At 33.9% G+C, this 115343-nt stretch carries 103 protein-coding genes, 2 tRNA genes, 17 pseudogenes and 1 riboswitch (2 of these 123 cut by a window edge); of the genes and pseudogenes, 29 read left to right on the top strand and 93 right to left on the bottom strand.

Annotated elements, in window-relative coordinates:
* Positions 1-715 carry the 5' portion of an ankyrin repeat domain-containing protein gene (locus tag ABWU62_RS04120; RefSeq protein ID WP_353287627.1) on the bottom strand. Its footprint begins 59 nt before the window's first position, so only the first 715 of its 774 coding nucleotides appear in the window; the start codon lies at positions 713-715; its stop codon lies beyond the left edge, outside the window.
* A 443-nt stretch (positions 716-1158) separates the two neighbouring features.
* A complete protein-coding gene (locus tag ABWU62_RS04115) occupies positions 1159-1641 on the bottom strand; it encodes a hypothetical protein (protein ID WP_353287626.1) in 483 nt (160 codons plus the stop codon).
* Between ABWU62_RS04115 and ABWU62_RS04110 the strand changes: the two are divergent.
* Positions 1635-2639: pseudogene (locus ABWU62_RS04110) on the top strand (IS630 family transposase). The gene ABWU62_RS04115 and the pseudogene ABWU62_RS04110 sit on opposite strands and share 7 nt — an antisense overlap.
* 14 nt (positions 2640-2653) lie before the next feature.
* On the opposite strand, the pseudogene ABWU62_RS04105 reads toward ABWU62_RS04110, so the two are convergent.
* The 4 genes and pseudogenes from ABWU62_RS04105 to rnhA form a co-directional block, all read right to left on the bottom strand.
* Positions 2654-2743, bottom strand: a pseudogene (locus ABWU62_RS04105) (DUF3168 domain-containing protein); the annotation flags it as partial.
* Positions 2744-3357: 614 nt separating this feature from the next.
* A pseudogene (locus ABWU62_RS04100) lies at positions 3358-4362 on the bottom strand (IS630 family transposase).
* A 22-nt stretch (positions 4363-4384) separates the two neighbouring features.
* Positions 4385-4975: pseudogene (mutL, locus tag ABWU62_RS04095) on the bottom strand (DNA mismatch repair endonuclease MutL); the annotation flags it as partial.
* Positions 4966-5499: a ribonuclease HI gene (gene rnhA / locus ABWU62_RS04090; protein ID WP_410542189.1), complete on the bottom strand. Its 534-nt coding sequence runs from the start codon at positions 5497-5499 to the stop codon at positions 4966-4968. The gene rnhA and the pseudogene mutL (ABWU62_RS04095), both read right to left, overlap by 10 nt.
* A gap of 381 nt (positions 5500-5880) precedes the next feature.
* Here rnhA and ABWU62_RS04085 point away from each other — a divergent pair, with 381 nt between their 5' ends.
* Complete coding sequence (locus tag ABWU62_RS04085) at positions 5881-6798, top strand: Rpn family recombination-promoting nuclease/putative transposase (RefSeq protein ID WP_353287625.1); 918 nt, start codon at positions 5881-5883, stop codon at positions 6796-6798.
* Positions 6799-7131: 333 nt separating this feature from the next.
* Here the strand turns inward: ABWU62_RS04085 and ABWU62_RS04080 are convergent, their stop codons facing one another.
* The 5 genes from ABWU62_RS04080 to ABWU62_RS04060 form a co-directional block, all read right to left on the bottom strand.
* Positions 7132-8277, bottom strand: coding sequence for an ankyrin repeat domain-containing protein (locus ABWU62_RS04080; RefSeq protein WP_353287624.1), 1146 nt, complete (start codon positions 8275-8277; stop codon positions 7132-7134).
* Positions 8255-9260, bottom strand: a protein-coding gene (locus ABWU62_RS04075) for an IS630 family transposase (protein ID WP_353287090.1) whose coding sequence is annotated in 2 segments (ribosomal slippage) — positions 8255-8797 and positions 8799-9260 — 1005 coding nt in all. Because the reading frame shifts where the segments join, the coding sequence is not laid out codon by codon here. The genes ABWU62_RS04080 and ABWU62_RS04075 overlap by 23 nt, the downstream gene beginning before the upstream one ends.
* 51 nt (positions 9261-9311) lie before the next feature.
* Entirely contained in the window at positions 9312-11255 is a 1944-nt protein-coding gene (locus ABWU62_RS04070) for a hypothetical protein (protein ID WP_353287623.1), read from the bottom strand.
* Positions 11256-11479: 224 nt separating this feature from the next.
* Positions 11480-16186 carry an OTU domain-containing protein gene (locus ABWU62_RS04065; RefSeq protein ID WP_353287622.1) on the bottom strand — a complete coding sequence of 1569 codons (4707 nt, stop codon included), beginning with the start codon at positions 16184-16186 and terminating at the stop codon, positions 11480-11482.
* A 205-nt stretch (positions 16187-16391) separates the two neighbouring features.
* A complete protein-coding gene (locus tag ABWU62_RS04060) occupies positions 16392-17642 on the bottom strand; it encodes a hypothetical protein (protein ID WP_353287621.1) in 1251 nt (416 codons plus the stop codon).
* A gap of 812 nt (positions 17643-18454) precedes the next feature.
* Here ABWU62_RS04060 and ABWU62_RS04055 point away from each other — a divergent pair.
* Together ABWU62_RS04055 and ABWU62_RS04050 are read left to right on the top strand one after the other, a co-directional pair.
* Positions 18455-19801 carry an ATP-binding protein gene (locus ABWU62_RS04055; RefSeq protein ID WP_353287611.1) on the top strand — a complete coding sequence of 449 codons (1347 nt, stop codon included), beginning with the start codon at positions 18455-18457 and terminating at the stop codon, positions 19799-19801.
* A gap of 316 nt (positions 19802-20117) precedes the next feature.
* Positions 20118-21689 (top strand): ankyrin repeat domain-containing protein, encoded by a 1572-nt coding sequence (locus ABWU62_RS04050; protein WP_353287620.1) that lies wholly within the window; start codon positions 20118-20120, stop codon positions 21687-21689.
* Here ABWU62_RS04050 and ABWU62_RS04045 read toward each other — a convergent pair.
* The 5 genes from ABWU62_RS04045 to mutL (ABWU62_RS04025) form a co-directional block, all read right to left on the bottom strand.
* A protein-coding gene (locus ABWU62_RS04045; protein WP_353287619.1) for an IS630 family transposase occupies positions 21652-22657 on the bottom strand; the annotation gives its coding sequence in 2 pieces (ribosomal slippage) (positions 21652-22194 and positions 22196-22657; 1005 coding nt in all). The two genes, ABWU62_RS04050 and ABWU62_RS04045, sit on opposite strands and share 38 nt — an antisense overlap.
* A 51-nt stretch (positions 22658-22708) precedes the next feature.
* Entirely contained in the window at positions 22709-23155 is a 447-nt protein-coding gene (locus ABWU62_RS04040) for a DNA repair protein RadC (RefSeq protein WP_353287618.1), read from the bottom strand.
* Positions 23152-23944, bottom strand: a protein-coding gene (locus ABWU62_RS04035) for an IS5 family transposase (protein WP_353287093.1) whose coding sequence is annotated in 2 segments (ribosomal slippage) — positions 23152-23679 and positions 23681-23944 — 792 coding nt in all. Because the reading frame shifts where the segments join, the coding sequence is not laid out codon by codon here. Before ABWU62_RS04035 ends, ABWU62_RS04040 begins: the two co-directional genes overlap by 4 nt.
* Positions 23945-24225: 281 nt before the next feature.
* Positions 24226-25164 carry a helix-turn-helix domain-containing protein gene (locus ABWU62_RS04030; RefSeq protein ID WP_353287617.1) on the bottom strand — a complete coding sequence of 313 codons (939 nt, stop codon included), beginning with the start codon at positions 25162-25164 and terminating at the stop codon, positions 24226-24228.
* 68 nt (positions 25165-25232) lie between these two features.
* Positions 25233-27041 carry a DNA mismatch repair endonuclease MutL gene (gene mutL / locus ABWU62_RS04025; protein ID WP_353287616.1) on the bottom strand — a complete coding sequence of 603 codons (1809 nt, stop codon included), beginning with the start codon at positions 27039-27041 and terminating at the stop codon, positions 25233-25235.
* A gap of 205 nt (positions 27042-27246) precedes the next feature.
* Between mutL (ABWU62_RS04025) and ABWU62_RS04020 the strand changes: the two genes are divergently transcribed.
* On the top strand, positions 27247-28200 hold the full coding sequence (locus tag ABWU62_RS04020; RefSeq protein ID WP_353287615.1) for an Rpn family recombination-promoting nuclease/putative transposase: 954 nt from the start codon (positions 27247-27249) through the stop codon (positions 28198-28200).
* 127 nt (positions 28201-28327) lie between these two features.
* On the opposite strand, the gene ABWU62_RS04015 is transcribed toward ABWU62_RS04020, so the two are convergent.
* Genes ABWU62_RS04015 through ABWU62_RS04005 form a run of 3 tightly spaced genes read right to left on the bottom strand, consistent with a single transcriptional unit; the run spans position 28328 to position 34453 of the window.
* The gene (locus tag ABWU62_RS04015; protein ID WP_353287614.1) at positions 28328-28483 is read right to left on the bottom strand and encodes a hypothetical protein; all 156 of its coding nucleotides are present in this window, start codon (positions 28481-28483) and stop codon (positions 28328-28330) included.
* 20 nt (positions 28484-28503) lie between these two features.
* The gene (locus ABWU62_RS04010) at positions 28504-32988 is read right to left on the bottom strand and encodes an ankyrin repeat domain-containing protein (RefSeq protein ID WP_353287613.1); all 4485 of its coding nucleotides are present in this window, start codon (positions 32986-32988) and stop codon (positions 28504-28506) included.
* Between the two features lie 52 nt (positions 32989-33040).
* The gene (locus tag ABWU62_RS04005) at positions 33041-34453 is read right to left on the bottom strand and encodes a hypothetical protein (RefSeq protein ID WP_353287612.1); all 1413 of its coding nucleotides are present in this window, start codon (positions 34451-34453) and stop codon (positions 33041-33043) included.
* A 917-nt stretch (positions 34454-35370) separates the two neighbouring features.
* On the opposite strand from ABWU62_RS04005, the gene ABWU62_RS04000 reads away from it, so the two are divergent.
* The 3 genes and pseudogenes from ABWU62_RS04000 to ABWU62_RS03990 form a co-directional block, all read left to right on the top strand.
* On the top strand, positions 35371-36717 hold the full coding sequence (locus tag ABWU62_RS04000) for an ATP-binding protein (RefSeq protein ID WP_353287611.1): 1347 nt from the start codon (positions 35371-35373) through the stop codon (positions 36715-36717).
* 316 nt (positions 36718-37033) lie between these two features.
* The gene (locus tag ABWU62_RS03995; RefSeq protein ID WP_353287610.1) at positions 37034-39073 is read left to right on the top strand and encodes an ankyrin repeat domain-containing protein; all 2040 of its coding nucleotides are present in this window, start codon (positions 37034-37036) and stop codon (positions 39071-39073) included.
* A gap of 142 nt (positions 39074-39215) precedes the next feature.
* Positions 39216-39482 (top strand): annotated as a pseudogene (locus ABWU62_RS03990) (transposase); the annotation flags it as partial.
* 5 nt (positions 39483-39487) lie between these two features.
* Here ABWU62_RS03990 and ABWU62_RS03985 read toward each other — a convergent pair.
* A protein-coding gene (locus ABWU62_RS03985) for an IS5 family transposase (protein WP_353287093.1) occupies positions 39488-40280 on the bottom strand; the annotation gives its coding sequence in 2 pieces (ribosomal slippage) (positions 39488-40015 and positions 40017-40280; 792 coding nt in all).
* Between the two features lie 184 nt (positions 40281-40464).
* Here ABWU62_RS03985 and ABWU62_RS03980 point away from each other — a divergent pair.
* A pseudogene (locus tag ABWU62_RS03980) lies at positions 40465-41469 on the top strand (IS630 family transposase).
* 144 nt (positions 41470-41613) lie between these two features.
* On the opposite strand, the gene ABWU62_RS03975 reads toward ABWU62_RS03980, so the two are convergent.
* The 7 genes and pseudogenes from ABWU62_RS03975 to ABWU62_RS03945 form a co-directional block, all read right to left on the bottom strand.
* Entirely contained in the window at positions 41614-42111 is a 498-nt protein-coding gene (locus ABWU62_RS03975) for a phage tail protein (RefSeq protein WP_353287609.1), read from the bottom strand.
* A complete protein-coding gene (locus ABWU62_RS03970) occupies positions 42112-42417 on the bottom strand; it encodes a hypothetical protein (protein WP_353287608.1) in 306 nt (101 codons plus the stop codon).
* 97 nt (positions 42418-42514) lie between these two features.
* A pseudogene (locus tag ABWU62_RS03965) lies at positions 42515-42856 on the bottom strand (major capsid protein); the annotation flags it as partial.
* A 222-nt stretch (positions 42857-43078) separates the two neighbouring features.
* Positions 43079-44023, bottom strand: coding sequence for an IS110 family transposase (locus ABWU62_RS03960; RefSeq protein WP_265022222.1), 945 nt, complete (start codon positions 44021-44023; stop codon positions 43079-43081).
* A 230-nt stretch (positions 44024-44253) separates the two neighbouring features.
* Positions 44254-44913, bottom strand: a pseudogene (locus ABWU62_RS03955) (major capsid protein); the annotation flags it as partial.
* Positions 44914-44950: 37 nt separating this feature from the next.
* On the bottom strand, positions 44951-45319 hold the full coding sequence (locus ABWU62_RS03950) for a head decoration protein (protein ID WP_353287607.1): 369 nt from the start codon (positions 45317-45319) through the stop codon (positions 44951-44953).
* Between the two features lie 141 nt (positions 45320-45460).
* A pseudogene (locus tag ABWU62_RS03945) lies at positions 45461-45679 on the bottom strand (S49 family peptidase); the annotation flags it as partial.
* A 129-nt stretch (positions 45680-45808) separates the two neighbouring features.
* Between ABWU62_RS03945 and ABWU62_RS03940 the strand changes: the two are divergent.
* A protein-coding gene (locus ABWU62_RS03940; RefSeq protein WP_353287306.1) for an IS630 family transposase occupies positions 45809-46814 on the top strand; the annotation gives its coding sequence in 2 pieces (ribosomal slippage) (positions 45809-46270 and positions 46272-46814; 1005 coding nt in all).
* Between the two features lie 25 nt (positions 46815-46839).
* On the opposite strand, the pseudogene ABWU62_RS03935 reads toward ABWU62_RS03940, so the two are convergent.
* The 10 genes and pseudogenes from ABWU62_RS03935 to ubiE all read right to left on the bottom strand — a co-directional run.
* Positions 46840-47373, bottom strand: a pseudogene (locus tag ABWU62_RS03935) (S49 family peptidase); the annotation flags it as partial.
* A gap of 8 nt (positions 47374-47381) precedes the next feature.
* A protein-coding gene (locus ABWU62_RS03930) for an IS5 family transposase (protein ID WP_353287093.1) occupies positions 47382-48174 on the bottom strand; the annotation gives its coding sequence in 2 pieces (ribosomal slippage) (positions 47382-47909 and positions 47911-48174; 792 coding nt in all).
* Positions 48175-48200: 26 nt separating this feature from the next.
* Positions 48201-48404, bottom strand: coding sequence for a hypothetical protein (locus tag ABWU62_RS08360; RefSeq protein WP_410542188.1), 204 nt, complete (start codon positions 48402-48404; stop codon positions 48201-48203).
* Between the two features lie 9 nt (positions 48405-48413).
* On the bottom strand, positions 48414-49646 hold the full coding sequence (locus ABWU62_RS03920; RefSeq protein ID WP_353287494.1) for an IS256 family transposase: 1233 nt from the start codon (positions 49644-49646) through the stop codon (positions 48414-48416).
* Positions 49647-49716: 70 nt separating this feature from the next.
* Positions 49717-50597, bottom strand: a pseudogene (locus ABWU62_RS03915) (IS256 family transposase); the annotation flags it as partial.
* A gap of 14 nt (positions 50598-50611) precedes the next feature.
* Positions 50612-51617, bottom strand: a protein-coding gene (locus tag ABWU62_RS03910) for an IS630 family transposase (protein ID WP_353287606.1) whose coding sequence is annotated in 2 segments (ribosomal slippage) — positions 50612-51154 and positions 51156-51617 — 1005 coding nt in all. Because the reading frame shifts where the segments join, the coding sequence is not laid out codon by codon here.
* Positions 51618-51694: 77 nt separating this feature from the next.
* Positions 51695-51955, bottom strand: a pseudogene (locus ABWU62_RS03905) (transposase); the annotation flags it as partial.
* Positions 51956-51984: 29 nt separating this feature from the next.
* Complete coding sequence (locus ABWU62_RS03900) at positions 51985-53013, bottom strand: hypothetical protein (protein WP_353287604.1); 1029 nt, start codon at positions 53011-53013, stop codon at positions 51985-51987.
* Between the two features lie 411 nt (positions 53014-53424).
* Positions 53425-55125 carry an ABC transporter ATP-binding protein gene (locus tag ABWU62_RS03895; protein WP_353287603.1) on the bottom strand — a complete coding sequence of 567 codons (1701 nt, stop codon included), beginning with the start codon at positions 55123-55125 and terminating at the stop codon, positions 53425-53427.
* Positions 55126-55282: 157 nt separating this feature from the next.
* Positions 55283-55981 (bottom strand): bifunctional demethylmenaquinone methyltransferase/2-methoxy-6-polyprenyl-1,4-benzoquinol methylase UbiE, encoded by a 699-nt coding sequence (gene ubiE, locus ABWU62_RS03890; protein ID WP_353287602.1) that lies wholly within the window; start codon positions 55979-55981, stop codon positions 55283-55285.
* Between the two features lie 149 nt (positions 55982-56130).
* Here ubiE and ABWU62_RS03885 point away from each other — a divergent pair, with 149 nt between their 5' ends.
* From ABWU62_RS03885 to ABWU62_RS03870, 4 genes are all read left to right on the top strand, one after another.
* Positions 56131-57279, top strand: a complete 1149-nt coding sequence (locus ABWU62_RS03885) for a Bcr/CflA family efflux MFS transporter (protein ID WP_353287601.1) — start codon at positions 56131-56133, stop codon at positions 57277-57279.
* Positions 57280-57357: 78 nt separating this feature from the next.
* Positions 57358-57576, top strand: coding sequence for an ankyrin repeat domain-containing protein (locus tag ABWU62_RS03880; protein ID WP_353287600.1), 219 nt, complete (start codon positions 57358-57360; stop codon positions 57574-57576).
* Positions 57577-57602: 26 nt separating this feature from the next.
* A protein-coding gene (locus tag ABWU62_RS03875) for an IS5 family transposase (RefSeq protein WP_353287599.1) occupies positions 57603-58395 on the top strand; the annotation gives its coding sequence in 2 pieces (ribosomal slippage) (positions 57603-57866 and positions 57868-58395; 792 coding nt in all).
* Positions 58392-58895, top strand: a complete 504-nt coding sequence (locus ABWU62_RS03870) for an ankyrin repeat domain-containing protein (protein WP_353287598.1) — start codon at positions 58392-58394, stop codon at positions 58893-58895. The genes ABWU62_RS03875 and ABWU62_RS03870 overlap by 4 nt, the downstream gene beginning before the upstream one ends.
* Before the next feature lie 825 nt (positions 58896-59720).
* Here ABWU62_RS03870 and ABWU62_RS03865 read toward each other — a convergent pair.
* From ABWU62_RS03865 to pgsA, 8 genes are all read right to left on the bottom strand, one after another.
* Positions 59721-60401, bottom strand: a complete 681-nt coding sequence (locus ABWU62_RS03865; RefSeq protein WP_353287597.1) for a thiamine diphosphokinase — start codon at positions 60399-60401, stop codon at positions 59721-59723.
* Positions 60373-60657: a SemiSWEET family sugar transporter gene (locus tag ABWU62_RS03860; protein WP_353287596.1), complete on the bottom strand. Its 285-nt coding sequence runs from the start codon at positions 60655-60657 to the stop codon at positions 60373-60375. Before ABWU62_RS03860 ends, ABWU62_RS03865 begins: the two co-directional genes overlap by 29 nt.
* Positions 60646-60744, bottom strand: a riboswitch (TPP riboswitch). Its footprint overlaps the gene before it by 12 nt.
* Positions 60745-60820: 76 nt before the next feature.
* Positions 60821-61690: an SPFH domain-containing protein gene (locus ABWU62_RS03855; RefSeq protein WP_353287595.1), complete on the bottom strand. Its 870-nt coding sequence runs from the start codon at positions 61688-61690 to the stop codon at positions 60821-60823.
* Positions 61674-62534, bottom strand: a complete 861-nt coding sequence (locus ABWU62_RS03850; RefSeq protein ID WP_410542196.1) for a peptidoglycan DD-metalloendopeptidase family protein — start codon at positions 62532-62534, stop codon at positions 61674-61676. Before ABWU62_RS03850 ends, ABWU62_RS03855 begins: the two co-directional genes overlap by 17 nt.
* A gap of 248 nt (positions 62535-62782) precedes the next feature.
* The gene (locus tag ABWU62_RS03845; RefSeq protein ID WP_353287593.1) at positions 62783-63523 is read right to left on the bottom strand and encodes a YebC/PmpR family DNA-binding transcriptional regulator; all 741 of its coding nucleotides are present in this window, start codon (positions 63521-63523) and stop codon (positions 62783-62785) included.
* Between the two features lie 51 nt (positions 63524-63574).
* Positions 63575-64264 (bottom strand): outer membrane protein assembly factor BamD, encoded by a 690-nt coding sequence (bamD, locus tag ABWU62_RS03840; RefSeq protein ID WP_353287592.1) that lies wholly within the window; start codon positions 64262-64264, stop codon positions 63575-63577.
* Positions 64265-64330: 66 nt separating this feature from the next.
* Positions 64331-65287, bottom strand: coding sequence for a hypothetical protein (locus tag ABWU62_RS03835; RefSeq protein ID WP_353287591.1), 957 nt, complete (start codon positions 65285-65287; stop codon positions 64331-64333).
* A gap of 99 nt (positions 65288-65386) precedes the next feature.
* Entirely contained in the window at positions 65387-65929 is a 543-nt protein-coding gene (gene pgsA, locus ABWU62_RS03830; protein WP_353287590.1) for a CDP-diacylglycerol--glycerol-3-phosphate 3-phosphatidyltransferase, read from the bottom strand.
* A 129-nt stretch (positions 65930-66058) separates the two neighbouring features.
* Here pgsA and ABWU62_RS03825 point away from each other — a divergent pair, with 129 nt between their 5' ends.
* The 3 genes from ABWU62_RS03825 to grxD are packed head-to-tail and all read left to right on the top strand — an operon-like array spanning position 66059 to position 67975.
* On the top strand, positions 66059-67378 hold the full coding sequence (locus tag ABWU62_RS03825; RefSeq protein WP_353287589.1) for a malic enzyme-like NAD(P)-binding protein: 1320 nt from the start codon (positions 66059-66061) through the stop codon (positions 67376-67378).
* Positions 67379-67416: 38 nt separating this feature from the next.
* Positions 67417-67635: a BolA/IbaG family iron-sulfur metabolism protein gene (locus ABWU62_RS03820; RefSeq protein ID WP_353287588.1), complete on the top strand. Its 219-nt coding sequence runs from the start codon at positions 67417-67419 to the stop codon at positions 67633-67635.
* A gap of 16 nt (positions 67636-67651) precedes the next feature.
* Entirely contained in the window at positions 67652-67975 is a 324-nt protein-coding gene (grxD, locus tag ABWU62_RS03815; protein WP_353287587.1) for a Grx4 family monothiol glutaredoxin, read from the top strand.
* Between the two features lie 242 nt (positions 67976-68217).
* On the opposite strand, the gene ABWU62_RS03810 is transcribed toward grxD, so the two are convergent.
* The 3 genes from ABWU62_RS03810 to ppdK all read right to left on the bottom strand — a co-directional run bounded on the left by ABWU62_RS03810 (position 68218) and on the right by ppdK (position 74518).
* Positions 68218-69252, bottom strand: coding sequence for an efflux RND transporter periplasmic adaptor subunit (locus tag ABWU62_RS03810; protein WP_353287586.1), 1035 nt, complete (start codon positions 69250-69252; stop codon positions 68218-68220).
* Between the two features lie 1087 nt (positions 69253-70339).
* Positions 70340-71695: a hypothetical protein gene (locus tag ABWU62_RS03805; protein WP_353287585.1), complete on the bottom strand. Its 1356-nt coding sequence runs from the start codon at positions 71693-71695 to the stop codon at positions 70340-70342.
* Positions 71696-71863: 168 nt separating this feature from the next.
* Complete coding sequence (ppdK, locus tag ABWU62_RS03800) at positions 71864-74518, bottom strand: pyruvate, phosphate dikinase (protein WP_353287584.1); 2655 nt, start codon at positions 74516-74518, stop codon at positions 71864-71866.
* 675 nt (positions 74519-75193) lie between these two features.
* Here ppdK and fabG point away from each other — a divergent pair.
* Both fabG and ABWU62_RS03790 read left to right on the top strand, forming a co-directional pair.
* Positions 75194-75928 carry a 3-oxoacyl-[acyl-carrier-protein] reductase gene (gene fabG, locus ABWU62_RS03795; protein WP_353287583.1) on the top strand — a complete coding sequence of 245 codons (735 nt, stop codon included), beginning with the start codon at positions 75194-75196 and terminating at the stop codon, positions 75926-75928.
* 95 nt (positions 75929-76023) lie between these two features.
* A complete protein-coding gene (locus ABWU62_RS03790) occupies positions 76024-76356 on the top strand; it encodes a TrbC/VirB2 family protein (protein WP_353287582.1) in 333 nt (110 codons plus the stop codon).
* Here ABWU62_RS03790 and ABWU62_RS03785 read toward each other — a convergent pair whose 3' ends face one another.
* The 36 genes from ABWU62_RS03785 to carA form a co-directional block, all read right to left on the bottom strand.
* The gene (locus tag ABWU62_RS03785) at positions 76357-77646 is read right to left on the bottom strand and encodes a M48 family metalloprotease (RefSeq protein ID WP_410542195.1); all 1290 of its coding nucleotides are present in this window, start codon (positions 77644-77646) and stop codon (positions 76357-76359) included.
* An 80-nt stretch (positions 77647-77726) separates the two neighbouring features.
* On the bottom strand, positions 77727-78380 hold the full coding sequence (gene ribB / locus ABWU62_RS03780; protein WP_353287580.1) for a 3,4-dihydroxy-2-butanone-4-phosphate synthase: 654 nt from the start codon (positions 78378-78380) through the stop codon (positions 77727-77729).
* 3 nt (positions 78381-78383) lie between these two features.
* The gene (gene greA / locus ABWU62_RS03775) at positions 78384-78878 is read right to left on the bottom strand and encodes a transcription elongation factor GreA (RefSeq protein WP_353287579.1); all 495 of its coding nucleotides are present in this window, start codon (positions 78876-78878) and stop codon (positions 78384-78386) included.
* Between the two features lie 9 nt (positions 78879-78887).
* Positions 78888-80429, bottom strand: a complete 1542-nt coding sequence (atpA, locus tag ABWU62_RS03770) for a F0F1 ATP synthase subunit alpha (RefSeq protein ID WP_353287578.1) — start codon at positions 80427-80429, stop codon at positions 78888-78890.
* Positions 80426-80977, bottom strand: coding sequence for an ATP synthase F1 subunit delta (atpH, locus tag ABWU62_RS03765; RefSeq protein WP_353287577.1), 552 nt, complete (start codon positions 80975-80977; stop codon positions 80426-80428). The genes atpA and atpH overlap by 4 nt, the downstream gene beginning before the upstream one ends.
* Before the next feature lie 38 nt (positions 80978-81015).
* Complete coding sequence (locus ABWU62_RS03760) at positions 81016-81369, bottom strand: YraN family protein (RefSeq protein WP_353287576.1); 354 nt, start codon at positions 81367-81369, stop codon at positions 81016-81018.
* Between the two features lie 11 nt (positions 81370-81380).
* On the bottom strand, positions 81381-81809 hold the full coding sequence (gene rplQ, locus ABWU62_RS03755; RefSeq protein ID WP_353287575.1) for a 50S ribosomal protein L17: 429 nt from the start codon (positions 81807-81809) through the stop codon (positions 81381-81383).
* 7 nt (positions 81810-81816) lie between these two features.
* Positions 81817-82884: a DNA-directed RNA polymerase subunit alpha gene (locus ABWU62_RS03750; RefSeq protein WP_353287574.1), complete on the bottom strand. Its 1068-nt coding sequence runs from the start codon at positions 82882-82884 to the stop codon at positions 81817-81819.
* A gap of 20 nt (positions 82885-82904) precedes the next feature.
* Positions 82905-83291, bottom strand: coding sequence for a 30S ribosomal protein S11 (gene rpsK / locus ABWU62_RS03745; RefSeq protein WP_353287573.1), 387 nt, complete (start codon positions 83289-83291; stop codon positions 82905-82907).
* A 24-nt stretch (positions 83292-83315) separates the two neighbouring features.
* Positions 83316-83684, bottom strand: coding sequence for a 30S ribosomal protein S13 (gene rpsM / locus ABWU62_RS03740; protein WP_353287572.1), 369 nt, complete (start codon positions 83682-83684; stop codon positions 83316-83318).
* 59 nt (positions 83685-83743) lie between these two features.
* Positions 83744-84385: an adenylate kinase family protein gene (locus ABWU62_RS03735; protein ID WP_353287571.1), complete on the bottom strand. Its 642-nt coding sequence runs from the start codon at positions 84383-84385 to the stop codon at positions 83744-83746.
* Entirely contained in the window at positions 84382-85710 is a 1329-nt protein-coding gene (gene secY / locus ABWU62_RS03730) for a preprotein translocase subunit SecY (RefSeq protein ID WP_353287570.1), read from the bottom strand. The genes ABWU62_RS03735 and secY overlap by 4 nt, the downstream gene beginning before the upstream one ends.
* Positions 85711-85713: 3 nt before the next feature.
* A complete protein-coding gene (rplO, locus tag ABWU62_RS03725) occupies positions 85714-86184 on the bottom strand; it encodes a 50S ribosomal protein L15 (protein ID WP_353287569.1) in 471 nt (156 codons plus the stop codon).
* Between the two features lie 3 nt (positions 86185-86187).
* Positions 86188-86700: a 30S ribosomal protein S5 gene (gene rpsE, locus ABWU62_RS03720; protein WP_353287568.1), complete on the bottom strand. Its 513-nt coding sequence runs from the start codon at positions 86698-86700 to the stop codon at positions 86188-86190.
* Positions 86701-86712: 12 nt separating this feature from the next.
* Entirely contained in the window at positions 86713-87084 is a 372-nt protein-coding gene (gene rplR, locus ABWU62_RS03715; RefSeq protein WP_353287567.1) for a 50S ribosomal protein L18, read from the bottom strand.
* A 5-nt stretch (positions 87085-87089) separates the two neighbouring features.
* Positions 87090-87635 (bottom strand): 50S ribosomal protein L6, encoded by a 546-nt coding sequence (rplF, locus tag ABWU62_RS03710; RefSeq protein ID WP_353287566.1) that lies wholly within the window; start codon positions 87633-87635, stop codon positions 87090-87092.
* Positions 87636-87651: 16 nt separating this feature from the next.
* On the bottom strand, positions 87652-88047 hold the full coding sequence (rpsH, locus tag ABWU62_RS03705) for a 30S ribosomal protein S8 (RefSeq protein WP_353287565.1): 396 nt from the start codon (positions 88045-88047) through the stop codon (positions 87652-87654).
* Positions 88048-88069: 22 nt separating this feature from the next.
* Positions 88070-88378, bottom strand: coding sequence for a 30S ribosomal protein S14 (gene rpsN / locus ABWU62_RS03700; protein WP_353287564.1), 309 nt, complete (start codon positions 88376-88378; stop codon positions 88070-88072).
* Between the two features lie 11 nt (positions 88379-88389).
* Positions 88390-88926, bottom strand: coding sequence for a 50S ribosomal protein L5 (gene rplE, locus ABWU62_RS03695; RefSeq protein ID WP_353287563.1), 537 nt, complete (start codon positions 88924-88926; stop codon positions 88390-88392).
* A 6-nt stretch (positions 88927-88932) separates the two neighbouring features.
* Entirely contained in the window at positions 88933-89250 is a 318-nt protein-coding gene (rplX, locus tag ABWU62_RS03690; RefSeq protein WP_410542187.1) for a 50S ribosomal protein L24, read from the bottom strand.
* Complete coding sequence (gene rplN / locus ABWU62_RS03685) at positions 89250-89609, bottom strand: 50S ribosomal protein L14 (protein WP_015588351.1); 360 nt, start codon at positions 89607-89609, stop codon at positions 89250-89252. Before rplN ends, rplX begins: the two co-directional genes overlap by 1 nt.
* An 18-nt stretch (positions 89610-89627) precedes the next feature.
* Positions 89628-89858, bottom strand: a complete 231-nt coding sequence (gene rpsQ / locus ABWU62_RS03680) for a 30S ribosomal protein S17 (RefSeq protein ID WP_353287562.1) — start codon at positions 89856-89858, stop codon at positions 89628-89630.
* Positions 89851-90054 (bottom strand): 50S ribosomal protein L29, encoded by a 204-nt coding sequence (gene rpmC / locus ABWU62_RS03675; RefSeq protein ID WP_353287561.1) that lies wholly within the window; start codon positions 90052-90054, stop codon positions 89851-89853. The genes rpsQ and rpmC overlap by 8 nt, the downstream gene beginning before the upstream one ends.
* An 11-nt stretch (positions 90055-90065) precedes the next feature.
* Positions 90066-90479: a 50S ribosomal protein L16 gene (rplP, locus tag ABWU62_RS03670; protein WP_353287560.1), complete on the bottom strand. Its 414-nt coding sequence runs from the start codon at positions 90477-90479 to the stop codon at positions 90066-90068.
* Between the two features lie 11 nt (positions 90480-90490).
* Entirely contained in the window at positions 90491-91111 is a 621-nt protein-coding gene (rpsC, locus tag ABWU62_RS03665; RefSeq protein WP_353287559.1) for a 30S ribosomal protein S3, read from the bottom strand.
* 39 nt (positions 91112-91150) lie between these two features.
* The gene (rplV, locus tag ABWU62_RS03660) at positions 91151-91501 is read right to left on the bottom strand and encodes a 50S ribosomal protein L22 (RefSeq protein ID WP_353287558.1); all 351 of its coding nucleotides are present in this window, start codon (positions 91499-91501) and stop codon (positions 91151-91153) included.
* Positions 91502-91510: 9 nt separating this feature from the next.
* Positions 91511-91795 carry a 30S ribosomal protein S19 gene (gene rpsS, locus ABWU62_RS03655; RefSeq protein WP_353287557.1) on the bottom strand — a complete coding sequence of 95 codons (285 nt, stop codon included), beginning with the start codon at positions 91793-91795 and terminating at the stop codon, positions 91511-91513.
* A gap of 3 nt (positions 91796-91798) precedes the next feature.
* A complete protein-coding gene (gene rplB, locus ABWU62_RS03650) occupies positions 91799-92623 on the bottom strand; it encodes a 50S ribosomal protein L2 (RefSeq protein ID WP_353287556.1) in 825 nt (274 codons plus the stop codon).
* Between the two features lies 1 nt (position 92624).
* Positions 92625-92912 carry a 50S ribosomal protein L23 gene (locus tag ABWU62_RS03645; RefSeq protein ID WP_353287555.1) on the bottom strand — a complete coding sequence of 96 codons (288 nt, stop codon included), beginning with the start codon at positions 92910-92912 and terminating at the stop codon, positions 92625-92627.
* Entirely contained in the window at positions 92909-93523 is a 615-nt protein-coding gene (gene rplD / locus ABWU62_RS03640; RefSeq protein WP_006012216.1) for a 50S ribosomal protein L4, read from the bottom strand. The genes ABWU62_RS03645 and rplD overlap by 4 nt, the downstream gene beginning before the upstream one ends.
* 2 nt (positions 93524-93525) lie before the next feature.
* Entirely contained in the window at positions 93526-94248 is a 723-nt protein-coding gene (gene rplC, locus ABWU62_RS03635; RefSeq protein WP_353287554.1) for a 50S ribosomal protein L3, read from the bottom strand.
* Positions 94249-94257: 9 nt separating this feature from the next.
* A complete protein-coding gene (gene rpsJ / locus ABWU62_RS03630) occupies positions 94258-94578 on the bottom strand; it encodes a 30S ribosomal protein S10 (protein WP_353288156.1) in 321 nt (106 codons plus the stop codon).
* A gap of 14 nt (positions 94579-94592) precedes the next feature.
* Positions 94593-95765 carry an elongation factor Tu gene (tuf, locus tag ABWU62_RS03625; protein ID WP_353287553.1) on the bottom strand — a complete coding sequence of 391 codons (1173 nt, stop codon included), beginning with the start codon at positions 95763-95765 and terminating at the stop codon, positions 94593-94595.
* A gap of 78 nt (positions 95766-95843) precedes the next feature.
* Positions 95844-95914: transfer RNA gene (locus ABWU62_RS03620), tRNA-Gly, on the bottom strand.
* Positions 95915-95918: 4 nt separating this feature from the next.
* Positions 95919-96000, bottom strand: a tRNA-Tyr gene (locus ABWU62_RS03615).
* A 109-nt stretch (positions 96001-96109) separates the two neighbouring features.
* Entirely contained in the window at positions 96110-97198 is a 1089-nt protein-coding gene (carA, locus tag ABWU62_RS03610; protein ID WP_353287552.1) for a glutamine-hydrolyzing carbamoyl-phosphate synthase small subunit, read from the bottom strand.
* Positions 97199-97563: 365 nt separating this feature from the next.
* On the opposite strand from carA, the gene ABWU62_RS03605 reads away from it, so the two are divergent.
* A complete protein-coding gene (locus ABWU62_RS03605) occupies positions 97564-98508 on the top strand; it encodes an IS110 family transposase (RefSeq protein ID WP_265022222.1) in 945 nt (314 codons plus the stop codon).
* 239 nt (positions 98509-98747) lie between these two features.
* A pseudogene (locus ABWU62_RS03600) lies at positions 98748-99041 on the top strand (transposase); the annotation flags it as partial.
* On the opposite strand, the gene ABWU62_RS03595 reads toward ABWU62_RS03600, so the two are convergent.
* Together ABWU62_RS03595 and ABWU62_RS03590 are read right to left on the bottom strand one after the other, a co-directional pair.
* Entirely contained in the window at positions 98976-99740 is a 765-nt protein-coding gene (locus ABWU62_RS03595; RefSeq protein WP_353287551.1) for a hypothetical protein, read from the bottom strand. The pseudogene ABWU62_RS03600 and the gene ABWU62_RS03595 overlap by 66 nt on opposite strands.
* A protein-coding gene (locus ABWU62_RS03590) for an IS630 family transposase (protein ID WP_353287112.1) occupies positions 99718-100723 on the bottom strand; the annotation gives its coding sequence in 2 pieces (ribosomal slippage) (positions 99718-100260 and positions 100262-100723; 1005 coding nt in all). The genes ABWU62_RS03595 and ABWU62_RS03590 overlap by 23 nt, the downstream gene beginning before the upstream one ends.
* Here ABWU62_RS03590 and ABWU62_RS03585 point away from each other — a divergent pair.
* Entirely contained in the window at positions 100717-100884 is a 168-nt protein-coding gene (locus ABWU62_RS03585; protein WP_353287550.1) for a hypothetical protein, read from the top strand. The genes ABWU62_RS03590 and ABWU62_RS03585 overlap by 7 nt on opposite strands.
* Positions 100885-101401: 517 nt before the next feature.
* A protein-coding gene (locus ABWU62_RS03580; RefSeq protein WP_353287090.1) for an IS630 family transposase occupies positions 101402-102407 on the top strand; the annotation gives its coding sequence in 2 pieces (ribosomal slippage) (positions 101402-101863 and positions 101865-102407; 1005 coding nt in all).
* Here the strand turns inward: ABWU62_RS03580 and ABWU62_RS03575 are convergent.
* Positions 102370-103053 (bottom strand): NAD(P)-binding protein, encoded by a 684-nt coding sequence (locus tag ABWU62_RS03575; RefSeq protein ID WP_353287549.1) that lies wholly within the window; start codon positions 103051-103053, stop codon positions 102370-102372. The genes ABWU62_RS03580 and ABWU62_RS03575 overlap by 38 nt on opposite strands.
* A gap of 465 nt (positions 103054-103518) precedes the next feature.
* Positions 103519-104160 carry a fructose-6-phosphate aldolase gene (gene fsa, locus ABWU62_RS03570; protein ID WP_353287548.1) on the bottom strand — a complete coding sequence of 214 codons (642 nt, stop codon included), beginning with the start codon at positions 104158-104160 and terminating at the stop codon, positions 103519-103521.
* 426 nt (positions 104161-104586) lie between these two features.
* Here fsa and ABWU62_RS03565 point away from each other — a divergent pair, with 426 nt between their 5' ends.
* Both ABWU62_RS03565 and ABWU62_RS03560 read left to right on the top strand, forming a co-directional pair.
* Complete coding sequence (locus ABWU62_RS03565) at positions 104587-107382, top strand: hypothetical protein (protein ID WP_410542186.1); 2796 nt, start codon at positions 104587-104589, stop codon at positions 107380-107382.
* Between the two features lie 16 nt (positions 107383-107398).
* Positions 107399-108630: pseudogene (locus tag ABWU62_RS03560) on the top strand (IS256 family transposase).
* A gap of 356 nt (positions 108631-108986) precedes the next feature.
* On the opposite strand, the gene ABWU62_RS03555 reads toward ABWU62_RS03560, so the two are convergent.
* From ABWU62_RS03555 to pstC, 3 genes are all read right to left on the bottom strand, one after another.
* Positions 108987-109331, bottom strand: a complete 345-nt coding sequence (locus tag ABWU62_RS03555; protein ID WP_353288155.1) for a F0F1 ATP synthase subunit epsilon — start codon at positions 109329-109331, stop codon at positions 108987-108989.
* 5 nt (positions 109332-109336) lie between these two features.
* Positions 109337-110767 carry a F0F1 ATP synthase subunit beta gene (gene atpD, locus ABWU62_RS03550; protein ID WP_353287546.1) on the bottom strand — a complete coding sequence of 477 codons (1431 nt, stop codon included), beginning with the start codon at positions 110765-110767 and terminating at the stop codon, positions 109337-109339.
* 96 nt (positions 110768-110863) lie between these two features.
* Positions 110864-111952 (bottom strand): phosphate ABC transporter permease subunit PstC, encoded by a 1089-nt coding sequence (gene pstC, locus ABWU62_RS03545; RefSeq protein WP_353287545.1) that lies wholly within the window; start codon positions 111950-111952, stop codon positions 110864-110866.
* 107 nt (positions 111953-112059) lie between these two features.
* On the opposite strand from pstC, the gene rpmH reads away from it, so the two are divergent.
* From rpmH to ABWU62_RS03530, 3 genes are all read left to right on the top strand, one after another.
* Positions 112060-112194, top strand: a complete 135-nt coding sequence (rpmH, locus tag ABWU62_RS03540) for a 50S ribosomal protein L34 (RefSeq protein WP_353287544.1) — start codon at positions 112060-112062, stop codon at positions 112192-112194.
* Positions 112178-112555 carry a ribonuclease P protein component gene (gene rnpA, locus ABWU62_RS03535; RefSeq protein ID WP_080589533.1) on the top strand — a complete coding sequence of 126 codons (378 nt, stop codon included), beginning with the start codon at positions 112178-112180 and terminating at the stop codon, positions 112553-112555. The genes rpmH and rnpA overlap by 17 nt, the downstream gene beginning before the upstream one ends.
* A gap of 73 nt (positions 112556-112628) precedes the next feature.
* Positions 112629-112838, top strand: coding sequence for a hypothetical protein (locus tag ABWU62_RS03530; RefSeq protein WP_353287543.1), 210 nt, complete (start codon positions 112629-112631; stop codon positions 112836-112838).
* An 83-nt stretch (positions 112839-112921) separates the two neighbouring features.
* Here ABWU62_RS03530 and ABWU62_RS03525 read toward each other — a convergent pair.
* Together ABWU62_RS03525 and ABWU62_RS03520 are read right to left on the bottom strand one after the other, a co-directional pair.
* A pseudogene (locus ABWU62_RS03525) lies at positions 112922-113127 on the bottom strand (IS66 family transposase); the annotation flags it as partial.
* 81 nt (positions 113128-113208) lie between these two features.
* Positions 113209-114248: pseudogene (locus tag ABWU62_RS03520) on the bottom strand (transposase).
* 143 nt (positions 114249-114391) lie between these two features.
* Between ABWU62_RS03520 and ABWU62_RS03515 the strand changes: the two are divergent.
* Positions 114392-115343, top strand: a pseudogene (locus ABWU62_RS03515) (IS4 family transposase) (its annotated part continues 354 nt past the right edge of the window); the annotation flags it as partial.

Here is a 115343-nt window from a genome sequence, read left to right as displayed (position 1 = left end):
CTATTTTATTAGGACCTATCTTATCATTTTGCAACGAATTTTCATCTTCTTGTGCAATACTACGGCGATTATGGAAACGTGTTGATAGGGAGCTGCTTTCTTCTTGTAAATTAAGATGTTGGGTGATTTCTTCATTTCTTCTTATTCTTTCTTCTAGAAGGTTTCGTATTTCTAAGCTGTTTTCTTCATTAAGCGTATTTGCCACGGTTAAAGCCCCTATAGCATCAACATCATCCCCTTTTTTAAGAATGAGCTCAACTACATTCAAGTTGCCACGAGCATCTGCAGAGTGCAAAGGTGTCCAATCATCTTTATTTTTAGTGTTAATGTCAGCATTCTTACTTATAAGAAATTCAGCTACTTCTAAATGACTACTTTTAACAGCCCAATGCAAAGGAGTATTGCCATTATTGTTCTTAGCATTAATATCAGCCCCTTTCTCTATAAGCTTTTCTACTATACTGCAGTTCTGGTTAAGAGCAGCCCAGTGCAGAGGAGTAGCACTATGATTGTTCTTAGCATTAACATCAGCCCCTCCCTCTATAAGCTTTTCTACTATCCGTAATTCATCTGCGAGAGCAGCTAAGTGCAGAGGAGTATTGCCATTATTGTCCTTAGCATTAACATTAGCCCCCTTATTGAGAAGATCTGCAACTAGATTAGCATCTCCACTACGTACAGCAGCAAATAATTCATTATCATCACCAGAAATCATTTAACCCTCCATATAAAACCATCTAATTTAATTAGGCAAAAGTAAGGTATTCAATCTCAAATAAGAAAAAATATCCTTTTCTAAATAAAACAGCTACCTAATAACATAAAGAAAAATATTTTCACTATCATATTTACTATACATAAAAAATTAATAGCTCAATATACTTTTCATAAAATACTCCATCTCTAAAACTTGTCAATCCCTATTTAAAAATTTTCTATGCAATGAATTGCAATTAACTTATTAAAACATAACATAAAAAATTAAACGACCTAACTATTTTCAACAACCAAAACCAGCAGGCGTGAGAAGAATTTTTCTTGGGATCAGTTGGACTACCGCTTGATTCGTACAAACTTTTCTTTATATCAATTTATTATTTTATCTCTCGGGTTTTTTTTGAATGTTCCTCTCATAAAACTAGATAGCTTATTGTAAAATTATCTTCTTAAATTCTCGTTATTCACAGGTTCTACAGCAACACTGTTAAATGAAAACATAGGCATCTCATTAGTTACACTAACCATATTTTCCGTTCCGTCAAAAAGATCTTCGCGTTGCATTGATATGTCTGATGGTAGATTCTGACTACTTTGAAACAGTTGTATATTTGATGTATTTTCCTTAAATGTTGCATTTATATTTTCTAATTTTCTTTTTTTAGATTTGCTGAAATATGTAGATCTCTCATGGCATCTTTTATGTAATTGTATTCTTAAGTCTAAAGCTAAGGATTGTGCTTCAGGGCAGCGAATAACACCTGAAGCATGATTGTGCAAACGGTTCTTGAGTTCGGGTTTCATACTAACACCTTGCCCTAAAGAAGAATACTTATACCAATTCCCGCTATACAAGCAACGAATAGACAATAATGGAAAAAAAGCCATACTGGAGTAAGTAAAATAGCGAGGTTTAGATGGCATTAAGATCAAAATTATTGGATGAAAAAGTGGTGGAATCAGCAAAAGAGATGCTGAAGAAAGTAAGAAATAATGCGTATGTTGCAAAAAAACTAAATGCTGTAATTGCAGCAAAAAAGCACAGTATAACAGCTGTAGCAAAAATATGTTGCATTTCGAGAAAGGCAATTACTACATGGATAAAGCACATAAAATTTGGAAGAGAAGAAAAATTATTTTCTCCACCTCAACGCCGTAGAAAAACTATATTGAACCAAAGTCAACTTGAACAAATTGAGGTGTGGATAGAGGAAAACCCCAATATTACTATTAGAGAAATGAGAATAAGAATCCAAGAAAGATTTGGTTTGAATATCAGCAAATCCACAATACATCGTAATATGCAAAGAATGAAATTCTCATATATCACACCAAGACCAGTTCATAGTGGACAGGATAAAAATAAGCAAGAGGAGTTTAAAAAAAAACCTCAATGAAACTATTGTCATGCATTCTGAAAAAGAGCTATTTTTCTTCGATGAATCACGGTTTGGTACACATTCAAAAGTTGGACATGGGTGGTTTAAAAAAGGCAGTAGGACACAGGTTAAGGTAAAATTAGGTAGGGAAATTTTTATCTCTATAGTGCAGTTAATCCCAGAAATGGAGAGAATTTTAGCTTATTTGCACCAAACGTCAACACTGCTTGTATAAATATATTCCTTGAACAGATGTCGCAATATTTAGGAATACGAAAGGCTTTTCTCGTGATGGATTGCGCTAGTTGGCATAAGTCAAAAAGTTTAAAGATACCTAAAAATATCGAAATTATATACCTACCACCATACTCACCTGACCTCAATCCTGTTGAGAGGTTTTGGTTATATATAAAACAGAACATTTTGCGCAATAAAATCTACGATACAATTGTTCTGCTTGAGAGCGCTTTGTGTAAATTTATTACCTCTCTTTCCCCTTCCACGGTTAAACAACTCTGCAATGCTTCTTATTTGGTTCATTAATAATGAGAGTTGGTATTAGTAACATATTTTTTTAAATCAGAGTTTGCTTTTAATGCCGCATAAATAGTATTATACAACTCATTTATAACTTGAATTTTTTCCATAATTAATCCTTGCGATTTGCAGATATAATAGAGGTTGTTACTCCAGTGGCCCCTTTGGTGTCATTCCAGTACTGGAATCCAGTTTTATCTAAATGAATTAACTATTCTTCTTGTTGGTCATTTTATTGAAAATGTTTGCTCATTTACAATCAATTTTCCTGAATACCAGTACTGGGATAACACCTTTCCTTAAGAACGTAAGTTACAATATTCGTACAGAAGCATTGGGATGACACCTTCCCTTATGGAATTAAGTTACAATTTTTGTACAGTCAGCACTGGAATGACACCGAAGGGGCTACTCGGATGACACCGAAGGGGCTACTTGGATCTGTTGTATCTGCTATCGAATGACAAACAGGAACTACAAAACAACCTTTGGTTCGCGAAATGGAGAATATACCTTCTTCACTTCAGATAAGTGGCTACTTACTTCTGATTCACGATTTTTATAAAGAGCAGAAACATGCTGCATAATGCCTAGCTTTATTTGCTCAGGAACACTATCATAACCAGCTTCATATACAAAATCAGCTCTTATTATGCTCAAATAATTGAAAATTCAATATAGCTCCCTACGTCACTAAAATAATAACTAATACCAACTCTCATTATTAATGAACCAAATAAGAAGCATTGCAGAGTTGTTTAACCGTGGAAGGGGAAAGAGAGGTAATAAATTTACACAAAGCGCTCTCAAGCAGAACAATTGTATCGTAGATTTTATTGCGCAAAATGTTCTGTTTTATATATAACCAAAACCTCTCAACAGGATTGAGGTCAGGTGAGTATGGTGGTAGGTATATAATTTCGATATTTTTAGGTATCTTTAAACTTTTTGACTTATGCCAACTAGCGCAATCCATCACGAGAAAAGCCTTTCGTATTCCTAAATATTGCGACATCTGTTCAAGGAATATATTTATACAAGCAGTGTTGACGTTTGGTGCAAATAAGCTAAAATTCTCTCCATTTCTGGGATTAACTGCACTATAGAGATAAAAATTTCCCTACCTAATTTTACCTTAACCTGTGTCCTACTGCCTTTTTTAAACCACCCATGTCCAACTTTTGAATGTGTACCAAACCGTGATTCATCGAAGAAAAATAGCTCTTTTTCAGAATGCATGACAATAGTTTCATTGAGGTTTTTTTTTAAACTCCTCTTGCTTATTTTTATCCTGTCCACTATGAACTGGTCTTGGTGTGATATATGAGAATTTCATTCTTTGCATATTACGATGTATTGTGGATTTGCTGATATTCAAACCAAATCTTTCTTGGATTCTTATTCTCATTTCTCTAATAGTAATATTGGGGTTTTCCTCTATCCACACCTCAATTTGTTCAAGTTGACTTTGGTTCAATATAGTTTTTCTACGGCGTTGAGGTGGAGAAAATAATTTTTCTTCTCTTCCAAATTTTATGTGCTTTATCCATGTAGTAATTGCCTTTCTCGAAATGCAACATATTTTTGCTACAGCTGTTATACTGTGCTTTTTTGCTGCAATTACAGCATTTAGTTTTTTTGCAACATACGCATTATTTCTTACTTTCTTCAGCATCTCTTTTGCTGATTCCACCACTTTTTCATCCAATAATTTTGATCTTAATGCCATCTAAACCTCGCTATTTTACTTACTCCAGTATGGCTTTTTTTCCATTATTGTCTATTCGTTGCTTGTATAGCGGGAATTGGTATAAGTTATTTACAATATCAACAATGCTTTGTGTTTCTGCCCTCTCGGTTTTTAGAAATTTTAATCTATTTGGTGTGGCAAAAAATAAGTCACGAACTTCAATATATGTACCCTGTAGCAAAGAACAAGGTGTAATCTCTCTTATTTTTTCTCCTCCCTCATACCTTATAGACCATGCTTCCTTTGCTCCACTTGCCTTAGACGATAATTTCATTCTACTTACTGCTGCAATTGAAGGCAAAGCTTCTCCCCTAAATCCAAGATGTTTGATTTCTATTAACTCACTATCGCTTAATTTTGAAGTAGCGTGGCGCATAAACGCAAGTTCCAAATCTTCCTTTTCTATTCCATTTCCATCATCTGTCACAGTTATAAGGTTACGCCCACCACTTTCTATTTTGATCTCTATTTCTGAACTTCCAGCATCTATTGCATTTTCTACTAATTCCTTTACTACACTTGCTGGCCTCTCTATTACCTCTCCCGCTGCTATACGATTTATAGTTTTTGTGTTTAAAAGAATTATTGCCATAATACTCCACCCAATCTATGAAACTTAGAGTTCCCTCTATTTTTTGGTGATTTCTTGACCTCACAATCTCTATATTTTAGCTTTTTAGATTCCTTTCTAGCAAGTCTATCTGCCTCTTCATTATAGGTATTACCACTGTGAGCTCTAACCCACTTCCAATTAACATCATGCTGTAAAGCAACTTCATCTAGTTCCTGCCATAATTCCCTGTTCTTCACTGGCTTTTTATCGGTTGTCTTCCAACCATTTACCTTCCATTTATTGATCCACTCTGTTATACCTTGCTTAATATAACGACTATCAGTGTGTAAAATAACTTTGCAAGAAACTTTCAACATCTTTAGCCCATTAATCACAGCCTTTAATTCCATTTTGTTATTCGTTGTGTTTTCTTCACCTCCAGAGATGCGTTTTTTGATAAAGATACTTTTATTTTCATACATCACCACGGCTGCCCATCCACCAGGCCCCGGATTTCCAGAACATGCTCCATCTGTATATATTATAACCTTCTTTTTGTCCATATTGACAGGATATAGATTCAACGTAAATTTGCTACTGAAAATGTTGACATGAAGTTTCAAGATCTTTATCATATACAAGGTGTAGGGAGCCCGTCCTCTCGATGTTAGGTAATCGTATTTGAGTCTTTGTACTTGCATTTTTTTGGAGCCTACACCAAAGTGTTTTTGAAACTTTTTATAGCTTATCGGTTCATTTGCTAGGGTTTTAAGGCAGTTATAAAACGATGACTAACACTACATCTAAAGCCTAAAATGTAATTCTCAGGTGATCTTTGACAGATGTTTTTTTTCATCAACACATTCAAAGCTTAGAAAAACAAAAGGGTTGAATATTTCTTCACAATTGTGTATAATTGTTAATGCTTTTTATCTTACTTTCTCATGGCTCTTTCGAAGTTTCTCGATCCAAAAAATGATATATCGTTCAAGCGCATCTTTGGCACTGAAAAAAATAAGGATATTCTTATTCACTTCCTTAATGATATCCTTGGCTTCACTGGCAAAAGTACAATAAAGGATATAGAGTTCTTAAGTACTATTCAAGACCCTGATATTGCTTCTAAAAAACAAAGCATTGTTGATGTTCTTTGTAGAGATGAAAATGGGCTGCAAGTGATAGTCGAAATGCAGGTCGCTAAAACTAAGGGCTTTGAAAAACGTGCTCAATACTATGCTGCTAAAGCCTATTCAAGACAGGCTGACAAAGGCGATCAATATCATGACCTTAAGGAAATTATCTTTATTGCTATAGCAGACTGTATTTTATTTCCTGATAAATCTGAGTATAAGTCAAAGCATACTATTAGAGATGAAGACACTAATGAACACGATCTTAAAGATTTTTATTTTATATTTATTGAGTTGCCTAAATTTCCAAAAACCAAAGAGGATCAGCTTTCAAGTATAGTCGAGAAATGGGTTTACTTCTTCAAATATGCAGATGAGACTAGTGAAGAAGAGCTGGAAAAAATAATAGGTAGTGATCTAATAATTAGAAAGGCCTATGAAGAGCTAAATAGATTCAACTGGTCAGAAAAAGAATTTATTGCTTATGAACAAGAAATCAAGCGTATTCGTGATGAACAGGCTGTTCTTGCTCAAAAACTCGATGATGCCACTCAAAAAGGTAGACAAGAAGGCATCCTCATCGGCCATGAAAAAGGCAGAGTGGAAGGTCGCAAAGAAAGGGATATTGAAGTAGCCAAAAACTCACTCAAGGCCGGTGTCTCTATTGATGTTATAGCTCAAATTACCGGTCTCTCTCATTCTGAAATTTTGCAACTTAAGAAAAAAACATAATATCCCTACTTATTTACTTTAACATTTATGAAAACCTTCTCTAAGTTAGACATATCCTCTAATTAAGAATCTAGTGAACTGTCTAAAATGGCTATAAAGATTGCACATAGAATTATATAAATTACTATCATAACGTTACCCAAACTTCTATATCAAAGCTACGTGCTGTAAGTCCAATATGGAAAACACATTAACCACTTAGCATTTAATGTCTACTTCATCCATTTTAGTATTAAGACCATCAAACTTGATACTGGTTTCCCTAATGATTTTGGCTAATTCTATCACCTTTACTTTTCACTATTTGGCATATTATATCTTCCATATTCTCATCTACTTACTCAAAGTATTTCCAAGCTTGGTTACTCCTATCTCAGAAAGACAAGTTGATACTTTTGAATGGATTTGAACAGAAGCATTACTTAAATAACTTTGAGGTTCTAAACTCATTTGCTGTTTTTTTCCATCATCAACTTCTAATGTACCATCTCTGTTGTGTAATATCTGCTCTATTGATTGATTTAGCAGACCCTTATTAAATTGAGCTATAAACTTTTCAAATTTCTTCGGACTTAATTTACCAGCTTCTTCACCAGGACACGCTTTCTCTACATACGATTTTAAAATCCCTGAAATCTCATTAAATTTACCACTCATGACTTTTCTAGTAATCTCTTTCTGCATTCTCATATAATCAATATTTAATCGATGCATTGATACACCACTTTTTAATCCAGCTTGCTCTACTACTTTCTCAAATCCCTTTATAATATTGAGTGCATAGCCCTGTGCTTCTAGTGGGGATATAGACTGACCTACTGTAGAAATATACTTTTGACCTGTAACTTTTCTAGTTAATAAATCAAGTAACATTATTGTACCATTTACATCCATTTTTGCATCAACTTGTGAGATTGGACTTGAAGTATTTGATGCTTCCTCAGATAAAGCAGCTCTAGAATAAAATAAACCACCTACAGAACCTTTTACCCACCCAAACAAACCATTTATCCATGAAGATGGTCTTGTGCCACTACTTGCTGCTATCTCAGGTTGATTACTTGAATCTATAGCAAGAGGTTTTCTTGACATATGATGACGAGCATGATCTCCATGGTGATGACGGCGTTTGCGTTGAACAGTTTTGTCTTTTTCTTCTTTGATTTTCTCTAAATATTTTACAACATCATTATGTTTTTTCCAAGAAGCAAGATCCAACGGTGTTTTATCATCCTTGTCTTTAACCTCAAAATCAGCACCTTCTTCTATAAGGTATTTTACCAGATCTAAATGACCATTTCTAGCAGCATAGTGTAGAGGAGTCCTACTAGTGTTATCCTTAGCATTAATGTCAGCAACTTCCTTTATAAGATACTCCACTCCGGGTAAGCAACCTTCAACTGCAGCCCAGTGTAGAGAAGTCCTTCCATTACTACTCTTATACCAACTCTCATTATTAATGAACCAAATAAGAAGCATTGCAGAGTTGTTTAACCGTGGAAGGGGAAAGAGAGGTAATAAATTTACACAAAGCGCTCTCAAGCAGAACAATTGTATCGTAGATTTTATTGCGCAAAATGTTCTGTTTTATATATAACCAAAACCTCTCAACAGGATTGAGGTCAGGTGAGTATGGTGGTAGGTATATAATTTCGATATTTTTAGGTATCTTTAAACTTTTTGACTTATGCCAACTAGCGCAATCCATCACGAGAAAAGCCTTTCGTATTCCTAAATATTGCGACATCTGTTCAAGGAATATATTTATACAAGCAGTGTTGACGTTTGGTGCAAATAAGCTAAAATTCTCTCCATTTCTGGGATTAACTGCACTATAGAGATAAAAATTTTCCCTACCTAATTTTACCTTAACCTGTGTCCTACTGCCTTTTTTAAACCACCCATGTCCAACTTTTGAATGTGTACCAAACCGTGATTCATCGAAGAAAAATAGCTCTTTTTCAGAATGCATGACAATAGTTTCATTGAGGTTTTTTTTTAAACTCCTCTTGCTTATTTTTATCCTGTCCACTATGAACTGGTCTTGGTGTGATATATGAGAATTTCATTCTTTGCATATTACGATGTATTGTGGATTTGCTGATATTCAAACCAAATCTTTCTTGGATTCTTATTCTCATTTCTCTAATAGTAATATTGGGGTTTTCCTCTATCCACACCTCAATTTGTTCAAGTTGACTTTGGTTCAATATAGTTTTTCTACGGCGTTGAGGTGGAGAAAATAATTTTTCTTCTCTTCCAAATTTTATGTGCTTTATCCATGTAGTAATTGCCTTTCTCGAAATGCAACATATTTTTGCTACAGCTGTTATACTGTGCTTTTTTGCTGCAATTACAGCATTTAGTTTTTTTGCAACATACGCATTATTTCTTACTTTCTTCAGCATCTCTTTTGCTGATTCCACCACTTTTTCATCCAATAATTTTGATCTTAATGCCATCTAAACCTCGCTATTTTACTTACTCCAGTATGGCTTTTTTTCCATTATTGTCTATTCGTTGCTTGTATAGCGGGAATTGGTATTAGTATCAAAATCCAATATAGATTTATCTCTAAAATCAACCAAACCAACATCACTCTTATCAATAGGTTGATTATGATAAATCTGTAACCCTTGCTCCTCTGGTTGATAATATCTGAAAGAGTTAGGATCCATCTTTATATGCTCAAGCTTTAAGTTTGCACTATCGATTTTATAAAGCTCATTGTTTATTCGTGATACAATTTGTTGATTCTCTGGATTTTTAAAATAATCAACTAAACCAATGGATAAAGACCATTTAGTACCTTTACTATCAAGTATTGTAATATCTTGTATCTCTAAACTATCCTCTGTAAGGTCAGAGATTGATTTGCCATAACATTCATTTATATAATCCCTTTTACCTTGTTCTATTCTTATACTATCAATACCTATTACACTTAACTCAGCAAAATCAATGATACTATAAGGTATAGGTACTGCTTTATTTTTTATTTTTAAATTGAGCCTTATTGGCGACGATGAAATTTTGCTATTTAATGTATCTGGTAGTTTGATAATATACTGGTGTTGCTCTTTCTCTCCTTCTATTGTAATGTCCTGATAGTAATTACACAGCATCAGATAGTCATCATAACCATAGTTCCGTCCACCATTAAGGTATTTCTGATAACTACTTGTAACGTCAGAATTATTATAGCTAAAATCAACAATGACTTGACCTGAGTACATGCAAGCAATTATCACTTTTTCACTAGGTATTCCCATGTGATTTTTAATGACTTCTACTTGAGATACTGGTATGTCAAAATTATTGTCATCAGCAATACCTTTTGCAATTTGATAAGTATCAAGTAACTCTTGATCTAGAATACTTGCTTGTATAAATGCTTTTAACTTCTTTTCACTATCCTGTATAACTTCTCCACTAATATCATTGCCTGAATTTTTCAACTTTTGATACCTAATATCCTCCGCCGTATCAAACAAAGACTTGTCTTGTATTGCAACAGATTCTGTTACTCCACTACAGTTTACTTGAATTATTAGATTTTTAAAATCATCGATTTTAGTACTTGAAACAATACTTTGTGTATCATTAGCTAAAAGATCTAAGCTATAGCCGACCTTTTCTATATCTTCACTTATTCCCCACTGTGTGATATTAGCAACTTGAACACTTATTACGTCAATATTCCCCTTTATTTTTCCTGTACTGCCTAAATCACTTACTATCCTAGCACTATCACTGTTTTCATTAATAATAAACACTGTTTGCTTCAATCCTCTGTGATGTACATTTTCTTTGTTGACCACTCTAACTTCATAATCTTTATCTGTGCAGTTAGATGAATTTTGCCAAACTTCCGCGTTTTTTACATTAATTAATCTCGTTTCACAGTGAGTAGTAATATTTTGCTTGTTGTCAGAGTTAGATACATAGTTATATGTGTTAACCAATCTTATGTTATTACTATTACCATAACGTATAGTTCCACTATGCAAATTTGCAGCGATATTATTAGCTTTAACATTCATTACTAGAGTATTTTCTTTTCCTGCTCCACCTTTGAGGGTACCAGACATAGAATTATTAATAATAAAAATAGTTTCATTGTTTTTAGAGCCAATATAACGTATATTACTACCCTCTGGAATATGCATTACTGCTGGATAATTTGCAGCTGCTGTCAATATTTTCGGTCCTGAAATGTATAATACTGATCCTTTAGGAAAGGTTTGCTTTTTTGTATTACTAGGATCTTTTATTGTTGGACTAGTAAAAATAAAAGGTTCACCTGAGAGAGTAAAGCTCTCTTGACAGTTTCTATAGGTTTTGCCAGTATTGCAAGGCATATATACCTTATCCAAAGCGTAGAGCCGGAATATACGTTGTTCATTAATTATGCCACTACATTGATGTTGTGGTATTAAATGTCCTGATGGGGCCATTACGACTCTCAGCCCGCTATTGTACTCGTCTTGAGTTATATGGGGAAGGTACTTTGCCTCTTTACTAATCAAATAAACTTTTTTCTTTTCTTGTTTTGCAAGAAACTCTTCATATTTTTTAGTACTCCTAAATCTTGTAGCGCCTATGTCATCCAGCTGATAAAATTCTAAGTAGAGAGGTCTAGATATATTTAATGAAGATAAATCAGTTTTTATATTAGAAGTTACATCAAAGGAGATGCCATCATATTTTTTTCTAATTCACACTCCCACACAGTATTGCAACCAATCCCGCTACCCATACAAATGGTCCTTTCTTTAATGGTAGTAATTACCTCATGGTACTTTTCCTGAATGGAAGAAACATATTGTACAACTGCAGCTATATTAGGGTCAGAATTGAGGTAATTTATGGCATTGCTTTTCACAGTATTTAAATAACCCTTTATCCTTATATAGTCTTCGTATATTGCTTTTTCGGAATTTGAAAAAAATATTTTAGTACGATCAATATTAGATATAGGAATTTGTGCTGCTATTGCTTGCGCTTCCATTGTTCTACTGTATAAGGACTGATGCAATGAAAACACAATATCAGGAACCATAGTAAATACTGACATCCTACCTAAAACTTTGCCTGCAGCAGATAACCCCCTTAAAATCTTAGTAGTAGCACTTACACTTTTTATCGTAAAACTAACCCCTGCACTTATAGGCCTTATGCTCATACTTGCTAGTTTTACACCACTACTTGTTGTCCAATAATAATTTAGTGGATGATGATTACCTTGAGCTATTTCATTTATACTATACCCAAATTGATAAGCAATAGTTGCAAATGTAATACCTTGAACTATGGGGTTACTGATAATCTTAACAAACGTTTGACGTACAGGTTGTGGTACTTTACCAATCAATTTTCCTACTTTACTATTAGAAGAAATACTTACACTCGTCCTAACATCATCCATAGCATCTAGTATACCATTGATACCAAATACTTGCTTTAAAGCATTATTATCATGTCGTCCAAGTGTTGCTGTATCACCTATACTATCAAGCAAGTCATATATAGCCATCATGGAAAAAAACTTTCCACCTTTTGCTCCTTTTATTTTCGCTGAATCAAATTTATCACGATCAAATGCAATTCCTTTCCCATTAAGACTGCTTTCCACATTACTAATATAATCCGCAAAAATTTTTTCACCAAGATCATCAAAATGACTTTTAAACCTGTCGAAAGTATCTTCCCTAACTCCTTTTGCTAATAAATTCTGTTTAATTTCCTTTACAATATCATTGTAATCTTGATTAGTTTGAACATCACCTATGTCTTCAATGTATTTTTTATTCTCTAACAACTGCTTATCATTTGATAGTTGATGTAATTTATTATGAATTTTCTCTCTTTCTGGATCTGTAGTAAAATTTTTAATTATACTATCAAGTTTTACTTTATAACCATCGATGTTTAAATAATGTTCAATACCTTGTCCTTTAATTTCTTCTATTATAGCATACTCTTTATCGCTACTTACTTTTAACTTTATCTCAAGATTTTCCTTATCCAGTATATAACTTTCTATACTCTTAATATTTGCAGCATCATCTATTATTAATTCTTTATCATTACCACTATTGTCTTTGAATTTTACATTCATTTTACCACCATCAATCCTCATTTGAGAAGAATCTATTGTTATAATTTTTGTGTCACGAGCTTCAATACCAAATAACTCCTTAATAAGTCCTTCTTTTTCCTCATCCGTAATCTTTTCTTCATCAAACGAATCTATGCAGGCCATATTCACGCTTCTTTCTCTTCTTGGTTTTTTACTTAGTGGATACTCCGGCGATGAAGGTTCTCTTTTCTTTCCTTTAGAGCAAGCAGGTAACATATGAACTGAACTATGAACTACTCCAACAGGAATAAATCCTTCCTCGGCTGTCCTACTTGTTAAAATAAGTTTATTCGGATTATTAGATCCTTTATCGAAAACAACACCGATAAATTTTACCTCATCACCATCTGTAAGTGTTTTATAGGTAACACCTTCTTTGTACTCTTCATTTATTTGATCATTTGCTTCCCTCAATAAAGCTTGAGCTCCTTTGCCCTGCCTTGATGTCTTAAGTTCCAACCCTATTGGTGTGTACTCCTCAGCATTTCCATCTTGAGCTACAAACTTAATACCATGAACTAGCATGTCAATACGTTCTCCTCCACCAGTTTGAAACTCAGTTAAAACTAATGCTCTAGTTTCTGGTGATTCCTGTAATTTTAGGTCGCTATAATAACTAAACACTCCATTCAATATTCCTTGGAAATGAGCTTCTTTATTAACGAGACTCTTAAAAGGGAATATTCCTTCTCCAATTTTTTCTAACAATTTATTATATTCGTCTATTGATAAAGACTGAGCATCTAATGCTTGATCAAATGTTTCTTTTAACTTACTGGGATAAGGAACTTCTTTGAAAGTACCTTGAAATCTATCAGCTCCGTTGTTGTATTCTTGTAAAGAATTGTATTTTTCAGTCCAAATAGTAAGATATCTTTTAAAATCTGACTTGTATCTAGTATCAAAATTAAGATTTAATTCGACTATTTCCCTATTCCCTATTTCTCTATTTAATCTATCAAGAGGGAGCTCTTCATTCAGCCCGTTCAAAATATCTTTTCTGTTAGCTTCAACAATATTTATCACATAAACCAACTTCTTTGTATTTTCTGGAATGAGCACCATTGTTACAACTGCGTGGCTTGCATCAAGGTTAGTTGATAATGCTTCTCTGCTTCTTTGAGCTGCTAGACGTCCAGGCCCACGAAGATTAGGATGTACCTCGGTAGGTATATTGTTTCCATAGATAAAAATGTATTTTTTGAAACCAGTTTTTAAATCTTCAATTCTATTTAACAGTAGTGATTGCCCCAGTAAAAACCTGCTAAAATAATGATTATCTCCCTTCTCTGGTGTACCAGGAAATGTATGGTAAATACGTTCTATATTATTTTTTATTCGTTTTTTTAGTGCGTTTGTATAAATTTCTTGCGTATCCCAATCATCAGAGGATTTTAGCATATCTTGAAAAAGAGGAATTATTCTTTCCCTACGATTCGATACCCTAACGTCAGAGATAGGAGATGGATTATCAAGATTGACACCAACACATAAAATGTTATCTGCAGTAGTTAAAACTCGCTGAACATTTGGTTGAAACCCTTGTGCATACTTTTCTGCTTGTTGCAAAGCTTTATCTGGAGTAGCATTAGTGCCTGCTCCTGCTTTTAACTCAATAATAATAGGAATAGAATCTAATGCACGATCAGGACCACGAGCTAGCAGGATAATATCTGCATAACCCCTACCTGCAAATTGCTCTGGATAAACTCTAAGATTATACCTATAGTGGAAATTCATGAAAACGCCTACCATAAATCCATGATGTGCTGCTTCACGTGCACTACTATCATAGATTAATGAGTTTTCATATTTAGAATGAACTTCACTAATCTTTCCAAGAACTCTCTCAAGAGATCTTTCAACTATTGCCTCATCAGAGCCATTTAGCTCAGCTATATCAACTTCTGGATTATTCCATATTCCTTTTTCTATTTCATGAAATTCTTTACTAGCAGGGAAATCAAGTATCTCTTTAACTTCCATATTAACAAAAATTCCATCCTTTCCTTTGTAGATCTGTACTAGTCTAGATTTTATTCTGTCTTGAATTTTATTCTCAATGTTTATGATCTCATTCTCAACATTCCGATCTCTAATCTTACTCCTATCTATATTATTTCTTAATATACCCTTCAATTCATCAGCGGTAAACTGATGGCCGCGCTTCCCTTCTGATATGGAAAATAAATCTATATTATTAATAGCATCTTTGGCATTTCCAATTTTACCATTTTTAACAATAGCCACCTTTAAAGTTTTTGAAGTATCAAAACTAAAATAAATCTTTTTAATATTTAACTTTTCTGCAATTTCTGTATCCAGCAAAGTAGAAAAACTACCTAGGAAGAAGTGTGTAAAAAATCCTGCTTTTTCTACAGAGTGTAAATAAGATGGAATCTGATCCACAAATGACTGAAATCTTGTTTCAAAAGATTTAAAATCCTCTTCTTGCTTGCTTGTGCCAACTTCTGTACCTGCTTCCTCTATTAACAACTGTATTAATTCAAAGTCTTGAGGCCTTCCTTTACCCATGACTTTTTTTAAACCTTTTGCAAGCTCTACATCATTATCAACAATACCTCTCTCAAGACCAAAATTATAATGATTTCGGTTACCCGGTGCGCCAACATGAAATAACTGTATTTGAATATCTCCATTACCATATTGAGTTTCAACTTCACCAGAAACACTAATTGTTGCGCTAAGTATTCCACTCATTGCTCTTATTTCAGGTTCACCTCCCCAAGTATTAGGGCTCCTCATGTTTTCCAAGTAACGCTCAAAATCACCTTCAACAAAATCTCTGAACTCATTCCTATGAGAACCTATATAATCAACTACTCGATTGCGAAATACATTTCTTACTAAGTTTGCAAATGTATCATCATAATTCGCAGCACTTAAATTCCGGACCAAACCTCTAATATGATCTAAATTTTGGGTTACAGCTCCTTCATTTCCAAATAAAGCTTTATACCTTTGCCGAAATAAAGCATCGCCGTTCCTGACAGGTATTAAGTAAGCCATAGTAACAGACCAAAATAAGCAACTACCATCTCCTGGAACATTAATTCTTTTAAATCTACTTTCACTTTCGGAATTAGCGTCAGACCTACGATACCGCTTGAATTGAGAAAATTCTTTAGCTTGCTCTATATATTGTATTTTACCCGATGATTCGGTAATTTTTGAATTAACGCCTTCTTTTGTTAGATGATCTGCTGGATATTGTGTCTTAAGCATAGAACCCCCTTCATTATATTATGCTAAACCCACTATATCAAGCTTATTATATAACAATCAGAGATATCAATAATAAAAGCTATTTTTACCCATATGCTGGCTTATGTATATAACATTTGTATTATAATGCAACCTCTTTTTGATAGAAGCTAAAATAGTAATAAGAAACCACAACCTGCTTTATAGAATTGCCTTATAACACCTCTTAATTACCCAACTCTAATTGCTCACATGCTTTACTTAAATTAACCTCAGTTAAGCTAGTAAGCTCTTCAGCTGTAGACTTTCCATATGCTAGAAACTTATTCAGTGAATCAGTATCTCTTTTTTCCAACACAGATCGTATATACCCCGCTTGCCTAGAATCCATAAACTCCTTGATTTGATCAGAATTAGCTTTACTTAATACCGCCCATACTGGTTCCACACACCCCCTATTAATTAGAGGTACTAACAACCTTCCTTGAAACACTGGGCTACTTCTCATTTCTTCATTTAGTAATAAGGCACGATGGCTATCAAACCCTTCCTTTGTCCACATATGCATAAAAAGCCTTATTCCTTCATCTACGCAAGATTTTGAATAGCTTTCTATTTTTCTTATATACTTTAACCAAACACAATAATAATCTCCTGAAACATCACTTGGTTTTAAGCAATCAAACAATCTTTGAAATTGATCAAAGCGAAGTGCACTCTGTAGAGTATTTAAACTACCATAATAACCATTTTCAGCTAAGTCTCTTTTTAGAAGTTCTGGATATTTATCAGGATTTATTTGACTAAAACAAAATTCGAATATTTCAGGATAACTGTTACAACGACTACCTGCTGCATATACTGCTGTCTTCATGAAGATTTCATCCTTTTTCTGTTCACTCATCTCACTTTCAGGTAATGATTTTATTTTATTCCAGAAGAATTCCACTGCCTGTTCCTGCTTAAAACTCATAGCACATTTAAGCCCGTACTCATATGGATGACAGCCATCTAAATTTAATTTAGAGATATAACCGCTTATAAAATGTGACCAAAACTGCGCTAAAAGACCCGACCCGCAACACCTAACTAAGTGCTCATACTCCAATAGACTACTCTTACCTTGAGCCGATAATTCCTCTTTTCTTTCCTCAAATAAAGCAATAATATCTTCTTCTAGACAGTACCGACAGGCAATAGCATACTTATCAAAGAGATTACCTGAATCTGGCGCAATTAACTTTTTGCCTACCACTTGCCTATCAAGCTTAACTCCATGTAAATTGTCTACTTTTTTCCAACAATCCTCACTAGACAATACCTGTGCAAGAAAATTACGTCCTTTCTTGCCACTTTTTTGGTGTAGACGCCAATTTGCATAGCACCAGCGTTCAATTTGAAAAAGCTTAGATGCTCTATAAGGATCATCCTCTTTAATAGACGAGAATAAAACTTTTGGAATATCTGAACGCAGCATGATCACCTCTCTATGAATGGAAAAAAATGGAAACTGTTACGTCTAACATACACTATAGTAACTTGATACCATTTCGAGCAAGATATCCCTTTTGTAAGTTTTGTCAATCCTCAATTTGAAAATTTTTTTTAGACTTGAATAACTTTTGATACAAGCCTCTTAAATATACTCGATACATAATGTTTTATTTGTTTTAAATTCTGTTTTTATAAGTTTATCTTAATACTTATTGTTAAATGAACTAATATTAATTTAATATTATATATCGCTAATAAATTAAGTAATATAACCATTTCCAATGGTCAAAACCAAGGGTGGTGAGAAGTATTTTTTTTGGAATCGTGTGGTCTACCATGCGTACCATACGAACTTTTTGATATAATAATTTAACTATACGCTAAAACTAGCCATATTAGCCCATTTCATCCACACTTATATACGAACTAATTTGCCTAACTTTGTTGCAAACAATTTCACGTTTTTATTTTTGAAATACCGTTTTTATATAAAAAGTTCTCACAAAGGTAGGTACTATTTTTGAAGAAAGTAAATAATCAAATTTTTTGTGACGCTGATTGATATAGTATCTGCGAGAATGCTTTTTAGTATTTGACTTTACAAAAGCTACATACTATAGCTAGTATTTATTCTCTTACCATATTAGAGTGGGTATGCAAATACTAAGGGCTATATAGGCTTCAATAGTAGTTGATGCTATCTAATATGTTTAAGATAAACTAAAAGGGTTACAGATGTGTCCTGATTAGGAAATTTTATATAGTACTGTTTTGGTTGGTTTATGAGGTAATAGTATGAAAAATACACATAATAGAGGCAGTAGACTTCCTTTTATAGCTGGTACTCTTGCTACTCTTACGTTACTTGCGTCTGGGGTTTTTGCTATAGCTCCCTATGTTGAATTTTTATCTCCATTTGCAGTTTTAGGTGTGTCTCTCCCCATTACTTTAATTATATCTGTGCTTTCTATAGCAGTAATTGCATTTACGTACAAAATAATTAGTAAAAATAAAAAACCAAATGAAATTTCAAGGCAAACTAATAATCCTACAACAAAAGATGGGATGGAAAAGCGAATCAAAAACCTAGAAGAATCTAATATTCTACTCAATGAAAAGTTAGAAGTGCTTGCCAGTACTGCAACAACAAGTCAAACGGAAGAAAAGTTGTACATGGAATTTTATGAAAAAGGTAAAGCAAGGGGAAATAAACCATTTGATGATTTTATTTTTGAACAACATCAAAAAGAAGAGTTAGTTAATATTTGCAATTTAATAGAAGAGAATATTGATAAAATATCCTTAGAAAAATCAGGTGATGCTGAAGAAAAAAGAGGAATAGAAGGAGTGCGATGCATTTTTTACGGTCCACCAGGAACTGGTAAGAGTACAATTGTTGAGGCAATTGCGGATAAATTTAAATCTCTAACTACATTTATAAAAGTTCCTGGATCTGATTTACTTAAACAATCAAGTGTAAATAAGGTTTTTGATAAAGCAGAAGAAAACGCTCCTTGTATAGTTCTCATAGATGAAGTTGACAGTATTGGCAGAAAGCGTACTGATAATAATCAAACGTCTTTAACTGATCTTTTCAATAGGTTAGATAAAGCTAGGAAAGATGTGACAGTACTTGCTACAACTAATGCCTGTATGAGAGATTTAGATCAAGCGCTTATTAGGGGAGAGCGGCTGAACAAAAAAATTGAGTTCCATGAACTAAAAGGAGACACACTTAGGAAAGTACTGAAAGCGGGTCTAAAGAAAGAATTACAAGGTAAAAATTTTGATTCATATATTGAAAACGTTCTAAAAAATACTGCTAGTATTACTTTTTCAGCAGCAAACTTGAATGATTTTATAAACTATGCAGTTGAACAGGTAAAAAGTAGTAAAAAGCCTAATGTTCATACTATGATCAAAAATTTTTGTGATAATTGTGATATTCCATCTACAAAGCCAACTAATACAAAACAAAAATTGAAAGTTGCAACAGACGTACAAAATCAGGAGAATGATAGTGGTTATTTGAGTGGTACAAATACTCCAAGTCCTTTGAAAGGACAATCTTTAATTGCCCCTGTTATTATTAACAAGTTGGAAGAATGCAGAAAATCACTTAGTCTGGTAGACAAGAATTAGCTGGCAGAAGAATTGAGGTAGTCATATCAAGTTTGAATGGTAATAGAAAAAGAGTGCTTTTTGTTTATAACTTGATGTTTAAGCAAACTTATCTATTTGCCTTTTTGGTTTGAGTTTGTTTTGTGATAAATTTGGCCATTTTATACTGGTACTAATATAAAAATATCTATTACGTTAAAGGTTTATGTAAACATCTGAACTTACTACAGAAGCTCAAACATTGCAAAATAGTAAAAATATTATGTTGAAATTAGCTTGACCAATATTATATATTGTGCATAACATATTATCTATTTAGGCTAGTAGGAGGTGTGGTATGATTGTTAATGAATGTATTACTGGGCAAGATAAAAAAGCATATGAGCAAAAGCTAGGAGAAGATTTAAGCACTGACAAAATATTAGATGAAGAGTATCAATTGATAAAAAAACATCTTTTTTCATCGCTTAATTCTCGTCTTTTAATGGATAGTAAACTTTCGTTTGAGGGTATAGTATGTACATGGATTGCTAGTACACCTAATTTAACAGGAAGTCAAAAGGAGTTAAATAGAGAATTACTAAATATTCTTAAAAGTTTAGATCCATGTCATTATGATCAAAAAGAAGATAGACATTGTGAGTACTATATTGAAAAACTTAAAAATTTCCTACAAAGCAATAAGAATAATCAAGACCTCAAAACTGTTCTTAACCTTAAAAGAGGAGAATCTGGATTAACAGTATTGCACCTAGTATCTTCTGTAGGTAAGGTAACTGAAGAATATAATGAAGCTGTAGATTTACTCTTAGAGGCAGGTGCTAATCCTGATATACAGAATGATAAAGGAAGGACTCCCCTGCATTATACTGATGTTCTTGCTAGTGCAGCTTCTCTTTTAAAAGGAAAGGCCAATCCTAATATACAAGATCACAGAGGAGAAACACCCTTACATCATGCCGCTAGTATTGGTCATGCTGACTATGTTAATTTACTTATAGAGAAAAAAGCTAATTCTAACATACAGGATAAAAAAGGAGCAACCCCACTGCAGATCGCAATTGATAATCATCACTACTATATTGAGGAATGCTTTCTCACTAATAACCAAAAGAATTTGAGTGCAGAATTATACCGTATGCTTGATGAATGTTTTGGTGCATATGAGGATCATTCAGGTTATGCTGCTAACTTCATTAAAAATCTAAAAGGGTTTCTAGGTAAACACAAGAATAGCGGAGACCTGAAGGTGATTTTGAGTATTCGAGACGGAGATGGTAATTCGAAAATACTTAATTATGCTCGGAACATTGATAAGGAAGTAGTAGATTTATTTCTATCAGTAGACGCAGGTAGTTTTTGCAAGAAAGAAGATTCTCTCTTGGATTGTCGTGGATCTTTTTATAATGTGGGAGAAAAGTATTGTGTAAAATCAACTTTATGGAATACACCAAATCAGGTAGAGCTGAATAAATTTTTAAGTAAGATATCTGAAGTTCAAGATATGTATAAACTAGAAGAAGTCGTAAATAAAGCTATAAGCTCCGGAGTAAGGATTGGTTTTTCTGAGCGTTCTTCTCAAGGTAAAAAAGCATATAATTTTGTAGATCACGTAATAGAAAAAATCAGTAAATTAGAGAAAAATCCTAAAGTTGCCAGCAACATAATATGTAAGTTGTTATCAAGAGGAGCAGTGTTTAACAGTAAAATTGGTATTGGTGTAATTGATGCACTGGAATCAGAATTTAATGATCATAAAGCTAATATGGTAAAAGCTCATGAAAATTATATTAGTAATGCTCATAAGTTTATTGAATTGGCGAAAAGTACCACCAATGGTGAGTTGCATGATGTAATACCAACTCTCATTATTAATGAACCAAATAAGAAGCATTGCAGAGTTGTTTAACCGTGGAAGGGGAAAGAGAGGTAATAAAATTACACAAAGCGCTCTCAAGCAGAACAATTGTATCGTAGATTTTATTGCGCAAAATGTTCTGTTTTATATATAACCAAAACCTCTCAACAGGATTGAGGTCAGGTGAGTATGGTGGTAGGTATATAATTTCGATATTTTTAGGTATCTTTAAACTTTTTGACTTATGCCAACTAGCGCAATCCATCACGAGAAAAGCCTTTCGTATTCCTAAATATTGCGACATCTGTTCAAGGAATATATTTATACAAGCAGTGTTGACGTTTGGTGCAAATAAGCTAAAATTCTCTCCATTTCTGGGATTAACTGCACTATAGAGATAAAAATTTTCCCTACCTAATTTTACCTTAACCTGTGTCCTACTGCCTTTTTTAAACCACCCATGTCCAACTTTTGAATGTGTACCAAACCGTGATTCATCGAAGAAAAATAGCTCTTTTTCAGAATGCATGACAATAGTTTCATTGAGGTTTTTTTTTAAACTCCTCTTGCTTATTTTTATCCTGTCCACTATGAACTGGTCTTGGTGTGATATATGAGAATTTCATTCTTTGCATATTACGATGTATTGTGGATTTGCTGATATTCAAACCAAATCTTTCTTGGATTCTTATTCTCATTTCTCTAATAGTAATATTGGGGTTTTCCTCCATCCACACCTCAATTTGTTCAAGTTGACTTTGGTTCAATATAGTTTTTCTACGGCGTTGAGGTGGAGAAAATAATTTTTCTTCTCTTCCAAATTTTATGTGCTTTATCCATGTAGTAATTGCCTTTCTCGAAATGCAACATATTTTTGCTACAGCTGTTATACTGTGCTTTTTTGCTGCAATTACAGCATTTAGTTTTTTTGCAACATACGCATTATTTCTTACTTTCTTCAGCATCTCTTTTGCTGATTCCACCACTTTTTCATCCAATAATTTTGATCTTAATGCCATCTAAACCTCGCTATTTTACTTACTCCAGTATGGCTTTTTTTCCATTATTGTCTATTCGTTGCTTGTATAGCGGGAATTGGTATAAAAAGGTACCTTATCCACTGTACCAGTGAACACTTCTTCCCCCTTTAAACGGCACTTTTGATCAAAATATATTATTTTCATCTTTTCCTCCTCTGAATAGCCAATACTAACCCTTAAATATTTTACTATGGTTTCCAAGTTATCCATTACAGGTCCTTTCTTTAACTCTTCTCTTGGTACTCTCTTTGCAGCTTCCTTTAGACATAAAATTACTGCTACTGTAGAGTCAGTTATCCCTTCTATAGTTTTCAAGTCATCTATTTCCTGACCTGAAATTCCTCCTATTCCAAAATTATCCATTAGCTTTCTAGCAATAACTCGAGCTTCTTCCCTGTCATGCACTGCACTTAGAAACGTTTCTATTACTTCACGATCAAGTAAAGCTTTACCGTTGCTTTCTAAGAGCCTGTTCATAATCTTTTGAGGAGCAAGGCAGTAAAAGCTAGAACGACCATTTGTAGTCTAGTATTGAGTTTACGCTCGCAATTTTTCCATAACCGTCTACACTTTTCCAGCCAAGCAAAAGAACGCTCTACAACCCACCTTTTTGGCAATACAACAAAGGTATGTAATTCACTTCGTTTTATTACTTCAACGGTTGCACCAATAGTCGTTTTTATTTGAGTTGCAAAATTTTCTCCTGTATAACCTGCATCAACTAGTATATTTTGAACTTCGGAAAGATTTTTTCTTGCGTTACAAATCATCTCTACAGCAGCAGTACGATCTCCGATATTAGCTGTAGTAATATAAATTGCATGTGGCAAACCTTGCGTATCTACTGCAATATGACGCTTTATTCCTGAAATTTTCTTGCCGGCATCATAACCTTTTTCTTCAGCAATATCGGTGTTTTTTACACTTTGAGCATCAATGATGCAGAAGCTTGTTTTTGTATTCCGACCACTGTTGAAACGAACCTCTCCAACTAATTTTTTTTAAGACAATTTCTAGAACACTTTCTCTATCTTCATTCGGTTTTTTACTCCATCTCTTGAAGTAATCGTAACAATTGCGCCATTTTGGAAACTCTTTTGGTAGCATTCGCCACTGACAGCCACTTTTTAGCACATAAAGTACACCGCAAAATAACTCATATAAATCCAGTTTTCTTGGTTTTGTTTTTTTTCTACAGGATTCTAGATCTGGTAATATAATCTCAAATCTTTCCCGACTTATATCACTTGGGTATACACTCCTCATATATCCTAACTTATATACATTATCTCTTAGTTTATTCCTTTCTTGAGATCATGTACAGGTTCTAATGCTCTGAATTCTATTTCTTCTCTACGATCTTTCTTATTGTTCATAAAAATTACCCTTCACTAATAACAAAATGTTTTTATATATTTACTGCTGTTTTTTTATCAGCATTGGCATAAGGCCATAGCTTTTGAGTGAAGTCAAATCAATTTTTAAATCTTTTTTACTTATTTTTTCATCAAAAAATAAAAATATTAATAGATACTGATTTTTTTATTTTAAATTTGTTGAATTTCGTCTAAAGAGATGCCTACTGTTTTTAAAATAATATTGATAGAAATTCCTTCCTTAACTAAATTCTTTGCAATTTTCATCTTCTCTACTTTCTTCACTTTCTCTTTGCAAATTTGTATGCTTTCAAACAGAGATTTTATTAGTACATGACGTAGTTCTTGGCTTTTAATCTTTTTGTATTCTTCTATTAACCTTGATAGCTCTGCTTCACTATTCTCATTTTCTCTTGTTTCTGGAAGCAGATCTGTAATATTAATTAATAGTACCTTTGCTATTTCACCTAACATTTCAAGTGAAACAGCAGCTCGTCCTTGTTCATATTCATATATTCTTTGATTTATTATGCCCACTTTACTTGCTAAATCTTCCTGAGTGTATCCTCTTCTCAACCTCCATTCTTTTATTCTTTGACCTACTTTATACGGAATAGAAATTTTTTTCTCATCATTATCATATTCATCAATAGATAAACTGGTCGTTTGAGAGATAACATGAGCAGAAACTCCTTCCTTAACTAAACCCTTTGCCACTTCTACTTTTACTGCCTTTCCACTTTCTTCCTCACTAATACGGATGAATTTAGTTAATAAATAAAACGTTTCACGTAATTCTTGGTCCTTAATCTCTTTATGTCTTCTTACTAGATTTAATATCTCTTCTTCCTCATACCTTTCCTCATTTGATACTTCTTGTCCGCAAGCTAGGTCTCTAGCAGTTGTTGATAATGCTTCTGCTAATTCATATAACTTCTTAATTGAAATTCTGCGTGTTCCTTTTTCATATTGCAGTATTACCTGATATGTTGTTCCAATTTTTTTTGCTAAATCTTTTTGAGTATATCCCTTTGCTAATCTACGATTTCTTACTTCCTGTCCTATTACTTTGTAATCTAAAAAATTAGAGCATTTATTCTCTTCTTTCACATTTTATACTCCATAACCAGAAGAGCTGTTATGTATACTTAATTGGGAGCCTCTTTGATAAACTGAACTCATCTCCTTTCAAACAATTTTTCTATATCACTTAGTTTCATTTCTATATACGTTGGTCTTCCGTGATTGCATTGCCCAGCATAAGGTGTTTCCTCCATTTGTCTCATCAACTCATTCATCTCCTCCAACTTCATTTCCCTTCCAGCTCTAATTGACCCATGACACGCAATGGTAGCTAGTATCTTGTTCACTTTTTCTTCTATAGGTAGAGTATCTCCTATCTCCATTAATCTATCAACTATATTCATCACCATCTCTTTCACATTTATTGTTCCTAAAATTGCAGGTATTTCTTTCACCCTTACTTTACCTTCTGATTCTATTTCAATACCAAAACCCATTTCGAAAAGCTTATCTTTATACATTTCAACCATCTCCATTCCTGCTTGGTTTTTAATCTCGACTATTTCAGGAAGAAGAAGCTTTTGCCTTTTTATGCTTGATTTTTGTTTTAAGCACTCATAGATCAACCTCTCATGAGCTGCGTGCTGGTCTACTGTAATTAATTTGCCTTTAGCCTCAGCAATAATGTAAGTATTGTAGACCTGACAGCGTGCATATCCTAGAGGGTGATCTTCTATCAAATCAATTTGCTTCCTTTCTAGAACCATAGTTTCCTTTTTTAGTGGAGATTCTCCATATTTAAACGTTTCTGGTAAGCTTTGCCTTCTTTCATCTGGTGCATTGAATTCTTTCATTAGACGATTTTCTAAAAGACTTGGCCTCTTTTCATAAAACTCTTTTTGATTTTTTTTCTCTTTACTATTAACCGGCTCTTGGCTATCAAACTCCTCAATATTTTGAGACTCAACATCACTTGCTGCAAACCTAGTCGATAATGCTTTTATTATTCCTCTTCTCACTATTTCATATACTAGCCTCTTGTTCTGAAACCTTACCTCTGATTTATTTGGATGCACATTTACATCTACTTGATCGTATGGTATCTCTAAGTGCAGCACTGCAAAAGGATACTTCCCACTTGGAATAAAGTCCTGATACGCATATCTAATTGCACCAATAAGTAGATTGTCTTTTATTGGCCTTCCATTAACAAACGTATAGATCTGAGTTGAATTACCACGACTAATAGTTGGTTTACAGATGTGTCCCGTAAGTTTGATTCCTTCTTCTTCCTCTTTAACTTCCAGCGAATTGCTCTGAAATTCTTCTTCTGTTTCACATAATCTGTTAAAGAATGAAGTTTGTTTAGCATATTTTAAGAGCTTTTTATTACCGGAAGTGAGAGTAAACCCAATACTATAGTTAATCATTGCTAAGTTATTTACAATGTCAACAATGCTTTGTGTTTCTGCCCTCTCGGTTTTTAGAAATTTTAATCTATTTGGTGTGGCAAAAAATAAGTCACGAATTTCAATATATGTACCTTGCAACAAAGAACAAGGCATAAGCTCCCCTATTTTTTCTCCGCCTTCATACCTTATAGACCATGCTTCCTTTGCTCCACTTGCCTTAGATGATAATTTCATTCTACTTACTGCTGCAATTGAAGGTAGAGCCTCTCCTCTAAAGCCAAGATGTCTGATTTCTATTAATTCACTATCGCTTAATTTTGAAGTAGCGTGGCGCATAAATGCAAGTTCCAAATCTTCCTTTTCTATTCCATTTCCATCATCTATCACAGTAATGAGGTTACGCCCACCACTTTCTATTGTGATCTCTATTTCTCTACTTCCAGCATCTATTGCATTTTCCACTAATTCCTTTACTACACTTGCTGGCCTTTCGATTACTTCTCCCGCTGCTATACGATTTATAGTTTTTGTGTCTAAAAGAATTATTGCCATATTTCCAACTCTCAGTCTGATGAAGATATAGCTTTAATGTTAATAAAAATCAATCTCTATTAGGCATCTTCACTAATTTCAAAACAGAAATAATTGTAAAAAACCCAGGACGAAATTTTATGGCAAGCCCTCCTGTAGTTTAATTTTAGTTGAATATTTCTTCACAATTGTGTATGATTATCAATGCTTTTTATCTTACTTTCTCATGGCTCTTTCGAAGTTTCTCGATCCAAAATTAGATTTAACATTTAAGAAAATCTTCGGTACTGAAAAAAATAAGAATATCCTTATCCACTTTTTGAATGATATTTTAGGGTTTACTGAAATAAATACTATACAAGAAGTCGAATTCCTTAGCACCATTATGGACCCTGAAATTGCTTCTGATAAGCAGAGTATTGTTGATGTCCTGTGCAGGGATTCTACTGGGGCAAGGTACGTGATTGAGATGCAACTCGCTCGTGATAAAGGATTTGAAAAACGCGCTCAACTTTATGCTGCTAAGGCTTATTCAAGACAGGCTGATAAAGGCGGTAAGTATATTGATTTAAAGAAGGTTTTCTTTATTGCTATTTCCAATTGTAATTTATTTCCTGATAAGCTTGATTATATATCTAGCCATACCATAAGAGATGAAAAAACTAACGAGCATGATTTAAAAGATTTTCAATTTATCTTCATTGAGTTGCCAAAGTTTCCTAAGAGCAGAGAAGAGCAGCTAGAAAATGTAGTAGATCGTTGGCTATTTTTCTTCAAATACGCAGAAGAGACAACTGATGAAGATTTAAGAAAAATAGCAGAAAAGTCACCGATAATAAAGTTAGCATATGATGAGTTAGATAAGTTTCATTGGAATGAGAAAGATCTTGTAGCTTATGAAGAAAGGGTAATGGATTTACAAAAAGAAGCTGCTATCTTAGAACAAAAACTCGACGATGCTAAACATGAAGGAATCCAAATTGGAGAAGAGAAGGGCAGGAAAGAAGGCATCCAAATCGGCCATGAAAAAGGTAGACAGGAAGGCAAGGCAGAGGGCGAAAAACAAGCTAAAATAGCTGTGGCCAAAAACCTACTTAAAGCTGGTGTCTCTACTGATATCATATCACAAACTACAGGTCTCTCTCATTCTGAAATTTTACAACTCAGGGAAAAAATATAATATTCCTACTTATTCACTTCAACATTTATGAAAACCTTCTCTAAGTTCGACATATCACCTAATTAAGAATCTAGTGAACTATCTAAAATGGCTATGAAGATTGCACACAGAATTATATAAATTACTATCATAACGTTACCCAAACTTCTATATCAAAGCTACGTGCTGTAAGTTCAATAATGTCTACTTCATCCATTTTAGTATTAAGACTATCAAACTTGTTACTGGTTGTTTCCCTAATTATTTTAGCTACCCTCACTTTAAATTTTCCACTACTTGGCATATTACCCCTTACATTATAACCTACCTATTAAGATTACCTCCAAGCTTGGTTACTCCTACATCAGAAAGACAAGTTGATACTTTTGAATGTCTGTGAACTGAAGCATTACTTAAATAACTTTGAGGCTCTAAACTCATTTGCTGTTTTTTAGCACCACCAACTTCTAATGTGCCATTTTCATTGTGTAACATCTGTTGAATTGGTTGATTTAGCACAACATTTAGCCTGCTATTAAATTGAATCATAAACTTGTCAAACTTCTTCGGACTTAATTTACCAGCTTCTCCGCCAGTACATGCTTTCTTTATGTATGATTTTAAAATCCCTGAAATCTCATCAAATTTACCACTCATGATTTTTCCTGTAACTTCTTTCTGTATTTCCCAAAAATCAATATTCAACCGGTGCATTGATACACCACTTTTTAATCCAGCTTGCTCTACTACTTTCTCAAATTTCTCTGTAATATTCAATGCATAGCCCTGAGCTTCCAGCAATGATACGTTCTGATCTGATGTAAAAATATATTTTTGACCCGTAACCTTTCTAACAAGCACATCAAGTAACATTATCGTACCATTTACATCTATTTGCGCATCAACTTGTGAGATTGAATCCTTAGTGCTCAATATTCCCACAGATTTAGAACTTAACAATCCACCTATAGAGCTTTTTGCCCAACCGAATAAATCATTTATCCATGAAGATGGTCTTGTGCCACTACTTGCTGCTATCTCAGGTTGATTACCTAAATCTTCAGTAAGAAGTTTACGTGATAAATGATTTTTATCGGTAATATTGACATCAACATAGAGATCAGAATTTAAACTCATTTTACTTTCTAATTCTTGTATATCACGTCTCTTGCGAATAGATCCAAAATCTTCAACCTTCCACATACCTTGTTTATCATTACCACATGAACCAGGAAGATTATCTTTTTTCGATGGAACCCAGGTATATACTGCCCTCCTCTGGTTTGAATAACTCAAAGAAGCACTATCAGAACCAGCGTATAAGTATTCATTAAAATTAACATTCGTGATGCAAACATAATCGCCATGGGGTTGAATCTTCCACATACCTTGCTTATCGTTACCGCATGAACCAGGAGGATTATCTTTTTTCGATGGAACCCAGGTATATACTGCCCTCCTCTGGTTTGAATAACTCAAAGAAGCACTATCAGAACCAGCGTATAAGTATTCATTAAAATTAACATTCGTGATGCAAACATAATCGCCATGGAGTTGAATCTTCCACATACCTTGCTTATCGTTACCGCATGAACCAGGAGGATTATCTTTTTTCGATGGAACCCAGGTATATACTGCCCTCCTCTGGTTTGAATAACTCAAAGAAGCACTATCAGAACCAGCGTACAAGTATTCATTAAAATTAACATTCGTAATACATACTTTTAACGCAAACACCACATTCTTCACTGACTTCGGTAACTTATTCTTCAATTTTTCAAAGTCAGGTGGCACATTATTGTTTGTTTTCTCCATAACTCCCTTTATACAATGGGCTAAATTAAGCGCTGTATTATCATTAAAGTCACTTGCTTCAATAGTAGCACCCTTACTTAACAGAAAATCAATTATATCTACCTTTCCAAATTGATCAGCTATGCATAGAGGTATCCCACCTTTCTTACTTTTAGCTCTAATGTTAGCACCTTTTTCGCAGAGGAACTTTACTTCATCCAAGTTACCATACTTAACAGCATAATGTAAAGGAGTCCAATCATCATGATCCTTAGCTTCAATATTAGCACCTTTTTTGCAAAGAAGTTTAACCATATCCAATTTACCCTTTGCAGCTTCATGTAAAGGAGTTTTACCATATACATCCTTAGCTTCAATGTTAGCATCCTTATTCAAGAGAAATTCAACTATTTCAGTCCTATTGTAATAGACGGCAACGTGTAAAGGAGCATATTCATACTTTCCATCCCTAACATTAATATCGTTATTACTTTCTTTTAAAAGTAGTTCAAACATCTCCTGCACTATGCCCACATTACCGTTGTAGGCAGCATAATGGAGAGGTTTCCAAGATTTTGGCCAATCTTTATCGCTATTCTTAATATCCTTACCACTACCCTTAAGAAAAAGATTAATGAAGTCTAAAGGCATTTTACCATTCTTGTTTTTAGCTTTAATGTTAGCACCTTTTGTGTAGAGAAGGTTAACTATATCTAACTTACTACATTTAGCAGCATAATGTAAAGGAGTGCAACCATGATTGTCTTTAACTTCAGTGTTATTACCTTTACTTAACAAAAGTTCAATATTATATAGACAACCTTCCATAATAAGCGAGAAATAATCTTCCTCTTGTGTAGCAAGTTTTCTTCGAGATAAAGAAGAAGACAGAAGACACATTGAGCTATGATCTAACTGAAAAGCATAAAACTCACTGCGTGTTTCAATTAACAATTTAGGCTCATTAGCACCTTTGTGAAACACTGCCCAAAACAGTCTTGCCTCCTCGCTATCTATTAAGGATTTTATATTATTCGGTTGTTTTTTATAACGCTCTAACTGACTTTCAGCTTCCTTAGCTTTGGTTGTTAATTCTTCTCCCTCAGGTACTATGCCTCCAGTTTTATCAAATTTTAATTCTATACCAGTAAATATTTCCCCTCCAACCACCCCGATATCAATACGCTTCCCACCACCAGTTTGAACCTCTGAAATAACACCTACAAGCTTTTTACTACTAGTAGACTCTTGATAATACATAAGTAAACCATGTAGCATGGCTTGAAAATCTACTTCACTATCAATTAACTCCTTGAAGGGTAATAAAACTTGACTAACTTCTTTAAATAACCCTATACGGTGCTCTGCATCAGATTGTGCACCATCTACTTTCTTATTTACTACCTTATTTAGTAGGCCATTCAACTTATTTACATCAACATCCAATTTGACACATTTTTCGTCAAAGCTCTGAGTCTTTTTTTCATTATAGTCATCTAAATTTCTGTAAGAATTCACTTGAACTTTCCTACACCAGTTCTCAAATTCACCTATATTTGCTTTCTTTGTTTTTAGTAATAAATTAACTTCTTTTATTTTTAAATTTCTACTATTCTGAATCGACTCATCCATATTAAGCTTTATATTAGCTTCTTCATCTTTTTCAATTATCCCATCTATATTAATTTTCTTATTTCTTGAATCACCTCTAATCACATTAAGTAATACCAACTGATCTTTACCTGAATTTAAAAATCCAAATGATGTGATATCATTAGAAACACCCTTATCATGTTGGAAAATATACTTATTCCATATTCCCTTTTCTGCTTTAGCTGGCATTAATTCCCCTAATAGTATCTTACTAGTATACATATAGTAATTGTCAGATAAATTTGGTATGGTATAATAAAGATACTTTAATTGTTCATATATAATACCTTTATCATCAGATTCTAATAGTAACTGTAAAAAAGGGCTGAGATGTTGACTATCTCTAGCTGTTGTATCTATTTCAATTCTATCATGAGACAAATCAAAGTTAAGCACTGCGTAGATAACATTATTATTATTTGTGATCATCCTCCGTGGACCATACTTAAATGCCTCGGCGTATTTTTTTGCTTGCTCAAAAGGATCACCTTGAATAGCTAAACCTTTACCAGCTTTAAGTTCTACTATTATAGGAATAACATTATTTAACCGCTCTTGTGATCGAACTAATACAACAATATCACTATAGCCTTCACCTAAAGATAATTCAGGATAAAGCTTAAGATTGTATCGATACTTAAATAACATCACAAAGAAACCAGACAATAACCCGTGATAATCAGACTCGCGGTCAAAATTTCCATTTTTCTTAATTATGTAATCTTGAACTAGTGAATCAAAATAATCAAATACTTCTTTAATACCACTCGAAACTTTATCTACATCAAGAAGAAAGCATTTGGAAATTAACTCTTCTAAATTTTTCTTCTCTGTTCTTTCCTTTAAAACAAATAATTCACCCTTTTTAGGAGTAGATTGCTGTAACTTAGGGAATAAGTCATCATTACATTTATCATGTACTACTATACCCTTATCTTCATGCTTTATCTGAATAGAGTGCGATGCTTCCTCAGTATCATAGCTGCTTAATTTAGATTTTATATACCCTATCTCATCTGGAGTAAATACTATAGAATTCTTTTCATAAACTACAATAAACAGTAACTTATCTTTCTTATTTTGTTCCTTTGTTAAAATGGCAAATTTAACCCCATTAACATAAGATTTATTATTTTTTTTATACTTTTCAACACGAAAAAATACTTGCTTAACTCCTAAACTTTCCCCCAATTCAGTATCTGGCAAAGCTAAAAACCCACCTAATACAAATAAAGGAAAAAACCCTTCTTTATTTACAGAACGCTTATTATCAGGGAGCTGCTCAATAAATGATTGTAATTTATCCCTAAAAGTTAGAGTATCACCTTCTATCAACATTCTGATTAATTCATAGTTATCCATATTGATTACCTACTAATACCTTCTTTTAACTATTTAACAATAAAGTGCTCACTTAATGTATATGTTCTTTGCTACTTTGTCCTGCAGATATGCTATCCACTTCTATACTAGTGTTTTGGACTTGTGTGTTTTGAATATTGCGATCAAGTACTTCAATTAATTTTGGCAAAGTCTTTTCAATTTCATCATGCACTACCCAATCGCGATTAATTTTATCTAAGCTAGCATCATCAGTGGATACGTAGCTGTTAAGTGCGCTATCTAAGTTAGAGATAAAGCTATCAATATCTTTTAACACTACTTCATTATTGTTAGCGTAGTGAAGTAAAAATTCTTTTAATAACTCTCGATTACCATTAGCGTAAAGTAAATTGCAAATAACCTCGCCTTTTCCAGATGAGAATACATATCGGCATTGATCATTATTATGAGTTTGCCACAACTCTTTAAACCCTTCTTTATAACCATTTTTTGCAAATTCCCGTAATAAATAACTACGATTATCACAATCAAGTGAAGGCAATTCTTTCCAAAATCTTTCTTTTCCTAATTCGATAATATTATGTAGAAATTTTATACGCGATTCACTCAACTTCTGACTAATAATTGACAATAGAGTACTATAATCCCCTATAGAATAAAACTTAGCTTGTATTGGAAATAAATGACAAGCTATATCAAAGTAACCTTCTCTTATTAGTATATAGAGAACATCGCACTGTTTAATAAACCTTTCTAAATGGTATTTATTGTCCATTACCTTCTGCAGGCAAAAAATTGTTGTTTCTACATCATTAGTTCCACTCATAGAATACAAAGCAGCTTCTATCAATAAATTTAGCTTAACCTCTTCTGATGTATTTTGCTCTTCTAATCGTTTATAGAAAAAAGCAACAGCTTCACGTTCACAATCATGATAAGCTACTTTAAACCCATAAATATCAGGGTGAGTATCATAATATTCAGCATATTCCTCTTTTATCCGTTCTAGTTTATTAGTAATAAAATGACCCCAAAACTTCTCCAATTCTCTAGATCTTTCTTCTAATACATCATCTTCAGATAAATTATGCACTTCTTCTGCTTGCTTTTTGTATAGTGTAAATAAATTACGAACTAATTGTTCATCTAAACAGTTCAAACAAGCTAATGTATAGCATTCACCAACATATGGGTGATTATCATAGCTATTTTTTGAGGAGATATCTATTAACTCTTGAACGAAAAAACGCCTATCTAACCTTTTTCCATAAACATTGTCATCAACCCAACAATCACCTTTAGAGAAAATATCTGAAACCATATCATAGTTTACATAATAGATTATCCTGCTATTACTACTAATGTATCTTCTTAATTGCTTTGCTTTAGATTCTTTAAAAGGATCATCATGCTTTATCACTCTCCTTAAAATTTCTTTACAGTAATGCGAATCGTCTGATTTAATTAAACTTTCTTGTTCCATTATAATTACCCATTAAAAAATACACTATATTTGAAGCTCTACTACTGTAATAAGGACCATCTTACTAATAAACAAAATAAAACTTCTGGAATATCTCCATGGTCTATAATTACCTCTCTTACAATGAATGAAAAAATACTTTGACCATTAACTCCCTCAAGTACCATAATGAATTAGCCTCTAAGGACATTTTAAGTATATTATTCCACCTTTAAAACTTGTCAATCATTATTGTAGAAAAATTTTCTAATCCAAAGTAGTTTTAGGCAAAAGGCTCAATACATGACCTCTTGTTTGTTTTAAATTTTATTTTTGTCATATGCTTGTTAATTCTTACGCAAGCAAATTACTATTAATTTAGCAAAATATATTATTAAGATCTCAAGCAAAATAACCATTTTCAGCGCTCAAAACCAAGGGTGGTGAGAAGTATTTTTTTTGGAATCGTGTGGTCTACCATGCGTACCATACGAACTTTTTGATATAATAATTTAACTATACGCTAAAACTAGCCATATTAGCCCATTTCATCCACACTTATATACGAACTAATTTGCCTAACTTTGTTGCAAACAATTTCACGTTTTTATTTTTGAAATACCGTTTTTATATAAAAAGTTCTCACAAAGGTAGGTACTATTTTTGAAGAAAGTAAATAATCAAATTTTTTGTGACGCTGATTGATATAGTATCTGCGAGAATGCTTTTTAGTATTTGACTTTACAAAAGCTACATACTATAGCTAGTATTTATTCTCTTACCATATTAGAGTGGGTATGCAAATACTAAGGGCTATATAGGCTTCAATAGTAGTTGATGCTATCTAATATGTTTAAGATAAACTAAAAGGGTTACAGATGTGTCCTGATTAGGAAATTTTATATAGTACTGTTTTGGTTGGTTTATGAGGTAATAGTATGAAAAATACACATAATAGAGGCAGTAGACTTCCTTTTATAGCTGGTACTCTTGCTACTCTTACGTTACTTGCGTCTGGGGTTTTTGCTATAGCTCCCTATGTTGAATTTTTATCTCCATTTGCAGTTTTAGGTGTGTCTCTCCCCATTACTTTAATTATATCTGTGCTTTCTATAGCAGTAATTGCATTTACGTACAAAATAATTAGTAAAAATAAAAAACCAAATGAAATTTCAAGGCAAACTAATAATCCTACAACAAAAGATGGGATGGAAAAGCGAATCAAAAACCTAGAAGAATCTAATATTCTACTCAATGAAAAGTTAGAAGTGCTTGCCAGTACTGCAACAACAAGTCAAACGGAAGAAAAGTTGTACATGGAATTTTATGAAAAAGGTAAAGCAAGGGGAAATAAACCATTTGATGATTTTATTTTTGAACAACATCAAAAAGAAGAGTTAGTTAATATTTGCAATTTAATAGAAGAGAATATTGATAAAATATCCTTAGAAAAATCAGGTGATGCTGAAGAAAAAAGAGGAATAGAAGGAGTGCGATGCATTTTTTACGGTCCACCAGGAACTGGTAAGAGTACAATTGTTGAGGCAATTGCGGATAAATTTAAATCTCTAACTACATTTATAAAAGTTCCTGGATCTGATTTACTTAAACAATCAAGTGTAAATAAGGTTTTTGATAAAGCAGAAGAAAACGCTCCTTGTATAGTTCTCATAGATGAAGTTGACAGTATTGGCAGAAAGCGTACTGATAATAATCAAACGTCTTTAACTGATCTTTTCAATAGGTTAGATAAAGCTAGGAAAGATGTGACAGTACTTGCTACAACTAATGCCTGTATGAGAGATTTAGATCAAGCGCTTATTAGGGGAGAGCGGCTGAACAAAAAAATTGAGTTCCATGAACTAAAAGGAGACACACTTAGGAAAGTACTGAAAGCGGGTCTAAAGAAAGAATTACAAGGTAAAAATTTTGATTCATATATTGAAAACGTTCTAAAAAATACTGCTAGTATTACTTTTTCAGCAGCAAACTTGAATGATTTTATAAACTATGCAGTTGAACAGGTAAAAAGTAGTAAAAAGCCTAATGTTCATACTATGATCAAAAATTTTTGTGATAATTGTGATATTCCATCTACAAAGCCAACTAATACAAAACAAAAATTGAAAGTTGCAACAGACGTACAAAATCAGGAGAATGATAGTGGTTATTTGAGTGGTACAAATACTCCAAGTCCTTTGAAAGGACAATCTTTAATTGCCCCTGTTATTATTAACAAGTTGGAAGAATGCAGAAAATCACTTAGTCTGGTAGACAAGAATTAGCTGGCAGAAGAATTGAGGTAGTCATATCAAGTTTGAATGGTAATAGAAAAAGAGTGCTTTTTGTTTATAACTTGATGTTTAAGCAAACTTATCTATTTGCCTTTTTGGTTTGAGTTTGTTTTGTGATAAATTTGGCCATTTTATACTGGTACTAATATAAAAATATCTATTACGTTAAAGGTTTATGTAAACATCTGAACTTACTACAGAAGCTCAAACATTGCAAAATAGTAAAAATATTATGTTGAAATTAGCTTGACCAATATTATATATTGTGCATAACATATTATCTATTTAGGCTAGTAGGAGGTGTGGTATGATTGTTAATGAATGTATTACTGGGCAAGATAAAAAAGCATATGAGCAAAAGCTAGGAGAAGATTTAAGCACTGACAAAATATTAGATGAAGAGTATCAATTGATAAAAAAACATCTTTTTTCATCGCTTAATTCTCGTCTTTTAATGGATAGTAAACTTTCGTTTGAGGGTATAGTATGTACATGGATTGCTAGTACACCTAATTTAACAGGAAGTCAAAAGGAGTTAAATAGAGAATTACTAAATATTCTTAAAAGTTTAGATCCATGTCATTATGATCAAAAAGAAGATAGACATTGTGAGTACTATATTGAAAAACTTAAAAATTTCCTACAAAGCAATAAGAATAATCAAGACCTCAAAACTGTTCTTAACCTTAAAAGAGGAGAATCTGGATTAACAGTATTGCACCTAGTATCTTCTGTAGGTAAGGTAACTGAAGAATATAATGAAGCTGTAGATTTACTCTTAGAGGCAGGTGCTAATCCTGATATACAGAATGATAAAGGAAGGACTCCCCTGCATTATACTGATGTTCTTGCTAGTGCAGCTTCTCTTTTAAAAGGAAAGGCCAATCCTAATATACAAGATCACAGAGGAGAAACACCCTTACATCATGCCGCTAGTATTGGTCATGCTGACTATGTTAATTTACTTATAGAGAAAAAAGCTAATTCTAACATACAGGATAAAAAAGGAGCAACCCCACTGCAGATCGCAATTGATAATCATCACTACTATATTGAGGAATGCTTTCTCACTAATAACCAAAAGAATTTGAGTGCAGAATTATACCGTATGCTTGATGAATGTTTTGGTGCATATGAGGATCATTCAGGTTATGCTGCTAACTTCATTAAAAATCTAAAAGGGTTTCTAGGTAAACACAAGAATAGCGGAGACCTGAAGGTGATTTTGAGTATTCGAGACGGAGATGGTAATTCGAAAATACTTAATTATGCTCGGAACATTGATAAGGAAGTAGTAGATTTATTTCTATCAGTAGACGCAGGTAGTTTTTGCAAGAAAGAAGATTCTCTCTTGGATTGTCGTGGATCTTTTTATAATGTGGGAGAAAAGTATTGTGTAAAATCAACTTTATGGAATACACCAAATCAGGTAGAGCTGAATAAATTTTTAAGTAAGATATCTGAAGTTCAAGATATGTATAAACTAGAAGAAGTCGTAAATAAAGCTATAAGCTCCGGAGTAAGGATTGGTTTTTCTGAGCGTTCTTCTCAAGGTAAAAAAGCATATAATTTTGTAGATCACGTAATAGAAAAAATCAGTAAATTAGAGAAAAATCCTAAAGTTGCCAGCAACATAATATGTAAGTTGTTATCAAGAGGAGCAGTGTTTAACAGTAAAATTGGTATTGGTGTAATTGATGCACTGGAATCAGAATTTAATGATCATAAAGCTAATATGGTAAAAGCTCATGAAAATTATATTAGTAATGCTCATAAGTTTATTGAATTGGCGAAAAGTACCACCAATGGTGAGTTGCATGATGTAAGAATAGATAACTCTACTCTCTACTTAGAATATTCTGGAGACAGCATAATAGATGTTGCAAAGATTACAGATAGAGCAGGAAATTTAGGATTAACTCAGGGAAGCATAAAATATGAAAGAGATATAATAAGGATTGGTAAAAGTGAAGTAGAAATTCAAACCGAAGGTGGAATAAGGTATTACACAGATCTTACAGAAGGCAGCAATATAGTATTAACTTTCTATACTAGTTTGGGAAATATAGACGTTAGGCTGTATCCTGACGTACAAGATAAAAGCAAAATTATAGTAGAAGTGAGTAATAAAGAGGAAGTATTGGAAAAATTCAAAGGTTATGAAGAAGAATTAGGCGAGGATTGTGCACTTGGTGATTATGATGTCTACGATGCTATTGAACAGGGATATTTTGAAAGATCTGGTGGATTAATGCGTCCTGAAGTAATAAGCGAGTCTAACAAGAACAAAGATTCATGGGTAGGACGTGAAGAGTTAAGAAGAACTTCTGATTCTAGGGCTAGGTAGATCATAAAAGTTGAGGATTATTATTTAAATATAAACTACTATAATTTATAGATTAAGGAAGTTGTACCAATGTCTTCTAAGAACCTGTACATGATCTCAAGAAAGGAATAAACTAAGAGATAATGTATATAAGTTAGGATATATGAGGAGTGTATACCCAAGTGATATAAGTCGGGAAAGATTTGAGATTATATTACCAGATCTAGAATCCTGTAGAAAAAAAACAAAACCAAGAAAACTGGATTTATATGAGTTATTTTGCGGTGTACTTTATGTGCTAAAAAGTGGCTGTCAGTGGCGAATGCTACCAAAAGAGTTTCCAAAATGGCGCAATTGTTACGATTACTTCAAGAGATGGAGTAAAAAACCGAATGAAGATAGAGAAAGTGTTCTAGAAATTGTCTTAGAGCCTGTTCATAATCTTTTGAGGAGCAAGGCAGTAAAAGCTAGAACGACCATTTGTAGTCTAGTATTGAGTTTACGCTCGCAATTTTTCCATAACCGTCTACACTTTTCCAGCCAAGCAAAAGAACGCTCTACAACCCACCTTTTTGGCAATACAACAAAGGTATGTAATTCACTTCGTTTTATTACTTCAACGGTTGCACCAATAGTCGTTTTTATTTGAGTTGCAAAATTTTCTCCTGTATAACCTGCATCAACTAGTATATTTTGAACTTCGGAAAGATTTTTTCTTGCGTTACAAATCATCTCTACAGCAGCAGTACGATCTCCGATATTAGCTGTAGTAATATAAATTGCATGTGGCAAACCTTGCGTATCTACTGCAATATGACGCTTTATTCCTGAAATTTTCTTGCCGGCATCATAACCTTTTTCTTCAGCAATATCGGTGTTTTTTACACTTTGAGCATCAATGATGCAGAAGCTTGTTTTTGTATTCCGACCACTGTTGAAACGAACCTCTCCAACTAATTTTTTTTAAGACAATTTCTAGAACACTTTCTCTATCTTCATTCGGTTTTTTACTCCATCTCTTGAAGTAATCGTAACAATTGCGCCATTTTGGAAACTCTTTTGGTAGCATTCGCCACTGACAGCCACTTTTTAGCACATAAAGTACACCGCAAAATAACTCATATAAATCCAGTTTTCTTGGTTTTGTTTTTTTTCTACAGGATTCTAGATCTGGTAATATAATCTCAAATCTTTCCCGACTTATATCACTTGGGTATACACTCCTCATATATCTTAACTTATATACATTATCTCTTAGTTTATTCCTTTCTTGAGATCATGTACAGGTTCTAAGGAAGTATGGGTCATGAAAAATGAATTCTGGTGCTAATACCAATTCCCGCTATATAAGCAACGAATAGACAATAATGGAAAAAAAGCCATACTGGAGTAAGTAAAATAGCGAGGTTTAGATGGCATTAAGATCAAAATTATTGGATGAAAAAGTGGTGGAATCAGCAAAAGAGATGCTGAAGAAAGTAAGAAATAATGCGTATGTTGCAAAAAAACTAAATGCTGTAATTGCAGCAAAAAAGCACAGTATAACAGCTGTAGCAAAAATATGTTGCATTTCGAGAAAGGCAATTACTACATGGATAAAGCACATAAAATTTGGAAGAGAAGAAAAATTATTTTCTCCACCTCAACGCCGTAGAAAAACTATATTGAACCAAAGTCAACTTGAACAAATTGAGGTGTGGATAGAGGAAAACCCCAATATTACTATTAGAGAAATGAGAATAAGAATCCAAGAAAGATTTGGTTTGAATATCAGCAAATCCACAATACATCGTAATATGCAAAGAATGAAATTCTCATATATCACACCAAGACCAGTTCATAGTGGACAGGATAAAAATAAGCAAGAGGAGTTTAAAAAAAAACCTCAATGAAACTATTGTCATGCATTCTGAAAAAGAGCTATTTTTCTTCGATGAATCACGGTTTGGTACACATTCAAAAGTTGGACATGGGTGGTTTAAAAAAGGCAGTAGGACACAGGTTAAGGTAAAATTAGGTAGGGAAATTTTTATCTCTATAGTGCAGTTAATCCCAGAAATGGAGAGAATTTTAGCTTATTTGCACCAAACGTCAACACTGCTTGTATAAATATATTCCTTGAACAGATGTCGCAATATTTAGGAATACGAAAGGCTTTTCTCGTGATGGATTGCGCTAGTTGGCATAAGTCAAAAAGTTTAAAGATACCTAAAAATATCGAAATTATATACCTACCACCATACTCACCTGACCTCAATCCTGTTGAGAGGTTTTGGTTATATATAAAACAGAACATTTTGCGCAATAAAATCTACGATACAATTGTTCTGCTTGAGAGCGCTTTGTGTAATTTTATTACCTCTCTTTCCCCTTCCACGGTTAAACAACTCTGCAATGCTTCTTATTTGGTTCATTAATAATGAGAGTTGGTATAAGTTCTACAAACACCGCTGGCGCTACTAATTCTTTTCTTATTGATGGATAAATTTCACAGGTTTGTATAATGGATATTTCTCTCTTCAGCGTAGTGCAGATTGCATTATGCAAATCCTTCCAATTCATTATACTCTGTAGCTCAATTCACGTTCAAAAAATTTTGTAAAGACTTCCTCAACCTCATAATTAACAAGATCTCTTATTACTTTTGATGCTTCTGGTTCCAATGGTAATTTAACCTCTTTTATTGGTAGTGCTGCCCTTCCTTCACGTTTAAACATACCGCTATTTCCTTTTGGCATAACTGCTGCAAATCCTCCTATAAACTCATGCTTTCCTACTTTCGATCCTCTTCTTGTTTTTTGCATTTTGCCAATTGTCGATGCTCTAATGTCATAGAGATTTGCTCTAATTAACACGTCTAATCTGCTAATTTTCGCCTTAAAAATCCTTAATCTCTTTCTTATCAAACTTAATTTTATTCTCTTTTCCTCACTGATTTCCTTAGCTGCTTTTGATTTTAGCCATATTGCTGTTTTGTTTAATGCACTCACTGTCGCTTTTTCCACTTTTTTCCTTTCAGCATCTATACTTTGTATAATACTACCGGTGTTAATACGCATTTATACTCCTGACGCTCGAATTTTCCATACCATTCCTGAATTATCTTGCAGCGGTGGAGAATATACTTTATATTTACGGTCACCTATAACAAAAATATCTCCTACAATTGGCTGCAGTACATCAAACGCACTTACTTCTAACGCTAAAGTTTCTTCCACAAATTGTCCTTCACCAATCTCGTATAATTTATCTGGCTGTTGCTTTAATACTTGTACCATGTATGACTTATCCTTTGATTTATACAAAGCCACTTCTCCTAAATGGGAAAAACAATCTTCCAATAATCGCTTAATATTCTCTTGCATATTTCTTTTTGATATACTAACCTTTATATGCTAAGAAAGCGCATACCGGTAGAGTCGTTCTGTGCCTCACCACCTTGTAGTTACTCTACCAGTATTGTTATGCTGCAACAATTTTTGCTAGTATTCCTGGTCTGTGGCACATTGGTAATGGATTTGACTGCGTATGTAAATCAGTTCCTCTATCAAATCTTCTTGGCTCTTGTTTTGCATAAAGTGGCTGTCCTAGTGTGTTTACCGTCTCATTAAAATCTGCTGGCGCAAAATATGTTGTAAATGTGCTTGCTGTTCCTAGTGGAAAACAGTGCCCTGTATCTTTCTCAATGAATCTTCTCACGGTTCCTTCAGGATCAGTTGCTTGTCCTCTATATTCCTCAAATGTTATTCCACAAAACGTAAATCCTGACCTCATATCATTTCGAAGTGCTGCACCTTCTTGCCATCAACTATGTTTTTTAAAATTTTTTGAATTTAGTCTCATTTGTTGATAATTTTGTATTTTTATTCAATTGAAAAATGTATTTTGGCAACAAAAACCCTAGTTTATACAGAAAGAAATTTATATCAAACAGCAAGCACTGCTTAGATTTTATGGTTAACGAATATGTGCTTTAAATGTGTGTAGACGCACATATTCGTTAACCTATTTTCTATACAGATTTTTTTATTTCATATTAATTGCTTCTTTAAGTCTTGCATTGGCAATTACTATGATTTTTCGCATTAGAGCTGTTATAGCTACCATCTTCTTTTTACCTCTACCAATAAGATCAGAATAAAAAGCACCAAGTGCAGATTTAGATCTTGCAGCAGCCATAGCAGCTGTGAAAAGCTTTGCACGAACATTGCTTCTACCACCTGTTATCCTTCGGTAACCAATAGTTTTACCGCTTTCTTTTGGATGTGGAGCAACTCCAGCAAGACTTGCAACTTCTTTTTTGTTTAGGTGGCCAAGTTCTGGCATTAGACACACAAAAACTTGTGATAACTTGAGACCTATTCCTGGCACTGTTCTCAAGATCTTTTGACGCTTTTGTAACTCTGGATTTTTATCAATAATTCTTTGTATGGCATCGTTGAACTCATTTATCTGACTGGTAAAAAAGTCTATTGTTTTTTGGCAACTTTCCTTTATATAGTCGTTTTCAGGTGCTGCAAGCCTACATTTCTCTTGAGTTCTCATTTGTGTAATGTCATCACGACGTTGACAGAGTGCAACTAAGGCGGTTTGTTCTTTTGACATAGGCACAAATAGAGATAGAGCACTATAGCGTTCAAAACCATATTGAGCAAGGGCTCTTGCATCTGATTGATCTGTCTTTGCTAAAGTTCCATGTGATATGATAAAACTTTTTACTTTACGAGTATTAGCTCGATGTACAGCAACATTCTTATCAACAAGAAAATGTGCTAAGCCAAGCTCATATTTTCCAGTGTTTTCTAAAGTTACTAGAGAATTAGGTAGGATATCTGAAAATTTTTGAAACAACTGTTGCCAACCAGTAGCATCATTGTCAAACTTGATAGCGCTCCTTTGGTTATAAGCTGCAGCAACATTTTTAAATTTTCCGATATCAATGCCAATGAAATTTTGATAAGATGTAATCATAATAAATAACCTCGATAGTTTAATTAATTTAAGATTGTAAACGGGTGCATACATATGTCCCATGCAACTATTCAAACGTATCGAGAGATGGGGCTAGTTTACCTTGATGGCTACGGTTGTAATACCAACTTTCATTCGGTCGCACACGCCCGTGATAGCCCTATTCCTATAGTGAGTAGGGTTATCTTTCCCTCTTATCTCTTTTATATCACATTTTTAACTTACAAGCTTTCATATGCTTCTTTCACTTTACTATGCGAAGTTAATGCATCAAAAAACTCAGGGCTTACCAAGGCATGAATTCCAGTCATATATTCACCACTTAAGTTGTCCTCAACATGCCGCAATACTTCCAGACACTTACGCTTAACATCGGTTGTTGCTGTTCCTAGGGCAAAATTTACTACTTTTGGTGTGATTTCAAATTCGTTGTACAGATTTAATAGCTCTGACCCATCTGCGTCCAGAATAATCCCTTTCAGCGCTCCCATCCGCAAATGTTCCAACGTTATTGCATGTTTGTTCCTCATTAGCTGTAAATGATCGGTTATTACATCTGCCAGCGCTTTCAGTTCACTCTCTGATCCAAATGCTCTTATTCCTTGCACTTCTTCTGGCAGTACTACATCATCATGAGGAATATGTGGAATCGTAAATGTTCTTACCTTTCTTTTGCCACGTTTTCCTACTGTTGCTGGTGCTCCGGGAACTTGTGTTGGCAATAGGCTTAAAACTCCATTATGTTCTTCTATGGTAATATGTCTAAATCTTACTGACCTACTTGGAAATAAATTTAAATTTTCAACACGTCCATAATTTATCGGCAATATATTCATCGCATTTGTTAGCGCCGTCATGCTAAATGCTGTATTTGTAAATGGATTTTGCATTCTTTCTTTTCCACCTTATATATGTTTTAATAGTTTTTTAAACTCCCTTGCGGATAATGATCCCTTGTGCTTCAAGTTGCTTTATTGCTGCAGCTTTCTGCTCTTCAGTGATATTTGCTGGCCATACAACTGCATGATCTGCTAGCATTGCACCGCGAGCAATAATTACTCCTTTACTATTTTCCTTTGCGTTTACATCGCTTGCTATCACTCCTATCGCCGTTTGTGTACCATCTGTGGCAGTTGGATTGATTATCCTAATCATGTTGTCTTTATCACGACTAACAACTGTTCCTAGCTTCAGATTTTGCCCCTTGGCTACTGTTATCTGATCTCTTGAATATAGACTTGATGCTTCATACTTTAATAGGTCACCAAGGTTATTTTGTTCAGTTATACTTGTCATACCTTTTTCTCTCCTTTTTTTATTTTTTTACCGCCGCGTTTACAATTGCTATACACCGCGGTTATTACCTTATAATTAGCCATTATGGCGCATTTTGAACACTTGTTTACCACAGAGCACTATATACGGCGGTTATAAAATTTAAATGCACCGACTTTTCGCTACCTGCATCATCAACTCTTCCGGAGAATTCTGTGGTATTGCACTCAGTATCTCTGTCTTTTTCGTTCGCTCTGCAAGTAACTCCATTAAAACTTCCCTTGCTTGCTCAATACTTACGCCCTGTTCAATAAATTCTCCTATCTTTTCTGGCATCTTTGATACATTACATAATCTTATTATCTCTAAAATTTCTCTACGACAGTTCTCGTAGCCTTCCTCAGTTAACTCATTAGTTGTCATACTAATACCAATTCCCGCTATACAAGCAACGAATAGACAATAATGGAAAAAAAGCCATACTGGAGTAAGTAAAATAGCGAGGTTTAGATGGCATTAAGATCAAAATTATTGGATGAAAAAGTGGTGGAATCAGCAAAAGAGATGCTGAAGAAAGTAAGAAATAATGCGTATGTTGCAAAAAAACTAAATGCTGTAATTGCAGCAAAAAAGCACAGTATAACAGCTGTAGCAAAAATATGTTGCATTTCGAGAAAGGCAATTACTACATGGATAAAGCACATAAAATTTGGAAGAGAAGAAAAATTATTTTCTCCACCTCAACGCCGTAGAAAAACTATATTGAACCAAAGTCAACTTGAACAAATTGAGGTGTGGATAGAGGAAAACCCCAATATTACTATTAGAGAAATGAGAATAAGAATCCAAGAAAGATTTGGTTTGAATATCAGCAAATCCACAATACATCGTAATATGCAAAGAATGAAATTCTCATATATCACACCAAGACCAGTTCATAGTGGACAGGATAAAAATAAGCAAGAGGAGTTTAAAAAAAAACCTCAATGAAACTATTGTCATGCATTCTGAAAAAGAGCTATTTTTCTTCGATGAATCACGGTTTGGTACACATTCAAAAGTTGGACATGGGTGGTTTAAAAAAGGCAGTAGGACACAGGTTAAGGTAAAATTAGGTAGGGAAAATTTTTATCTCTATAGTGCAGTTAATCCCAGAAATGGAGAGAATTTTAGCTTATTTGCACCAAACGTCAACACTGCTTGTATAAATATATTCCTTGAACAGATGTCGCAATATTTAGGAATACGAAAGGCTTTTCTCGTGATGGATTGCGCTAGTTGGCATAAGTCAAAAAGTTTAAAGATACCTAAAAATATCGAAATTATATACCTACCACCATACTCACCTGACCTCAATCCTGTTGAGAGGTTTTGGTTATATATAAAACAGAACATTTTGCGCAATAAAATCTACGATACAATTGTTCTGCTTGAGAGCGCTTTGTGTAATTTTATTACCTCTCTTTCCCCTTCCACGGTTAAACAACTCTGCAATGCTTCTTATTTGGTTCATTAATAATGAGAGTTGGTATAACACTCCTACTTTTATGATTATTGATAAATTCAAAAAATGTTGTAACTCCATCTGCAAGACCTATTTCTACTGCTTTCTCGCCAAAATATAGACCTGCTTCTGTTGATCGAATCTTTTCAATTGAAAGACCTCTGTTCCTTGCTATTAGCTGCAAAAACATTTCATATAGTCGGTCTACTTCTTTTTGTAAGCTTCCCAGACTTTCAGACGTCATTGACTCATGTGGGTTTAAATCATTCTTTCGACTACCAGCAAAGATTGTGGTGTACTTAATACCTTGCTTTTCATCAAACCTACTTTGATCTATATGACTTGCTATTACTCCTATACTCCCAATTCCTGAAGTGCGGGTGAGAAAAATCTTTTCAGCGCTAGAAGCTATAGCATATGCAGCAGAATATGCATCATCATTTGCTATTGCTATTATCCTCTTTTTTCCTCTTGCACTATAGATAAAATCAGCTAAGTCAAATACTCCATTTACTTCTCCTCCTGGACTGTCTATGTCAAGTAGAATCGTCTCTATGCTTTTATCTTCTAAGAGCCTGTTCATAATCTTTTGAGGAGCAAGGCAGTAAAAGCTAGAACGACCATTTGTAGTCTAGTATTGAGTTTACGCTCGCAATTTTTCCATAACCGTCTACACTTTTCCAGCCAAGCAAAAGAACGCTCTACAACCCACCTTTTTGGCAATACAACAAAGGTATGTAATTCACTTCGTTTTATTACTTCAACGGTTGCACCAATAGTCGTTTTTATTTGAGTTGCAAAATTTTCTCCTGTATAACCTGCATCAACTAGTATATTTTGAACTTCGGAAAGATTTTTTCTTGCGTTACAAATCATCTCTACAGCAGCAGTACGATCTCCGATATTAGCTGTAGTAATATAAATTGCATGTGGCAAACCTTGCGTATCTACTGCAATATGACGCTTTATTCCTGAAATTTTCTTGCCGGCATCATAACCTTTTTCTTCAGCAATATCGGTGTTTTTTACACTTTGAGCATCAATGATGCAGAAGCTTGTTTTTGTATTCCGACCACTGTTGAAACGAACCTCTCCAACTAATTTTTTTTAAGACAATTTCTAGAACACTTTCTCTATCTTCATTCGGTTTTTTACTCCATCTCTTGAAGTAATCGTAACAATTGCGCCATTTTGGAAACTCTTTTGGTAGCATTCGCCACTGACAGCCACTTTTTAGCACATAAAGTACACCGCAAAATAACTCATATAAATCCAGTTTTCTTGGTTTTGTTTTTTTTCTACAGGATTCTAGATCTGGTAATATAATCTCAAATCTTTCCCGACTTATATCACTTGGGTATACACTCCTCATATATCCTAACTTATATACATTATCTCTTAGTTTATTCCTTTCTTGAGATCATGTACAGGTTCTAAAGCACTCTCTATCTCTTCATGAATATTTTCATACGAAGTCATGTCTAAAATATGATCAAAAGCTTCTGTTTTTTTTGTCAAAACTCCATAAATACGTATTATTGCTATTCCTTTTGGATTTATATGAAAATGCTTTAAATGGGAACGTTCAAAAAAGTGTGTCAAACCGCATTTTCAATTCAACTCAATTTTTAATCTGCCAGGAAAAAAGATATCAAGTTGAGACATAGTTAAAGCCCAGTTAGGCAAAGCAGTAATCCACTTTTGCTCTACCTTTTTTATAGCACAATATACCTGTTTGTACAAGGCATTTGTACTGGTAAATGAACCTTTAGTTTTAGTAAATTTTCTGATCTGTCTATGCAACCCCTCAATTGGATTGGTGGTGTAAATCATCTTCCTAACTGGCCCAGAATACTTAAAATAACTAGATAAATTTTCCCAATTGTTTTGCCACGATTTTGTAACTAAGGGATATTTTTCACTCCATTTTTCTTCCAGCTCAAGCAAATAATTCTCAGCGATTTCTTTACTTGAAGCACGATATATTTTTTTCAAATCATTCATGAAAACTTTTACATCTTTGCTAGATACATATTTCAGTGAATTCCTTATCTGATGCACTATACATAGCTGTACTTCTGCTTTAGGAAATACACTATTTATAGCTGTAGGAAAGCTTTTTAGTCCATCAATGCAGGCAATTAAAATATCTTCTACTCCTCTTTCTTTGAGGTCATTTAGAACTCCCAACCAGAAGTTAGCTCCCTCACTTTCAGCCAAATAAAAACCTAATACTTCTTTTCTGCCATTTTGATTTATACCCAATATATTATACATGCATTTACTTACGCAATGTCCGTCCTCCTTGACCTTAAAAAACATGCCATCCATGAACACTATTGGATACACTGATTGCAGTGGACGGCTGCGCCATTCATTGATTATTGGTAGCAATTTATCAGTAATACTGGATATCTCTGCTGCTGATATTTTATGGTCATATATTTCCTCAACGTGTGAAGCTATGTCTCTGTATCCCATGCCACTGGCGTATGTACTTAAGACCTTTGCTTCAAGTTCTGGATGTAGGCTCGTTTGCCTTTTTTTGACTATTTGCGGTTCAAAGTTTCCCTCCCTATCTCTTGGTGTTAGCAGCTCAAATGAACCTGCACTCGTGCGTAAAGTTTTTGCATTTCTCCCATTTCTTCGGTTATTTTCTTCACTTTTAGCTGACATGTGGCTTTCTATTTCACCTTCCAGACTTGCCTCTAGCAACCTTTTTATAAACGGTGTTAATGCTCCATCTCTTCCTGTCAATGGTCTTCCTTCTCGTATAGATGACAGGATATTTGTTTCTAATTCTTTATAATCTACCAACCCATTAGTTCTATTTGCTTGACTCATATCAAACCTCCATTTTTTATATCAATTTATTACTTTTTTTTCGGTTTGACACACTTTTTTGAACGTTCCCCTTTTTTATAGCACAATATACCTTTTGTACAAGGCATTTGTATTAGTAAATGAGCCCTTAGTTTTAGTAAATTTCCTAATTTGTCTATGCAATCCCTCAATTGGATTGGTGGTGTAAATCAGCTTCCTAACTGGTCCAGAATACTTAAAATAACCAGACAAATTTTCCCAATTGTTTTGCCATGATTTTGTAACCAAGGGATATTTTTCACTCCATTTTTCCTCCAGCTCAAGCAAATAATTCTCAGCAATCTCTTTACTTGAAGCACGATATATTTTTTTCAAATCATTTATGAAAACTTTTACATCTTTGCTAGATACATACTTCAGTGAATTCCTTATCTGATGCACTATGCATAGCTGTACTTCTGCTTTAGGAAATACACTATTTATAGCGGTAGGAAAGCTTTTTAGCCCATCAATACAGGCAATTAGAATATCTTCTACTCCTCTTTCTTTGAGGTCATTTAGTACTCCCAACCAGAAGTTAGCTCCTTCACTTTCAGCCAAATAAAAACCTAATACTTCTTTTCTGCCATTTTGATTTATGCCCAATATATTATACATACATTTACTTATGCAATGTCCGTCCTCCTTGACCTTAAAAAACATGCCATCCATAAATACTATTGGATACACTGATTGCAGTGGGCGGCTGCGCCATTCATTGATTACTGGTAGCAGTTTATCGGTAATACTAGATATCTCTGCTGCTGATATTTTGTGGTCATATATTTCCTCAACATGTGAAGCTATATCTCTGTATCCCATGCCACTGGCATATGTGCTTAAGACCTTTGCTTCAAGTTCTGGATGTAGGCTTGTTTGCCTTTTTTTGACTATTTGTGGTTCAAAGCTTCCCTCCCTATCTCTTGGTGTTATACCAACTCTCATTATTAATGAACCAAATAAGAAGCATTGCAGAGTTGTTTAACCGTGGAAGGGGAAAGAGAGGTAATAAATTTATACAAAGCGCTCTCAAGCAGAACAATTGTATCGTAGATTTTATTGCGCAAAATGTTCTGTTTTATATATAACCAAAACCTCTCAACAGGATTGAGGTCAGGTGAGTATGGTGGTAGGTATATAATTTCGATATTTTTAGGTATCTTTAAACTTTTTGACTTATGCCAACTAGCGCAATCCATCACGAGAAAAGCCTTTCGTATTCCTAAATATTGCGACATCTGTTCAAGGAATATATTTATACAAGCAGTGTTGACGTTTGGTGCAAATAAGCTAAAATTCTCTCCATTTCTGGGATTAACTGCACTATAGAGATAAAAATTTTCCCTACCTAATTTTACCTTAACCTGTGTCCTGCTGCCTTTTTTAAACCACCCATGTCCAACTTTTGAATATGTACCAAACCGTGATTCATCGAAGAAAAATAGCTCTTTTTCAGAATGCATGACAATAGTTTCATTGAGGTTTTTTTTTAAACTCCTCTTGCTTATTTTTATCCTGTCCACTATGAACTGGTCTTGGTGTGATATATGAGAATTTCATTCTTTGCATATTACGATGTATTGTGGATTTGCTGATATTCAAACCAAATCTTTCTTGGATTCTTATTCTCATTTCTCTAATAGTAATATTGGGGTTTTCCTCTATCCACACCTCAATTTGTTCAAGTTGACTTTGGTTCAATATAGTTTTTCTACGGCGTTGAGGTGGAGAAAATAATTTTTCTTCTCTTCCAAATTTTATGTGCTTTATCCATGTAGTAATTGCCTTTCTCGAAATGCAACATATTTTTGCTACAGCTGTTATACTGTGCTTTTTTGCTGCAATTACAGCATTTAGTTTTTTTGCAACATACGCATTATTTCTTACTTTCTTCAGCATCTCTTTTGCTGATTCCACCACTTTTTCATCCAATAATTTTGATCTTAATGCCATCTAAACCTCGCTATTTTACTTACTCCAGTATGGCTTTTTTTCCATTATTGTCTATTCGTTGCTTGTATAGCGGGAATTGGTATTAGCAGCTCAAATGAGCCTGCACTCGTGCGTAAAGTTTTTGCGTTTCTCCCATTTCTTCGGTTATTTTCTTCACTTTCAGCTGACATGTAGCTTTCTATTTCACCTTCCAGACTTGCCTCTAGCAACCTTTTTATAAACGGTGTTAATGCTCCATCTCTTCCTGTCAATGGTCTTCCTTCTCGTATAGATGACAGGATATTTGTTTCTAATTCTTTATAATCTACCAAACCAGTAGTTCTATTTGCTTGACTCATATCAAACCTCCATTTTTTATATCAATTTATTACTTTTTTTTCGGTTTGACACACTTTTTTGAACGTTCCCCTACTGTAGGTTTGTTCCCACCTACTACAGATTTAATCCCATCAATTATAGATAGTTTCATTCCATCTATTGCAGACTTAACTTCATTTTCTATATGATTTTTCTCATTTATCGTAGCTTTAACCCCATCTGCGATAAGTTGCCTAATCATATTTACTGTAAGCTTTTCTTCATCTACTTTGTCATTAACTTCAGGTTTAAGCTCATCCATTATAAGTCTCAGCTCCTTCATAAATTCTTCCACCCCATCAACTGTAGGCTTTTCTTCATCTACTTTGTCATTAACTTTAGGTTTAAGCTCATCCACTATAATTCTCAGCTCCTTCATAAATTCTTCCATCTCATTATCTGTAGGCTTTTCTTCATCTACTTTGTCATTAACTTTAGGTTTAAGCTTATCCGTTATAAGTTCTATTGCATCTTTTACAAGGATTCTAATCTCATCAATACAATCAACCTCAGTAACTTTAGTGTCTTCACCAACTTTAGTGTCTTCACCAACTTTAGTTTCTATGGTTTCTTTGGTTTCTTTAGTTTCTTTTTCATCCTCTAAAGTTGAGATCTTATCTAGAATCTTTTTAACGGTTTCATCTTCTTGATCTTTCTTAATTTGCTCTTTATCAATCCTCTTTAATAAAGAGGTAAGCTTATTACTTATCTCGGAAACCTGAGAATCTGTGACCTTTCCGTCGCTTTCAACGAGTAAACCTTCTATCTCTTTAATTAGAGACTCAGCAAATGAAGCATTAACACTATCACTTTCGCCAATTTTTGACTTTATCAAAACTTGAATCTCATTAATTATCTCCCTAACCTTTTGCTGGTTCAAAGATTTATTTTCATCATTATCTACAACTTCCTTAGTAACTTTAGTTTCCTTAGTAACTTCAATTTCCTTAGTAACTTCAATTTCCTTAGTAACTTGAGAGCTACTTTCACTGGATTGGTCACCAAAATAAGGTGTATTAGTATATGTATTTTTAGTCATAAGAACCTCCTTAGGTTATTATATAAAATTAAATAAAATAAAAAAACTTACTATAAACTGGACAGTCTGCCATATCTTTAAGTAAGCTTATTGGAACATGATTCAATAATCCTCTAATAGAGAAAACCAAATCCATCATGATAATTATTATGCAAACCAAAATGATTATGATATAAATCAAATTGGCCATGGTGTAAATTAGGTGCATGTGCAAGCATATGAGACTCCATATGAGAGAATGCTGGTGCTTTAAACGCATAAGAAGTCATATGCTGTTTTAGTAAAGCATTACGAATATGAATCATAATAATTCTCTAAAAATATTATAGAACTATTATAGGTCAAAGTAATTAAAGATTTCATAATTTGATTGCCAAATCTAGCATGCTAACAACATTACGATTTAAATTTCTACCTTATCTTCACCAATTTTGCATACAGTCCATCTTTACTCATTAGAGAATCATGAGTTCCTACTTCTTCTACTCCTCCATGATTAATCACTATAATCTTGTCAGTTTTGAGTGCAGTTGATAGCCTGTGCGTAATTATAATTGTTGTTCTGTTTTGCATTAACTTGCTCAGTGCTTTTTGCACTAGGTTCTCACTTTTATAATCAAGAGCTGAAGTTGCTTCATCAAGTATTAAAACCTGAGGATTTTTGAGTATTGCTCTTGCTATTATGATGCGTTGTTTTTGCCCTTCAGAAAGTTTCAGTCCTCTTTTTCCTACAAATGTATCAAATTTATCCGGTAGCTTGTCAATAAATTCCATTGCATAAGCACTGATAGCTGCTTGCTTTACTTCCTCATATTCAGCACCAGGTTTGCCATATAGTATATTTTCCATTATTGAGCAGGAAAATATCATGTGATCTTGTGGCACTAAGCCAAACAACGATCTGAGGTCACTTAGTGCAATTGACTTAATATTGTGCCCATCGATAGTAATGCTGCCTTCACTTGGATCATGAAAACGGAGTAGAAGCTTTAAAATAGTGCTCTTACCACTGCCAGATGGTCCAACAATTGATACTGATTGACTCACCCCTACAGAGAATGATACATCATTCAGTGCCGGCTTGTCAAGATAAAAAAATGTTACGCTGTTAAAAGCAATTTCTTTTTGAACACTATTGATCCTGATAGGATTATCACTATCTAATGTAGAGCTTTTCGTGTTCATAAATTCAAATAAACGCTCTACAACTCCAAGACCTCGTTGCAAATCACTGATGTTGTCGCTCAAATTGTTTACAGCCCCCGCAGCAAGCGCTGAATAAAACACAAATGAGGATAGTTCTCCAATGGTCATATTATTACTTAAGACTTCTTTTATTCCAAAAAAAAGCAAAACAACTAGCGAACCTATCACACACGTGATAACTAGAGTTACTAAAATAGCACGCAGGAGTACTAATTTTACGTATGATTTTGATACTGAATTTAGATGTTTCTGAAAATGGATTTTTTCATTTTCTTCGAGTACAAACGATTTGATAGTTACTATAGATCTAAAATTTTCCTCACTAAATGATGCAAGCTTACTTAATTTATCCTGAGCGAAGCGTGCATAATTGCGAACTTTTTTTCCAAGTGAAGTCATGATAATGAGCAGTATGGGTATTATTGCAACTGCATATGCGGTTAGGTGCAGATTTGTATATAACAGCATTGCAACACTACCAGTCAGTACCACTGAATTCCTCAATATTGTCAATAAGCTGCTGTTTATTATCGATTGCAATGCAGAGGTATCAGTAATAAGTGCTGAGATAACATCTTGCACACCTGTATTCTCAAAGAAACTTGGTTGTAAATCAGTAATACTGCTATATAAGTCATATCTGATTCTTGCGATAACTTTTTCGCTGCCAATGCCAATGAAATATAACCGAATAAATGCAGTGAAAGAAATGCCTAAAACTATCAGTATTGCAACTACGAGCTTGGTAGTAAAGTTATGCTCTGCGCCAGAATCAATTATGTTGCTTAAGCCCCTACCAAAAAGAAGAATCGTTAAAGCTGAAAATAGAACTGCAATAAAAGCTACGGTAAAATAATGTAGACTAGGTTTTATATAGTAAAATAACTGCTTAATGTTAGATCGCATTTTATAAGTATATAGATTTTAGTTTCAGGAAAAAGTTACAGCATTAGTCTACAGTGTACTTCCTGAGAGTAATGTGTTCAAGAAACTTTAGCTTCTGAAAGAAAAACGCTGCGAAATTACAGAAAGTTAGCAAAAGAACTACTGAATAGACCAGAGTTTATTTTGTTCCAATGTGTAACGCCACTATTCCATAGCTCATATTGTGAAACTCAACATTCTTAAAGCCTACCTCTTCAATTTCCATTTTAAAGTTAGTCTGAGTTGGAAATTCTCTGATGCTTTTCACTAAATATTCATAAGAAACCTTATCTTTAGCAACTATGCTACCAATTTTAGGAATTACTTTAAATGAGTATAAGTCATAAAATTTGGTGAATATCTCATTTTGATAATGCATAGGAGCAAACTCCAAGCAAATAAATTTCCCATCTGGCTTCAATATCCTATATGCTTCACTTAAAGCCTTCTTGCGGTCAGAAAAGTTTCGAATACCAAAAGCTATTGTGCAATAATCAAATTCAGAATCTTCAAATGGTAAATTCTCTGCATTTGCACACACCCAATTGAAATTGAGCTGATTTGAATTTATAGCTTTATCATGCCCTTTGTCCAGCATGTTTTGATTTATATCACATACTGTAACTTGAGCAGTTGGTTCCCCTCTTGCTATTCTTATAGCTATATCTCCGGTTCCTCCAGCAATATCCAAAACCTTGGAGTTCTTTTTAAAATACACACTACTTACCATCTTCTCTTTCCATAGCCTGTGCATTCCAAGGCTCATTATATCATTCATGATGTCGTAGCGATTTGCTACAGAATCGAAAACCTCTTTAACTAGTTGTGATTTATCCATATTTTATATAGAGATTGCTTACATAATTATTTTAAACTTTAGCAGTTAAATTAATATACTAATGAGAAAAATATACTACAATTAAACATATTTAATCCAGTAAATCATTAGTGTCGACAGCTTTTTCACAAAATATCATCTCTCTTATTATGATATTATCTGTAGCAGTTGTTGATATGGCAACAGACTTATACTCAGTTGCATTGCCAAGTATTGCCAACTATTTTAAGGTGAAAGGTAATATAGCGCAGCTTACGATCAGTTTAAATTTAGTAGGAGTTGCAATATCTGGATTAGTTTATGGCCCACTTTCAGACTATTATGGTAGGCGCATAATAATGCTGATTGGTATGACAATTTTTACTTTGGCAAGTATTGTATGTTGCATAGCTGATAATATTATACTTTTAATATTAATCCGGTTTATACAAGGAGCTGGAGCTGGTGTTGCAGGCGTTGTCGGATATGCAGCAATCAGGGATATGTACTCAGGTAGTGAATACTCGAGAGTAATTTCAAAGTTAAATATGGTAGTAGCGCTTTCACCTGGAATAGCTCCAGTGGTAGGCAGTTATATAATTTCACATGGTTATAGTTGGAAATTTTTGTTTCTTATTATATCAATTGCGGCAATTGTTATGCTCATTTTTATTTACTTGAAGCTTCAAGAAACGCTGGCTGTAAATAAAAGTAAAGCCAGCATTAACATCTTCAAGCAGTATATATCAATATTCAGGAATTATCGTTTTCTTGGGTTTTCAGCCATTCATGGACTAACTTTCATGTGGCTTTGGGCATACATTGCTAACTATCCGTTCATATTTGAATCAATGGGCGTTGAAGTACAATATTTTGGCTATCTCATATCAATCATAGTTATATTTTATATAGTTGGAACTTTAATCAATAGAAGGTATGTACCAAAAATAGGAGTTAGCAAGATGCTAATAATAGGTTTGATATTACCAATAATATCCGATGGTTTACTGGTATATTTTTATTTAATAAACAAGTTGAGCGTACTTATTCTTCAAGTTCTTTGGATTCCAAGCAATATCGGGCTTGCACTCGTAATCAGCAATAACGTGACTTCTGCTTTAGAGACAGTCAAAAGTATAGGACTTGGTAGTGCAGTTCTCTCATTTTGCAATATGATGTTTGGGGCTGTTGGAATATACATAGTAGGAAAATTCTTTTCTTATGGCATTTTACCAAATTTACTATTAACAGTTGTATGTTCTATAATTGCAATTCTTATATATAGTTTACTTAAATACACTGAAAAACACGAAGGATAATCATTATTTCTACAACCCAGAGTTCATGAATTATTAACTACCTTACTATAGTAATGCAATTTTATAGAGAAGTGTTAAATGAATTATTCAATTAGAAATATAGATGCTGCTTTACTTGATGCTGCTAAAAGAGGTGATCTTAATGAAGCAAAGCGCCTAATAATTGAAGAAGCTGATGTTAATACATATGATGGATCTCAAGGTAATTCTCTATATTGGGCTGTTAAAAATAATCATTCTGATATAGCAAAAGTTCTATTAGAACCTGTACATGATCTCAAGAAAGGAATAAACTAAGAGATAATGTATATAAGTTAGGATATATGAGGAGTGTATACCCAAGTGATATAAGTCGGGAAAGATTTGAGATTATATTACCAGATCTAGAATCCTGTAGAAAAAAAACAAAACCAAGAAAACTGGATTTATATGAGTTATTTTGCGGTGTACTTTATGTGCTAAAAAGTGGCTGTCAGTGGCGAATGCTACCAAAAGAGTTTCCAAAATGGCGCAATTGTTACGATTACTTCAAGAGATGGAGTAAAAAACCGAATGAAGATAGAGAAAGTGTTCTAGAAATTGTCTTAAAAAAAATTAGTTGGAGAGGTTCGTTTCAACAGTGGTCGGAATACAAAAACAAGCTTCTGCATCATTGATGCTCAAAGTGTAAAAAACACCGATATTGCTGAAGAAAAAGGTTATGATGCCGGCAAGAAAATTTCAGGAATAAAGCGTCATATTGCAGTAGATACGCAAGGTTTGCCACATGCAATTTATATTACTACAGCTAATATCGGAGATCGTACTGCTGCTGTAGAGATGATTTGTAACGCAAGAAAAAATCTTTCCGAAGTTCAAAATATACTAGTTGATGCAGGTTATACAGGAGAAAATTTTGCAACTCAAATAAAAACGACTATTGGTGCAACCGTTGAAGTAATAAAACGAAGTGAATTACATACCTTTGTTGTATTGCCAAAAGGGTGGGTTGTAGAGCGTTCTTTTGCTTGGCTGGAAAAGTGTAGACGGTTATGGAAAAATTGCGAGCGTAAACTCAATACTAGCCTACAAATGGTCGTTCTAGCTTTTACTGCCTTGCTCCTCAAAAGATTATGAACAGGCTCTTACATTATGCTGCTAAAAATGGTCATATAGACATAGTAAAAATTCTATTAGCAGTAGACGGAATCAATATCAATGTAAAAGACAAGGATGAAAAAACTCCTTTTGATTTAGCTAAAACAGAAGAAATAAAAGCTCTGTTAAAAAAAGCCGCAGAAAAAACTGATGACAGTATAGCATCGAAAGATAATGAAGGAGATCAAAAGGAAGATATTGAACAAGAAGGTAATGCTCAATCAGTGATACAAGTAGAGGAAAAATTACAGGAAATCATTGCAGAAGAAGTCAGTGGTGTACAAATTGAAGATGCTGATAATGGACATTCTATTGACATAGCACTGACAAAAAATGGTGTTAATCCACGAAGTGAATCATCAACAAATGAAGAACAGCCGAGCTCTTTTTTTAGTAGTTTATTTGGTATACTGATTAAACCTTTTTCTTTAATAGGATCATTTTTTGGTGGTTTTTTTTTCATGGTTGTTTGGATCTGATCAAACAACTGGACAAGAATCACTGAGTATTTCAGGAGGAGATGAATCATCAACCAAACCTGACCAAACAACTATGCAAGAATCACCGAGTACCTCAGGAGGAGAGGAGCTAAAAAACTATCAAGAGGGTAATAATAATATTATATAATAGATTTCTTGCATAACTGGAATGCAAAAGTTGATGTCATGAAACCAATTAAATTTACGGAGTATAATGGATTCCAGACTGGAATGACGCTCTTTTGGTGCACAACCTTTGGTGCATTACGCAATGGTTTCCATTCAAGACAATGTCATCCCAGTGCTTGACACTGGGATCCAGAAATTTTGGGTAAAAAGTAATCCTAAGTTTTTATTGATGAGATTACGAAAAGAGTGGATCCCAGTGTCAAGCACTGGGATGACAAGAAAGGGAGCATTGGCTTGCACATTCCCTTCCCCTTAACAGATACCTTGACACATTAAAGTTTCTAGGTTTGAGTAGTGGAATCCGATTCAGTGTGAAAATTAGCAAACTCCTTTTTGAGCTGTAGAATAAAATTTTTTATTTTAATGAAAAAATTGCTTCCGCATACTCAAGATGCCATTATAATGATAATAGAGATATCTAGAGAGCTCAAAATTTATCTCGGTCTGCAGACCTTTTAACCAATTTTTCAATAAAAACTTTAGTGACATCTGTTGTATGTACACTCTGAATTTTTTTTATACAGGAGGATTTTATGTCCAGAATTCCAGATATTTGACCTTTACTTTAGCTAATAACAGGCGCCTGTAGTTTTTAGCATTAGTGTTATTTCTACTTTTTTTTCTTAATGTTTTAACTCAATGCACACCATCATCATTTACTGCTTCTAAATATATCATTGCTAAACACACGCCGCTGTGTATTTCTATAGATAATTCATTGCCTAAACTTCGATTAAAGCAAGAATTCTTTCCTGGAAAAGCAAGGTTACTAAGGTACAGTTCCCATTTTAACCCCTTAGTTGATATTTGAGCTTTCGGTATACCAAGTAAGGATATTTTAGTATTTTTTGATAAAGAAAAAAAATGGGTAGTACCTTTTTGTAAGGTATAACCTACCATGGGAGGTGAAGGTGTGTAAAAGATACTGCCCGTACTTAGAAAAATGTTAATATTCTGTAGTATGTGATCAATTGCTCCTCCAGTAATACCCGTTACTATTGATGGCAATAACTTTACTGTTTTTAAGTGAGCCATTGCTTTAGAAAAGTCGCAATAATCTTGATCAGGTAGATATACTGTATTTAAATTAGCACGTAAATTCGGATTTATACTATCCAAATCTCCTATTACAAGATCAGGTTTTACGCCAATTGATAGAAGCTTATTTGCTCCTCCATCTACAGCAATAACAGGTATATCTTGTTTAAAAAACGATGAATCAGGTATTTCTCCATTTAGTACTACAATAGAACGATATTGTTGCTCTACGCTACAATGTAGCATATGGTTATAAAACGCTCCGTGCAGTTTTTGCATCGTAGTAACATTTTTGAACAATTGATATTATACTGATCACTAATCCAGCAACATTACTGAGTATCACAAAAGTTAAACCCTGACAAATACCATAAATAAGCCAAGATGATGAACAAATAAGATAATTCACCAACATTAGCACCGATACGTCACGAGTAAGTTTTGTGATATATGCTTTATATACTTGAGGCAATAACCCAATAAGAGATGTAATGAACGCGATGAAGCCAAAGCATTCTTCAATATTTATATACATACATTTTCTTACGTTTGTTTTAACAACATCAGGTTCAAAGGGTTGTTATGTACTCTCAGCTTTTTTAGAGCACCCCTAATGCGTGTAATTTATCACATCATTTAGTCCATTAATCAAGAAATTAACAGTGACTTGCATTCATGAAGCCCTATCGGCTTCTATGCTAATTATTATCCAAACTAATAGTCGGCTGTGCATCCTGCTCAGAGATCAGTGCAACCAGGAGATTGTTTATCAATTGAATCTTTTGTTTTCCATCAAATTGTATGCTTTTATTTTTTTCAAAATGAGCTATTACTTCTTCGATAATTCCTATTGCGTTTTGCACTATATGCTTTCTTGCAGAGGTGATAGCATGCGCTTGTTGACGCCTCAGCATTGCTTGTGCAATCTCAGATGAATACGCCAAATGCGATATTCTCGCTTCTGCAATTTCAATTCCAGCGATATCTAATCTTTGTTGTAGCATTGACCGCAATTCATTTGAAATTTTGTCAGAGTTTTTACGCAAAGATTCCTCATTGTTTTCGCTGTCATACGGATAATTGCTTGCCAATTCTCTTATTACTGAGTCACTTTGTACAAAAACAAATTCGTGATAGTTGTTAACATTATAATACGCCTTTGCAGGACTGCTCACTCTCCAAACAATCACTACTGATATCTCTATTGGACTTCCATTTGCATCATTAACTTTAATTTTTTCTGTGTTGATATTCTGAAATTTCAGAGAAACTCTATATTTACTCGAAAACGGAAGCGTTACGCATATTCCAGACTTAAAATAAGTTCCAATATAATGACCAAAAAACTCTATCACTCTTGCTTCATTAGGGTCATTAACGAAAAGTGCCTGAAGAAAAGTCAAAATTGAAACAGCAGCAACTCCAAGTGCAATTGTGCTGTCATACACAAAAAGTACCAATAAAACTAATCCTAGTACTATTAGTACAGGAAAAGCCTGAATTTTACTTAAATTTCTATCACTTATCGTATTTTTATCTGTGCTGTCTTTATCAGATTGCTTTTTCACTTGCATCCTCTCTGCTGATTATTTTATCTACCTTACTTACAAATAATTTAAACTCTCTTAATTCACGATCAGGCAACTTTATCTCATTGCCATGAGCTATCGTAAGCGGATCAATATGTTTACCATTATATATAACTTCATAATGTAAATGAGGTCCTGTTGCAACACCAGTGCTGCCAACATAAGCAATGATTTGTCCCTGCTTTACTTTAGAGCCTAACTTTATATCGCTACTAAATTTGCTTATATGTGCGTAACAAGTTGAATATTTATTGTTGTGCTTTATTTTGATGTAATTCCCATAGCCACCATTCTTTCCTATATATTCTATTACACCTTCTGCAGTGGCGTGTATAGGAGTGCCAAGTTTAGCTGCATAATCTACTCCTTTATGAAAAGCAATTTTACCATGAATGGGATGCTTTCTATTACCAAAATTCGAGGATATACGAAAATCTCCGTTTAAAGGACTTACAAAAATTTCGCTACTCTTCAAGCTTATTCCTTCATTATTAAAATACCTTTCTTTGCCGTCTTGCGATTTATAATGATATAAACTAATAGCTTTCTTGTTTATTGTCAGTGAAGCATATAAAATCTTTTCTTCAGTCTTCTGATTACCGAGCGATCTCTCAAAAAGAACCTCCAATTTACTCTTCGGCACAATGTCTTTTTTAAAATCAACACCAAAATCTTTATATATGTTGATCAATTTTACCACTGTATTTGGCGCCAACCCTTGCTCAATTCCCGTGGCAAAAAAAGAAGATTTTATGGTGCTGGATATGAATAATAATCTTCTATCATGGTTGCTTTCTGTCACCTCAAAATCCTCTCCTGTCATTCCAGTGCTTGACACTGGAATCCAGTCTGTATCATACAATCGCTTGATGTATCCATTTGTAATTGAATTCTCTGGATCCCAGTGTCTAGGCACTGGGATGACATCTTTCTTGGCGCTTATATCACAATGTTCGTACAGTTGTTTGTTTGACACTGGCTCTTTTTTTCTGATTCCGTGCTGAGACGACACTGCAGATGTTTCAGTAGCATATACTGGTAAAATACAAAGTAATAGAAGTATTACCAGCCTCATAGTTTATCAGCAAAAATAAAATTACCTTCAACATACTGCACATCATCATTATCCTCTAGCTCTTCAACTAATGTAGATAATTTATCAATTAATTCTTTGTCGCTAACTTCAATCAGGTCCTTTGGTTGCCATGAAAGACGAGCAAGTTCTGGTTCTCCAAATTTTGTATAGAAAGCATCACGTACTTTACCAAAATCTTTCACTTCACAAGTTATAACATATAATTCTCCCTTGTTATTTTCCTCAACATTCAATACTTCTAATTCAATTCCATAGTTAAATAAATCTTCAAAATTTACACCCTCTGCTTTATAGACAATTAAGCCTACATGATCGAAAAGGTAACTCACACATCCTGTTTCTCCCAAATTACCGCCTTTGAGAGAAAAGATATAACGTATCTCAGAAGCAGTTCGGTTGCGATTATTTGTCAGAGCATGGACAATAAGTGCAGCACCAGAAGGTCCACAGCCTTCATATTGTATTTCTTCATAACTTTCTCCAGCAACGTTACCAGCTGCATTTTTTATTGCTGTTTCTATTTTATCTTTTGGTAGATTTTCCTTTCGCGCAGCAAAGATAGCAGAGCGAAGACGTGGATTGAGTTCGGGATCAGGTAGCCCTTGTTTTGCAGCAACTGTTATTTCCCTAATGAGCTTTGTAAATTTTTGCGAGCGCTTTGCATCCTGAGCACCTTTTCGATGTTTTATATTTGAAAATTGTGAATGACCAGCCATAGTTAAACTATATATATAATTTATATATATATAGAAAATTAAGGTAAATTTTCAACCTTTTATACCTTCTGCTAGCATATTTTCATACTGCTCAGCTTCTAAGTCAAGGCCAAGAGCTAAGTGAGCCGCTACTAAATAATGAATAACTCTAGAAAAATATTTAGAATCTTTATCGCTTGTCATATTTTGAAAACGCTTGATTGCTGCTAAATATTCACCACGCTTTAGGTAAAACTCACCAATAGAATACTCTTTTTTTGATATGTGTTCTGTGATTAATTTTTCTTTTTCTTTGATCTCTTCTATATATTCGCTATTCGGAAAAAGATTAATATATTCAGTAGCTAGCTCTAAAGTTTTATATGCAATTTGTTGCCCAAGCTGCACTTTGTTAATTTGCATATAATAAGATAATACTCTTAAGTAATATACATATGGCAAATCTTCACCATTTGAATAAACGTATATATAATCATCCATATCACTTGCAGCACTGCTGTAATTACCCATATTATAGTAAGAAATTCCAGATAATAATTTTGCTTTCATTGCCCAATAAGATAAAGGATACAAATCCTCTATCTTTTTAAATGCTCTAATAGCTTGTTTATATTTTTTCTGATCATAAAGCTTAACTGCCTCCTCATATAGTTCAGCTTCGGTGTGTTCAAGATCATTCGCATACGACTGCGTAAAGGAGCAAGTCAGAAGAAAAAAGCATATGATTAAAGTCTTATACATAAGATTTTTTTGATCAAAATAAAGTATAGACTAAATATTACCTAAATAAACAAATTTTTGGCATTATCATCGAACGAAAAGCGGCTCTTGGCGAACATTACCTATATTGCTCGCACCACCACCTATTGCAACACCCTTTCCGCTCACTTCTATATTCTCTAGCTTTCTAATATAAGAATGTATGCTCAATCCACTTCCGACCATCAAAAGAGCAATACCTACTAGACCTAAAACAGGCCCAACAGCAGATGATGCTAATGCTACTTCAGAAATCAACATTATCTTCCTGATTAGTAATAAAGAAGAACCAGCAAGCATTAACTTAGCTACAGACATATTGCTTATCTTTTTTTCAGATTTCTCATCAAAGCCTTGCTCTTTTTCTAACTCGTGTTTTGTACTTTTCTTATACTCACGATAGCAGAAAGTAGCACTTGCTACAAAGTAGAATAAACTAGACATTGAAAAAGCTACGTCTCCTATTATTCCTTGCTCCAATGCTTCACCTACTATGCTAGCCACAATAACTAATGTAACTAAAGCAGCATCAGCATAGTTAAAGTAATCATCAACGGTACAAGGAAGGTCTCTCTTTTCTTTTTCTACTGTTTTCCCACTTTCAATATTCTCCAATTCTCGTTCTTTTTGTGCTATTTTTCTATTATTATAAATTAAATATAGCGTGCAAATAAGGGATAAGACTGTGAAAGGTAATATAGTATGGCCTAATGCGCTGCTTATAAGGCCAAGTACTACCTGATCGCTACATGTTTTTTCGAGCTCAATTGCCATCAATAATGCAAATGGAACCATTGTTACCAATGATACACATTTTCTATGTAGCTCTCTTTTTTTTAACGTTAATAACTCTTGTTCTAGATTTTTACTTTTTTCTGCCTCTCTTTCTTTTCTGACTTCTTCATCAACTGTTGGCCAAAAATCCCAAAAAAAATCTTCTATTTTAGCACCTTTCTTACTTTGAGATCTTTTAGAAAAAGACTTAGTATCTGTAATACTAGTCATATGAACTGACCAACTTATAAACTAATACATTATACAAGATTTTAATTAATCAGTCAATATTGTGAAATTATTAACTTTCTTTGTATACTCTTAAGTAATTTAGTCAATCTGTTTGATGCCAGCTAGAACGTAATTATAGCCTGACCACATAGTCATAACAGCTGCAGCCCATAAGCAAATCACACCTGCATATCGAATTTTCTCATAATCACTCATTACTAGCGCTACCACAGCAATCATCTGCAAAAATGTTTTGATTTTTCCAGCCTTGCTCACAGGTAGGCTAACGTTTGTAGCTATTAAGAACTCCCGCAGACCTGAAACTAATATCTCTCTACAAACAATTATAACTGACGGTATGATTGTAACATCATCTATTTTTTGCTTATAAACTAGCATAATTATTGTTGAAACTACTACTAATTTATCGGCAATTGGATCAAATAACTTGCCAAAATTCGATTGGACTTTCCATGCACGAGCTAAATAACCATCAAAAAAATCTGTAATGCACGCAAACATAAAGACCAATATTGTTACTAAGCTTGCATACTTACCTTCTATATAGAAGCTTAGTATTATTGCTGGTATTGCGAGCGCACGAGAAATTGTGAGTAAATTAGGTAGATTTTTTTTAAACATGTATCGCAATTTTAATCCAGCATAACAAACTTATACAGAAGCGAAGTACAACTCACAAGCTAATAGTTGAACATTCATAAAAACTTCATATACTTAGATAATTACTAACGACAAATTCAAAATATAAGAATGAGTAATGATTTAGATAATATTGCAAAACAAGAGGCACTTAAGTATCACAATAGGAATAGTAAACCTGGTAAAGTATCGATCATACCAACAAAACCCTTGTCTACACAGCATGATCTATCACTTGCTTATTCCCCTGGTGTTGCAGTCCCATGCCTTGAAATAGTTAAAAATCCTGAGGCTGTTTATGATTACACGGCAAAAAGCAATTATGTAGCTGTTATTTCAAATGGCACCGCAGTACTGGGACTTGGTAATATTGGTCCTCTTGCTTCAAAGCCTGTCATGGAAGGCAAAGCTGTTTTATTTAAGCGTTTTGCTGACATTGATGCGATAGATATAGAAGTTGACACAGAAAACATAGAAGATTTCATCAATGCAGTAAGGTATCTTGGTCCAAGTTGGGGAGGAATAAATCTAGAAGATATAAGATCCCCCGATTGTTTCATAATAGAGAAACGTCTAAATGAATTGATGGATATTCCGGTTTTTCACGATGATCAACACGGAACTGCAGTGGTTGTTGCAGCTGGTATAGAAAATGCCCTCGATATTGTTGGAAAGAAATTAGGAAATGTAAAGATCATCATGAATGGTGCTGGAGCAGCTGGTATTGCGTGTTTGGAAATACTGAAGTCTATGGGTGCTAAGAACATAGTACTATGTGACAAACAAGGAGTAATACACAAAGACAGAAAAGAGGACATGAATGAGTGGAAGGAAAAGTATGCAGTTGACACTAAAGAACGCTCTCTACTCGATGCCATAAAAGACGCTGATATATTCATTGGACTATCTGCAAAGGATGTGCTCAGCGAAGAGATGTTAAAAAGCATGGGTAAAGACCCAATCATTTTTGCTCTTGCTAACCCTGATCCAGAAGTAAGGCCTGAATTTGCAAAATCTGTAAGGCCAGATGCAATAATTGCAACTGGTAGGTCAGACTATAACAACCAAGTCAATAACGTAATGGGATTTCCTTACATATTCAGAGGAGCACTCGACGTACATGCAACAACAATAAATGATGAAATGAAAATTGCTGCAGCAGATGCAATAGCAAAGCTTGCCCGCGAATCAGTGCCAAGTGAGATATCTGCAGCCTATGGCGGTCGTAAAATGAGCTATGGACGTGAATATATAATACCTACTCCATTTGATCCAAGATTAATTTCTATAGTATCTCCTGCTGTTGCAAAAGCTGCAATTACCTCAGGTGTGGCAAGAAAGGAAATAGAGGACTGGGATAAGTATGAAAGTCAATTAAAATCTCGTCTTGCTAGTGCTCTCAATACTCTCAATTTATTGTCTTCACAATAATCAATTGCATATTTTAGACTTATAATTAAAATAAACTGATGACTATTACAATTCACGAGTTAGAAAAAATTATCAAACAGTCATTTCCTGATGCTGATATAAAGATCAAGGACCTTGCTGGAGATGATGATCACTACCATTTAAAAATAACTTCCAAGTCTTTTTCCAAAAAGACAAAAATAGAACAACACAGAATGGTATATAAGGCTCTTGAAGGTCAGTCTATACATGCATTGCAATTAGAAACTAGCGCTTAAAATTAAGGTGATATTCATGAACAATTTTGAACAAATAAAAAAAGACATAGCAGAAAACGATGTAGTGCTATATATGAAAGGCACCTCTGACTTTCCTCAATGCGGATTCTCTGGGCTCGTCGTGTCAATTCTCAAAAAATTGAATGTAAAGTTTAAATGCATCAACGTACTTGAGAATGATGAAATACGTCAGTCCATAAAAAGTTTTTCTGATTGGCCAACAATCCCACAATTATATATAAAGGGAGAGTTTATTGGTGGCTGTGATATCGCTCGTGAGATGTATGAAAACGGTGAATTACAAAATTTGTTAAAAGAAAAAAAGGTTATTGCAGAGTAAGTTTACACAGCAGAGTGGCAAAATAAAAACATAGTGTCAGTGTCCAGACACTGCCTTATTTTCTGGATTTCAGTGTCAGCTACTTGAATGACACTCTTTTAGTAGCACACACACAACTGTACAAACATTGTCCTCAAAAATGCGAGTAGCTCATTTGGTATTATCCCAGGTGGAATTGAGGAATTTTGAGTTTTTGAAAAGATTCCAGCGTCACGCATTGGAATGACAGATTCAAACTGGAGTTATACCTTATCACCAGGCTTAACAAATAGATGACCCAATGTTATTAATTTTATAGGCTTATTTTCATTATTTGCTACTATCCAAACCCCATCTTCCTCATGGTCAGCAATTTCTATTGGTGCAAATACTACATAATTATTGTCATCAACAATCTTTATTCCAAGAATACCATCGTCACTTAAGCTCAAGGCCGAAGAAGGAATTTTATATGCAAATCTTTCACCTGAAGGGAGGCTTACACTAGCAGTCAGTCCTTGCAAGGATATAATTTCATTATCAGTTACCTTTATCTCTACTCTATAAGATCCAGTTTTAGGCTCAGCAATTTTACTAATAAAACTCACTTCACCTACTAATTCCCTTCCGTCTAGCAAATTAATTTGCGCTGCACTACCCAGTTTTATTTTATTTACTTCATTTTCTGAAACATATAATACCACAAGAATCTGATCAAAATTAACTACGTCAGTTACCTTCTGTCCAGCATTAACAAAATCCCCTTCATTCATATTAATCTTATCTATATAACCATCAATAGGAGATTTAACTGCTGTATTTTCTAAATCTAATTCTAGCCTTTTTAGGTCAGCTTTTGCACTCTGCAATGCAGTAAAAGCTGATTCCACTTTTATTTGTGCTCCATAGCCTTTTTTATTCAATTTTTTAGAGGAATGATACTCAATTTCACGCTGATTTAATAAAGCTTTGGCTTTCTCAACTTGTGCAACTCTGTCATAATCTTCTATCTTTAAAATTACATCGCCTCTCTTTACCTTTTCACCATCAGACAAATAAATAGCAATCACTTGACCACTTGTTCTTGAAACAAGGCTTGCCCTATGCAAGGGATTTACTGTACCAGAAAAATTTAAATATACGGTGCGATTTTGTGGAGTATAATCCTGAGTTTTTACTGAAAAACTACTAATTGGATTATCACTATGAACCGCCTGATCTTTTTTTAAAAATGTACTGTTGATAAAAAACAGTAGAATAAGAGCAATACCGGAAACGATGATTACTTTGTTTCTCATCTTTAAACAATAAAATTTATTGACCAACCTTGTTAGAAACAACTGCATAAAATTTCAAATCAGAATCTAAGTATAATACATCTATTGTCACTTTATAAATAGTTTTATATGAGCAAATTTTCCTATAATAAGTAAGTTTTTTATTGCTAAAATGGAATTTTTAATCAAGAAACTGTATCTGAAAAGTTATTATGCTAATAGAAGTATTAACATCATATTAGCATATAAGTACTAACGTGGTATTAGTTTTATAATTAAGGAATATATTATGACAAATCTTATACTCAATCCTCCATTTGAATGGAAGGCACTTCATGATTGCTATAGAGAATGTGAAGAAAAATCACCAAGTAATAGTTGGCAGGTAACAGCGGAGCAAAATAACTGCAAGTGGTACTGTCGTCTGAAAGATACTCATGGCTTATTTAAATCTGATTCACAAGAAGAGTCGACACCTATTGATATAAGTAGTACATTCAGAGAGATTGGAAATAAATTCTATGATCTTGCAGATTCAGTGTCTGTTCTATAGTAAAATAAAGGATCAAAGTTCAATTAGTAAGTCTACTTTTGTAGACTTACTCTCTCATATTGACTCAACTGCAGAGCTGAAGTGCTAATGCCTGAGCTTTTTTTTACTGACTTCCGTATTTTCAGGAAAAGCAGATCCTACTAACTCTATAATGCCTGATAATTTATTTATCGATGGTCAGTTTTATGTACCCGTTCAGCAAAGTGGTAAAATAAGGTAGATAAAAACACAGGAACACATGGTATCCGTTTAGTAGTTTAGCAAAAAAGTCCAGTAATCTACTTGGATGACATCGAATCCTGTCATTCCAGCGCGTGACACTGGAATCCATAATCTTGTCAAAAACTCAGAATTCCTGGATCCCAGTTGGGATAACACCTATTTATTTTCAGTGCTCCCTTATCTTGTAATTCAAGTAGCTGACACTGGAATCGAGAAAAGAAGCCAGTATCAGTTACTTTCATGACAACCATTTTGTTTCTATGGTTGTATTTCTCTCGTCTAACTATTTTGCCACTCTGATCAGTAGATATATTAGCATACATTTAATAGAGTTTAGCTCTTCACTAAACGGGTACCCAATTGTTCAATACTATCAATTTTAATTTGTAAAGTGTCCTTTATAAATTTATTAGCCTGTTTTATGTCCATTGAAACTCTATATTTATTGGGATTTGGCATGATTTTTTTTAAAACAACTCTATCTTTTTTGTTGTCTGCATGTTCAAACAGGAGATCAAATTCTTTTTTATCTTGTAAATAAGATGTACAAATATCGCTATGACTATACTTTTTGAGATCTAGAAGTTTAGCAAAGCTATCACGATCATTCTCATGATGAAAGGTCACGTTTATACCTACTATTTCGTCCGTTTCTTGCAACTTTCCATCTTTAGCTACCTGTGCCTTAGCAAACGTAACTGTAGGTTTATGGCCATAATTTGCTCCAATAATCCTTCTTATTGAGTGTTCTATTGCTATTTTTTGCACTTCGGGATTTTTACTAAATGTAGGTACCTTATAGCTTGCAAGAAGCAATTTTTGTTCATACTGCTCATTAAATTCCTTTATCTTTTCAAAATGTCTTTCATATTGAGTCAATCCATCTTTTCCTTTTTTCTCCATCCTTTCCAAGAATTTCTCTACAGGTTCTCGTTTGGCTAGATTAATTTTGCGTATAAGCGGAATTTGTTTTTTCAAGCTAATCCAATATGGTAGGCAAACAACTTTTGCATCTTCCGAAAATAGACCTTCTAATTTTTTCACTGCATTGTATAAGTTTACTGGTTCTGGTTTATAATGCCCACTATTATTGTCTATATAAGTTATTTTACCATTTACCACTTTCATTAAACCAGAACACAAAACTGGCCTACCACCTGCAAGAGTTGAATGACGATAAGCCCATTCGCTTTTGTTAACATTAATATGTTCATGAGTTACTAGCTTTCCATCAAGCGTGATCACATAAGCTACACAACCTTTTTTGCCCTTACTAATTTTATCAGTTGTATCATATGGTTTGCCTTTAAAGCCTTTTAACTTGTTACCTTCCACTTCTGGCATTAAGTCCACGTATAATTTTCCTTTATAAGGAATTTTAGTATGTTCTACTTGATCATCTGGAGTAAAATACTTAACCCTCGTATCAGTTCCAGGAATCTTTCTTCCTTTAACTCCAACTTCTGGAAACAAATTATATCGTGGAAAAAAATAAGTAAAATTATTCTCTATCCAATACAGAATCTTATTTATGATACCAAAAACTTTTCTATTACCTAAATCAATAGAGAGTTGCTGTTCCTTTGGTACTGCTAGATGATTGGACTTTGTACCAGATTTGCCAAATTCTTTAGCAGCATATTTAAACCTTTCTAGTAAATATTCCTTACGTTCTTTTGATACTGACATTTTTACCTCATTCACTATTATTTTACTCTATATCATTTTAGATAAAAAGTCAATCTTTCTTAAGATATTAATAGAAGAAAAAGCGACAGCAATACAGCTACCAACAATTTGAAAAATCGTTATTCCGCTACTTGTTAGCGGAATCTATGTTCGTACAGTTAGTTATCGCTACTTACCCAACAAACTTATGCTAAGCTGTGCTGCCACTAATTTTGCAACCGGTACTCTATAGGGTGAGCACGACACATAATCGACCCCTGATTTGATGAAAAACTCTATGGATTGTGGATTTGCTCCATGCTCTCCGCATACACCGAGTTTTATTTCTTTTCTGTTTTTTTTGCCTCTTTCAATGGCTATCTGAATTAACTCTCCTACCCCTTCGACATCTAGCACCTCAAAGGGATCGTTTTCGAATATGTTGCTTTCCTTATAAGAATCGAGGAAATTAACTGAATCATCTCGTGAAAGTCCCATAGCTGTTTGTGTTAAATCATTAGTGCCAAAACTAAAAAATTCTGCGTGTTTTGCGAGTTTGTCAGCAATAAGTGCTGCTCTTGGCAGTTCTATCATCGTTCCGATTGAATAATTCACATCGAAATTTTCAGCTTCTTTCTTTACTAACTCGCATATCAGAACAAACTCTTTCTCACTCATGATAAAAGGAATCATGATTTCAGGTTTCACTTCTATCTTCTTTTCTTTCCTTAATTCACTTGCAGCACTGAGTATTGCCTTAATCTGCATTTTATATATTTCAGGATGAGAAATAGCAAGCCTACACCCTCGATGGCCAAGCATTGGATTTTTTTCTGATAACTGTGCTATTTTATTTTTTACCGATTCAACTGACTTATTCAGTGATTTGGCGATTTTTTCTATAATGGATTGATCATGAGGTAAAAACTCATGTAGAGGTGGATCAAGTAATCGTATAGTGACTTCCCTGCCCTCCATAATAGAAAACATTTCTTTGAAATCAGACCTTTGCATTTCTTCGAGTTTATTTAATGCATTTGCCCTTTCATTTTCATCATCAGCTATTATCAATTTTTGAATGAATTCGATTCTATCGCTAGCAAAAAACATATGTTCTGTGCGACATAATCCTATACCTTCTGAACCGAATTCTTTTGCAATTTTTGCATCTTTTGGAGTATCAGCATTCGCTCTCACCTTCACTGTTTTGATTTCATCTACCCAGTTAATTATCGTTTTGAATTCTTGAGATAATTCAGGCAAAATTGTAGGGAGAGTACCAAGCATAACCTCTCCTGTTCCTCCATTGATGGTGATTGATTCACCTTTATTTACTTTTATATCTCCCATAGAAAGAAATTTTTCATCTTTATCAATATAAAGTCCATTTAGACTACAAATGCATGGTTTACCCATTCCACGAGTTACAACAGCGGCATGGGAGGTCATACCTCCCCTCGCTGTTACTATTCCACTTGCAGCATTCATTCCATTAATATCTTCAGGGCTCGTCTCTGATCTTACCAAAATTACTTTTTTACCCTGCTCTGCAGCTTTTTCAGCATCACTTGCACTGAATACTACATATCCAGAAGCAACACCTGGAGAAGCTGGTAACCCTCTTCCTACTACTTCTTGATCAAATTTAACATCAAGAACTGGATGTAATAAATTGTCAAAGGTTTTTGGATCGATTCTCAATATTCCTTCCTCTTTTGTAATAACTCCTTCGTTTACCATATCAACTATTATGCGAATAGCAGCTTCAGCTGTGCGCTTGCCAGACCTAGTCTGCAAAATCCATAACTTACCATCCTGTACAGTAAATTCGATATCCTGAATGTCCTTATTATGCCTTTCAAGTTTTTCACATACCGCGCATAATTCTCGGTAGATGCTTGGTAGCAACTTCTCTATGGTGTTTTCTTGCTCGCCGTTAACTGGCATAGGAGTATAAACACCAGAAACCACATCCTCACCCTGAGCATTAACTAAAAACTCACCAAAAAGCTTTTTTTCTCCAGTTGAAGGATTACGTGTAAATATCACACCAGTTGCAGAATTATCATTTAAATTACCGAAAACCATTGCTTGCACGTTGACTGCAGTTCCAAGGTTTTCAGGAATATTATTTATTTTTCTATAGGAAACAGCTCTATCATTTTGCCAAGAAGAAAACACTGCATTTACTGAATTGAGTAACTGTTCTTCAACATTTTGCGGGAAATTTTTTCCTATTTTCTCATATACTATCTCTTTGAAATCATTAACAATTTTCTTTAAAACATCAACATTAAGATCAGCTAAGCTTTTTGATCCACTTTTTTGCTGTTCACTATCAATAATGTCTTGAAATAGGTTGTGGTCAAGCTGTAGTACAACATTCGAGTACATCATGATGAAACGACAGTAGCTATCATAGGCAAAACGTTCTCCACTTTTTTTTGCAAGACCAACAACGGTTGCATCATTTAGGCCAACATTTAGGACTGTATCGAGCATGCCCGGCATTGAATTCACACTACCAGAGCGTATGGAAACTAATAAAGGATTATTTGAATCCCCGAATTTACAACCGATGTCACTTTCGAGCATCACCATGTAGTTTTTTATCTCGTTACGTAGATCACAAGACAATTCATTATCTTGACAATAGGCCTGACAAACAGCAGTGGAAATTGTAAAACCAGGTGGAACAGGAATGCCAATGTTACACATCTCTGCCAGATTTGCTCCCTTCCCTCCTAGTAGATTTCTCATTGCTGCATTGCCTTCACAGTTGCTTTGGCTAAAGTAATATATTAACTTTTCTTGCATTTTTTTCGGATTTTCACTAACAAACATACTATACATACTATTCTAATAAATTTGTCAGGTGAGAGTAATAAATTTTGTAAAATTCAGCAGAGCCAATACATTAAATAGTCCCTTTTCCTTTCATTCCAGTACTCTTTTCTGTCATCTCAACGACCTCTATGATGTCATTCCAGCGCATGACGCTAGAGTCCAGTTTGTCCATAATCTCACCAAAAACGTTGTGTTTTAGCATAATTTTGTGCTCAATATGCTTATTTGTAGTAAAGACTTCTGGATTCCAGCATCAAGTGCTGGAATGACACCGTCATACCTGTTGGAGTATGAATGTAGCCTTATCTCACACTCCTGTCATCCCAGTGCCCAGACACTGGGATCCAGAAGACTGATCAAGTAATAAGAACTAGTCACGCGCTGGCTCTCTTAAATTACCTTAGCTACAAGTGTTAAGAAATTTACCAATCAAAAAAAGGCAAAAGAATCCACATGGTGCTAATTTTATTACTGTAATTGATAATGTGCTAACGCTTAAAATAAGCGCGATCTGGCCGAATGTAGAAAAAATAAAAAAGGCGTGCAGCCGCCATAATTTCGCCAATAAATACAAGATTTGTCAAGAAGCTTCTATTAAATGAAAGTTATGAAAAAAAATCTATTGCAAGTCTTTTAATATTCTGTTAAGAGCCAGAACAAATAAAAATTATTATGTTTGGATTAGAGGACAAGAAATTTCTGATTACTGGTGCATCAGGCGGAATAGGCCAGGCAATTGTAGAAATTATGCATAAGGCCAGAGCAACTTTATGTATTTCTAGTACAAAAAAAGAAGTACTCGAAGAAGTTGCTAAAAAATATGAAAAAAACATTCATATACTCCCTTGTGACTTATCAAGTACTGATGAGGTAAATCAACTAATAAATAAAGCAAGTGAGTTGATGAAAGGCTTTGATGGGCTCATATGTAATGCAGGCATTACACAAGACAGTTTGGCGTTAAGAATGACAGATGAAGAATGGCAAAAGGTGATTGACATTAATTTGACCTCCACATTTAAGCTAAATAGAGAAGCATGCAAGAAATTAATTAAAAATAATTGGGGAAGAATCATAAATATTTCCTCAATAGTAGGATTAACAGGAAATGCCGGGCAAGTAAATTATGCAGCATCAAAAGCTGGAATAATAGCTATGAGCAAATCTATAGCAAAAGAAGTTGCAAGTCGTGATGTAACAGTAAATTGTGTTGCTCCTGGATTTATAGATACTAAAATGACTGAAGTTTTAAATAAAGAACAAAAGGAAAAAATATTAGATAACATTCCAATGAAAAGAATGGGAACAGGGAAAGAAATAGCAGCAGGGATCCTGTTTTTAGCAAGTGATGAGGCAAAATATATAACGGGACATGTGCTTAACATCAATGGTGGGCTATTTATGTAGCAACACTTATTTATGGACAAACTATGAGTTTTACCCTAAAATAAATATATATATAAATTTAGATTCACGTTAGTTTATTACTTGGAGGCAAAAGAATGAGCTATATAATAAAATTTTTTTTTAATGCTTTATGTATAGTGCTGTTTCTCTCTTTATCAGATTACGCAAATGCTGCCAACGATATAGAAGACACAACTGCCCAAGTAATATGCAATATTGTTGGCTATATTTGGGGAATAGGTGGGCCACTTATGACTGTAGTCATAATAGGTGCAGCTTTGCTTGCAATATTTGGTAGAATGCCATGGCCAGCTCTCTTTGCCTTGGGTATGTTTTGTGGTGTATTTTTTGGCGCCAAAACTATTATAATGAAAATTATACCTAATATAAGTGAAGTAAAAGATATGTTGGATAAGTGCGGGAAATAACTAAAAATAAGTGTGTTTTTGTGTGTATTGTTGCTTCATATCCTCAATTTGCAGCAAACAAGAGCTATCTCTCGGTAAAGTTTTAATAGCTAACTCAGCGTACTTCATAAATTTCTCTAAATTACCTTCAATACAAGCCTTTTTCGTCAAAGCAAAATAATACATTGCCATATCAGCGCTACGTTTATATGCAATACTTAAATACTTCCAGACAAAGGCGTTATTTGTTTCTACGCTTGCAACCTGCTCTAGGTAAAAAATTGCCTTCTCTATTTCACCGTGTAATAATAAAGTATGAGATAACGCAAGTTTCACTAAATAGTTATTCTTCTCAGATAAATATCTAAGTGATTCTTCATACATTTTTATTGCTTCACTTAAATTTCCAGCTTTGTATAACATCTCCGCTTTTAATTCATATAAATAAGGATCATTGCGTGACTCTTGAATCAATGAATTAACTTTAGTAATAGCCTCTTCTATCTTTCCTTGCCTATAGTGAATTACAGCATTTACATACTTAGAACTACCTTCATATTTATTAGATAACACATGAATAGGAGCAAAGAAAGAGTCTAGCTTTGCAACCATACGCTCAAACTTCAGCAATTTATCTGCAAGGATTGGTTTTATATTGTTTTTAACCTTATAATTCTGTACAGCAAATATACGCTTATCACTAAGTGGGTGAGTGCGGAAATACTCTTCAGTGTTTTCATGCTCAATACTCTTAAAATAGTCAAAAATCTCTTTCATACCCAAATTATCGTAGCCAGATTCATCTAGGTATCTTAAAGCATAGCTATCTGCTACACTCTCTTGCTCTTGAGAATAGTTAAAAAACAACCTTGAACTAAGCGTTACACCACTAAGCAAGATTGCACTCGCAACCTGAGGGTTAATGACAATACTAGAAACTAATCCTACCATATAACTAACCATTGCTATTGATTGAAAATAACCTACAGCACTACTCATTTGTAATACATGACCAGCAGATATATGAGCAATTTCATGTGCTAATATACCAAGTAAGACATAAGGTTCAGTCGAATATTGTAAAAGCCCTAAATGAATGAAAATGCTGTTATTGTTAATTACAAAAGCATTAATCGATCTATCATTAACTATAAAAACTTTTATTTTATCATTATCAATACCCGCAGCAGAAAATAAAGGTTGCGCTAGATCCTTAACTACCGCTTCCACTTCACTATCTCTAATAATACTAACAGAGTAAGCACTATTACAATATACAAAAAAGAATAGTAAAACAAAAAGCTTGAAAATTTTAAACATGGAAATTCCTTGTTTGTATAACTTTGAGGAATTTTATATTTTAACACTAAAACTATACGAATCTACAAACGCTAGTTTAAATTTTGAACGTAACTGATAAGTTTATCAATGGTAGTTAACTTAATATTATGTTGTTCAGCAAATTCAAGCAACTGGGGTAAGCGCATCATAGAGCCATCATCATTCACTAATTCACACCCTACAGCCACATGATTAGATCCAACCAATTTTGCTATTTCAACACTTGCTTCAGTATGACCGTTGCGTGCTAAAACCCCACCCTCATTTGCAATAATAGGAAAAACATGACCAGGAGTAACAATATCATCCTTAGTACTTTTTTCATCAATAGCAGTAAGTATCGTATGCGTCCTATCATGAGCAGAAACACCTGTTGTAATGTTATAACGAGCATCAATTGACGTAGTAAATGCAGTATGAGGAACAAGCTTTTCATCCACATTACTTCTCTTCATAAATTCAAGATTTAGCTTATTCATGTGAAACCTTGTCATAGCCAAAAATACAATGCCAGTCCCGTACCTAACCATAAAAGCAATATGCTCTGGTTTCACCTTTTCAGCTAAAATAACCAAATCACCTTCATTCTCTCTATTTTCATCATCAACTAAAATGAATAATTTACCAGATCGAGCGTCCTCTAATACATCTTCCACAGAAGAAATACCGGGTAGACTAATTGAAGGATAAGTTACTTGTACCATAATTTACTTAAATTCAACCTTAACTATTTTATACAATTTCTCTCCATTTGGCACTATCACTTCCACATACTCACCAACTTTTTTGCCAATTAAAGCACTACCGAGTGGTGAATCCGTAGAGATCAACTGCTTTGAAGCATCAGCTTCATACCCACTTACAATCTTATAAATATATTCAACTTCACTGTTATCATCATTTAACATACTTACCGTAACAGTTGCACCAAACATTACTGTATCACCAGACAAACTTTTTACTTCTATCACTTCTGCATGTGAAAGTTTACTTTCTACCTCAATTATACGGCCTTCAATAAAACCTAACCTTTCCCGTGCTGCATGATACTCTGCATTTTCAGACAAATCACCTTGATCACGAGCATCAGAAATAGCCTGTATGATAGAAGGTTTTTCTTCCTTTAATTTCTCAAGTTCGACTTGCATACTCTCAAAACCTTCCCTTGTAATAGGAAACTTGTTAACAATGGATGAAGTCATAATCACCGCCTAAACGCAATTAAATTGAGTTACAAAATCACTCACAATACCAAGAATATCATCTTTTATATCATCATTCATGTCACCTGACAACTTTTTTAAAACTCCAGGATGAACAGTTTGAAAATAATTGATAAGATCACACTCGAACCTATTGATGTTGCTCACCTGTACCTTATTTAATTGACCATACAGATTAGAAAAGATATACATAAGCAATACTTGCTCTTCTATTGACATAGGTAAATGTTGTTTTTGCTTTAATAACTCGACAAGATATTTACCCTTATTCAAGGATAATTGAACACTAGCATCAAGATCAGAACCAAATTTTGCAAAATCTTCTAATTCTCTATACTGAGCTAAGCTTAGCTTTATAGAACCAGCAACTTTCTTCACAGACCTTAGTTGTGCAGCAGAACCAACCCGCGAAACTGACAAACCTATATTTACTGCAGGTCGAAATCCTTTATAAAATAATTCAGACTCAAGAAAGATCTGCCCATCGGTAATTGAAATAACATTTGTTGGTACGTATGCAGATACATCACCAGCCTGAGTCTCAATAATCGGCAAAGCAGTCAAAGATCCCTGTCCTTTTTCATCAGACATTTTGGTAGCTCTTTCAAGCAAGCGAGAGTGTACATAGAATATATCTCCAGGATAAGCTTCACGACCAGGAGGACGTCTGAGCAATAAGGACATCTGCCTATATGCCACAGCATGCTTAGATAAATCATCATATACCACCAAGCAATGCATTCCATTATCACGGAAAAATTCCCCAATAGTGCAACCAGCATAAGGTGCTAAAAATTGCATAGGCGCGCAGTCAGATGCACTAGCCACAACTACAGTTGTATACTCTAATGCTCCGCTTTCTTTCAGCTTATTTACCACTTTTGCTACTGTTGAAATTTTTTGTCCAATAGCAACATAAACACAGTAAACTTTTTGATTTTCGTTCACCTCATCGTTAATCTTCTTCTGATTGATAATAGTATCAATCGCAATAGTGGTTTTACCAATTTGTCTATCGCCAATAATTAATTCACGTTGCCCTCTACCTATAGGAATCAACAAATCTATAATTTTAATTCCTGTCTGCAGAGGTTCATGCACAGATTTACGGTCAATAATACCTGGCGCTTTAGATTCTATATAAATTTTGTTTTTGGCTCTAATTTCTCCGCCATCGTCTATAGGATCGCCTAATGCATTTACAACTCTCCCTAATAATTCATGACCTACAGGCACCTGTACAACATCACCACTACATTTTACAACGTCCCCTTCTTTTACATCACGGTCATTGCCAAGCACAACTATTCCAGCTGTATCATGATCTAAATCAAGAACTATTCCTTCTACACCGCTTGCAAAAGATACCTTTTCACCAAACTTTGCTTTTTCCAGCCCATAGACCAATGTGATACCATCCGTTACTGAAATTACTTCACCTATATTTTCTCGTTTTATAGGATTATCAAATGTCTCAACCTTCTCTTTTATTATGTTTACTACTTCAGAGGCATTTATGCTATTCTTCATATACAATTCCTTATTTTCAACATTTCCATTTTACTCAAATCAACCAATCTATCCAAATAACTCTTAAGCGAAGCATCAATCAAGTTAAAACCATACCTAACTACGAAGCCACCTAGTATAGAAGGATCAACCACACTACTGACTTTTATTATTTTACCAAGAAAGTTCAAAGATTCAGTAATTATTTTTATATCAGGTTTCTTTAAAACCTCTGCTGATTTTATAGTAATTTCCAATTCATTTTCACTTTCCCTTACAAGATTTAAGAATTTTTCTAATATAAGGATTAATAAACGGGAGCGCTTGTTTGCAAGTGTAACCATAATAAATTTGACTAAGTTTTCACTCAAGTGCTCATTTATAGAAAGTATCGCTTCTTTTTTGTGTACAAGAGAAACCGTAGGATGAGATAGGTACACAAAAACATCACTTTGATCTTTAAAAAAAGCTAATAAAAATTCTACTTCTTTTCTTATAGTACCTAGCCTGTTTTCTGAGAGAGAAAACAGCGCTCTAGCATAAGATGAAACCAAATTATTGCTTTTCATATTAAATTACCTATTCTAGTAAATCTAAGTTATTTCAGCTACCATTCTTTAATCCAAGCATTTTTTATATAAATAGGTCTTCTCTTTAAGGAAAGAAAACATAAATCATATCTAACTGAATAATCTAAAAAATCAAGATTTTTACTTAAGAAATACTTAGAAGAATTTATAATAGACTGACACTGAAAATGAGATATCGGTATTTCTTTTCCAAATAAACTTGTTTTAACTTCTATAAAAATCAGCTCCCTTTTTTTAGATACAATTAAGTCAATTTCACCCAACTTACAACGGAAACGACGTTTTATAACATTATAGAATTTCAGCTTTAAATATATCAAAACTAACAATTCGCCAAAGTAACCTACAAAATAGCGTAACCTACTTACCATAAAAAGAATAATTAGCTTTGTGTAACTACTTTGCTTCCTTTTTTATTTTTACTATAAATCTCACCTTTTGCTGAAATATCTCTATCAACTAGCTCTATCACTGCCATTGGAGCGCAATCACCCTTTCGAGTACCAAATTTTATTATTCTAGAATATCCACCTTTACGGTCTTGATAACGATTAGCTAGAACGCTTAATAATTTATCAACTACTAACTTACTATTATGAAGACGTGAAAGCAAAAGCCTTCTACCATGTAAAGAATCGTTATTCTTAGCAATTGTAATAAACTTTTCCACATACGGACGAAGTGCTTTAGCCTTTGGTAAAGTAGTTACAATCTGCTCATGATTAATTAACGAGATAGATAGATTCTTTAACATTGATAACCTATGCTGGGTACAACGAGACAGTTTATTTTTCTTTATTCCATGTTTCATATACTACCTAATCCTCATCAGTATGTTGTTTAGCAAGTTCATCTATATCCTTAGGCGGCCAATTTGGTATATTCATACCCAAAGACAAACCTGAACTATTTAAAATTGCCTTGATTTCATTCAAAGACTTTCGGCCAAAATTAGCAGTTCTTAACATTTCAACTTCCGTCTTTTGCACAAGATCACCTATATAAGTGATATTTTCATTTTTCAGACAGTTATGAGATCTAACAGATAATTCCATTTCATCCACTTTACGCAATAGAACAGGATCATAGCCCAAATCTTTAGCACCACTAGACAAAGAAACCTGCGATTTTTTATAATTCATATCAGAACTAATAAAAGGCTGAAATTGCTCCTGTAATATCCTTGCAGCATAGTCAATAGCTTGACTTGGAAAGATTGTACCATCAGTTTCAATTGACAATATCAGCTTATCTTTATCAGTAACTTGACCAACACGACTATTCTCTACTTTATACGAAACCCTCTCGACAGGACTATATAAAGCATTAACTGGAATAAAACCAATTAAATCTTGTTCATTCATAGACTTTAAAAATTCATTTTCTTTATATTTATTTACAGGAAGATAACCTTTTCCGCTAGCAACATATATAGTAACGTTAAGCTCCACATCTTGACCTAGTGTACATATCACCAAATCTTTATTAACAATAGAGCATTGGTCATCAGTTTCTATCATTCCAGCTAATACTTGACAAGGCCCTTTAGCGCTCAAATTTAAGCACTTATTAGACGTTTTATTTAGCTTACACCTCAACATGCTCATATTTAATACTATATCAGTTATGTCTTCCCTAATTCCTTGGATCGAAGTAAATTCATGACTCACGCCTTCAATTTTTATTCCATAAACAGCACTACCGCGAAGAGAAGATAACATTACACGCCTTAATGCATGACCCAACGTTAAAGCAAAACCACTTTCCAAAGGTTCTAGAACTATATCACTTTTTTTACTTGAATCACCTGATATTACCTTAATCGCACTAGGCTTAGTTAACCTATCTAAATTTCCACAGGAAGAAACATTATCACTATAATACATACAAAAACCTTTCAAATATCCTATACTCTTCTTTTTTTCCTTAACCTACACCCATTATGAGGTATCGCCGTTTTATCTGCAATTGAAGTTACAGTCAATCCACAATTCCGAAGTGCTTTAACTGCAGCTTCTGCACCAAAACCAGGACCACGAATCATTACAGAAACAACCTTCATACCAAATCTCTCTATTACTTTCTTCGCAGCAGAATCGGCAACCTTACCTGCAGCATAAGGTGTGGATTTTCTCGAACCAGAAAAACCACATGCACCAACAGAAGTCTGGTAAAGCGTATTACCACAAACATCAGTCACATTTACAAAAGTATTATTAAAAGTTGCACGAATATGGACAATACCAGTAATAAACCTTTTTGTATTCTTACCAACCGCTTTAACTTTTTTCATAAAAACTCACGACAATAACAAATTTTATTTTTTCCCAGCAATAGGCAATTTAGATCTGCCTTTACGAGTTTTAGCATTAGTATGGGTTCTTTGTCCTCTCACAGGCAAAGCTTTTCTATGCCTTAATCCTCTATAGCAACCGATTTCCATTAAAGATTTTATATCCATAGCCACTTTTTTTCTAAGCTCACCCTCTATGACATATTTTTGCCTAATAAAACTACTAATTTTCTCTATATCTTCATCTTGTAATTCTGAAACACGCTTACGCTCATCAATTTTACAGCTACGACAAATTATATTCGCAGTAGTAATACCTATACCATGTATATACTTTAATGCAAAAGGAATACACTTCTTTACCGGAACATTTATGCCTGCAATACGTGCCACTGATACCTCGATACTTTATTAATAATAACTCTTAATTTATACCATAAAACAACTTATAGTCAAATCAAATTACAAGAAATTTTACTTTCAATCTCTTGCATTACTCTATCAACACTCAAATTAGCGTTAATTGTTAACAATTTGCCCTTATAATACTCGCGTAAACCCTTCATCTGAAAATGATATTCTCTTATCCTCTTATTAATTGCAAGCATATTAGCATCATCAATTCTCTTCTCCAACCTCGTACTTTTACATTTAGCACAAGTAGTATTTTTAAAAGAAGATATACTATATATACTTTTACAATCCAAACAAGTAAGACGATCTTTTAATCTATCAATTGCAATATTATCGTCAAGCTGCAACTCAATTACAAGATCAACATCCCTATTGCATCTTTTTTGCAAAACTTGAGTTAAAAAATGAGCTTGATTTAAATTTCTTGGAAAACCATCTAACAAAAAATTACCATCTATTAATGCAAGCTGGTCACACAATAATTTACATATAACTTCATCTTGAATTAAATTACCAGATTCGACAGTATCCTTTATTTCTTTACCTAATTTACCCCCAGTAGATATAATATTCCTTAATAAATCTCCTACTGAAACTAATTTTAAATTATATTTTGCTATTAACAAACTGGACTGAGTACCCTTACCAGAGCCAGGAGGACCAAAAATTGTAATAATCACTTTAGTCTCCTTGCTTTAGACTCATATTTCTTTATCCAACTATCGTACCTATTTGAAAAAACATAAGATTGTACTTGCATAATAGTATCAGTAATAACGTTAACTATAATCAGCAAGCTCGTCCCACCAAAAATAAATGGTATATCATAATGATACCTCATAATTTCAGGTATAGTACATATTACCACTAAATACGCAGACCCAATAAATGTTAATTTGAAAACTATATCTTGAAGATAATTAGAAGTATGTTTTCCAGGACCTCTACCAGGAATAAAACCACCATTTTTCCTAAGAAAGTCAGCATTTTCCTCTGGATTAAATATAAAATTGGTATAGAAAAAATTAAAAAGTACTATGAGTATTAAGTAAGTTATAATGTACATCACTTTATTTGCTATAAAGTAGTTTAAAATAAAATCAGCAATAGCATGACCTTTATAGAAATTTGCAATTGAAATAGGCGTTAATAGAATTGCATTAGCAAAAATAGTTGGTATTACACCAGATAAATTGATCTTCAATGGAATGTAAGTAAAATCATCATTATGTAATTTTTTAAACTGTTTTTTGGGATATTGAACAATTACCTTTCTATAAGAAGATTCTGTAAAAATGACTAAAAGGAGCAGTAAAAAAAACAATGCTATAACAAAAAGGGTAATGAAGAACGACATACTACCATTTTTATTTAATGTTAGCAGAGATGATAAAGCATTATGTAATTCAGATGTTATGCCAGTAAAAATGATTAATGAGATACCATTGCCTATACCACTCACACTGATCCGCTCACCAAGCCATATTAAAAATATAGTTCCACCTAAAAGGCTAAAGACACCTATAGTACGAAACATAACACCAGGTTCAACTACAACTAATACCCCTTCCCTATTCATTCTTTCTAACCCTATTAGGATCGTAATTGATTGAAAGATACAAAACACTATAGTCATATAACGTATATAAGAGTTCATCTTTCGACGTCCTAACTCTCCATCATTTTTAATTTCATTGATTCCTTTAACGGCAGAAGATAATAACTGCATAACTATGGATGCAACTATGTATGGCATAACGTTTAATGCCAAAATCGTCATTCTAGCTAAAGCGCCACCAGAAAATAAATTAAATACTCCAAAAACACCAGAACTCTCTTTTGGAAATATATCATTGATTATATCAAGATTAATTCCAGGAATAGGAACATAAGTGCCTAAACGATAACAAACTAAAGCCATTAGCGTAAAAAATATACGCTTTAGTAAATCACCTTTATATAACAACGTAGAATCCAAACTATTAAATGCAAATTTACTGTTCATGATTTACGATAGTATTTCTACACTACCACCAACTGAAGCTACAGATCTTTTTGCAGCTTCTGATGCAAAATCAACATGAAACACAAATTTTTCGCTTAATTTACCCTTATTAAGAAGTTTGATTTTACTTTTAACAGATCTGATAAAACCTAATTTATGCAGTAGTTCCTTATCTATGATAGAACCTTTGACTATTTTTTTAGCTTCCATTAAGCACTGTACATCACCAACATTAAATATAGAGTATAAGTTTTTGCGTATAGGCTTAAAACCTCTTTTAGGTAAACGAGTATATATAGACTGCTGTCCACCTTCAAAACCATTGATAGAAACGCCAGTTCTCGCTTTCTGCCCTTTATGCCCCCTACCGGATGTTTTACCTTTACCACAACCAATACCTCTACCTAATAATTTAGGCTTCTTTTTCTTAGATAATCTGGTAAATATAGAATTTAATTTTACAGCATCATTCATACTTTACCTATTTCCAACTATCTCACTAATCTTTTTACCCCTCTTATCTGCCACTTGGCGAGGAGATAACATAACATCAAAAGCCTTAAATACTGCACATATGATATTATGAGGATCATTTGATCTAGTAGACTTAGCTACCACATCCTTTATACCTAATACCTCAAAAACCGACCTCATTGCTCCACCAGCAATAATACCCGTTCCAGTTCTTGCAGCTCTTAAAACTATCTCACCAGAACAAAATTTAGCTTTAATATCATGATGTAAAGTTCTACCTTCACGTAAGTACACCCTAATCATCGACTTCTTTGCAGCATTTACAGCTTTCACTCTTGCTTCAGCAACCTCTGCGTGTTTACCTATTCCACATCCTACTCTACCCTTACCATCACCAACAACAACCAAAGTTGAAAATGAAAATCTTCTACCACCTTTGGTAACCGTTGCTACCCTTCGGACTGAAACTAAAAGCTCTGATAAATCATTATTATTTTGTAAATTCTTTACAGCCATATTTAAAACCTTCTAAAACTTAAATCCAGAGCTTCTTAAAGCCTCAGCAAATTGAGAAATCAATCCTGTATACTTATATGCCCCCCGATCAAACACAAATCGCTGCTCCAGTTTCATATCAGACAGACGTTCAATCATTAAAGAAGAAACCTGTTTTATAGTTTCAGCATTGACCTTCCCTTTACATACATTCCTAATTTTGCCATCCAAAGTAGAAGCAGAAGCTAGGGTTGTTCCTTTTGCATCGTTAATCAACTGAACGTAAAAATGTTTATTAGACTTAAATATGGATATACGTAAACGTCCAGCGCTCTTATCGAGCTTCGCTCTATTACGAAGTTTCCTTTTTTCATATCTACTTAAAAAATTATACAATCTTTTCATTTTAATTACTTCTTTTTATTTACAACCTTACGCAGCATAAATTTGCCTTTTATTACAATACCCTTACCTTTATAAGGATCATATTTTCTAATTTTGCATATATCAGAAGCCACCATATAGACTTTTTGCTTATCCATACCGCGAATCACTAAATGAGTTGGCTTTATACACTTAATCTCAACATCTTTAGGCACTTTATACTTAATATTATGACTATAACCAAGATATAAAGTCAAATACTTATCATCACATTCTGCTTTATACCCCACACCATTAATCTCAAGATCAACAGAAAAATCATTAACCATACCGTTAATCATGTTATTAATATTACTTCTATAAGTGCCCCATATAGATTTTATTTTATTATAATCATCCCTACCTTGATCAACAGAAAGTAGCAATTGATTATCAACTATCTGACACAGAATGCTACCACACAAGTTCAGCTCTTTTTCTGCCCTAACACTTCTTATTAATACCCTACTATCATTATATTCAACTGAAAGATCAGCAGGAATATTGATAGGCGCGGCACCTATACGAGACATACATTTCTCCTATCATTTAAAATACACGACACAAAACTTCTCCACCAACTTTTAATCTACGTGCATTATAATCGGTCATCACTCCTTTCGGTGTAGATACAATAAAAATTCCAAGACCATTATATGCTTTAGAAATGTCCTTACACTTAGAATAATAACGACAACCAGGCTTTGATACTCTAGCTATATCATTAATCACAGGTAATTTATCATAATACTTCAACTGCACAACAAGCGAAGGGATACTATCACTCTCTTGCTTTTTATAATTAAGAATATACCCTTCCTCTTTTAAAATCTTCAATATAGAAGAATTCACTTTAGAGAACAGGACTGTTGTTTCCCTATGCATTGCCAATTGAGCATTACGTATTCTTGTTAAAAAATCACCAATACCATCAGATAACGACACTATTACACTCCTTATATTACATTTACCAACTAGATTTTGTAACTCCTGGAATTTGTCCAAAAGAACACAAATCACGTAAAACAATCCTACATAAACCAAATTTTCTATATACTCCTCTCGGCCTACCAGTTAAAGCGCATCTATTCCTAATTCTGATTTTAGAAGAATCTCTAGGGAATTTTTTAATCAGCTTAATTTGAGCTGCAAACCTTTTTGCAATAGATAAATCCTTATTATTCATTATAGATTTCAATTCTTCCCTTCTCTCCCTATACTGATCGCATAACTTTATTTTACGAAGATTCTTCTGTATCATGGATTTTTTTGCCATATATTTTTCTCTCAATTATCAAAAAAAGGGAATTTAAGAGCCAGTAATAATTCCTTTGCTTCTTTATCACTAACTGCACTTGTTATAATATTAATATCCACACCTCTAATTTTACTTATTTTATCATAGTCTATTTCTAAAAATGATATATGCTCCTTGATACCAAAGGAAAAATTACCACGACCATCAAATTGCTTCACACTAAACCCTCTAAAATCTTTTTCCCTTGGCAAAGCAATATATATTAATCTTTCTAAGAATTCATACATTTTATTTCTACGCAAAGTCACTTTACAACCTACTGTTGCACCTTTTCTAATTTTGAAACCAGAAATAGATTTTTTTGCAAAAGTTGACACAGGCTTTTGCCCAGCAATCAAATGTAGATTATCAAATGGCTCATTTATCGCTTTATTGTCTGTAGCAGCATCTCCAACGCCCATATTGATACACACCTTAACAAGTTTAGGTACTTGCATTACATTGCCGTAATTAAACTTATCCTTTAAGGATTTTACTATATTATCTTTATACAATTGTTTAAACATATCAACCTAATCTATCACTTCTCCAGAAACTTTTGCAAAACGCACTTTTCTACCATCTATAATCTTAAATCCCACTTTAGTTGGAGTGTTACACTTAGGATCCAATATTGCAACATTGGATATATCAACAGCTAACTCTTTATTCAATATACCACCACCAATACCAGCTTTTGGTTTAGTATGTCTCTTACACACATTTACGCCAGAAACAACTACTTTCTTTTTAGCATCACGTATTATAACTTTGATTACCTTACCAATTTTTCTCTTATCTTTACCAATTAAAACTATAATATCATCACCACTTTTTATTTTAGCACTCATTATAAAACCTCATCAGCTAATGACATTATTTTCATAAAAGAACCAGATAATAACTTTTTTACTGGACCAAACACCCGAGTGCCAAGTGGTTCACCTTGATCATTAATTAAAACCACAGCATTGCTAGAAAAACGAATTACAGAACCATCAGATTTCTTAACATTATTTTTTACTCTAACAACAACTGCTTTATATACTTTTCCTTTTTCAACTTTACCTTTTGGGTTAATAGATTTAGTAGATATAATAATCGTATCACCTACAGATGCAGATTTCCTACCACCTAACAAGCCAATACAAAGCACTGCACGCGCACCAGAATTATCAGCTACTTCTAATAATGTGTTTTTTTGAATCATATAAATACCTATTCCATTTTAGCTATTGATAACAACCCATCTTTTAGTAACAGAAATAGGCTTATGTTCCTGTATTAAAACCCTATCTCCCTTTTTGCAACTATTATTCTCATCATGCGCTGTATACTTCTTGTATTTTTTAATAACTTTTTTATATAGCACATGCTGACACACTTGTAACACCAAAACCTTTACAGTCTTATCAGACTCAGCATTAGTTATGACACCACAAAAAACCTTCTTAGGCATTTTTTCCCTCTCTCTTTCTTCTATTTAGTACAGCCAGACTACGAGCTATGCTCTTTCTTATTAAGCTAAAACGCGAAAAATTGTTGCACTGGCCCAGCTTTTTTTGAAAAGCCAAATTAACAAACTCTTTTCTCAAATTCACAAGAATTTCATGCAATTCTTGTGAAGACCTCGATTCAATGTCAGCTATATCCATTGCAACTCCATTCAATTATAATTAGATATAAATTTACACTTCATAGGAAGCTTAGCAGTCGCTTTTTCAAGCGCCAATCTTGCTAAATGTATGGGAACATCACTACTAATTTCAAACAAAACCCTACCGGGCTTAGCTTTAAATACCCAAAATTCAACACTACCTTTCCCCTTACCCATACGTACATCTGCTGGCTTTTCACTAACCGGGGTATCAGGAAAAATTCTTATCCACACTCTACCAGAGCGTTTTAACGTTCTAGATATTACGCGCCTTGCAGTTTCAATATGCTTAGACTGAACCTTACCTACTTCCATAGCTTTTAAGCCATAATCTCCAAAAGATAGCGTACTACCACCCTTAGCATTACCCTTAATTCTCCCCTTAAATACCTTTTTATATTTACTCTTTTTGGGAACAAACATTTCAATATACCTTAACTACCAACATAAACCCAAACTTTAACCCCTATAATACCACATATAGTCTTCGCTTCACACAAAGCATAATCTATATTAGCACGCAAAGTGTGTAAAGGCAAACGACCTTCTTTGTACCATTCAGTACGAGCTATTTCAGCTCCACCAAGACGCCCAGAGCAACTTACTTTAATACCCTCAGCACCCATCTTCAAACAATTTTGAATAGCTTTTTTCATCGCTCTTCTACATGAAATCCTTTTTTCTAGCTGATGTGTAATGCTGCTTGATATTAAAGCTGCATCTATTTCGGACTTTTTAACTCCTACCACATTCACTTCGACACTACTTTCTACTTTTTTAGCTATTTTTTGCTTTATCTTCTCAACATCCAAACCTTTCTTACCTATTATAACCCCAGGCTTAGAAGAATGTATTATTACAGACACTAAATTAACTGTACGCTCTATAATTACCCTAGAAATACCAGCATGCTTAAAGGATTCATTTATATAACTGCGAATAAATAGATCGTGATGTAATCTCTGTTTATAATCGTCTGTAGCACACCAAACAGAATCCCAGGTATTACCATTTACTTGTAATCTAAATACTTTAGGATTAACCTTCTGTCCCATATTTTTACACTTTCCTTATTAATTTTCCATTTCTATAAATCATACAATTTCTTTCAATTTTATAGTTATATTACTATAAAATTTACTCATTCTATTAGCCCTACCCATAGCTTTTGGATATACTCTACGCAAAGTAAGGGACTTACCTACTAAAATTTCCTTTATATATAAATTATCAATGTTCAATCCATAACTATTTTGAGCATTAGCAATTGCAGAATTCAACACCTTCATTATAAAACCAGCAGCTTTTTTTTCACAAAATCTTAATTGTACATTAGCAAAAGAAACTTTTTTATTACGTACTAAATCAGCAACCAAATTTAATTTGCGAGGAGTCGATCTTAAAACCCTAGAACCAGCCTCAACTATTATACCACTACTTTTCATATCAATTACCTATCTTTTTGTTGCCTTTTTATCACCACCATGCCCAGTAAATTTACGAGTAGGTGAAAATTCACCAAATTTATGACCTATCATATTCTGATTATCAACATTAACAGGAATGTAATCTTTACCATTATAAACAGCAAACTTTAAACCCAAACAATTAGGAAGAATTACAGAAGCCCTGGAATGAATTTTTATCACCTTATTAATAGAACCCTCTTTTAAAGCTCTCTGAACTAATCTTAGTACAGATGGGTGTAAAAAAGGTGGTTTCCATACAGATCTACTCATAAATTAACCTTTCAATTTTTTTATATACTTATCACTAGATTTATTTTTTTTCCTAGTTTTCTTTCCTTTTGTTGCAACACCCCAAGGAGTAACAGGATGACGACCGCCAGAAGTTTTTCCCTCTCCACCTCCATGAGGATGATCAACCGGATTCATTGCAACTCCACGTACAGTAGGTCTAATCCCAAGCCACCTACTTCTCCCAGCTTTACCCAACTTTCTATTCTTATGGTCAGGGTTAGATACTACACCAATAGTAGCCTTGCAAGAAGATAAAATCAACCTAATTTGACCAGACCTGAGTCGTAATAAAACATATTGGCCATCACGACCAACGATTTGTGCATAACAACCAGCAGCTCTAGCAATCGCAGCACCATTACCTGGCTTCAGCTCAACATTATGAACGAAAGAACCAATAGGTATATGCTTGAGTAGTAAACAATTCCCTGGCAAAATATCAGCACCATCTCCAGCTGTCACAACATCACCAGGCTTCATACCTTGAGGAACTAATATATAAGATTTGGTATCATCTTCCTTATATGATACTAATGCTAAAAACCCACTTCTATTTGGATCATACTCTATTTTCTCAACTATACCCTGATCACTTCTATTACGTTTAAAATCTATAACTCTATACTTCTTCTTGTGACCACCACCCCTGTGACGAGCTGTAATTCTACCATGATTATTTCTTCCACCACTGGATTTCTTACCAAATACAAGAGACTTCTCCGGCTTATCTTTTGATAAACCAATTTTACTTATTAATATAGTCCCACGAGAAGACGGAGTAACAGGATTAAAAAATTTCATACCCATATTAAACGCTCATTATATCTAATTTTTGACCATCTATCAAAGAAAAATAAACCTTTTTTCTCTGTTTTTTACAACCAACTACACCCCCGAAACGTCTATATTTAGGTTTAACTCTAATAACATTTATAGAAGAAATTCTGACATTAAACAAAGACTCTATTGCCGATTTTATTTGACGCTTATTTACATTTACAAAAACATACAAAGAGTATTTATTAAACTTCTCTCTTAAAAGAGAAGCCTTTTCTGTGATTACAGGAGATTTTATTATATTATTATATTTAATCATAACAATCTACCTTCAAGATGCTTTAAAGTGTCTTTTGTTAACATCACGCATTCATGATTCAATATATCAAAAACATTTAACCCAATAGGTTTGATTAAATCTACATAGTGCAAATTTTTAGCAGCACGTAATAAATCATCTCCATAATCACCAACTATTAAAAAAGAAGAAAATTTAAAATTTTTAATATATTCACACATTTTAGATGTTTTCTTCACATCAACATTTAAACTATCAAGAACAATAACTTGATTGTTTAAATATTTTAGAGATAAAGCAATTTTCAAACCAAATTTGCGCACTTTTTTATTAAGAGAATAAGCATGACTCCTCACAACAGGACCAAAAATAATTCCACCACCTCTAAACTGAGGAGATCGCAAGCTCCCCTGTCTCGCCCTACCGGTACGTTTTTGACCATACGGTTTAGCTGTTGTACCAGAAACATCACTGATACCCTTTGTTTTATGAGCACCAACTCTTCTCTTTGCTAATTGCCATCTCACTATATCATGCAAAATACTCAATTTTTGCTTGGCAGAAAATATCAAGGGATTAAGCTCAACACTACCTACATTATTATTAGATAGATCAACTAATTCACATTCCATAACTAACTCACCAAATTATTAGCATTATCACTCGTATTTAACAGCAGACCTACTGGAAAAGGAACATCTTTATGTAAAGGCTTTTTAACTGCATCTCTCACAAAAACATAAGAGTTTTTAAACCCAGGAACATTATTACCCTTTACAGCAATTATGCTATTTTCATAATCAATAGATAATATTTTCATATTCTGTACAGTTACTCTGCTATTACCTAAATGACCAGACATTTTCTTCCCCTTGAATACTCTACCAGGATCTTGACATTGACCAGTAGAACCTTGCGATCTATGAGCAATAGAAACACCATGAGATGCCCCAAGCCCACTGAAGTTATGCCGCTTCATCACACCAGCAAACCCCTTGCCTAAAGAATAACCCGTAATGTCAAGATATTGACCAACTACAAAATGATTAACCCCCACCTTTTTACCACATTCTATTCCGAATGGATCAGTTAATCTACTTTCATATAATTTACATTTACTATTTATACCCTTTTTCTTTAAATATTCCAACTGAGGTTTTGCTATTTTTTTTAAATCTCCCGTGCCTAAAATGACTGAATTGTAGCCACATTTATCTTGTCCTTTTATATCGATAATATAAGTTTCGCTGAGATGCAATAAGGTTACAGCCATGCGACTATTATCAAAATACATAGCAGTATGGCCAACATTCGTCATTAACAAACCAATTCTCCTAAGCGAATTTATTCTCTTCATTTCCCTTTCCTAAATACTAACTTCCTTAACCTTTAAATCCACTTCTACACCAGCAGAAAAAGATAAATCTGCAAGCATCTTCATCATAGTAGAAGTAGGATTATGCACAATAATTAACCGCTTAGAAATTCTCATTTCAAATTGCTCACGAGATTTTTTATCAACATGAGGAGACCTATTAACAGTAAATTTAGAATCTTTTCTTGGCAACGCAATCGGACCAGATAAATCTGCATTAAACTGCTTTAATTGATCAATAAACTCGCGAATACACTTTTCCAATAAAGAACAATTGAAAGCTTTAATTCTAATATATATATCTTGCTTCATCTTAGTTATTACACTCATTCTAAAATTTCCGAAACAACGCCAGAACCAACAGTTCTACCACCTTCTCTTATCGCAAAACGCAATCCTTTATCAATCGCTATCGATACTTGCAACTCCACTTCTATACTTACATTGTCCCCTGGCATTACCATCTCCTTTCCATCTAGCAATTTTATACTCCCAGTTACATCCGTTGTCCTTAAATAAAACTGTGGCTGATAATTTCCAAAAAATGGTGTATGCCTTCCTCCTTCTTCTTTCTTCAATATATACACTTCCGCATTAAATTTCTTATGCGGGGTTATTGCCCCTGGTTTTGCCAATACTTGCCCTCTCTCCACTTCTTCTCTCTTTGTTCCTCTTAGTAGTATTCCTACATTGAGTCCTGCACTTCCCTTATCCAGCAACTTCTTAAACATCTCAACACCTGTGCATATCGTCTTTTGCGTCGCTTTCAGACCTATTATCTCTATCTCTTCTCCCGTCTTTATCTCTCCCTTCTCTATTCTTCCTGTTACCACTGTTCCTCGCCCTGATATCGAAAATACATCTTCGATTGGCAATAAAAATGGTAAATCCACAGGCCTTGGTGGAACCTCTACATATTTATCTAACTTTTCCATCAATTTGTCTATTGATTTCTTTCCATACTCACTACTATCATCCTCTAATGCTTTTAACGCAGACCCAACTATCACAGGCACTTCATCTCCTGGAAATCCGTACTTACTCAGCAAGTCTCTCACTTCCATTTCCACCAAATCTATCATATCAGCATCAGCAACATCAGCTTTATTTATATATACCACGATATATCCAACACCCACCTGCTTTGCCAGCAATATATGCTCTCTTGTTTGTGGCATCGGCCCATCAACCCCTGACACTACCAATATCGCTGCATCCATCTGTGCTGCACCTACTATCATATTCTTTACATAATCAGCGTGCCCAGGACAATCAACATGCGCATAGTGTCTCTTTTCTGTTTGATATTCAACATGCGCTGTTGCTATTGTTATCCCTCTCTTCCTTTCTTCTGGCGCTTTATCTATTTGATCATATGCTACAAAATTACCATAATGCTTTGTTATCGCCGCTGTTAACGTTGTCTTCCCATGATCCACATGTCCTATCGTTCCCACGTTTATATGCGGCTTTCCAAATGCTTCTACTATCGCTGTCATAATTTTAACTCTTCTACCTAAAATACAAATACATCAATAAATAATATGTTGATTTTATATAAATACAACAAAAAAAAGAGCGGATAGTGGGAATCGAACCCACGTCACTAGCTTGGAAGGCTAGAGCTCTACCATTGAGCTATACCCGCACAATGGAGGAGGTAGGATTCGAACCTACGTACGCAATGCGGACAGATTTACAGTCTGTTACCTTTAACCACTCGGTCACCCCTCCACAAAAATCTGTTAAGAGAACACTACCTTAACTTAAGTTTTATTATCTCTGATATTAAACATCCAAATCCAAAAGATCAAGTAATAAAAGCTAATCTAACTGATTTCAGTTAGATTTTACTTTTATATAACAAAATATTGTCAATAAAACGCCCAAATAAATAATGTGAATCATGTGTACCTGGGGCTTTTTCTGGATGATATTGCACAGAAAAGACTGGGTAATCCTTCATCATTATCCCCTCTACACTATTATCAAATAGAGAAATATGAGTAACTTCAACGTTACTTGGAAGAGAAGCTGAATCAACAACAAAACCATGATTTTGGCTAGTTATCTCAACTTTTTTACTCTCCAGATCATAAACTGGATGATTACTCCCTCGATGACCAATATCCATCTTGACAGTCTTTGCTCCCAAAGCAACTGCAAGTAATTGATGGCCCAGGCATATGCCAAAAACTGGTATTTTAGACTTTACAATAATTTCTATCTCTGAAATTACACTCTTTCCTATCTCTTGCGGATCGCCAGGACCATTTGAAAGCACTATACCATCTAGATTCATGCTTAATATTTTGTGAGCAAAACCTGCACCTGGTTTGACTAATTCAATCGTACAACCAAGTTCTACTAAACGTGAAATTATACTAGCCTTTACACCAAAATCAATTACCACAACTTTGTATTTTGCATTAAGGTCACTTTTAAATTTACTATGCAAGCTAACTTTATTGGTTATTTCTATTCCATTTACAGATTTGTACTTCTTCAATTCATCTAATATATCCGCCTCACTTAACGGACATATCATTCCATTTTGAGATCCATGTTTTCTTAAATGTCTCGTCAAAGCTCTAGTATCAATTCCCGATATCCCAACTACATTATTTTTCTCCAACCAATCATTTAAACTAATGTATGAAGAAGAGTGAGACATAGGAGAAAGTTCACGCATAACCACACCACTTGCAAAAACTTTTTCTCCTTCATTATCCTTGTGATTTATTCCAACATTACCAATATGAGGAAAAGTGAACGCTATTATTTGATCAGCAAAAGAAGGATCGGTTATAGTATGTTGATACCCGGTCATACCAGTGGTAAAACAAATCTCACCTACACATTTGCCTTTTTTACCTATCGATTTTCCCCAAAAGCACTTGCCATCTTGTAAAACTAAAGCCGCATTCTGCATTTAACTCTCTCTTAAACTCATTTAAAATATTATATAAGAATTTTAAATAACATGCCAAAACTCAATCGCAAATTTTTCCACATAAAAATATCTTGACCATCGCATATTGCATATTATATGAATAACTGTTAATGAAAGTTGTAAGTTAAAAATGTGATATAAAAGAGATAAGAGGGAAAGATAACCCTACTCACTATAGGAATAGGGCTATCACGGGCGTGTGCGACCGAATGAAAGTTGGTATTACAACCGTAGCCATCAAGGTAAACTAGCCCCATCTCTCGATACGTTTGAATAGTTGCATGGGACATATGTATGCACCCGTTTACAATCTTAAATTAATTAAACTATCGAGGTTATTTATTATGATTACATCTTATCAAAATTTCATTGGCATTGATATCGGAAAATTTAAAAATGTTGCTGCAGCTTATAACCAAAGGAGCGCTATCAAGTTTGACAATGATGCTACTGGTTGGCAACAGTTGTTTCAAAAATTTTCAGATATCCTACCTAATTCTCTAGTAACTTTAGAAAACACTGGAAAATATGAGCTTGGCTTAGCACATTTTCTTGTTGATAAGAATGTTGCTGTACATCGAGCTAATACTCGTAAAGTAAAAAGTTTTATCATATCACATGGAACTTTAGCAAAGACAGATCAATCAGATGCAAGAGCCCTTGCTCAATATGGTTTTGAACGCTATAGTGCTCTATCTCTATTTGTGCCTATGTCAAAAGAACAAACCGCCTTAGTTGCACTCTGTCAACGTCGTGATGACATTACACAAATGAGAACTCAAGAGAAATGTAGGCTTGCAGCACCTGAAAACGACTATATAAAGGAAAGTTGCCAAAAAACAATAGACTTTTTTACCAGTCAGATAAATGAGTTCAACGATGCCATACAAAGAATTATTGATAAAAATCCAGAGTTACAAAAGCGTCAAAAGATCTTGAGAACAGTGCCAGGAATAGGTCTCAAGTTATCACAAGTTTTTGTGTGTCTAATGCCAGAACTTGGCCACCTAAACAAAAAAGAAGTTGCAAGTCTTGCTGGAGTTGCTCCACATCCAAAAGAAAGCGGTAAAACTATTGGTTACCGAAGGATAACAGGTGGTAGAAGCAATGTTCGTGCAAAGCTTTTCACAGCTGCTATGGCTGCTGCAAGATCTAAATCTGCACTTGGTGCTTTTTATTCTGATCTTATTGGTAGAGGTAAAAAGAAGATGGTAGCTATAACAGCTCTAATGCGAAAAATCATAGTAATTGCCAATGCAAGACTTAAAGAAGCAATTAATATGAAATAAAAAAATCTGTATAGAAAATAGGTTAACGAATATGTGCGTCTACACACATTTAAAGCACATATTCGTTAACCATAAAATCTAAGCAGTGCTTGCTGTTTGATATAAATTTCTTTCTGTATAAACTAGGGTTTTTGTTGCCAAAATACATTTTTCAATTGAATAAAAATACAAAATTATCAACAAATGAGACTAAATTCAAAAAATTTTAAAAAACATAGTTGATGGTTGAAAGTGCGCAAGAAAATCTCTCTGAGGTCAAAAATGTACTTGTTGATGCAGGTTACACGGGAGAAAAATTTGCAACTCAAATAAAAGATATTATCGGTGCAACTGTTGAGGTTATAAAGCGCAGTGAGTTACATTCTTTTGTTGTGCTGCCAAAGAGATGGGTTGTCGAACGCTCTTTCGCCTGGTTGGAGAAGTGTAGACGACTTTGGAAAAATTGCGAGCGTAAACTTAATACTAGCCTACAGATGATTGTTCTCTCCTTTTACGAAGATTTTAAACAGGTTCTTAGAAGCGGACGCATTTGAACCCTTCATCTTTTGATTTCCTAATTCCTCATAAACTTTAACAATAGTAGCAGCCATTAATACAGCTATAGCCGAAATTGTTAAAGCTAGTGCAATCATAGGATATACCAACATATAGACTGTAACAGCACCAATCATGCACAATCCAGCAACACCTAGGGCAATTTTTCCTTTGTGTTTACTCCATGAGGCTCCTGCAACAGGCTCAAGATTATTCGATGTTGAATTAGATTCAGAGGAAAGTTTTTGAACTTGAACAATTTCATTCTTAATAAGGGTTAAAATAAAGTATGAACTAACATCTGCACTACTACTATACCCCCTTTTACGCTTTGTTTCTGTGAGCTTACTATTTGTAGCATCACCAATTAACTTCATTTTTTCTTTATCGGAAAGATCTTCCCTGACACAAAATTTTTTCAATTGATCAAACTCCTCACCTGGCAATTGATTCAATAAGCTGCTGATTACATTCATACTACTAGTTGCTACATTTTCTCTTCTTGCCTTAAAGCATTCAAGAAAAAATTCAAAATCTTTTGGAAATAACGAATATTTACCTCTCGCTACACGCGCTAGCTCACTAATTTTGATAAAAGATTTGCCGTTTATATCTATAAACCATGACAAGTGGTCATATAGTACGCTTTTCATTTTATTATACCAACTCTCATTATTAATGAACCAAATAAGAAGCATTGCAGAGTTGTTTAACCGTGGAAGGGGAAAGAGAGGTAATAAATTTACACAAAGCGCTCTCAAGCAGAACAATTGTATCGTAGATTTTATTGCGCAAAATGTTCTGTTTTATATATAACCAAAACCTCTCAACAGGATTGAGGTCAGGTGAGTATGGTGGTAGGTATATAATTTCGATATTTTTAGGTATCTTTAAACTTTTTGACTTATGCCAACTAGCGCAATCCATCACGAGAAAAGCCTTTCGTATTCCTAAATATTGCGACATCTGTTCAAGGAATATATTTATACAAGCAGTGTTGACGTTTGGTGCAAATAAGCTAAAATTCTCTCCATTTCTGGGATTAACTGCACTATAGAGATAAAAATTTTCCCTACCTAATTTTACCTTAACCTGTGTCCTACTGCCTTTTTTAAACCACCCATGTCCAACTTTTGAATGTGTACCAAACCGTGATTCATCGAAGAAAAATAGCTCTTTTTCAGAATGCATGACAATAGTTTCATTGAGGTTTTTTTTTAAACTCCTCTTGCTTATTTTTATCCTGTCCACTATGAACTGGTCTTGGTGTGATATATGAGAATTTCATTCTTTGCATATTACGATGTATTGTGGATTTGCTGATATTCAAACCAAATCTTTCTTGGATTCTTATTCTCATTTCTCTGATAGTAATATTGGGGTTTTCCTCTATCCACACCTCAATTTGTTCAAGTTGACTTTGGTTCAATATAGTTTTTCTACGGCGTTGAGGTGGAGAAAATAATTTTTCTTTTCTTCCAAATTTTATGTGCTTTATCCATGTAGTAATTGCCTTTCTCGAAATGCAACATATTTTTGCTACAGCTGTTATACTGTGCTTTTTTGCTGCAATTACAGCATTTAGTTTTTTTGCAACATACGCATTATTTCTTACTTTCTTCAGCATCTCTTTTGCTGATTCCACCACTTTTTCATCCAATAATTTTGATCTTAATGCCATCTAAACCTCGCTATTTTACTTACTCCAGTATGGCTTTTTTTCCATTATTGTCTATTCGTTGCTTGTATAGCGGGAATTGGTATTACTATTCACTTCACTTTTTATGTCCTCATCTCTTTTTGCTTCAAAATTTGCTAATAAGTTACTCCATGTTTGATTAAGTTCGTTAACAACTTGGCCTTTATATTGATTATCTTTTGAAGCTTGCACATTAATCTGAAGAGTTGATAGTTTTATAAAGAGCTCTCAAGCATATTGTAACCCCAAATTCAAAGATCTAAAAAATGCTAAATGAACTGCTGAGTCTCCTAGGCATACACAATTACCTTTGCTCCTTTTTTTAGCATATCCACAACTAATTTCTATCTTTTTTACCTCAACGCTATTTAAATCTACATTATAGTCATCTACTATAAGACTCCCAAGTAAAGAAGATATCGAGAAGAAGATGTTATCTGGTACTGAAGAGTTAAATGGATTTAAAGGCTCTCTGCTTATATTTGGATATTCTTTATCAAAAATGCTAGCTAATTCATCAGTTATGAATACCGGTAATGTTATATCTGAAAAACCATCTTTGTCCTTATGCTTACTTATACCAATTCCCGCTATACAAGCAACGAATAGACAATAATGGAAAAAAAGCCATACTGGAGTAAGTAAAATAGCGAGGTTTAGATGGCATTAAGATCAAAATTATTGGATGAAAAAGTGGTGGAATCAGCAAAAGAGATGCTGAAGAAAGTAAGAAATAATGCGTATGTTGCAAAAAAACTAAATGCTGTAATTGCAGCAAAAAAGCACAGTATAACAGCTGTAGCAAAAATATGTTGCATTTCGAGAAAGGCAATTACTACATGGATAAAGCACATAAAATTTGGAAGAGAAGAAAAATTATTTTCTCCACCTCAACGCCGTAGAAAAACTATATTGAACCAAAGTCAACTTGAACAAATTGAGGTGTGGATAGAGGAAAACCCCAATATTACTATTAGAGAAATGAGAATAAGAATCCAAGAAAGATTTGGTTTGAATATCAGCAAATCCACAATACATCGTAATATGCAAAGAATGAAATTCTCATATATCACACCAAGACCAGTTCATAGTGGACAGGATAAAAATAAGCAAGAGGAGTTTAAAAAAAAACCTCAATGAAACTATTGTCATGCATTCTGAAAAAGAGCTATTTTTCTTCGATGAATCACGGTTTGGTACACATTCAAAAGTTGGACATGGGTGGTTTAAAAAAGGCAGTAGGACACAGGTTAAGGTAAAATTAGGTAGGGAAAATTTTTATCTCTATAGTGCAGTTAATCCCAGAAATGGAGAGAATTTTAGCTTATTTGCACCAAACGTCAACACTGCTTGTATAAATATATTCCTTGAACAGATGTCGCAATATTTAGGAATACGAAAGGCTTTTCTCGTGATGGATTGCGCTAGTTGGCATAAGTCAAAAAGTTTAAAGATACCTAAAAATATCGAAATTATATACCTACCACCATACTCACCTGACCTCAATCCTGTTGAGAGGTTTTGGTTATATATAAAACAGAACATTTTGCGCAATAAAATCTACGATACAATTGTTCTGCTTGAGAGCGCTTTGTGTAAATTTATTACCTCTCTTTCCCCTTCCACGGTTAAACAACTCTGCAATGCTTCTTATTTGGTTCATTAATAATGAGAGTTGGTATTAGCACAATTTCAGTGAGCTTTATGTCCTTCACATATTTCATGACTTGGTATAAAGAGGACATATTGTTAGTAGTTTTTACTTTAAATATACTCTTCATATATTTCATGATTTGATATAAAAAAGAGGACATATTGTTAGTAACTTTTGCTTTAAAATTGACGTACATTGCATGCTGAAGTGGAACACTATCTATATTATCTTTATCTGGACCAAACTCATTGATTCTTAGTTTGCCGTTTCGTCCAGTACAATCTAATATTATAGGATCCGAAGCTTTATGCTCATTATATAATTCCTCAAAGCTCTCTACTTCTTGTGTTATATATTTAGCTCCTAGGGACTTAGCCTCTCTTGCAAATCTTTCTTCTAAGTCCTTTATCTTGAAGACACCATTGTTTTCTTTGCTTAATTCTGCAAAAAACTCAGTCTTTACATTCAATCGAGAAAGCACTTCTTGTACTTCTTTAAAAAAAGACCCTTTTATTTTTACGTTAATATTTCTGGTAAAATCCGGACGTTTTTCGTAAACAGTTACTTGAAAGCCTAGTTGCGCACAAAGCACTGCCATAAATGAACCAACAGGACCAGAACCTACAATAATGATGTTTTTCATTTTTACCTCACACAAACCACCTAGTATAGCATTTTTTTATGAATGATCGATATCCATACCAACTAAAAGATGTAAGTCTGGAATTCAGCTTTTTTATAACTATTGAAAACGTTGTATTACTTCACAAACTTCACTAGATATAATTACTGGCATAACATATTCGTAAAATTACGATAAAAAATTACTTGACAAACTCTAATAGTTTTGTTACCACAGACAATGAAGGTATTCTAGAGCTCAAAATCTATCTTCGTCTGCAGACTTTTCAATTCAATCAATCTATAATCTTCAGTTAAAATATGTTGTAGTTATACTTCGGTCGTAGCTGTATACATTTTTCTGAATCTTTTTTTTATTAGTAGGAGGATCATTATGTTTAAAATTCTGAATTACGCATATCATTAACCTGCATGTCTTTAAAGGACAGATGGTACCTATGTCCTTTATATACATCATTATATTTTATAGCAATATCATGCATTACTTTACGCCCCAATCCTTTTCAAATATCGCTAGCCCTTGATCAGTCAGTGGATGATTAATTAACTGTCTAAGTATTTTTGCTGGCACAGTAATTGAATGAGCACCAAGTCGTGCAGCTTCTATTACATGCGTTGGACTTCTTACTGACGCAACAAGAACTTTTGTCTTAAAATTATAATTAGAATATATAGTGCATATATCTTCTATTAGCGATAAGCCATCATAGCTTATATCATCAAGGCGACCAACAAAAGGAGAGAGAAAACAAGCACCGGCCTTAGCGGCAAACAGTGCTTGTCCAGGAGAAAAACATAATGTGATGTTAGCAGGTATTTTATGTTCTGTCCACAACTTTTTACAAGAAATTAATCCTTCATGTGTAAGGGGCAACTTTACTACGATATTACTAGCGATTTTCGCTAACTTAAGGCCTTCTTTAATCATCTCTTCATGGCTATCTGCAACAACTTCAACACTAACAGGCCCTTTTATAATAGAGCATATTTCACTTACTAAATCTTCGTATTTATCTTTATGCCCGGACTTTGCTATTAAAGAAGGATTAGTTGTTATGCCATCAATGAAATCCTTTAGCTCCTTAATTTCATTCAAATCAACACTATCAAGAAAAATTTCCATATTCTTATCCTATTAAAAAACTATTTTTACAAAATATTGTCACCCTTGGAAAGGGTTAAATAAAATCGGATTTTTAACTCAACTCAATTTTCAGTCTGTTAGAAAAAAAATATTGAACTGAGACACAGTATAGCACTTTTCCTCTGGTAATAAACATGAATTAGTTGCAACAGAATTAGCATACCAAATTTCTGAAGTTTACTAGTTTTACATCTAATGAAATTCTTGCATAGCCTAAGATGTAGTGCTACTATTAGTATAGTATTGTAATACAAATAGGTAGTGAGGTAAAATTGAGTTTAATGCTCGCAGTTATTTTTAATGCAATTAAATTCAACTACAAAGGTTAACACAAAGGAACTTTGACAGCTTAACCACTCCTACAATAGATGTATTATTCAGAACAATAGTAATAGGGGGTATACTATGTCAACACGTTTTCTGATATTGAAAAACATATTAGCAGAGCTGAAAAGAAAAAATAGCATTACTGTTTTAGAAGAACATTGTCAGGAAAAATGGGAGGTTTATGACTTGCTCATGGATTTAACAAATGATGAAAATTTTAAGCAAGCATATATAGATCTATCTTTCAACAAGAGCTTTAAAAAAAACTTTATAGAATTAGCAAATCAGGCAAAAAAAGCTGTAACTAAGTATTTTAGAGACAAAGACATAGACCTTCGAGCTTTTTATGTAGAAACTAACAATTCTGATAAAGTGTTAAACATTAATCTTATTAATTACAATAGAAGTGAGCCTATAAGAATTAGTGATATCTTACAGCAAGAAAGGAATATTAGCACATTGAATATCTATTGCGATAAAAAGCATGACATATACGCTTATCGCAAAGGTAAGGAAAGACATTATGAATTTAAAGAGGATGCATATTATGAAATGACAAGCACTTGGACTGTGCAGGACAAGGATGGAAAAACTTTTACCTGTACTATGGTTATGAATGTAAGTAGTTCTGGTATAACTGAAGTACTACAGTTTAATGGTAAAGATTTTAAATCGCCACCTGAGGAGTTTTGGAATTTAATAAGACAAAATGAGGAATTATATATTCAAGACCTCTCTCTGCATGATGCTGTAAAAGCATTATTAGAAAAGAATAAAAATGCTCCAGCTGTTAGTAATCTGCAAAATAACGAACATATCGTAATCAACCAAGACGAAAAGCTGAAAGATCTTGAGAATGATGCTAAAAACAATCCTATTCTTTCTTTCATTAGCAACAACATATCAACTCAAACAGAGATTAATCCACAGCAAATTACAACTCAGGCAATTGCAACTCAAACAGAAATTGCCCCTCAACAAGCTAAAACTCAGACAAAAGTTGATTTACAAGAGGCTGCAATTCAGACAGGAATTAGTTTACAGCACACTAAAACTCAAACAGAAATTGCCGTGCAACACATTGAAACTCAAACAGAAATTGCCTCTCAACAGGCTGAAGCTCAGAACTTACAAGAGGTTGCAACTCAAATAGAGGTTAATTTACAGCACATTGAAACTCAAGCAGAGGTTACTGTGCAGCACGCTGAAACTCAAACAGGAATTGGCTCTCAAGAAACTGAAACTCAGACAGAAGTTAATTTGCAAGAAGCTGCAGTGCAAACAGAAGTTAACTCACAACAACTAGATCAAAATCTTACAAAAGCTGAACAAGAAATTAGAGAATTAAATGAACTGAGGAATAATTTACAGCATAGGCTCGACGAGGCTGAGCAAAAAATTAGAGAATTAAATGAGCGGAGGAACAAATTACAATATAGCTTCGAGGAGGCTGGGCAAAAAAATGTAAAGTTAGAAAAGCATAGTAGTAAATTACAGAGAGAACTTGAAGGAGAAAAGCAAAAAAATGCAAAATTACAAACTGAACTGACACAAAAAGATGAAAAACTAGCAAATATATCAACAGAGCTGCAAGAAAGAGCGCAAGAACTTGAAGGTGCATATAAAGAAAAGAAAGACCTGAAGAAAAAATTGGAAGTTGCCAATGCAAAAAATAAGAAACTGGAAGATACATTGCAGATAGAGAGCGAGCAAGCAGAACGTATAATGATTGAAGAGAATGAACGTTTAACGAATTTAAAATATAGCCTCGGCAAGGCTGAGCAAGAACTTGAAAAGTTAGAAAAGCACAATAGTGACTTACAGAATGAACTTGGAGAAGAAAAGCAAGAAATTAGAGAATTAAATGAACTGAGGAACAATTTACAATATAGGCTCGACGAAGCTGAGCAAAAAATTAGAGAATTAAATGAGCAGAGGAACGAATTACGATACAGGTTCGACAAGGCTGAACAAGAACTTAAAAAGTTAGAAAAGCACAATAGTGACTTACAGAATGAACTTAGAGAAGAAAAGCAAAAAAATACAAAATTGCAAACTGAACTGACACAAAAAGATAAAAAACTAGCAAATATATCAACAGAGCTGCAAGAAAGAGTGCAAGAACTTGAAGGTGCATATAAAGAAAAGCAAGACCTGAAGAAAAAGCTGGAAACTGCTAGTGAAGAACAAAAGAAACTGAAAGGTGAAGTGTATCAGTTAAAAGAAGATGCAAATGCAAATGAAGAGGAAGTAAACAGCATGAGAAGTAAACACGATAAATCGTTAAAGGATTCAAAATCTGAAACGAAAGACTTAGAAAATAAGTACAACGCACATTTGGAATTTTGTGAACAACAGATAGATCAACTAGAGTATAAAAATGAAGAGTTAACGAACGAGCTAGAGCTTAAAGATGAACAGCTCGAGAAAATAAGAGAGCAATTACAGCAGAAGGTAAAGAATGAGCGTTTAATGAATTTCAAATCTCAAATGCAAAATTTGCAAAGTGAGCACAACGCACATTTGGAACCTAATGAACAAGAGGAATGTGAGCTAGAGTGGGATAAGTCGGATTTAACGCCAGAGACTGAAGATCAGCAGATCGAAACGATGATACTGCAATTACAGCAAAAGATAGTAGAAGATAATAAGTGCTATGCTGAGATTGAAATATTGAAAGAAAAGATTAAAGATCAAGCTATGGAAATTGAAAGAATAACGGAAGAAAGAGAAAAGCTAAACGGTAAAGAGCCATATCTAAATAACCAAGATGCAGAAAGAAAATCTAGATCTTCAAGCTCTGATAGTGCATTTTATAGGGGAACGTTCAAAAAAGTGTGTCAAACCGAAAAAAAAAGTAATAAATTGATATAAAAAATGGAGGTTTGATATGAGTCAAGCAAATAGAACTACTGGTTTGGTAGATTATAAAGAATTAGAAACAAATATCCTGTCATCTATACGAGAAGGAAGACCATTGACAGGAAGAGATGGAGCATTAACACCGTTTATAAAAAGGTTGCTAGAGGCAAGTCTGGAAGGTGAAATAGAAAGCTACATGTCAGCTGAAAGTGAAGAAAATAACCGAAGAAATGGGAGAAACGCAAAAACTTTACGCACGAGTGCAGGCTCATTTGAGCTGCTAACACCAAGAGATAGGGAGGGAAGCTTTGAACCACAAATAGTCAAAAAAAGGCAAACAAGCCTACATCCAGAACTTGAAGCAAAGGTCTTAAGCACATATGCCAGTGGCATGGGATACAGAGATATAGCTTCACATGTTGAGGAAATATATGACCACAAAATATCAGCAGCAGAGATATCTAGTATTACCGATAAACTGCTACCAGTAATCAATGAATGGCGCAGCCGCCCACTACAATCAGTGTATCCAATAGTATTTATGGATGGCATGTTTTTTAAGGTCAAGGAGGACGGACATTGCATAAGTAAATGTATGTATAATATATTGGGCATAAATCAAAATGGCAGAAAAGAAGTATTAGGTTTTTATTTGGCTGAAAGTGAAGGAGCTAACTTCTGGTTGGGAGTACTAAATGACCTCAAAGAAAGAGGAGTAGAAGATATTCTAATTGCCTGTATTGATGGGCTAAAAAGCTTTCCTACCGCTATAAATAGTGTATTTCCTAAAGCAGAAGTACAGCTATGCATAGTGCATCAGATAAGGAATTCACTGAAGTATGTATCTAGCAAAGATGTAAAAGTTTTCATAAATGATTTGAAAAAAATATATCGTGCTTCAAGTAAAGAGATTGCTGAGAATTATTTGCTTGAGCTGGAAGAAAAATGGAGTGAAAAATATCCCTTGGTTACAAAATCATGGCAAAACAATTGGGAAAATTTGTCTGGTTATTTTAAGTATTCTGGACCAGTTAGGAAGCTGATTTACACCACCAATCCAATTGAGGGATTGCATAGACAAATTAGGAAATTTACTAAAACTAAGGGCTCATTTACTAATACAAATGCCTTGTACAAAAGGTATATTGTGCTATAAAAAAGGTAGAGCAAAAGTGGACTACAGCTTTGCCTAATTGGGCATTAACTATGTTTCAGCTTGACATTTTCTTTCCCAACAGACTGAAAATTGAGTTGAACTAAAAATGCGGCTTGACACAGTTTATTTAACACTCCCTTTTATAGTGATGATGATTGCTGTAATTCACTTCTAAACCTAACCAGCAGTCCCTCAAAGGTGTGTAACCAAAGTCAGTGTGCAAATGTTTAAAGATGCATGTGAAACCAGTGCTTCTTCTTGTCACCCAACTCTTGTCATTCCAGTGTCATGCACTGGAATGATAGGAGGTAGTGCAAGAAACCTATTGGTTTGAAAAATAGATCCCAGTGTCGGAGCACTGGGATGACACCTTGGAGTTTCTGGGATAACGAAAAAAGAGCATTTGGAGCAACGATCTTACAGCCATTTGAATGATAATTGATTTTTTGCCTTAAAGCAGCTAAGAAAGATGTTTCTCATTAAGAGAACTTAAATATATACCAATTCTCTTATTTTTTAATGATTCCTCACCATGAGTCAAATGATCAAAAAACTGAATTTGATTTGTTACAATGCTACAATTATTATTTGCGACCTCTAATACACCATTGTCAATTACAACTTTCTCCTTTATCTGGTTACTCATTTGAACAGTAATTATACCAGGCAATAAATAAATTAAGTGAGGGGAATGGTAGGCTAAAATCATTAGCTCCCCTTCAAGCCCACTTACTGAAAGAGAAACTACTTCATCGAATAAAACTCGATTATCAGGAGAAAGAAATTGCACCTTAAAAGTGTTCACCATCTTTAATATCCAGCCTCAGCTTTTATTGATTCAGCCTTTTCCATTGCTTCACTTATACTTCCCACCATATAAAAAGCAGCTTCTGGCAGGTGATCATATTTACCTTCAATAATTCCTTTAAAACTAGAAATAGTATCAGAAAGTGAAACAAATTTGCCAGATATGCCAGTAAACACCTCGGCAACATGAAAAGGTTGAGAAAGAAACTTCTGAATTTTACGAGCTCTATCAACAATAATTTTATCTTCATCAGATAGTTCATCCATACCAAGTATTGCGATAATATCTTGCAGCGACTTATAAGTTTGCAATATACGTTTTACCTCAGAAGCCACATTATAATGTTCTTCACCAATGATTTCAGCAGATAAAGACTGAGAAGTTGAATCAAGTGGATCAACAGCAGGGTATATACCCATTTCAGCTATCTGCCTTGACAACACTGTGGTTGCATCAAGATGGGAGAATGTAGTTGCTGGAGCTGGATCGGTCAAATCATCTGCAGGAACATATATAGCCTGTACAGAAGTAATAGAACCAGCAGTAGTTGAGGCTATTCTCTCTTGCATAGCGCCCATATCAGTCGCAAGAGTTGGCTGATAACCAACAGCCGACGGTATTCTTCCAAGCAAAGCAGAAATTTCAGAGCCAGCTTGAGTAAAGCGGAAGATATTATCTACAAAAAATAGAACATCTTGATTTTCATGATCACGAAAATACTCCGCCATAGTTAGTGCTGTTAAAGCAACCCTAGCCCTTGCTCCAGGAGGTTCATTCATTTGACCATAAACCAAAACAGCTTGAGATTTTTCGTGCTCACTCATATCTATTACATTCGAAGTAATCATCTCGTTATAAAGATCATTACCTTCACGCGTTCTCTCTCCTACTCCAGCAAACACAGAAAATCCCTTATGAGCTTTTGCTATGTTGTTAATCAGCTCCATTATCAGAACTGTTTTACCAACACCAGCCCCACCAAATAAGCCGATTTTGCCACCTTTCAGATAAGGAGCAAGAAGATCTATAACCTTTATTCCTGTAACTAAAACTTCTTCCTGTATCTTCTGCTCAGTAAAACTTGGAGGTGATCTATGTATAGGTTCTAAATCATACTTTCCTTTTAGCGGACCACACTCATCTATAAGCTCCCCTACAACATTAAAAATCCTTCCTAAAGTTGAGCGTCCAACCGGAACTGATATTGGTGCACCTGTATCAACAAACTCATCACCTCTTGACATACCATCTGTGCTATCCATAGCAATACAACGGACTATATTGTCACCTATATGCTGTGAAACCTCTAAAACTAGCTCCTTGCCCTTATATTTTAGTTTGCTTTTTAAAGCATTAAATATCTTAGGCAACCCGTCTTCAAATTTTAAATCAACAACTGCTTGAGTTATTTTAACTACTTTACCTGTACTCATCTCTTTCATCACCTAACACTACAATTCTATAAAAGAACTTCTAAAGAAAATAAATCTTATATTATTAACAGAAATTTTGCAATATTAAAACACTTACTAGTTACGTTTCATTATAAACAATGCAAATGCATTCAATAGCCAAGTAATAACAAACAGCACCAAACTAAGCGCATAAGCAGCAAGAGTTTGCACACTATTGAAATCCTGATCTCCGGTAAGTAATGTAGCAATCTGTACAGTGATAGTAGTAACTGAATTGAGAGGATTAAAGGTCAAATTTGCATTGATTCCCACAGCCATTAGTACAATCATTGTTTCACCTATCACTCTTGAAATTGATAATAAAATTGCACTTAAAATTGTAGGCATTGCATAAGGTATTGTTATATGCCATATAGTTTCCGCTGGTGTTGCGCCAAGCGCCATAAAACCATAACGTAAACTTTTTGGAACAGATCTTATAGCATCTTCAAGCAAAGAAATAATAAAAGGAAGAATCATTACCCCGATCGATAAACCAGCAATCAAAGCACTTTCCGAGTGTATACTTAAATTAAAAAAATTTGCTACCTGCTTTATAAAAAAAGACAAAAATACAACTGAGAAGTATCCATATACAACAGTAGGAATAGCAGACAAAACCTGTAAGGCTGTATTAATAACATAACGCACTTTTTCACTCGCATACTCACTAATATATATTGCAGAAAATAAACCAAGCGGCACCGCAACTAACATTGCTACAATAGTTATAAGTAATGTCCCCACTAAAAGTGGAGCTATACCAAAACATCCCACCTTTCCTTCGCCAATAATAGCTACATTATGCTTCCATTTTAAGCAAAATAAGAATTCTGAAATAGCTACTTTATTAAAAAAAGAAATGGACTGAACAAAAATAGATAGCATTATAAATAAAGTGATAAAAAGTGATATTGCTAAAGCCATAAATAACAAAAATTTTACCATCTTATTTCTTTTACCTTTAAAGATAAAAATCAGCATAAAAAAAAGTAACGCTATAGAAATAGAAGTTATAAAATAACCATCATAGAATGCTAACAAACAAGGTAGCATCCACATACAACTCAAATATATATAAGACTTAACTTTACTTACTGCTTGAAACTTACTCAAACAAAATAAAAGGATTAATAAAACAGGTACGCCTATAATTAAATTCATTTTTCCATATATCAAATTTTATTCAACAAGAATGCCATAGAAGTTGACCATTATTTGACAATAGAGCAAAATAATTTAAAATAAATAGTCATATTAATATAAAAACAATGAAAAGCACATTTCAAGCAAAAATTTTAAAAAGAAAGCACAGACATGGATTTCGTTCACGTATGTCAACAAAAGCTGGAAGAAAAATTCTTAATAAGCGTCGTTCATTAGGGTGTAATAAATTATGCGCATAGTAAGCATAAAAAAAAAGAATTTTCCTTTGCTTTTAAAAACAGATTAGCACCTGACAGTCTTTTTTATCGAGGGGTATATATATCACTATATGCTATAAAAGAAAGAGAACCTGAAAAGTATATTCATGTTATTAGAGTAGGTCTGGCTATCAGTAAAAAAGTCGGAAAAGCAGCAAAAAGAAATAAAATAAAAAGGCAATTACGAATGCTAGCTAAAGTTAGCATTTCTAATATAAGTAATGTAGGATACTATTACATAATACTAACCCATAAAAACATTATGCAAGCAGGCTATAAAAATTTACAAAAAGATCTTAATATTTGCTTAAAGAAAGATAAAATAAGAAGAAATTTTCACTAAAGTATTTACAGTTATATTTTTTATGATAGGGTAAGTAAAGTTTTTAAAATAAGTTAATAGATGTGGGTGCTTGATGGTAGAGGGTATAAGAAAACAAGATAAAAAGCTTGATATAAATAATGCTGAGGAGAGTTTTGATAAATATAGAGAGTCTAGCTGTCGTATACAATGGGGAATGGCATTTGAACAAAACCAATATTTAGAACAAAATAAGAATAAGCCTAGAGGGAAGTTACTAAATTTGAGTATAGAAGCAACTTATTATAATAAGAGAATGGTTTGATAAAAGTAAAAGTGCCCGCTCAGGGGAGTGGTTTAAGAAATGATAGATAGGGGATTGTGAAAAGGGTTTAGCCGTCTTTGTTTTCATGTTAAGTATAACGAAATTATCCGTTCAAGCTCCTTGCTCTGATTACGTAAAATATGAGCCTTTACGGTAAATGATATAATGCCTAATTTGCTGTTCAGCGTGGTAGTGGAATATTTTCTGGTTTACTTAAAAAATTTCACATCATTCTTTCAGATTTTAAAATATTTTTCGCAACTTGAGAAGCTTCAATTACTTCAGATAGGTAGGGAGTGTTAAATAAACTGTGTCAAGCCGCATTTTTAGTTCAACTCAATTTTAACCTACAAGGAAAAAAGATATCAAGTTAAGACATAGTCAAAGCCCAATCATGTATAGGCATAGTCCATTTTTCTCCTGCCTTCTTTATAGCACAATATACCTGTTTATACAAGCTAGTAAATGAGCCCTTGGTTTTAGTAAATTTTCTGATCTGTCTATGTAACCCCTCAATAGGATTTGTGGTATAAATTAATTTTCTCACAGGGCCGGAATATTTAAAATAACTAGACAGATTTTCCCAATTATTCTGCCAAAACCAAAGGATATTTTTCTCCCCATTTTTCCTCCAGTTCAAGTCTCGGCTATTTCTCTACTTGTAGCACAATATATTTTTTTCAAATCATTCATGAAAACTTTCACATCCTTGCTCGATACATATTTTAGTGAATTCCTTATTTGATGCACGATACATTTCTGCATTGGAAAATACACTATTTATAGCTGTGGGAAAGCTTTTTAACGCAAGCTATCATCTACTCCTCTTTCTTTGAGGTCATTTAGCATTCCCAACCAGAAATTAGCTCCCTCACTTTCAGCCAAATAAAACTTCTTTTCTTCCACTTTGCTAATATATTATACATACATTTGCTTACACAATGCCCGTTCTCCTTTACCTTAAAAAACCATGAATACTATTGGATATACAGATTGCAGCGGACGACTGCACCTTTCGTTAATTACCGGTAACAATTATACTTGATATTTCTGCTGCAGATATTTTATGGTCATACATCTCTTCTACATGCGATGCTATGCCTCTGCTTAAAACCTTTGCTTCAAGTTCGGGATGTAGGCCTTTTTCTGACTACTTGTGGCTCCTTCCCTATCTCTTGGTGTCAATAGCTCAAATGCTTGTCCGTAAAGTCTTTGAATTTCTTCGATTATTTTCTTCGCTTTCAGCCGACAACTATCTCACCTTCCAGGTTTACCTCTAGCAGTTTTTTTATAAATGGTACCATCTCTTCCCGTCAATGGTCTTCCTTCTCGTATAGACGATAAGATATTTGTTTCTAATTCTTTATAGTTTACCAATCCGGTAGTTCTGTTTGCTACTTTTTGACTCATTGTCAAACCTCCATTTTTTGTTTCTATTTTATTTTTACTTCTCGGTTTGACACAGTGTATTTAACCATACGCGTCAAGTTAAGGAAAAAAAGGTATGAAAGAGATAGAATAATAAGGTATAAGTTCTCCCAGAAATACTTTTAGTGAGAGAACGAATGAATAAAATAACTAGCTTATCAAAAAAGCTCAAAGAATTTTTTAATGAAAAAGTAGACAAAATCTCAATTACAACAAGGTTTATAAAAAGAAAGAGAAAGCTAAAAGGTTCATCGTTCGTAAAAGCCATGGTCTTGGGTAATATAGGGGTTGATAATTGTAGCGTAGAAACAATGTGTCAATTACTAAACGAGGACTCGATAGATATAACAAAACAAGGTTTGGATTTTAGATTTACTGAAGAAGCAGTGGAATTTATGAAAAGGATGTATAATGAATCTGTGGTTCTTTTTAAAAATATCTTGCAAGTTGATTGCAAAATCTTACAGCTATTTAATAGTGTTAAATTATTGGACAGTAGCTATATTACTCTACCTAACAATATGGAAGAGATGTATAAAGGTTATGGTACTAGCTACAGTGGCTATGAAAGCAATACTAAGTCTGGAATAAAGTTACAATTAGTTTTCGACTACATGAATCAGATAATAGACCAACTTAATTTAACGGAGGGAGTAAGATCAGACCAGGGATATAGGAAACATTTAAGTAATATATTAAGCAATGATTTGCTAATATCTGATCTCGGTTATTTTGTGCCAAGTTCTTTTAAACAAATCAATGAAATAGGAGCTTATTTCATAAGTCGTTATAAATCCGATACCAACATATATGATGTAGAAACAAATCAAAAAATGGAGTTATTAGAATGTTTAGAGGATAAGTTATTTTTAGAAAACGAGGTATTGTTAGGAAAAGAAGCAAAAATTAGAGTAAGAATTATATGTCAGAAACTAACTGAATATGGCCAGAAGAAGGAAAGCTAATAGATTAGCAAGATCGCAGGGATATACATCCTCTAAAAGAAATCAAAAATTGTTGAACTGGTCAAAACTAATGTTCCAGAAAATAAAATTAGTGCTGAGCAAGTATTAACGA

This window comes from Wolbachia endosymbiont (group B) of Gerris lacustris, from assembly GCF_964028355.1.
Classification (GTDB): Bacteria; Pseudomonadota; Alphaproteobacteria; order Rickettsiales; family Anaplasmataceae; genus Wolbachia.
Note: the sequence above shows the minus strand (reverse complement) of the source record. Positions and strands in the feature narration are given on the sequence as shown.

Excerpts from the sequence above, each read along its gene's own strand:
- ABWU62_RS04115 (WP_353287626.1), bottom strand. The coding sequence starts at position 1,641 with ATGCCATCTAAACCTCGCTATTTTACTTACTCCAGTATGGCTTTTTTT.
- rnhA (WP_410542189.1), bottom strand. The coding sequence starts at position 5,499 with ATGGACAAAAAGAAGGTTATAATATATACAGATGGAGCATGTTCTGGA.
- ABWU62_RS04085 (WP_353287625.1), top strand. The coding sequence starts at position 5,881 with ATGGCTCTTTCGAAGTTTCTCGATCCAAAAAATGATATATCGTTCAAG.
- ABWU62_RS04080 (WP_353287624.1), bottom strand. The coding sequence starts at position 8,277 with ATGCTTCTTATTTGGTTCATTAATAATGAGAGTTGGTATAAGAGTAGT.
- ABWU62_RS04070 (WP_353287623.1), bottom strand. The coding sequence starts at position 11,255 with ATGGCCCCATCAGGACATTTAATACCACAACATCAATGTAGTGGCATA.
- ABWU62_RS04065 (WP_353287622.1), bottom strand. The coding sequence starts at position 16,186 with ATGCTTAAGACACAATATCCAGCAGATCATCTAACAAAAGAAGGCGTT.
- ABWU62_RS04060 (WP_353287621.1), bottom strand. The coding sequence starts at position 17,642 with ATGCTGCGTTCAGATATTCCAAAAGTTTTATTCTCGTCTATTAAAGAG.
- ABWU62_RS04055 (WP_353287611.1), top strand. The coding sequence starts at position 18,455 with ATGAAAAATACACATAATAGAGGCAGTAGACTTCCTTTTATAGCTGGT.
- ABWU62_RS04050 (WP_353287620.1), top strand. The coding sequence starts at position 20,118 with ATGATTGTTAATGAATGTATTACTGGGCAAGATAAAAAAGCATATGAG.
- ABWU62_RS04040 (WP_353287618.1), bottom strand. The coding sequence starts at position 23,155 with ATGAACAGGCTCTTAGAAAGCAACGGTAAAGCTTTACTTGATCGTGAA.
- mutL (WP_353287616.1), bottom strand. The coding sequence starts at position 27,041 with ATGGCAATAATTCTTTTAGACACAAAAACTATAAATCGTATAGCAGCG.
- ABWU62_RS04020 (WP_353287615.1), top strand. The coding sequence starts at position 27,247 with ATGGCTCTTTCGAAGTTTCTCGATCCAAAATTAGATTTAACATTTAAG.
- ABWU62_RS04015 (WP_353287614.1), bottom strand. The coding sequence starts at position 28,483 with ATGCCAAGTAGTGGAAAATTTAAAGTGAGGGTAGCTAAAATAATTAGG.
- ABWU62_RS04010 (WP_353287613.1), bottom strand. The coding sequence starts at position 32,988 with ATGGATAACTATGAATTAATCAGAATGTTGATAGAAGGTGATACTCTA.
- ABWU62_RS04005 (WP_353287612.1), bottom strand. The coding sequence starts at position 34,453 with ATGGAACAAGAAAGTTTAATTAAATCAGACGATTCGCATTACTGTAAA.
- ABWU62_RS04000 (WP_353287611.1), top strand. The coding sequence starts at position 35,371 with ATGAAAAATACACATAATAGAGGCAGTAGACTTCCTTTTATAGCTGGT.
- ABWU62_RS03995 (WP_353287610.1), top strand. The coding sequence starts at position 37,034 with ATGATTGTTAATGAATGTATTACTGGGCAAGATAAAAAAGCATATGAG.
- ABWU62_RS03975 (WP_353287609.1), bottom strand. The coding sequence starts at position 42,111 with ATGCGTATTAACACCGGTAGTATTATACAAAGTATAGATGCTGAAAGG.
- ABWU62_RS03970 (WP_353287608.1), bottom strand. The coding sequence starts at position 42,417 with ATGCAAGAGAATATTAAGCGATTATTGGAAGATTGTTTTTCCCATTTA.
- ABWU62_RS03960 (WP_265022222.1), bottom strand. The coding sequence starts at position 44,023 with ATGATTACATCTTATCAAAATTTCATTGGCATTGATATCGGAAAATTT.
- ABWU62_RS03950 (WP_353287607.1), bottom strand. The coding sequence starts at position 45,319 with ATGACAAGTATAACTGAACAAAATAACCTTGGTGACCTATTAAAGTAT.
- ABWU62_RS03920 (WP_353287494.1), bottom strand. The coding sequence starts at position 49,646 with ATGAGTCAAGCAAATAGAACTAATGGGTTGGTAGATTATAAAGAATTA.
- ABWU62_RS03900 (WP_353287604.1), bottom strand. The coding sequence starts at position 53,013 with ATGACTAAAAATACATATACTAATACACCTTATTTTGGTGACCAATCC.
- ABWU62_RS03895 (WP_353287603.1), bottom strand. The coding sequence starts at position 55,125 with ATGCGATCTAACATTAAGCAGTTATTTTACTATATAAAACCTAGTCTA.
- ubiE (WP_353287602.1), bottom strand. The coding sequence starts at position 55,981 with ATGGATAAATCACAACTAGTTAAAGAGGTTTTCGATTCTGTAGCAAAT.
- ABWU62_RS03885 (WP_353287601.1), top strand. The coding sequence starts at position 56,131 with ATGATATTATCTGTAGCAGTTGTTGATATGGCAACAGACTTATACTCA.
- ABWU62_RS03880 (WP_353287600.1), top strand. The coding sequence starts at position 57,358 with ATGAATTATTCAATTAGAAATATAGATGCTGCTTTACTTGATGCTGCT.
- ABWU62_RS03870 (WP_353287598.1), top strand. The coding sequence starts at position 58,392 with ATGAACAGGCTCTTACATTATGCTGCTAAAAATGGTCATATAGACATA.
- ABWU62_RS03865 (WP_353287597.1), bottom strand. The coding sequence starts at position 60,401 with ATGCAAAAACTGCACGGAGCGTTTTATAACCATATGCTACATTGTAGC.
- ABWU62_RS03860 (WP_353287596.1), bottom strand. The coding sequence starts at position 60,657 with ATGTATATAAATATTGAAGAATGCTTTGGCTTCATCGCGTTCATTACA.
- ABWU62_RS03850 (WP_410542196.1), bottom strand. The coding sequence starts at position 62,534 with ATGACAGGAGAGGATTTTGAGGTGACAGAAAGCAACCATGATAGAAGA.
- ABWU62_RS03845 (WP_353287593.1), bottom strand. The coding sequence starts at position 63,523 with ATGGCTGGTCATTCACAATTTTCAAATATAAAACATCGAAAAGGTGCT.
- bamD (WP_353287592.1), bottom strand. The coding sequence starts at position 64,264 with ATGTATAAGACTTTAATCATATGCTTTTTTCTTCTGACTTGCTCCTTT.
- ABWU62_RS03835 (WP_353287591.1), bottom strand. The coding sequence starts at position 65,287 with ATGACTAGTATTACAGATACTAAGTCTTTTTCTAAAAGATCTCAAAGT.
- pgsA (WP_353287590.1), bottom strand. The coding sequence starts at position 65,929 with ATGTTTAAAAAAAATCTACCTAATTTACTCACAATTTCTCGTGCGCTC.
- ABWU62_RS03825 (WP_353287589.1), top strand. The coding sequence starts at position 66,059 with ATGAGTAATGATTTAGATAATATTGCAAAACAAGAGGCACTTAAGTAT.
- ABWU62_RS03820 (WP_353287588.1), top strand. The coding sequence starts at position 67,417 with ATGACTATTACAATTCACGAGTTAGAAAAAATTATCAAACAGTCATTT.
- grxD (WP_353287587.1), top strand. The coding sequence starts at position 67,652 with ATGAACAATTTTGAACAAATAAAAAAAGACATAGCAGAAAACGATGTA.
- ABWU62_RS03810 (WP_353287586.1), bottom strand. The coding sequence starts at position 69,252 with ATGAGAAACAAAGTAATCATCGTTTCCGGTATTGCTCTTATTCTACTG.
- ABWU62_RS03805 (WP_353287585.1), bottom strand. The coding sequence starts at position 71,695 with ATGTCAGTATCAAAAGAACGTAAGGAATATTTACTAGAAAGGTTTAAA.
- ppdK (WP_353287584.1), bottom strand. The coding sequence starts at position 74,518 with ATGTTTGTTAGTGAAAATCCGAAAAAAATGCAAGAAAAGTTAATATAT.
- fabG (WP_353287583.1), top strand. The coding sequence starts at position 75,194 with ATGTTTGGATTAGAGGACAAGAAATTTCTGATTACTGGTGCATCAGGC.
- ABWU62_RS03790 (WP_353287582.1), top strand. The coding sequence starts at position 76,024 with ATGAGCTATATAATAAAATTTTTTTTTAATGCTTTATGTATAGTGCTG.
- ribB (WP_353287580.1), bottom strand. The coding sequence starts at position 78,380 with ATGGTACAAGTAACTTATCCTTCAATTAGTCTACCCGGTATTTCTTCT.
- greA (WP_353287579.1), bottom strand. The coding sequence starts at position 78,878 with ATGACTTCATCCATTGTTAACAAGTTTCCTATTACAAGGGAAGGTTTT.
- atpA (WP_353287578.1), bottom strand. The coding sequence starts at position 80,429 with ATGAAGAATAGCATAAATGCCTCTGAAGTAGTAAACATAATAAAAGAG.
- atpH (WP_353287577.1), bottom strand. The coding sequence starts at position 80,977 with ATGAAAAGCAATAATTTGGTTTCATCTTATGCTAGAGCGCTGTTTTCT.
- ABWU62_RS03760 (WP_353287576.1), bottom strand. The coding sequence starts at position 81,369 with ATGGTAAGTAGGTTACGCTATTTTGTAGGTTACTTTGGCGAATTGTTA.
- rplQ (WP_353287575.1), bottom strand. The coding sequence starts at position 81,809 with ATGAAACATGGAATAAAGAAAAATAAACTGTCTCGTTGTACCCAGCAT.
- ABWU62_RS03750 (WP_353287574.1), bottom strand. The coding sequence starts at position 82,884 with ATGTATTATAGTGATAATGTTTCTTCCTGTGGAAATTTAGATAGGTTA.
- rpsK (WP_353287573.1), bottom strand. The coding sequence starts at position 83,291 with ATGAAAAAAGTTAAAGCGGTTGGTAAGAATACAAAAAGGTTTATTACT.
- secY (WP_353287570.1), bottom strand. The coding sequence starts at position 85,710 with ATGAACAGTAAATTTGCATTTAATAGTTTGGATTCTACGTTGTTATAT.
- rplO (WP_353287569.1), bottom strand. The coding sequence starts at position 86,184 with ATGAATGATGCTGTAAAATTAAATTCTATATTTACCAGATTATCTAAG.
- rpsE (WP_353287568.1), bottom strand. The coding sequence starts at position 86,700 with ATGGCTGTAAAGAATTTACAAAATAATAATGATTTATCAGAGCTTTTA.
- rplR (WP_353287567.1), bottom strand. The coding sequence starts at position 87,084 with ATGAAAAGATTGTATAATTTTTTAAGTAGATATGAAAAAAGGAAACTT.
- rplF (WP_353287566.1), bottom strand. The coding sequence starts at position 87,635 with ATGTCTCGTATAGGTGCCGCGCCTATCAATATTCCTGCTGATCTTTCA.
- rpsN (WP_353287564.1), bottom strand. The coding sequence starts at position 88,378 with ATGGCAAAAAAATCCATGATACAGAAGAATCTTCGTAAAATAAAGTTA.
- rplE (WP_353287563.1), bottom strand. The coding sequence starts at position 88,926 with ATGTTTAAACAATTGTATAAAGATAATATAGTAAAATCCTTAAAGGAT.
- rplX (WP_410542187.1), bottom strand. The coding sequence starts at position 89,250 with ATGAGTGCTAAAATAAAAAGTGGTGATGATATTATAGTTTTAATTGGT.
- rplN (WP_015588351.1), bottom strand. The coding sequence starts at position 89,609 with ATGATTCAAAAAAACACATTATTAGAAGTAGCTGATAATTCTGGTGCG.
- rpsQ (WP_353287562.1), bottom strand. The coding sequence starts at position 89,858 with ATGCCTAAGAAGGTTTTTTGTGGTGTCATAACTAATGCTGAGTCTGAT.
- rpmC (WP_353287561.1), bottom strand. The coding sequence starts at position 90,054 with ATGGATATAGCTGACATTGAATCGAGGTCTTCACAAGAATTGCATGAA.
- rplP (WP_353287560.1), bottom strand. The coding sequence starts at position 90,479 with ATGTTTGTTCCCAAAAAGAGTAAATATAAAAAGGTATTTAAGGGGAGA.
- rpsC (WP_353287559.1), bottom strand. The coding sequence starts at position 91,111 with ATGGGACAGAAGGTTAATCCTAAAGTATTTAGATTACAAGTAAATGGT.
- rplV (WP_353287558.1), bottom strand. The coding sequence starts at position 91,501 with ATGAAAAGTAGTGGTATAATAGTTGAGGCTGGTTCTAGGGTTTTAAGA.
- rpsS (WP_353287557.1), bottom strand. The coding sequence starts at position 91,795 with ATGAGTAGATCTGTATGGAAACCACCTTTTTTACACCCATCTGTACTA.
- rplB (WP_353287556.1), bottom strand. The coding sequence starts at position 92,623 with ATGGGTATGAAATTTTTTAATCCTGTTACTCCGTCTTCTCGTGGGACT.
- ABWU62_RS03645 (WP_353287555.1), bottom strand. The coding sequence starts at position 92,912 with ATGATTAAATATAATAATATAATAAAATCTCCTGTAATCACAGAAAAG.
- rplD (WP_006012216.1), bottom strand. The coding sequence starts at position 93,523 with ATGGAATGTGAATTAGTTGATCTATCTAATAATAATGTAGGTAGTGTT.
- rplC (WP_353287554.1), bottom strand. The coding sequence starts at position 94,248 with ATGAAGAGAATAAATTCGCTTAGGAGAATTGGTTTGTTAATGACGAAT.
- rpsJ (WP_353288156.1), bottom strand. The coding sequence starts at position 94,578 with ATGAAGCAAGATATATATATTAGAATTAAAGCTTTCAATTGTTCTTTA.
- tuf (WP_353287553.1), bottom strand. The coding sequence starts at position 95,765 with ATGACAGCGATAGTAGAAGCATTTGGAAAGCCGCATATAAACGTGGGA.
- carA (WP_353287552.1), bottom strand. The coding sequence starts at position 97,198 with ATGCAGAATGCGGCTTTAGTTTTACAAGATGGCAAGTGCTTTTGGGGA.
- ABWU62_RS03605 (WP_265022222.1), top strand. The coding sequence starts at position 97,564 with ATGATTACATCTTATCAAAATTTCATTGGCATTGATATCGGAAAATTT.
- ABWU62_RS03595 (WP_353287551.1), bottom strand. The coding sequence starts at position 99,740 with ATGCTTCTTATTTGGTTCATTAATAATGAGAGTTGGTATAATAAAATG.
- ABWU62_RS03585 (WP_353287550.1), top strand. The coding sequence starts at position 100,717 with ATGCCATCTAAACCTCGCTATTTTACTTACTCCAGTATGGCTTTTTTT.
- fsa (WP_353287548.1), bottom strand. The coding sequence starts at position 104,160 with ATGGAAATTTTTCTTGATAGTGTTGATTTGAATGAAATTAAGGAGCTA.
- ABWU62_RS03565 (WP_410542186.1), top strand. The coding sequence starts at position 104,587 with ATGTCAACACGTTTTCTGATATTGAAAAACATATTAGCAGAGCTGAAA.
- atpD (WP_353287546.1), bottom strand. The coding sequence starts at position 110,767 with ATGAGTACAGGTAAAGTAGTTAAAATAACTCAAGCAGTTGTTGATTTA.
- pstC (WP_353287545.1), bottom strand. The coding sequence starts at position 111,952 with ATGAATTTAATTATAGGCGTACCTGTTTTATTAATCCTTTTATTTTGT.
- rpmH (WP_353287544.1), top strand. The coding sequence starts at position 112,060 with ATGAAAAGCACATTTCAAGCAAAAATTTTAAAAAGAAAGCACAGACAT.
- ABWU62_RS03530 (WP_353287543.1), top strand. The coding sequence starts at position 112,629 with ATGGTAGAGGGTATAAGAAAACAAGATAAAAAGCTTGATATAAATAAT.